Raw genomic sequence first — 89,905 nt, 5'->3', positions numbered from 1 at the left:
GTGCCCACTCGGCGTTCGTCAGATCACCACGACCCATATGCCAAGAGTGACAAGACCAGCGCTCACCGTCAGGAGATCTAAGAAACAGCTCCTAGAGCAGTCCTGGGCGATCAGCCCACACCTCCGTCTCCAGGAAGTTCGAGATCTCCTTCGCGACGACGTCGGGCATCTCGAGACCACACAGGTGGCCAAGCTCGCTCAGCAGGACCGCACGGCCTCCGGGGATGCGCCGCACGTCGTCGAGCTGCTTGGCCTGATCCACGACGACGTCCTTCCCGCCGAGGATGTAGCAGGTCGGTACGCGTATCTCGGACAGCTCGCCGGCCTGGCTTGTCAGCGCGCCGCCGGCCAGCCAGCCGTGCCACATCTGTTCGGTGACGGTCAGCATGCTGCTTGTCAGACTCGACGTCTTCGACGGGTCCACGGAGATCGCCGCCACGCCTTGCGTGAGGGCTTCGGCATCGCCGTACGCGGCATCGAAACCGGCGATCACCTCGTCCCCGGCAGTCGTCCCCGCGGCGTTCCACGGAACGACACCGACCAGCGCGCGCACCTCGTCCGGGTGGTCAAGCGCGATACGCACCGCGATCGCACCGCCAAGGGAATAGCCGACCAGGCAGTAAGCGCCGCCGCCCGCGTCGTTGATCGCTTCGTTGATCGCTTCGTGCAGCGTCTCGGCCAGCGTGGGCAGCCTCCCGTCCGCCGGCGCGCGTACGGACCGGCCATGACCGGGCAGGTCGAAGATCAGGACGCGGAACCCGCTCAGGTGTCGCGCGATTCCGTTCATGAGGTCAGCCGAGGCGCCGAATCCCGGCAACATGACAAGTGTCAGAGGGCCCTGGCCGTGTTCCTCCCAGTGAATGCCTGAACCGGTGTGTGGCAGCGCGATCTCCTAGCTTGGGGGCATTTGTCGTCGTTGGCGTACACGTACGGCTTGAGCACATCGGCTAGGTCCACCCGCACCGCAGCCCGGTCCCGCTGTGCCGGCGGCACCGGGTCCCGCCATGGGCGCATCGTCTCGTTCAGTGCGTCTGGGCGGTGTGGCTCGCGGTGAAGGCCAGAAGAAGCGCGGCGGTCCGCGGCGGATCCTCCATGATGGGCGAGTGCCCGATGCCGGGCAGCAACTCGACTTTCGCGCCCGGAACGGCGCGGTATTCGGCGGCGGAGGAGGATCGCCATCTCCGGTCCTCCTCACCGAAGATCACCAGCAGCGGCTTGCCGAGGGGGATCAGCCGATCGGGGAGCGCGCGCTGATTCACGTAGTCGTCGCCGGTCTGCGTTGTCGCGATGAAGGCGTGGTAGGTCATACCGCGCACGTCGTCCACGACCGCCTGCGGGACCTGGTAGCCGGGGCGGCTGAACGCGGTGCTCGCGGCGTTGCGGATCAGGCTGTCGGTCCGAAGCCGCCACAGCAGTTGCCCGATGACGGGCTCGTACAGGAGCCCGCCGACGCCGCCGCTTGAGATGGCGGCGGCCAAACGGGGCGCGGTGTCGATGAGCACGAGCGAGGTCACCAGGTCGGGGCGTTGCTCGGCGAGAGCGGTGGCGACCGCGCCACCGGTGGAATGGCCGACCACTGAGGCGTGCTTGACCCCGAGCCGGTCCATTGCCTCACCGACCCGGCGTCCCTGCTCCGGCATCCCGTAGCCGCCGCCGGCCGGTTTGGCTGACCGGCCGTGCCCGAGCAGGTCGATCCGGATGACGCGATGGGACTTGGTCAGCAGCGGAACGAGCGCGTCCCACGAGCGGGTCGACGCGGCGAGCCCGTGGATCAGTACGAGTGCGGGGGCATCGGGGGGGCCGTCCTGGCGCACGTAGATGTTCCCGCCGTCGAGGGGCAGGGTCGGATTCCCGCTGGCCTCGATGCCCTCCCGCGTCACCACCACCGCGTTCACGAGAAGCAGTCCTACGACGACGACGAGGACGGCCGAGGCGATCAGGAGGCGCCGCCGGCGCCGTGCCACGCTGCTCACGTCAGCCCACCGGTGCGCAAACCGCAGATCGGCGGCGTGGAAACAGCGGGGTCGTCGAACCCCAGGGACATAATCATGGGCCTACTGTCGCCGCCGGTGCGCACCGGCGGCTTGTACAAATGTTCCGGCCAACCGAGCCGTTCACCCATGCGGGTGTTCGAGGAGGGCCGCCGCGAGCATGGCGGCGAGCCACTCCTCGTACTCGGCTTCACTCCATGCGCACACCTCGGTCAGCTTCTCGAAGTTCTCCGTCGAGGTGAGGACATAGATCCGCTCGGCCGCTCTGGCCGCGGGAAGGCCCGGGCGCAACGCGCCGAGAGCGTGCAGATGTTCGGCCGGTCCGCGGCTTCCCATCAGCCTTTCGCGTTCGATGCCGGCCAGGACGTCCTGGAGCCCCGTGTCGGCCGGAGAGGCGGCGGCCGCCGCGCGCAGGACCCGGTGCACGGGCTGGACGCGCCGGAGGACCGCGGTGGCCATGGCGGCGTACCGGGCCAGCTTGCGTACAGGGTCCGGCTCGTCGATGATCGCCTGGACCTCGGGGCGGGCGCTCTGCGGCAGGGGCCGGGCGTCCCCGGCCAGCGTGATGTCGTAGACGAGCTTGGCCAGTGCGGGTTTGCCGCCGGGGCAGGACGTGTACAGCGTCTGGACGGCCACGCCGGCTTCACGCGCCACTTCGGCCATCGTGGTGTCGGCGTAGCCCTTGCCGATCATCAGTTCCCGCGCCGCCGTCGCGATCTTCCGTCGCGTGGCCTGCGCGTGCTCCTGGCGCAGGGCGCTGGAGTAGGCGCGTCGCTTCTTCTGCTCAGTCATCGGTAGCCATGATTTCATTGACTAGAGACTCTTCTAATGAAAAAGTGCAATTCTAATTGAATCCTCGCCGGGGGAAGGACGCACCGTGTCCCTGGTTCTCACCGTGTCCAGGATGGTCGCGCTGTTACTGGTCGGCCTGTACGCAGGCGGTGTCTTCTTCGTGGTGATCGCCCCGTCCGTGACCCGGATGCCGGGGCCCGCGTACGTCAGGTACTGGCAGGCGCTCAACGCCGACTACGGCCGTGGCATGCCACCGCTCCTCCTGGCCGGCATCGCGGCGATGTTCGTCGTGTCGGTCCTGTCGTGGCGGCGCGGATGGCTCGTCTTCGGCGTCAGCTCGGCCGCCCTGATCCTGGTGATCCTCGCGGTCTGCCTCACCCTGGCAGGCATGGAACCTCTCAACCAGATCGCGAACAGCTGGGATCCCGACCGGTTGCCCGCCGACTGGCACGAGAGCCGACAACGGTGGGTCACCCTGCACCTCGTCCGAACGGCACTCGCCCTCGCGGCGTTCGCGTGCCTGATCATCGGCCAAGGCGTCGACCGCGCCGGGCCAGAGCACCTTGTTGCGCCCGGGCAGGCTGAGCGTTGATCGCGTCGCATCGCCGAAGGCATGCTCGCGATCCGTTCCCCCGCCCTTCCGAGACCGAGAAGGGAAATCCACATGGCACGATCCGCCTCATTGACCATGCCGGCGCTTTCACCGAGAACGGCGACCAGGTGATGGCCAGGTCGCTCATTGCCGTCGTCGCCCTGTCCGCGGCCCTGCTCGCCGCTTGCGGGTCGCCGTCCACCGACGCGGTGGGCGAAGCGGCCGCCGACCGGCCGCAACCGGCGGCGGACGGGTGCCCGCTCACGCCCGAGGCCCTCACCGAGGCCACCTCCTTGCGGTGGGAACTGAAGGAGAGGCGCGACGCGTACCCGCTGGAGACAGCAGAGTCGATCAAGGCGACGGTCTGCCTCTTCACATCGGCCGACGCCCCGCAGGAAGGCTCCGATCCGCTGACGATGCGGGTCGACCTGGTGGAGGGCGCGGACTCCGCCACCGTCAGGAAGAGCTTCACCGACACCTGTACCGAGAACGGCGGCAGCATTCGGAACTCGTCCGGGGCGCTGGTCTGCGACAGGAACGGCTCGGTCGTGGAAGGACTCGCCGGCGCCGGAGACCGGGCGATCAACGTCTACTGGGTCAATGCCGACACGTCCACGGCGGCCAAGTTCACCCCCGTCTTCGGCCGGATCCTCGCCGCAGTCGCCGACTAGGCCCAACCGCGATCTTCGATCAAAGGCTCGAACGGCACCGCGCGGCTCGTCGCCAAGGTGGTCAGCCTGGACGGCGCCGACGCCTGGTCGATGTGGGCACGGTTGCCGGATGAGGACCGCGCCGTGCTCGGCGAGCTGCGGTTTCGTCAGGAACCTGCCCGTGCGATTCCGGACGTACCGCTGGCTCGCCGACGACCGGTTCGACCCCGACCTGTTCGACCTGGTCGAGCACATGTCGCCGAGCAAGCACTGCTGAGCCGCATCAGCGCGGACCACCGATCACCTGAGCCCTTGTCACGATCATCCCGGAGCCGAGGCCCCCGCCGGAGGCACAAGACCTTGACCAGCCCCGCAGCGGCGGAGACTGTGGTTGGAGCGATCACGATGGAAGGGCGGACGCGTGCTGGGATTGGGCTGGTACGAAGTCCTGTCCATCTCGGCCCTGGTGTTGGCTGTCACAGTCACCATCGTTCTCCTACGGCGCCGGCACCGTTGACGCGAGCGACGGCGCGGCCCGAGGTCGGCGGGCTGCTTGGACGGCGTGCACGCCGGTCGGCGTGGCGGCCGGACGCTGCCGCCGACCGGGACCGGCCGCCAGGCCGCATGCCCAGGCGGCGGGCAAGCGCCAGGCCGCATCTGCGACCTACGTCGGCAGCGTGCGGCCATGCTCCAGATACAGGGTTCGCCCGATGTTGTGGGCGGTGATGGCGGAAGAGACCCGGCTGGCCAGTCGCTCGATCAGTAGGCCGTCCAGTTCCTCGACCGCATGGAAGTCGAAGCCCGCCAGCTCGCCGTCCCCAAATGTGATCTTGCTGAGAATCTCAGGGCTGAGCCGTCCACCGTCGAAGATGAACAGGATCTTGTCGCCCTCTTTGGGGTGGGGTGCCCAGTCAACGACGAGGAGGTCCCCGATGGGCGGTTGGATGCCGAGTTCTTCCTGAACCTCGCGCACGCACGCCCCGAAAGGGGTCTCCCCCGGCTCGACGTAGCCCCCAGGGATGTCGCGGTCCGACCTGTAGGTCGGCTTCACCAGCAGCACACGTCCGTGCTCGTCGAAGAACAGAGCGCCTGCGGCTACGCGGGCGGTGGCCATGGGCGGTGGAGCGTTCCCTTGGTCGCTCATGATCTCGACCATACGGGGTTCGTCGGGTGCCGTCATGCGACATGGAGACGCCGCGCGAGGCCGGCAAGGGACGGCTGGGCTCGCCCGGCCAGGCTCCATACGGCTCTGAGCTGCGGCGATAATCCACAGCCGTCCACTGGCGTCCGGCCCAGTCTGTGGCCGTCGTCACCCGGTTCGTCACCCAGAAGGCATCTCCTGGGGACAGGGCCGACACCCGACGCTCGTTCACCGACCGGGTCTCCGGATCCGTTTTGTCGGCGACTACTGCGATCATGCCGCTCACGCCATCAGAGGAGTGACCATGGCCGAGATCCCCGAAGAATTCTCCCGCTTCCCCGGCTACGAAACACTGGGTGAAATCTACTGCGTGTCCTTCGTCCGAAATCTCTCCCCCGAGGAAGTCCTCCGCCGGTTCGGCGTGAACGAGAACACCATGGAGGAGGTGGCATTCGATGAGCTGGACGAGCGCTCGGCGGAGAGCATGAGGGACGACGCGGCCGGATACATCGGCGCCGCCAAGGTTGGCGACTGGGCGGTGGTTGTCGAACCGGGGGGATGGCAGATCGCCGTCGACCCCGAGATATACGCCCGGGTCTCGCAAGGAACCGAGGTCGTGTCGGTCTGCTGCCACAACTACGCCTCGGACACCTTCGCCTACATCGTCGACGGCACGCCGGTCGTCTGGTTCGACCCGATGCTCCCGGACGCACGGTCAGGCAGTGATCCAGACCGCTTCGTCGAGGACATGCGCGCGCTCGGACTGGATCCCGACCATGACATCGACGGCCCGGGCATCGACTACCCGATTGAGAGGTCGTTCGCCCTGGCGAGCAGGATCACCGGCCTTCTCTTCTCCCCCGACATACTGAACCTGCGGTTCCTCGGCGCAGAACCCCTTGAGGAATGATCGGCGGGTCCACGCAGGGACTGGGCTGTCGGCGGGCTTGCGCCGACCTCGACAGGCGACTCCACCCGATCTGCTGCCGTCTGCACAGCCACTGTCCGATCCCAGGATCGGCCTCTCAGAACTCGTCGCACCCGGAGACCTGCCTGATCGGGAAGATATGCCGGTTGGCGGCGCAGATCGTCCCCAGAACGTGGATGGGCGTGCCCTCGGTGGAGTAGCTCGCCCGGAGCGCCTGGACGATCCACTCGCCGGGCTCAAGCTCCAGGACGGCAGCCCGTGATCCAGGTGTCTTCGGGGTGCAGCGGCCGGCGCGCATGCGAAGCACCCCCAGGGGCCGCGTAGCGGTGGGGCCGGCGGCGGAACGGCTCTGGGCCGCACCGCCCTCATGCACGAAGATGACGGAGATGCACGAGAGCGAAGGGTCTTCGGCTTTCCAGATAGCCTCGCCCGGGGACTCTGATCATGGACCTGGTCGCCGTTGATCGGCACTCCTAGGAGCGGAGGCGGTGCGCGCCGGGGACCGGCTGCTGGATGACGCCGTCAGCATCATGCAGAACATCCGTGCCATGGTCGCCACCTTCACCGCACGGGGTGAGGCCACATGACACTGGCTCACTTCCTCGATGGGCTCCGGTGCTCGGTCTGCCGCACCCTCAACGCGCTGTGGCTCGGCCCGGCCCGCGCCCTGGTCGAGTGCCGCGAATGCGGCCGGTCCGCGCACGTGACCGCCGACGACGGGAGGACTGCATGACCGAACGTTGCCTTCCCCGCGCCGTCCACCAGGCCATGCCGGTGGCCCGTGAGGTGGCCGTGGAGGTCGCCAAGCAGTACGGCGTGTGCATCCGGCCTATCCCCTCAAGCGGCTCGACGTCCACACGGGCCGCTGGGAGGTCGTGGACGTCCCCTGCGTGGCAAGATCGGCTTTCCGGCCTGCACTTCCATGATCTCCGGCACACCGGAAACACGATCGCCGCCAGTTCGGGAGCGAGCCTCAAAGACCTCATGCAGCGCATGGGACATGACTCAGTCCGGGCCGCGCTGATCTGCCAGCACAGCACGGCGGAGACCGACCGGAAGATCGCCGACGCCATGAAGTCCAAGATCGCACAGAACATCGTCGATGGGTCTTCGGGTAGGCCCTCCGGCGCCGGCTAATGGCACGGCAATGGCACAGCGGCATGCATCATGTGACCATGAACGCGCCCCGATCTAGCACGGACATCGTCGAATCCGGTTGGCGGTACGTTCGCACTGATGGACGTGTACGCCTCGAGCTGTTGGACGAAGCCTATGCCGAGCCACGCTTGAGGCAGTTGTTTCCCTGGACAGGCATGGGAGAACTCCACTTCAGCCGCTGCACGGGTTCTCGATGGACATGGGATATCCCATACATCGCACCCGCCGCGGGAGACGGCTACATGGTGTTGGGCCCTCGCCGCGGCGAGAAGGTGGGACCTGCGGCAACGCCGGCACAGGCCGTCGCGATGGTGGTGGAACGTCTTCCGCTTGATTGTGGCCCTGCCTTCGTGGGCACCCCTGACGAACTCGCTGCTCACGAGCGATCAACCGCCGATTCGTGAGGCATACGACGTCGCACGCTCCCCGCTGATCCATCAGCACGGCAGGGCCGACGCCGACCGGAGCATCGCCGACGCGATGAACACCAAGATCACCAGGAACGCACAAGACCTCCGGCAGAGGACCGCTGCATCAGCTAATGGCACGCTAATGGCACGAAGCCCCGTTTCCATGATCGGAAACGGGGCTGATGTCGCAGGTGGGCGGTACTGGGTTCGAACCAGTGACCCCTCGCTTGTAAGGCATGCCAGGAGAAGGCGGGATCTTGGGTGACGCGGGTTCTCGCCTCGGCAAACGTTCCGCCCAAATCCTCGGCTGTCCACGCTCGCCTCTGGCCGTTGTCACTCAGATGGGCACTCAGCGGGACGACGTGGCCGTGTTCCAGATGGGCCGTCCCCCGGCGAACGGGCGGTGGCGGCGGCTTTGAGAGGACTGACAAGGGCGCTCGATCAGGAGGATGGTGACGTCGGCGGCGCCGGATGGAGCGCCTCGGCATCACGTCGATCGGGAACTCGTCAGGCGCGCGATGCTTGGACGGTCGGCTCCGGAATGCCGGACTCTCTGGGCGGCTACGGGTCTGGGGCGCCGGATCGGAACAGAATGAAATATAACCAGAACCCGAGTAAATGTAACCAGTCCATGGTTACATTTACCTATGAGCCAGCACGTGCACGAGTTGGTCGCACGTCTCCGCACGACCGGGGGCGACTACGACGATGTCGAGGTCAAGTCGGCGGCAGGAGGGCTGCCGCAGTCGCTCGCCTCAACTCTGAGCGCGCTCGCAAACCATCCAGGCGGCGGGACGATCATCCTCGGGCTCGACGAGGCCACCGGCTTTCGTCCGGTCCAGCTGTCAGATCCGCAAGCTCTCAAGCAGGGCCTCGCTCACAAGGCTCGCTCGTTCTCGCCGCCTGTTCAGCTCACGATCAGCGACGCAGAAGTGGATGGGGCGCCGATCATCGTCGCCAGAGTGCATGAATGCGATCCGTCAGCCAAGCCGTGTCGGATCACGGCGTCGGGCACGGCATACATGCGGGGGTATGACGGGGACTTCCCACTGTCGGATTTGGAAGAGCAGGCATTCCTTGCCGCCCGTAAGCCACCGCTCTTCGACCGGCAACCCGTGACAGGAGCCACCCGCGAGGACCTGGACGGCGACCTTGTCACAGCATTCCTACGTTCGGTGCGCGAACGGGATCCCCACGGCCTCGGCCGTTTCCCTGACGATGTCGAGTTGCTCCGGCGTGCTGGAGTGACTCTGCCCGACGGCACTCCGACCGTTGCAGGTCTGTTGGCTTTGGGGGTCCATCCACAGGAGTGGTTTCCGCGCTTCGTCATCCAGGCTACGGCGGAGCCATTGCCGACCGATCCCGCAGGATCGCGAGCTCGGAATCAGACGACGATCACTGGGGCCATTCCGCGGATGCTGGAAGACGCCCTGCGCTGGGCGCGGCGAACCTTTGACACCAGCGTCGTGTCGGCTCCGGACGGGACCGTTCGTGATCAGCCCGCATATCCATACATCGCCTTCCGCGAGATCATCGCGAACGCTCTTATCCATCGCGACCTCGATCATTGGTCGGCTGGCATGGCCGTAGAGGTTCGGCTCCGCCGTGACCGGTTGATCGTCTCCAACCCGGGCGGTCTGTACGGCATCACGGTCGATCGGCTCGGCCGGGATGCCGTCACCTCCGCACGCAATGCGCGACTCGTTGCGATCTGCCAACACGCTCGCACGCCAGAAACAGGCGCGCGAGTGATCGAGGCGCTGGCAACCGGCATTCCGATCGTGGCCAACGCCCTGGCAGAGGCCGAGCTCCCACCTGCGCATTACATCGACGCCGCCATCCGATTCACTGTCGTCCTACGGCAGCAGGCAGTTCCCGTCATCCGCCCGGGCTCCGACCTGAACGAGACGGAGCTACGCGTCTACGACGCCCTGGCGGCCGGGACACGCAGTGTGGCTGACCTCAAGCAGGAACTGAACCTGTCCGCACCCAACATCCGCAAGGCACTCCGCGAACTGAGATCGAGAGGACTCGTCGAGCAACTGGGGGGCCAAGGACGGTCAACAACCTACCGGAGACTCTCGGAATAGGGGATTGCTGATGTCCTTGCACGCCGGTTCGCCCAGCCGGACAAGACAGGCCTGATGCCCAGGAGTTGGCCAGTTGGGCGACGCCTGATCAGGCAATCTCGCCGATGACGGCGAAACCCGCTTGCGCGGGCAAATGACCCGACAGCCCCGAAGGGTGATCGCCACGGGGTTTCTGATGCAGGTGGGCGGTACTGGGTTCGAACCAGTGACCCCTCGCTTGTAAGGCACCCTCGAAGAGGGCGGGACCACCTCGGATTGCGGGGCTCACCTGCGCTTACGGTCCAGGGTGATCCCCTCTAGTCCATGGTCGTACGAGGCGATTGTCACCCAGTTAGTCACTCAGAATTCGTCGTACCCGGAGACCTGGCCGATCGGGAAGATGTGCCGGTTGGCGGCGCAGATCGTCTCCAAGACGTGGATGGGCGTGCCCTCAGTGGAGTAGCTGGCTCGGAGGACCTGGACGATCCACTCGCTGGGCTCAAGCTCCAACGTCTCCCGCTCGAAGGGTGTCGGCGGCCTGGCGGTCAGGTTCTCCTCCGCGTGGCCGAACGTGTAGCCGAGTGCGGTCAAGGCTGACTGCAACGACGGCTGCACAAACTCGGGCTCAGCCAGCCTGGTATCGCCGAACAGGTCGGCGCGAAAGTAGCTGGTCGCGATTCTCACCGGCACGTCGTTGGCCAACATCATCTTGCGTCTCGCAACGATCTCCGCGCCCGGTTCGGTACGGAGGCAAGCCGCTACATGATCACTGGCGGGCTCCAGCCCGACGTACAGCATCCGCCGGTCGGCCTTGAGCCCCTGCCGCTCGGCCTCTGCGAGGAAGAGCGACTTCGAGCCTCGTACGGCTGGCTCGGTCGGCAACGCTCGCTGGACCAGCACCCTGGGGGCCGGAGACGCTGGCCCTTCTGGTGCGCGGGCCGCTGGCCCTCTCCTCATCTGCGAGATGCGGCCGGGAGACACGCCCAAGCGCCCGGCGATCTCTTCCAAACTCATGCCGGACTCGCGTGCCTCGGCGATCGCCTGGCGTCGCATCTTCGCCGCCTCGGTGACCAAACCCTGTTCCTCGGTCATGAGCCGACTGAGGATGCGGGCTCGTTCCACGGGGTCGCTCATCTGGGCGACTTCCCTCAGCGTCTTCAGATCCATCCGGGCAATGCCTCCTCAGCGACTGACGAGAGCCGGTTTTAGCCCCCCTATTGCGAGGGCTAAGGCCAGGTTCTACTCTCGACTTTAGCCCCCCTAAAGTGGGGGACTAAGTAGGACCCCCGCCATGGGAGCACGGTGCTGGAACACCGCCCACAACGGGGGTCCAGAACGCATCGAGAGCTTTGGGGCGTCAACGATGCAGAACCAGATTACTGCCGTGCCCAGGAACGGCAAGGAGTCACAAGCAGTGCTATCGGCAGACATACTGCGCGGCGCACTGCTGCGAGAGCACGACATACCGGCGGACACGCACGACGGGTACGGCATGGCGCTCGTCTCCGTCTGGGTCGGGCTGGTGGTGTGGTGCGACGGCGAGTGGTTCTGGTGGCGGTCGGGATGGGACGAGCGTCGCAAGCGTGCCGTCTACGCCTGCCACCCTGCGACCGACCCGTCACGCGCCGCTCGGCGGATCGCCTTCCGCTACGCCGATCTTCGGCGGACAGGGCCGTTGTCGGCCGTATCTGAAGACATGGGGACAGCGAGCAAGGCGCCGAGGTGACACCGCCTTGGTACACGCCAGGCGCGCGGGCCAAGATCGTGTACTTGCTGCACAGCCCTGCCCGCACCCGCGCTTCCGGCGCGTGGCTGGTGGGGCAGCGCGGCACCGTCGTCATGGTCCTGCGCAGCGGCACTCTTGCCCTGCTCGAACTGGACGACGCGGCCGACCGCCTGCCGGGTGGCATCCGACGGTGGCCGGTTCACTGGGATGACTTGCTCGTGTACGGCACGCAACCGGGAGCGGCCGACCCTACCGACGTCTACCGACTCGGGGTGTCCGGCGTAGGGCTGCACCTGGTGCAGCATGCCGTACCGCCTGACGCGACAGTCGGCCTGTGCGGAGAGCCAGCGTCCCCGCTGCCGGTGTGCGGCTGGTCGATGCCGTTCTCATCCACAGTCGCACGAGCCTGCCCGGTCTGTGTTCATCTGGCGGAGACCTGGTGAGCGTCGGGTCGGTTCTTCCCACGGCCACTCTTCCCCCCGCCCCCGATAGCTGCCAGATTGTGTGGCCCGACCGAGGTGTCCACTCCGTCTTCGGATGCCGTTGTGGTGCGGCTTCCACGTGGCCTTCACCCATGGCGCAGAGACGGAGTTGACGCCGACCGAGGGACACGAACAATGCGGTGTCGGGGGCGGGGTACGGACCTCAGCCCGTGATAGATGCGTCTTCGGAGTGGAGCGGCCGGCGCGCATGCGAAGCACCCCGTAGGGGCCGCGTAGCGGTGGGGGCCGGCGGCGGAACGGCCATCAACTCACTGCCTGGACGGAGAACTATGCGTGGTCTGTGCTTGTTGGTCGTCACGCCGCCAGGAGCGGGGGCGGTGCGCGCCGGGACCGGCCCCCAAGGCCGCACGCCCGGCGCGCAGGCCGCCCGGAGCGGGCGGCGGCGTGGCGAGCGGAGCGAGCCCTTGACCCAGTAAAGAAACTCTGAGCCACCTACAGCGCGAGCACGATCGGGCCGTCCGGGCTCATCTCCGGCCATCCGGTCTGCTCGTCGGTCGCGGGCTGGCTGTGGGTGTGGTCGACGGCGGCTTCGCTGATGGTGGTGGTCTCGAACTCTTCGGCGGCGGCTTTGATCTCGGTGGCCTCCAGCGGCTGGCCGTCGCGGCTGAGCATGATGCGACGGATCAGCAGGATGGGCGCTCCGACTTCCAGACGCAGGCGCAGGCGTTCGGTCTCGTACGGCATGCGGGCGGTGACGGTGGTGAACCACTCGATCGGGCCCCGGTCGGCCTGGATCAGCTCGTAGAACGGTTCATGCCTGGGCTGGACGCGGCCGTTCCTCTTCACAGGTGGGGGGATGACATCGGCGTTGGTGTAGGAGTTGACCTCGATGAAGCGCTTCTTGACGTGCATCCACAGGTTGAGCCGGTGCACGACCTTGTGGCCGAGGCGGGTGCCGAGCATCGCGGCGATCTCGCGGTTGGCGGGGATGGTGAGGGAGCGGCCGTAGATCTCGCCGCCTTGGCCGTCGTCCTCGCCGGGGATGGGCAGGCGGAGCCACCCCCAGGACTGGTTGATCTCGTTGAAGCGCAGGTCCACCAGGTCAGGGCGGGGCTCGGCACCGAGCAGGATCAGGAACCGGTCGGGGATGGTGCGGACGAAGGTGCCGCGTCCGCGCACGATGGTGACCAGTCCTTCGAGGACCAGGGTCTTGAGGGCCTGGCGGACGGTGGGGCGGGAGACGCTGTAGCGGCTGGCGAGCTGGGTCTCGCTGGGCAGCGGGCTGCCCGGGGTGTAGTGGCCGTCGAGGATGTCGGCGCGCAGGGCCGAGGCGATCACGCGCCAGATCGAGTCATCGATCTGCCCGAGGGGCTCGTCGGGAATGTCGTCGAATTCCATGCACTTTCCTTTCACTCGTCTCTCCACTTGTACTACAGGGTGACGTACCATCAAAGCATGACGCAACTTGTACTACATGCTGAAGCACTGGAGCGGCCTAGACGAGAGGACGGTGATGCGCCATGACAGCCCCTCAACCCGACTGGATGTCCGACTTAGCTCGCCTGATCAACGACCCCACATACGCCCGATGGCAGCGGATGGTCGCCGCAACCGGCGGCTGCGCCCGGCCCGTCCACCTGACCGGCGGCGCATCCATCGTCCACGCCGACACCGGCGAGATCCTGCACACCTACACCAGCGCCGATGAACCCGGCGGTCATCTGCTCAAAGCCTGCGGCAACCGTCGCGCCTCCGTCTGCCCGGCCTGCTCCGAGGTCTACCAGGCCGACACCTTCCACCTCATCCGCGCGGGCCTGTCCGGCGGCAAGGGCGTCCCCGAGACCGTCAGCGCTCACCCTCGCGCGTTCGTCACCCTGACCGCTCCCTCGTTCGGACCCGTCCACTCCCATCGCGACGGCCGCGCCTGCCGTCCTCGCAAGCCCGGCACCGTGTGCGAGCACGGGCGGCCGGTCGGCTGCCACACCCACCACCACCCGCAGGATGACCGGCTCGGTCAGCCGATCTGCCCCGGCTGCTACGACTACCGAGGGGCGGTGCTGTGGCAGGCCCATGCGGGCGTGCTCTGGCACCGTTTCACCCTGGCCCTCCGCCAAACCCTGGCCGACCAGGCAGGCATGAGCCGCCGCGCCCTCGCCAAGCTGATACGCGTCTCCTTCGCCAAGGTCGCCGAGTACCAGCGGCGCGGCCTGGTCCACTTCCACGCCATCATCCGTCTCGACGGCCCGGACGGCCCAGACCAGCAGCCCCCGGACTGGGCTGATCACCACCTGCTTGCACGAGCCGTCCCCATCGCTGCCAGTGCTGTCGAACTCCTCTCCCCCGCCAGCGACCTGGGCCGGTGGACCCTCGCGTGGGGTGACCAGCTCGACATCCGCCCCATCCTGCTCGACCCGAGCTTGGAGGGGCTGTCCGAACGGGCGGTGGCGGGCTACATCGCCAAGTACGCCACCAAGGGTGCCGAAGCCTCCGGCACCATCGATCACCGCTTGTCCTGCTCGGCCTGCCGTGGACGGGGCCGGATGAGCCCGATGGCCACCTGCGCGTTATGCCAGGGCACCGGACTCAAACCCGGCCTGCACCTGGACGCGCTCCCCGTCAGCGAACACGCCCGAACCATGATCCGCACCTGCTGGGACCTGGGCGCCCGCCCCGAATACAAGGCGCTGCGGCTGCGGCCGTGGGCGCACATGCTCGGCTTTCGCGGCCACTTCTCCAGCAAGAGCCGCGCCTACTCCCTCAACCTCGGCGACCTTCGAGGCGCACGCACCCGTCACCGCGCCGCGCAAGCCCGCCAGCAACACGGCCTGCCCGCCCTCGACGACGCCACCACCCTCGTCCTGGGCCACTGGCGCTTCGCCGGAATCGGCTACACCCCCGGCGAAGCGATCATCGCCGAACACATCCGCCAGCGCGTCCAGACCGCCCGCAAGATCGCCGCAGAGCGGGAGGAGCGATGACCGCGCCCATCCTGATGCACTCGCGGCGTCTCTACCGCGTCTGCGACGCCATGCGACTGCTCAGCCTGAGCCGCAGCGTGATCTACGAACTCATCCGATCGGGCCGCCTGCGCTCGGTCACCCAGGGCCGTACCCGGCTCATCCCCGCCTCGGCCATCGACGACTACATCGCCCTACTCGAACAGGAGGCACGAGCATCATGACCACGCGACGCGGCAGAGGAGACGGCGGCCTGCACTGGGACGAGCAACGCCAGCGCTGGATCGCCTCAGTGACGGTCGGCTACACCCCGGCCGGAAAACGCATCGTCAAGAAGGCCAGCGGCAAGACCAAGACCGAAGCCAAGGCCAAGCTCAAGGACATCATCCGTGACTACGAAGACGGCCTGGCCATCGCACCGGCCAACTACACGGTGGCCAACGCGGTCCGCTACTGGCTGGAGCACGGCTTGAGCGGCAGATCCCCGGCCACGGTCACCATGTACCACACGTACGCAGACAAGCACGTGTTCCCGGCGCTCGGTGCTCGCAAGCTTCGTGACCTGTCCGTGGAGGACGTCGATCGCTGGCTGGCGGGCAAGACCGACGAGTTGGGCACCCGGTCGCTCAAACTGATCCACGGCATTCTCAACCGCTCCGTCAAGAGCGCCATGCGGCGTGACTTGGTGAAGCGGAACGTGGTCGATCTCTGCGACATCCCGGAGGGTCGCGCAGGCCGACCTTCCAAGGCGCTCACCCTCGCTCAAGCCCTGGCCGTCCTGGCCGAGGCGGAGAACAGCGGCGAGCGCATCAGGGCGTACATCGTCCTCTCGCTGCTGATCGGCGCGCGTACCGAGGAACTGCGTGCGCTGCTCTGGTCCCACGTCGTCGCGTACGACGCAGAGCGCGACGCGTGGTTACCAGTGGCAGAGGCGGGATGGGACCACGAGGAATTCGCGATCTACGTGTGGCGCTCCGTCCGGCAGAAGGGCGACACGAAGACCGTGAAGTCCCGGCGATCGCTCAAGCTCCCCCGCCGCTGTGTGGAGGCGCTTCGCCTGCTCTGGGATGTACAGCAAGCCGCACGCGAGAAGGCTGGCAAGCGATGGCAGGACAACGATCTCGTCTTCTGCACGAGGACGGGAACGCCGGTCACCGCGCACAACGTACGACGCGACTTCCGCAAGGTGGTCGAGGCGGCGGGACTCACCGGACGGGAGTGGTCTCCGCGCGAGCTGCGGCACAGCTTCGTGTCGGTGCTGTCGGACTCCGGCGTCCCCATTGAGGACATCTCACGCCTGGTCGGCCACTCCAACACGGTGGTGACCGAGACGGTCTACCGCCACCAGATCCGGCCGGTGATCATGCAAGGAGCTGCGGCGATGGACAAGATCTTTGGGAGTTAGTCACTCACTTAGTCACTCAGGCCCCGTTTCCGCAGTCGGAGACCGGGGCCTTTTCGCAGGTGGGCGGTACTGGGTTCGAACCAGTGACCCCTCGCTTGTAAGGCGAGTGCTCTACCGCTGAGCTAACCGCCCCTGATCGGCACTACACCTTACGACACCGCGGGCGCCGATCGCACATCCATTGTCCATTCCCGCCCCACCGAAGGGCGCCCGGCCGCGGTCCAGCCCAGCAGGGCCGCGCCGAGCATGCCCGCGTTGACCCCCAGGGCCGCAGGCACCAGCGGGGGCGCGTCGCGGAAGGCGAGGCGCTTGACCAGCCGGGTTCGTACCGGGTCGAACAGGGCGGGACCGGCCTCGGCCAGCCCGCCGCCCAGGACGATCACGGACGGGTCGAGCAAGAGCGTGTACGTGGCCAGCGCGAGGGACAGGGCTTCGACGGCCTCGTCCCAGACCTCGATGGCCACCGGGTCGTCGGAGGCGACGACTTCCTCGGCCTTGACCCCGGGTATGCCGGAGCGCTCGCTGTAGCGCCGTCCGACGGAGGCGGCGGAGGCGTAGGTCTCCAGGCAGCCGAGCTGCCCGCAGGCGCAGGGCTCGCCGTCGGGGAAGACGGGGATGTGGCCGATCTCGCCGCCCCAGCCGACCGCTCCGCCGTACGGCTGGCCGGACAGGATCATGGCGCCGGCGATGCCGGTGCCGATGGGCAGGAACAGGAAGTCGGACACGCCGCGGCCGGCGCCGAGGACGCTCTCGGCGAGCCCGCCGGTGCGGACGTCGTGGCCCAGCATGACGGGGACGTCCATGTCGACGAAGGCCCGCGCGGGCACGTCGCGCCAGCCGAGGTTGGCGGCGTAGAGCGCGCTGGAGGCCGTCACGAGTCCCGGTACGGCCAGGCCGACCCCGGCCAGCCCGGGACCGCCACGCGCGGCCAGGTCGGCGATGAACTCGCGGATGGTGGTGACGACGGCGTCCGGCCCCTCGGCGCGCGGCGTGGCGCGCCGGTCGGTGACCAGCACCTGGCCGTTCTCGCTGACGAGGCCGCCCTTCATGGACGTGCCGCCGACATCGAGCGCGACAACGTAGGAACTCATAGCGGTCATCCTGAGAGGCGGAGGCAGGTCAACGGCTATGAACGATAGCGCACCCTATTGTCGGGAAAGACCGAGCACTCTGGCGAGAGCCGCCTCGACCTCGTCGGCCAGGCCTGGAGGCGGCTCGGAACCCATCGGCTCGGAACCGGCCGGCTCGCTGATCCGCGCGAGCCGTACCGAACCGCAGGAGCGGCACTCGACTTCGCCGAGCCGGCAGATGAGCGACGTGGAGCCGCAGGATTCGCACAGGTCGAGGTCGAGGTCGTGGGAGCGCTGGCAGTCGGGGCAGATGAGCACCTGCGCCTCGCGGCGCACTCCACGCCGCCACGGGCTCGCTCCGCGAACCGGGTCGGTCTGCCGGGCCCCGCACCGGTAGCAGGGCATGATGGCCTCCGATGGACAGTCAGGACAACGCTTGGAGATAGTCGGCGACGTCACGCGCCGAGGAGATCGGGTTGACGACCGACCACCTGATCACGCCCTCGCCGTCGATGAGGAAGGTGCCGCGCCTGGCGAGCCCTTTCGCCTCGTCGAACACACCGTACGCCTGCGCGACCTGTCCGTGTGGCCAGAAGTCGGATAGCAGGGGGAACTCGTACCCCTGCTGATCCGCCCACGCGCGGTGGGTGAACATGGAGTCGACGGAGACCGAGAGCACCGTGACGTCGGCGGGCAGGCGCGGGATGAGTTCGTCGCGCACCTGGCCGAGTTCGCTCTGGCACACCCCGCTGAAGGCCAGCGGGTAGAAGATCAACAGCACCCGCCCGCCCCGCAGGCTCGAGAGCCTGACCGGGGTGCCGTGCTGGTCTGGCAGTTCGAAGTCGGGAGCCATGCCGTTCATCCTGCCGTACGACCAGGTCGGTCGTACGGCAGGCCTCAACGTCTGACTAGCGACGGCCCTTGGGCGCCACGAGCCTGGTCCCCGACCAATCGGGTGCTGCGGAGATGCTGCTGGTCTGCGAGAGGCCCGCGGTGGCGGCGTCCTCCCCGATGTCGCTCGGCTCCACGTGGCCATCTCTGCCGGCCTTGGGAGTCAGCAGCCAGATCTGGCCCGCCTCGGCCAGAGATCGCATCGCATCGCTGAGAGCGTCGAAGAGGTCGCCGTCGCCGTCGCGCCACCACAGCAGCACCACGTCGGCGACTTCGTCGGTTTCCTCGTCCAACAGCTCGGTGCCGGTCAGGTTCTCGATGGACTCGCGAAGTTCTTCGTCGCAGTCCTCGTCCCAGCCGATCTCCTGCACCACCTGACCCGGCTTGAGGCCGAGTCGTTCGGCCAGGCTGCGCTCGCCCTGCGCCTGACCCGCGGTCGCGCTCACTTGTATCCCTCCTGATATGCGGTCATCGCTTCGGGACAGTCCACACGCTGTGACCCTCAGTCGTCAACGGTCGCCACGATGACGGCCGTACTCCACACGAATTAATCCGACAAAAACGACAGTCGAACCTGCCGTTCACGGTTGTCGACGTTCAGGTCGACGACGGCGATCGACTGCCATGTGCCCAGCTCCAGCCGCCCGCCGAGCACGGGGACGGTGGCGTGGGGCGGGACCAGGGCCGGCATCACGTGCGACCTGCCGTGGCCACGAGAGCCGTGGGCGTGTCGCCACCGGTCGTCGGCGGGCAGCAGGTCGGCCAGGGTGGCGAGCAGGTCGTCGTCGCTGCCGGAGCCGAGCTCGAGCAGCGCCACTCCGGCCGTCGCGTGCGGCACGAACACGTGCAGCAGCCCGTCGCCGCCCACCGATCGTACGAAGTCCTCGCACTCACCTGTGATGTCGTGCACCGTCTCGCGCGACCCGGTGGTCACCGAGATGATCTGGGATTTCACATGGAAATCCTATGTGTGCTCGACGATCGCGTCCGGACCGGGAAACACCAGGCCGGTGTGCCCGTCGTCGAACCTGACCATGTACGGAGGCCCGCCGTCGGCACCCCGCACTTCGATGATCTCGCCGTGCCGGTCTGCCTCTCCAACGGTGTTGCCGTGCACGAGGAGCCGGTCTCCTACCGTCGCGTTCATACCTCCCACCTTCGTACGGCGGGGCCGATCCGAAAAGCCCCTTGACCGAGGTAGAAGGGCAAAAGATAAGCGAAACGTTACGGTCCGCCCGCACAGCGTCGACCCCGCGCGTACCCGCCTGCCGTACCCGGCTCGAGGCCCTCGACCCGGGGGTCAGGCCGGCGTTCGTCCCGTGTCGGTCTCGCGCACGAACTCCGCGATCGTGCGGGCGAGCAGCGCGGGCCGGTCCTCCGGGATGAGGGTGTAGCTGTCCTCGATCTCCACCAGCCTGGCGTCCTTGAACAGCGCCGCGAGCCTGGGACCGTGCTCGCGCGGCATCAGCCTGTCCTCCACCGCCCACGCCACCAGCACCGGCCCGGCGAAGGCGCGAAGCCCCTCGGCCCATTCCAGCAACACCCGGCGTGGCGGCACGGACCGCGTGTAGGCCGCCAGATCCCGCCTGATCGCCGAGCTGGCCCGCGCCGGCGCGAACCACCCGTCCATCACCGCGTCGGGCACGGGTCGCTTGCTCATCCAGCCCCATCCGCCCGGGGCCCTGCGGAAGGACCGTAGCCCGAGCAGCCGCATGACGAGCCACAACCCGCCGGGGATCCGCGCCGCGAGCTCGATCATGCGGCCCGGCAGCCCCGGAGGGTAGTTGTCGAACGCCTCGCACGAGGTCAGGACCAGCCTGCCGACGCGCTCGGCCCGGCCGAGCGGCACCAGCAGTTGCCCGCCGCCCCAGTCGTTGAGCACGAGGGTCACCTCGCGCAGGTCGAGCCGGTCGAGGAACTCCGCCACCAGCAGGGCCACGCCGGTGAGCGACAGGTCGGCGCCCGGCCGCATGGGACGGCGGTGCGCGCCCAGCGGAAGCGTCGGGCACACGCACCGGTGGTCATGGCGCAGGTCGGCCACGACGTTGCGCCACACGGAGCCGTCGATCGTGACTCCGTGCAGGAACACCAGGACGGGCCCCTCGCCGCCGGTGTCCTCGTAGTCGATCGTCCCGGCTGACAACTCGATCTCCGGCACAGCGGCCTCCGATTTGATAGATCGCTCTAGCGAGACCTTAGGGTAGGCTCCGATCGTGGGCAACACCAAGGAACGCATCCTGGACGCGAGCGCCGAGCTGTTCCGCCGCAACGGCTACACGGGCACCGGCCTCAAGCAGATCGTCGCCGCGGCCGGCGCGCCGTTCGGCTCGATCTACCACTTCTTCCCCGGCGGCAAGGAGCAGCTGGGCGAGGAGGTCATCCGCTCGTCGGGGATGATGTACGTCCAGCTCTTCGACGCGCTCATCGCGCCCGCGCCGGACCCGGTCAGCGGCATCGAGGCGTTCTTCACCGCGGCGGCCGAGACGCTGGTGGAGACCGGTTACGCCGACGCCTGCCCGATCGCCACGGTGGCGCTCGAAGTGGCCGGCACCAACGAGGCGCTGCGCGGGGCGACCGCCGACGTCTTCACGGCGTGGATCGCGGCGGGCACCGAGGGGTTCGCCAGGTTCGGGCTGGCGCCCGAGGTGGCGCGCAGGCTCACCATCTGCCTGGTGACCAGCCTCGAAGGGGCGTTCGTGCTGTGCAGGTCGCTGCGCGACACCGAGGCGCTCAGGGTGGCGGGCGAGGTCGTGGCCGCCACCGCCCGCGCCGAACTCGCCGCCGCCTCCCCCGGTGGCGCGACCCCTTAGGCGCCCCCCGGTGGCGCGACCCCTTAGGACGACACGTCGGCGGCAGGAGTCACCGGGGCGACGTCGCGCAGGGCGAGGCTCCGCCGCGCCTCAGACGCCCCTCGGACGGCACGGAGCGGCCCCACGGGCGAGGCCGGACGAGGCGATCGGCCCACCTGTCCGCCGGTTGGGAGCAGGCCGCCGCGGTGCCGTACGGGAGGGGCCGCTAGGATCCCGCGGACGGGACCGGAGGCCGGGCGACGCCCGGCGGCCGAGGGCGCCGAGACCGTTCCTATACTGCGGGGCGAGTGCCGCCCCAGCGCCTCTCCACAGGGCCGACCCCATAAGCGAAATTTCGTCTCTTTTCTGGTCTTGATAAATCTGGCCCTCGATGTAACCTTTGGTGTCGATTCGTCCTACCATCGGTGGTCTAGGCCACCATCCATTCCCTGCCAGCAGGGACGGTCTGGTTACCGGTCAGTAGAGATGCACTTTCCGGAGTTAGCGACCAGGATGGAAGGCGACCCAGACCAGACATCAGTCGATCCTCGGAAGGCGAGACCCAGTGGCTTCCGGACGCCAGCGTTTCTCGATCATCAGCGACGGCCTACCCAGCCAGCTGCCTGATGTCGACCCCAGCGAGACCAACGAGTGGCTCGAGTCCCTCGACAACGTCATCAAGACCGAGGGTCGCACGCGCGCCCGCTACCTGATGCTCCGCCTGCTGGAGCGGGCCCGCGAGCACCAGGTCGGCGTGCCCGGCCTGCGCAGCACCGACTACATCAACACGATCCCGCCGGAGCGCGAGCCCTGGTTCCCGGGTGACGAGCATGTCGAGCGGCGCATCAGGGCCTACATCAGGTGGAACGCCGCGGTGATGGTCTCGCGCGCCAACGCGCGCACCAACGTCGGCGGCCACATCGCCACCTACGCCTCCGCCGCCTCGCTGTACGAGGTCGGCTTCAACCACTTCTTCCGCGGCAAGGACCACGGCGAGTCGGGCGACCAGGTCTACTTCCAGGGCCACGCCGCGCCGGGCATCTACGCCCGCGCCTTCCTCGAGGGCCGGCTCAACGAGGCCCAGCTCGACGCCTTCCGCCAGGAGCTGTCGCACGGCTTCCACGGCCTGCCCTCCTACCCGCACCCCCGGCTCATGCCGGACTTCTGGGAGTTCCCGACGGTGTCGATGGGCCTCGGCCCGATCAGCGCGATCTACCAGGCGCGGTTCAACCGCTACCTGCTGAACCGCCAGATCAAGGACACCTCCAGGAGCCACGTCTGGGCCTTCCTCGGCGACGGCGAGATGGACGAGCCCGAGTCGCTCGGCGCGATCGGCCTGGCCGCCCGCGAGGAGCTCGACAACCTCACGTTCGTCATCAACTGCAACCTGCAGCGGCTCGACGGCCCCGTCCGCGGCAACGGCAAGATCATTCAGGAGCTGGAGTCGTACTTCCGCGGCGCCGGCTGGAACGTCATCAAGGTCGTATGGGGCCGCGACTGGGACCCGCTGCTGGCCGCCGACGTCGACGGCGTCCTGGTCAACCAGATGAACACCACGCCTGACGGCCAGTTCCAGACCTACTCGGTCGAGTCGGGCGGCTACATCCGCGACAACTTCTTCGGCAGCGACCCGCGCCTGCGCAAGATGGTCGAGCACCTGACCGACGACGACATCCGCAAGCTGTCGCGCGGCGGCCACGACTACCGCAAGGTCTACGCGGCGTTCAAGGCGGCCCGCGAGCACGTCGGCCAGCCGACGGTCATCCTCGCCCAGACCATCAAGGGCTGGACGCTGGGCAAGGACTTCGAGGCGCGCAACGCGACGCACCAGATGAAGAAGATGACCAAGGCCGAGCTGAAGGAGTTCCGCGACCGGCTCTACCTGCCGATCCCCGACTCCGCGCTCGAGGGCGACCTGCCGCCGTACTTCCACCCGGGCGAGAACGACGAAGAGATCGCCTACATGAAGGAGCGCCGCGCGGCGCTGGGCGGCGTGCTGCCCAGGCGCTCGGTCCGCGCCAAGGCGCTCAAGCTGCCCGGCGACGAGGTCTACAAGCAGTTCGCCAAGGGTTCGGGCAAGCAGCAGGTGGCCACCACCATGGCCTTCGTGCGCCTGCTGAAGGACCTGATGCGCGACAAGGAGATCGGCAAGCGGTTCGTGCCGATCATCCCCGACGAGGCGCGCACCTTCGGTCTCGACGCGATGTTCCCGACGGCGAAGATCTACAGCCCGCACGGCCAGACCTACGAGGCCGTCGACAGGGACCTGCTGCTGTCGTACAAGGAGTCGACCGAGGGCCAGATCCTGCACGAGGGCATCAACGAGGCGGGCTCCATGGCCTCGATGACCGCGGTCGGCACCTCCTACGCCACGCACGGCGAGCACATGATCCCGATCTACATCTTCTACTCGATGTTCGGGTGGCAGCGCACCGGCGACCAGATGTGGCAGCTCGGCGACCAGATGGGCAGGGGCTTCCTGCTCGGCGCGACCGCGGGCCGCACGACCCTGAACGGCGAGGGCCTGCAGCACGAGGACGGCCACACCCCGCTGATCGCCTCGACGAACCCGGCGGCCGTCGCCTACGACCCCTCGTGGGCCTACGAGACCGCCTACATCGTCAAGGACGGGCTCCGGAGGATGTACGGCGACCAGCCGGAGAACGTCTTCTACTACCTGACCGTCTACAACGAGCCCTACGTGCAGCCCGCCGAGCCCGCCGACCTCGACGTGGACGGCCTGCTGAAGGGTCTGTACAAGTTCGCCGACTCGCCGCTGGCGCAGGGGCCGAAGGCCAACATCCTCGCCTCGGGCGTCGCGGGCCCGTGGGCGATGGAGGCCCAGCGCATGCTGGCCGAGGACTGGGGCGTCTCGGCCGACGTCTGGTCGGCCACGTCGTGGTCGGAGCTGCGCCGCGAGGCGCTGGCCTGCGAGGAGCACAACCTGCTCAACCCCGACTCCGAGCAGCGCGTGCCGTACGTCACGCGGGCGCTGGGGGGCGCGCAGGGTCCCTTCGTGGGTGTCAGTGACTACATGAAGGCGGTCCAGGACCAGATCGCGCAGTGGGTGCCGGGCGACTGGAGCTCGCTGGGCACCGACGGGTTCGGCCTGTCCGACACCCGTTCGGCGCTGCGCCGCCACTTCCACGTCGACGCCGCGTCGATCACGCTGGCGGTGCTCACCCAACTGGTCAAGCGGGGCGAGCTCGACGGCGAGGTGCTGCGCGAGGCGATCGCCCGCTACCACCTGAAGAACGGCGTCACCGAGGCCGGCGGCGCCGAGAGCAACGACACCCAGTCCATGGGCGTCTGACGCTTCGCCAGGAAAGAGCCCGCGCCCGACGGCGCGGGCTCTTTCTCTTTTCTCCGGCTTACGCGTCGTGGACGGCCCGGCGCGCTGTCCTTTCGCGTCATGGACGGCCGTCCTTTTCGCGTCGTGGACGGCCCGGCGCGCTCTCATGGAGGGGTGCGGCGGCGTGTTCAGGAGAGGTGCGTGCCGCCTCGTGGCGGTGACGATCCACCGGAAGCCGCACGGCGCGCGCGGCGCACGCGACCATCCGGCAAGGCATGTGAAAGGATTTTCCCTGGTATTCGATATCGGGGGATATTCCATGCGCCGCGCACACACCACCGTCGCCGCGACGGCAGGGCTCACCATCGCGCTCGCCGCCTGCGGCCTTTCCACCGGCAGCACCGGTGGCCCGTCGCCCACCGGCTCGGCGGCGGCCGAGAAGATCGCCTGGGGCGCCTGCACCGACCTGGCCGTGCCCGAGGGCGCGGCACCCGCCACGCCCAACGCCGCGCTCCAGTGCGGCAAACTGCGCGTCCCGCTCGACTACACCAAACCCGGCGGCGAGACCGTCGACCTGGCGATGATCAGAATTCCGGCCACGGGGCCCGGCGAGCGGATCGGGTCGCTGGTGTTCAACTTCGGCGGGCCCGGCGCCTCGGGCGTCGACACGATGTCGCGGGCGGTCAAGGCGTTCACCACCCTCAACACCCGCTACGACCTGGTCAGCTTCGACCCGCGTGGTGTCGAGCGCAGCCGCGGTGTCAGGTGCGGCGACGGCAAGGACATGGAGGCGTACGTCTCGCTCAACTCGCTGCCGTCCAACGAGCAGACCAGGGAGAAGACCCAGGCGGTCACCGAGCAGTTCACCAAGCTGTGCGAGAAGGACTCGGGGCCGGTCCTGCCGTACGTGGGCACCGTCAACGCCGCCCGCGACATGGACCAGATGCGCGTCGCCCTCGGCGACGCCAAGCTCAACTACTTCGGCATGTCGTACGGCACGCACCTCGGCGCCGTCTACGCCACCCTGTTCCCCAAGAACGTGGGCCGCATGGTCCTCGACGCCCCGCTCGACCCGAGCGTGACGTTCGAGCAGCGCACGATCGCCCAGACCAAGGGCTTCCAGCAGGCCTACGAGAGCTTCCTCAAGGACTGCGTCCAGCAGGGCTGCGAGCTCGGCAAGAGCGTCGAGGCGGCCGACAAGAAGATCACGAACCTGATGTACCAGCTGGTCGAGTCGCCGCTGAAGGTCGGTGACCGGGAGCTGACGCAGGGCTTGGCCGGCACCGCCGTGGCGGCCGCGCTCTACTCGAGGCTGAGCTGGCCGTTCCTGGAGAGCGCGCTGGCGTCGGCGCTGAAGGGCGACGGCGGGGCGTTGATGTACCTGGCCGACACCTACACCGGGCGCAGGCCGGACGGCACCTACTCCACCGAGATGTCCAGCTTCCCCGCCGTCACCTGCGTGGACACCGCCGAGCGGCCCAGCGAGCAGGAGCTGGTGCGCACGGAGGAGGCGGCGCTGAAGATCTCCCCGCTGTTCGGCAGCGTGGGCGCCGGATCCATCTGCCGGGTGTGGCCCGTGCCGGGCAGCGACGAGGCCAAGAAGGTGGACGCTACGGGGTCGGGGCCGATCCTGGTGGTGGCGGGCAAGGGTGACCCGGCCACGCCGTACCAGTGGGGGCCCAAGCTGACCAAGCAGCTGAAGACCGCGACCCTGCTCACCTACGAGGGTGAGGGGCACGGCGCCTACCTGTCGGGCAGCAAGTGCATCGCCGGGTCCGTCAACGCCTACCTGCTCCAGGGCAAGATGCCCGAGGAGGGCGCTTCCTGCCCCTCCTGACGGAGGCGCGGCCGGACACGGGCCGGCGCGGCCCGTGTTCGGCGGATGCCCTGCGGTCGCCGCCGGGGATGAGTGGATGCCCTGCGGTCGGCGCGGCCTGTGTCCGGCGGATGGACTGCGGTCGGCGGCCCGTGTCGGGGGATGCCCCGTGGTGGCCGGCCCGGGATGAGTGGGTGCCCTGTGGTCGGCACCGCCTGGGATGAGTGGATGCCCTGGGCGCGCCGCCGCTCGGCGGTTGGCGGCGTGCCCAGGGAGGATGGACCGCCGAAGGCGGTCGGTGCCCCTGCCGCGCGGTCCGTGACCCGGGTCGCGCGAGCGGAGGCTGCGTCATGTCCGCGCGGCGGGGAAGGCGCCGGTCAGGGCGGCGGCGGGAAGGGCTCGCCGGCCTTCAGCGGACGGGTGACGCGAGTCAGCCGGCCGGTGGGGTGAAGATCCCGAACAGGTTGCCGGACACGTCGTGCAGGTAGGCGAAGCTGGTGCCGTCCTGGTCGGCGACGACCTTGCGCACCACCTTGCCACCGAGGCTCTCGACCTTCGCGCACGTCGCCGCCACGTCCTCGACCAGCACGCAGAAGGTGGCGTGGTTGGGCACCTCGCCCCCGGTGCCGTACAGGCCGCCCCCGGGCTGTTCCTCGCCGGTGGCGTGGATCATCCGGTAGTCCATCGGGGCATCCGGGTCGGGGGTGAACGTCCAGCCGAAAAGGTCGCCGTAGAACCGCTGCGCCGCCTCGGGATCGTCGCTGGCGACTTCGAACCAGGCCACGGTGTTGACCATGTGCACTCCAGGTCGTCAAGTTTCTCGAACACGACAACGATAAGACGCGATGGCGACAACCCTATGTCGGTGTTTTCGAATGCTTAATCGAGCACCTAGTCGAGCACCGTGCCGCTGACGATCATGTCGGGCACGTCGGTGACGTACCCCTCCAGTGGCCGGTCGGGGCAGCGCTCCTCGCTCACCGACGCGGCGGCGATCCGGTCGAGCCGGAAGACCCGCACGTCGTCGCGCAGGCGGCACCAGGCCACGAGGTACCAGAAGCCGCCGCGCCCGCCCAGGAACACCCCCGGCTCGACGTCGCGCGAGGTGACGGCGCCCTTCCTGTCGGCGTACTCCAGGTGGAGGACGCGCCGGCGCAGCAGGGCGTCCTCGATGGCGCGCGAGACGCCCGCGCGGCCCAGCGGCTGGATCTCCTCGCCGGTCTCCTGGGGGGCGACGAGCTGGACGCGCCGGGCCAGCTCCCTGGCCAGGTCGCCCTCGGAGCCCGGCATCGCGGCGACGACCTTGCGCAGCGCGCTGCGCGCCTGGCGGCCGAACGGCTGGTCGCCCGCCCTGCTGAGCGCGATCGCGATGGCGACCGCCTCGGCGGGGGTGAAGTTGAGCGGGGGCAGGGAGTGGTTCTTGTCGATCGCGTAACCGCCGCTGCGGCCGGGCTCGGCGTAGATGGGCACGCCGGACTCCTGGAGCGCGGCGATGTCACGCTCGATGGTCCTGACACTGACCTCGAAGCGCTTGGCGAGCTGGCGCGCTGACCGGCATCTGGGGGAGATCGCGCGCAGGTCCTCGACGAGCGCGTAGAGCCGATCGGTACGGTTCACAACCGGAACGCTACGCGCCGCCGCCGACAATTCCGCCGCCGTGGCAGGCGATGGTGAGAACAGTGTCGCCCGCCCGTCACCATCGGTGGCCACGCGAGAGGCCCGCCGCGCGCACGCACGGCGGGCCCGACCCGGCGGCCCCCCATCACGCGGTACGGCACCGCGCGCCCGCGGGGCGGGCCGGAATGACCACCGGCAGCCCGCCCGGCGCCACTACGGCACCGCACGCCGCGGGGCGGGCCCTGCCTGGGACGGCCTACGAGGCGATCTTGGCGGTCGCCGTCCCGCCCGCGCGGACGGGCACCTTGGCCACCGTGTACGTCACCCCGTCGATCACCTTCGGGATCCCGGGGAAGCGGTGCCCGTTGACCTCCAGCCACCGGTGCTCGCCGGCGAAGCGGGCCTCCCAGAACACCGGCCCGTCGCCCTTGTTGGTGAAGGTGCTGGAGTCCGTCCCGTCGTGCCGTACGGTCACCTTGCCGGAGCCGACGGGCACGTCGGCCACCTCCAGCCAGCCGATGTCCGCGGGCAGGCGGGACTGGGTGGCCACGGTCCTGCGCGGGGCGTCGGGCTGGATCCCCATGAGGCCCTCGACCGTCTGGCTGACCAGCGTGAACGGCACCTCGGGGTAGTCGCCGTTCAGCCCCTGGCGGGAGCTGACGTGCCGCTCCTCTCGCCTGTCGTAGACGTCCTGCATCCACTTCCACGCCGTGCCGGCCCGGTTGTGCCGGAAGAAGGTGTCCGGCAGGTAGGTGATCGCCTCGATGTTGCGCGGCCGTCCCGCCCCCGAGGCCTCGGCGTCGACGAAGTCGAGGTAGGCGTCGTTGCGCGGCCCCGCGTCGATGATGCCCTTCATCGGCATGAACCAGCTGTTCTCCTTGCCGAAGCCGGTCAGCGGCGTGCCGTCGACGGTGTAGGCCCTGACGAACTCGCCGCTGCCCTGCTTCACGCTCCACGTGGTGTTGAAGTACTCCTTCACCGCGCGTGCCCGCTTCTCCTGGGCCCGGGACAGCGTGCGGTCGCCCTTGTCGCGGGCGAGCGCGGCCAGGGCCTTGTGGGCCTGGTACTGCGATCCGATGGCGTCGCCCGCCTCGGCCAGCGGCTCGCCGCCGACCTCGTTGTAGCTGGCGGTGCCCTGGAAGATGCCCCTGCCGGTGCCCTCGGCGATGCCGTTGGGCAGCAGGCCGTCGTGCAGGGTGACGAAGTCGGCGGTGGCGCGCCGGTAGTAGTCCCAGAAGACCGGGTCGTCGAGGTAGGCACGGTCGCCGGTCCATCTGAAGGCCTGGTTGGCCTTCTCGACCAGCTCGAAGGTGGCGGGGACCTCGCGGACGAAGTCGGTGGGCGAGCGGTAGTCGATGGACAGGTAGGTGGAGGCGTCGAAGTTCAGCGCCCACACCGGGTAGAACTTGTGCTCCTCGGTCGCCGACCGGGCGAAGGAGCGCAGCATGTTCTTGTTCTGCTCGGCGAGCCCGAGGATGTGGGCTCCGGCCAGCTGGTGGGCGAAGTCGCGCGAGTAGTAGCCGCTGCGGTGGGCGTAGCCGGCCCAGTAGGAGGAGGTGTAGACGCCCTCGCCCGTGCCGCCCGGCTGGCGCTCGTCCACGTTGAGCGGGCCGGGCACGCCGTTCTGGTGCACCCAGGAGCCTGCCTTGGCCTTGGCCCACCCGAACATCTCGACGATCTTGGGGTTGGAGGAGCGTACCGCGGGCGAGGCCGTGGCCCCTGGCGAGATCATGACGTCGTCGACGTTCACCCAGCCGGAGCCCGAGCCGAAGACGACGCCGAGCCGGTCGCCCTCGGCGAAGGCGACGTCGGAGATCGTGTAGCGGGTGTAGGTGCCGCGCGAGGGCAGCGTGACCGTCTCCACGGGCGTGCCGCCGCGCAGGACGGTGAACGTGCCGCCGGCCCCGTCTGTGGCGATCCACGCCGACACCGAGTAGGTGCCCGCCGTGGGCACGGTGATCGTCTGGCTGACGCTCTTGCCGGGCCCGGCGTCGAGGTAGACGAGCTTGGCGCCACCGTGGGGGCGGTTGGTCGCCACGCCGGTGCCGGCGGTGAAGGTCCACCCTTCGGTGTCCTTCTCGAAGCCGGGGTTGACGACGACGACAGGGCCGGCGGCCAGGACGGAGCTGAGCAGGACAGGTAACACCAACATAGATACTCCCGATGATCGGATGAATCGGCTAGGCAGAGTCTGCTGGGGAAGGACTCTCGGAAAGGACTAGCGCGGTGCCGCCGTCGAGCCGCGGACGACCAGCTCGGGGCCGAACATCAGCTCGCCGCTCGGCACGCCCCGCCCGCTCACCAGCGCGACGACGCTGCGCGCCACCTCCTTGGCCAGCCGGTCGATCGGCTGGCGGACGGTCGTGAGCGGCGGGTCGACGAACTCCATGATCATGGAGCCGTCGTAGCCGACCACGGAGACGTCCTCGGGCACCGACAGGCCGGCGCGCCTGACAGCTCTGATCGCGCCCAGCGCCATGAAGTCGCTGGCCGCCACGACCGCCGTGGCGCCCCGGGAGAGGAGCGTCGTGGTCGCCGTCTGCCCGCCCTCGATCGTGTAGTACTGCCGCGTCACCAGGGACTCAGGGTCCGCCACCCCCCGCCGGGCCATGGCGGTCACGAACCCGTCGACCCTCCGGTCGGCGGGCCGGTTGGCGGCGGGCCCCGAGGCCATCCCTATCGCGCGGTGCCCCAGGCGCCACAGGTGGTCGACGGCCAGCTCGGCGGCCATGACGTCGTCGGTGGACAGCACGGGCATCGAGTGGCCGGCGAACCCGCCGTTGACGCCGACGAAGGGGATCCGCCGCGCGGCCAGGATGTTGCAGGTCTCCGGGTCGGGGTCGTCGAGGGTGTTGCTGGCCGACAGGAACACCACCGCGGCCACGCCGTGGTCGGCCAGCGCGGAGACGAACTCGCGCTCCTGTATCCCGCCGGGCAGCGCCGGGCACAGCACGCCCTTCAGCCCGTGCGGGGCGAGCGCCGCCTCGATCAGCTCGGCGACCTCGGCGAACCAGGGGTTCGACACCCACGGCGTGATCACCGCGACGATCTGGCCGCGGGTCGAGCGCTCGTAGCCGAGCTCGGCCATGGCCCGCTCGACCGCCTCGCGGGTCCTGGCGGACACGCCCGCCCGCCGGTTGATCACCCTGCTGACCGTGGCCTCGCTGACCTCCGCGCGCGCGGCGACCTCGGTGATGCCGATCTTCACCGTTCCTCCTCCAGGAGCGCCTCACCCGAGGTCTTCAGGACCACCAGCCCCGAAGCAGGTACGGCCAGCGAGACCAGCCCCGCGCCCAGCCGCCGTACCTCAGGCTCGATCCTAGAGCCGTCGGGCGCGTGCAGGCGTGCCACGTGGGCGCCGGGCCCGCGCACCTCCAGCACCAGCCGCTCCCCGCCCGTCCCGTTGACCAGCGTGATCTCCCGGTGGGCCGCGGTGTCGACCGGCACCACCCGTTCGGCGCTCACCGAGATCACGCACTCCTCGCCGAGCGCGGCCGTCACCACGGGATACAGCTCGTCGGGCCGTCCCGGCTCCACGTGGCCGTCGAGCAGGACGTCGCGCAGCCGCCGCCATTCCGCCAGCCAGAACGCGACCATCCGCAGATGCCCCTCGGGCAGGCCGGCCAGCCGCGCCGAGATCTGCGGGACGGCGTGCAGCGAGCCGATGAGCTGCCGGGCCGCGCTGTGCGCGCCGCCCCGCGGGTCCCACATCAGCATGTCGCCGTGCACGACGCCGGCCACGGCCAGGAATCCGGTGTCGATGGTCCTGACCCGGTTCGCGATCGCGTCGGCCGGGCAGTCGTCGGCCCGCAGCAGGTCGGCCTGCCCGGCGATCCCGGGCCCCACGTACGGCTGGCGGAACTCCAGCAGCGCCCGCTCTCCCACCGCACGCCGGACGTCGGACACCAGCATCCGCATGGCCGTGCCGACGTCATGGATGTCGGCACCGCGGGGTGGCGTGCCCGCGTAGACCATCGCCTCGTCCAGGAAGTCGATCTTGAGCCCGTCGATCCCGTACTCCATCAGCCGGGCGCACAGCGCGACGACATGCCGCCTGACCTCGGGGCGCCGGGGGTCGAGCACCCTGGCGCCGGGTACTCCCGCCATGGCGGGCGCGTAGGGCTCGAGCTCGTCGAAGCAGGCCGCGTCGGGCCCGAGCAGCAGCGGCGCGACCCACACCAGGTATCGCAGGCCGAGGCCCTGTACCCGCGCGATATGCCCCGCGAAGTCCGGAAATTTCTCGCTGTCCGGCTGCCAGTCGCCGACGCCCCGATATCCACGGCCGTGCCCCAGCTGCTGCCACCCGTCGTCGACGATGAGCGTGCCGCATCCCGCCGACACCGCCAGCGCCGCCTCCTGCTCGACGCCCTCGGCCGAGACGTCCTGCGCGAAGCCGTACCAGGTGGAGTAGACCGGCTCGCGAGCCCCCTCCGCCGGCCGGCGGGCGCCCGCCCCCAGCGCGCGCCGCAGCTCGCGCATCGCCGTCGCCACCGTGGGCGCGCTCCCCGCGAGGCGGATCCGGTACGGCCCCGCCGGCACGGCCAGGTGCACGACGAAGGTCTTGGTCTCCTCCGACACCCCGAACCGCATCGTCACCTCGGGCACGGCGTCCTCGGCGGCGAAGGCGAGCAGCGTGCGGCCCCTGCTGTCGTACAGGCACCCGGCCGCCGCCCCCCTCACCAGGGAGGTCCGCTCGAACCCGGCCCAGTCGGCGACCAGCGTGCGCCGCCAGTCGCAGGCCGGATGCCAGAACCCGACGGCGTCGCCGAGCGGCACCGACAGCCGGATCTCCAGCTCCTCGGGGGAGCCGATCTCCAGCACGTCGCCGTCCAGCCGCCAGGCGGCCGGCGCGCCGCGGGTCAGCACGGCCAGCCGTACGTCGTCCAGCAGGTGCTCGGTCGGCGCGGGCGCCAGGCCCGCGGTCGTGACGCTCACTCTTTCACCGCTCCAGCGAGGAGTCCGGACACGAAGTGTCGTTGGAGGAGGAGGAACAGGACGGCCATCGGCAGCGCGGCGACCGCCGTGCCGGCGAGGATCTGGCCGTAGTCGGTCTCGGTGGCGCCCCGAAGGGCGGCGATCGCGAGGGGGATCGTGTAGGCGTCCCTGGTGCGCAGCGCGATCAACGGCCACACGAAGTCGTTCCACTGGTAGAGGAACAGGTAGATGCCCAGCGCGGCCAGCGCGGGCCTGATCGGCGGCAGCACGACCCTGAAGAACAGCCGCAGCTCGCCGCAGCCGTCCACCCTGCCCGCCGACAGCAGCTCGGAGGGCAGCGCGGACATCGACTGGCGCATGAGGAAGATCCCGAAGGGCAGCGCCAGGTTCGGCAGGATGACGGCCTGGTAGGTGTTGAGCCACTCCAGCGCCAGCATCATCTTGAACAGCGGCACGAGCGTGACCTGGCTGGGGATGACCAGGCCCAGCATGAGCAGCCCGAACAGCACCTCCTTGCCGCGGAAGTCGTACTTGGCGAAGCCGTAGCCCGCCATCGTGCAGACCAGCCCGGCCAGCAGCGTGTAGACCGTGGCGATGAACAGCGAGTTGCCGACGACGCGGCTGAAGCCGAGGCCGGCCTCGAGACCGGCGAGGTTGTCCAGCAGGTGGCCGCCGGGCAGCAGCGGCGGCGGGCTGCCGAAGACCTCGGCGGTGCTGTGCGTGGCGGCGACCACCAGCCAGTAGAACGGCACCAGCACCACGGCGACCGCGACCAGCAGGGCGGAGGTCAGCATGATCTGCCGGCTCATGACCGATCCCCCAGCACGCGGAACTGCACGATCCCGAGGATCCCGATGATGACGGCGAGCGCGTAGGCGATGGCCGAGGCGTAGCCGAAGTCGAGGTACTTGAAGCCGGTGTTGTACAGGTACAGGCCGACGGTGACCGTGCTGTTGTCGGGCCCGCCGCCGGTCAGCACGTACGGCTCGTCGAACAGCTGGAGCGTGCCGATCGTGGACATCACCAGCGTGAGCAGGACGACCGGCCGCAGCCCCGGCAGGGTCACGTGCCTGAAGCGGTGCCATGCGCCCGCCCCGTCCACCGACGCCGCGTCGTAGAGGTCCTGGGGCAGCGCCTGCAGCCGAGAAAGGAAGATCACCGCGTTGTATCCGGTGTAGTGCCACGTCAGCGCCAACCCGAGGGAGACACGGGCCCACAGCGTGTCGGTCAGCCACGGCACCGGCGGGACGCCCACCAGGCCCAGCGCCCAGTTGACGAGCCCGGACTGCGGGTTGAGCAGGACCGCGAACAGCAGGCCGTAGGCCACCAGCCCGGTGATCATCGGCAGGAAGAAGCCGAGCCTGATGAAAGCCTTGAACCGCAGCAGCGACGAGTTGAAGGCCACCGCGAGCGCCAGCGCGATGGCCAGCATCAGCGGCACCTGGACGACGAGGATCACCACGGTGTTGCGCAGGGCCGTCCAGAACAGCGGGTCGTCGGCCAGGCGCGTGTAGTTGGCGGCGCCGGCGAAGGTCTGCAGCGCGCCGTCGGTCTTGAACAGGCTGAGCCAGAACGACCAGGCGATCGGGTAGAGCTTGAAGAGCGCGAAGAGCACGAGGGCCGGCAGCACCCACAGGTAGGGCGCCACCCGCAGCGCGGACAACCGCCGCAGGCCCGCCGGCCGCACCGCGGGGGCGCGCTCGGCCAGGGCCGTCACCGCAGCACCTTCCTGCCGGTCTGCTGGGCGACCAGGTCGGCCGCCTCCTTCAGCACCGTGGCCGGGTCGGCGCCCTTGAGCAGGACCTTGCTCTGCGCGTCGGTCACGGCCTTGAGCGCGCGGGGGTAGTCGGCGGAGTAGTTGGTGACGTAGGAGGGCTGCTTGAGCGCCTCGAGGAAGACCTCGCCCTTCTTCTGGCCGCTGAAGAACTCCGAAGGGGCGTGGAAGACGGGGTCGTCGTAGGCCTTCATCAGGGCGGGCGCGATGCCCTTGCCCTTGTAGATCGCCACCTGGTTCTCCGGCCTGGTCAGCACGAACTCGGCGAAGGCGTAGGCGGCGGCCTGGTCCTTGCTGGTCCCGGCGACGGCCAGGTGGGTGGAGTTGACGGTCGCGGCGACCTTGCCGCCGGGGGTGACGGCCGGCGGCAGCCGTACCTTCCACTTGCCCTTCTCCCCCGGCACGTTCTCCTCGATGATGCCGCCGAACCAGGTCGGCATGGCCTGGACCGCCACCGCGCCCTTCTTCATCGCGCTGATCATCGTGTTCCAGCCGCCGGCCAGGTCGGCGACCAGGCCGGCGTCGTTGAGCTTCTTGATGACGGTGAGCGCGGTGACGGCCTGCGGGGTGTCGAGCGTGATGTTGCCCTGCATGTCGAAGTAGAAGCTGTCCTGCAGCTGCAGCAGCATCTCGAAGAGGTTGGCCGAGTCGGCCTGGGAGGCGGGCTTGTCGATGCCGAGGAGCTGGACGCCGGTCTTCTCCTTGAGCTTGACGCCGGCCTGGATGACCTCGTCCCAGGTCTGCAGCGACTCGACGTCGACGCCCGCCTTCTCGAACAGGTCGGCGCGGTAGTAGAAGCCGGCCGAGTTGGCCTCCCACGGCAGCGCGTAGACCTTGCCGTCGCGGCTGACGGTCTCCCACATGCCCTGGGCGAAGGCCGCCTTGTGCTTGCCCGCGCCGAGCGGCGTCAGGTCGGCCAGCCCGCCGGGGAACTTCTCGATGTAGGCGGGCAGGTAGTCCACGCCGATGTGGAGCACGTCGCCGAGCCCCTGGCCGCCTGCCGAGAGTCCGGCGGTGATCTTGTCCCAGATGGCCGGGTTGCCGATGTCCTGGACGTCGACCTTGACCGCGGGGAACTGCTTCTCGAAGGCCGGGACCAGCTGCTTCATCATCGCGGCCGGGCCCTGCCAGCTCCAGACGGTGATCTTGCCCGTGCCTCCCGCCGAGGCGCCCGGGGTGCCGCCACCGCAGGCGCTCAACGCGCCTCCCGCGGCGGCCAGCGCGCTGAGCTGGAGGAAACGGCGGCGGTCGAGGTGGGCCATGGGGGATCTCCAGGGGGTGCAGAGAGTGGCCTGACGCGCCCAGACGCTACCTCCGCGTTTCGATGACTTGCAAGACTGCAACGAAAACTTTCAGCGAATCAGGCATGGCGGCAGGCATGCGAAAGCCACGGGGACCGCCCTACGCGGCTGTCCACTCCAGCAGCCGCTCCACCGGCCAGGTGTTGACCACCCGCTCGGCCGCCACCCCGCACATCGCGGCCCGCTCGCAGCCGAAACGCTGCCAGTCCAGCTGGCCGGGGGCGTGCGCGTCGGAGTCGACGGCGAACACGCATCCCATCTCGTAGGCCAGCCGCAACAGCCGCTTCGGCGGGTCCAGCCGGTCGGGCCTGGAGTTGATCTCCACGGCGACCCCGAACCTGCGGCACGCCTCGAAGACGAGCTCGGCGTCGAAGTCCGACTCCGGCCGCAGGCCGCCGCGCCTGCCGCCGCCCTTCACGATCCGTCCGGTGCAGTGGCCCAGCACGTCGACGTGGCGGTCGGCGATCGCCGTCACCATCCTGCGCGTCATCTCCTCCGCGTCCATGCGCAGCTTGGAGTGGACGCTGGCCACCACCACGTCCAGGCGGGCGAGGAGGGCGGGATCCTGGTCCAGGGAGCCGTCGGCGTTGATGTCCACCTCGATGCCGGTGAGGATCCTGAACGGCGCCAGCCGCTCGTTCAGCCCGGCGACCACGTCAAGCTGCTCGCGCAGCCGCTCGGCCGACAGGCCGCGGGCGACCGTCAGGCGCGGCGAGTGGTCGGTCAGCGCGCAGTACTCGTGACCGAGCGCCCTGGCCGAGGCGGCCATCTCCTCGATCGGCGAGCCGCCGTCCGACCAGTCGGAGTGGGTGTGCAGGTCGCCCTTCAGCGCGGCCCGCAACGCGGCGCTCTCCTCGTCGAGGTCGGCGCCCGCGGTGGCCTGGAGCCTGCGCAGGTAGGTCGGCACCTTCCCGTCGAGAGCCTCGGTGACGGCCAGCGCGGTGACCTTGCCGATGCCCGGCAGCTCGGCCAGGGCGTTTCCCCTCGCCAGCCGGACGAGCTCGGCCCGCGGCAGCTCCTCCACCGTCGCCGCGGCCCTCCTGAAGGCCCGTACCCGGTAGGTGGGCTCGCCCGCGCGCTCCAGCAGGAACGCGATGTCACGCAGTGCCTGGACCGGCTCCATGCCGGCATACCTACCCAAAGGGAACCCCATTCTCGGCGACAACGTTGTTGCGGATATAAACCCCCGATAAGCTCTGGAGCCCCATGGCAGAAACCCGCTCCCGCAAGTCGACCAAGGTGATCACGCTGACGGCGCTCGGCGTGGTCTCCTTGATGGTTGTCGGGTTCTGCTCGGCACAGGACGACTACGAGGAGGTCGGCGCCGACTGCGTCGACCTCAACACCCAGCTCCCCGACGGCTCCTACCTGGTCGTCGACGACGACTACTGCGACGACGACGGCGGCGGCGGGCACTCCTCCCACCGCGCCTACGGCTGGTACTACGGCGGCGTCAGGTCGGGCGTGCGCGTGCTCAAGGGCACCACGGTACGGCCCGCCGAGGCGCGCATCACCAGCAGGACCGGCCACGTCGTCCAGCGCGGCGGCTTCGGCGGCAGGGGCGGAGGCGGCAGCTGATGGCCCGCAGGCTCTCCTCCGGCGCCGTGACGCTCGGGGCCGTGGTGACCGTCTCGTCCGTCGTCCTGTCGGGCTGCGCCTCGGGCGGCTCCACCTACGTGGGCTCCGAACAGGTCGCGACCGACTCCTTCACCGAGGAGGACACCTCCGCCGAGGACGACCTCGCCGAAGAAGCCGAAGAAGCCGAGGAAGCTGGAGAAGACGAGGAAGAAGAGGACGAGGTCGTCGCCCGCTGCGTCAGGCGCGACAGCGAGAGCGACGACGGCTACCTGATCGTGTCCGACGACCGCTGCGACGGCGCGGGCAGGCACAGCGCCTTCCTCTGGTACTACGGCGGCACCAAGGTCAAGAACCGCCTTGCCAAGGGCACGACCATACGCCCGCGCGGGGCGTACATCGTCACGAAGGGCGGCGACGAGATCACCCGGACAGGCAAGATCTCCAGGAGCGGCTTCGGCAACCGCACCTCCACGGGGTCCTGATGCGGCGCGAGCACGCCTCCCCCCGCGACGGCTGGGAGAAGATCGTCGAGGGCCACGGCCTGGCCTTCCACCGCTCGGTGCAGGCCGCGCACCTGCCCCGCCCCTACTGGGACGAGTCCGTCCACTACGTCTTCTCCATGGACCAGGTGCTCGACCTCGAGGCGCAGGTCGAGGAGCTGCACCGGATGTGCCTGGCCGCAGTCCAGCACGTCATCGCCGAACGGCGTTTCGCCGACTTCGCGCTGCCCGAGTGGACGTGGCAGGAGATCGCCCACTCGTGGGAGCGCCGCGACCCGCACCTCTACGGCCGCTTCGACCTGCGCTACGACGGCGTCTCCCCGCCGAAGCTGCTGGAGTACAACGCCGACACGCCCACCTCGCTGGTGGAGTCGAGCGTCGTGCAGTGGTACTGGCTGCGGGACCGCTTCCCCGCCGACGACCAGTGGAACTCCCTCCACGAGCGGCTGATCGACAGGTGGCGCGCGCTGGTGCTGCCGACCGGGCCGACCCACTTCGCCTGGACCAGCATGGACGAGACCGGCGAGGAGGCGATGACCGTCGCCTACCTGCAGGAGACCGCCGACCAGGCCGGGCTCGTCACGGTGGCCATCGCGATGGAGGACATCGGCTGGGACCCGCTCAACCGGCGCTTCGTCGACGTCGAGGGCCGGGTGATCCGCTCGGCGTTCAAGCTGTACCCGTGGGAGTGGATGCTGGCCGACGACTTCGGCGCGCACGCCGTACGGCACGCCGCCTCGACCACGTGGATAGAGCCGCTGTGGAAGGCGCTGCTGTCGAACAAGGCGCTGCTGGCCGTGCTGTGGGAGCTCTATCCCGGCCACCCCAACCTGCTGCCCGCCTACCTCGACGGCCCCCGCGAGCTGACCTCCTACATCGTCAAGCCGCTGCTGGGCAGGGAGGGCGCCGCGATGCGGATCGTCACGCCCTCGGAGACGCTGGAGACCCCCGGCTCCTACGGCGCCGAGGGCCACGTCTACCAGGGCTTCGACCCCCTGCCCTCGTTCGACGGGCAGCGGCCCGTGCTCGGCGCGTGGATGGTCGCCGACGAGTCGGCCGGGCTCGGCATCCGCGAGACCGCGGGGCTGATCACCGACGACACCTCGTCCTTCGTCCCCCACAGGATCGAGCTGTGACCGCCGCCGCCCGCGCCTCCTCCCCGGCCTGTCCGCCCCGCCCGCCCGGCCTTCCCCCGGCGGGCACGACCCGACCCCCATGCCCCCCGGCGCCCGTGCCAGGCGCTCGACGGCGAAGAAAGAGTCACCGTGAACCTCATCGACCACCTGGCCAACGGCGCGCTGGCCATCGCCGCCTACGCCGTCCTCGGCGTGATCCTGCTGATCGTCGGCTTCTACGTCATCGACCTGGCCACGCCGGGCAAGCTCAGCGCGGTCATCAAGCATGAGCGCAACCCCAACGCCACCCTGCTGACCTCCTCGGGTCTGGCCGCCGTCGGCCTCATCGTCGCCGCCTCGATCTGGTCGTCCGGCGGAGCGCTGCACGAGGGCTTGCTCGTCACCGCCGTCTTCGGACTGGTCGGCATCGCGGTGCAGACGGTGGCGATGCTGCTGTTCGACCTGGTCGCGGGCGTCTCGGTGCGCGAGCTGGTCAAGGAGAGCGAGTTGCAGCCCGGCGCCCGCCTGCTGGCCGTCACCCACCTGGTCATCGGCCTGATCACCGCCGTCGCCGTCATCTAGCCGGTACGGGCTCGCCCGGGAGTGGCCCCGCCCCCGCTCCCGGGCGATCCCGTGCCCGGACCCGCGGGGTCCGACCGGGCAACCGGCGCACGCCCCGCACCCGGCCGCCCCGGCCCGCTGCCGCGCACGTGGCCGCGCCGGACCGGCCCGCTGCCGCGCACGTGGCCGCGCCGGACCGGCCCGCTCCCGCGCACGTGGCCGGGCCGGACCGGCGCACTCCTGGGGACCTGGCACTCTAGAGGCGTGACAGACCACGAGGACCGGACGCGCGAGGACACCACCCGGCGTCTCGAGCGCAACATGGGCACCCTGGGCACCGCGGCCATGGCGCGCATGGACGAGCGGTTGCCGTGGTTCCGGGCGCTTTCCGCCGAGGACCGCTCCTGGGTCGGCCTGGTCGCCCAGGCCGGCATCGCCGCCTTCGTGGAGTGGTTCGCCCACGCGGGCGAGGGCCGCCCCACCCCGAGCATCGAGTTCTTCGGCACCGCGCCGCGCGAGCTGAAGCGTTCCATCTCCCTGCAGCAGACGGTCGACATCGTCCGCATCGTCGTCGAGGTCGTCGAGACGATGACCGACGAGCTGGCCGCTCCGGGCGGCGCCGACCAGTTGGAGCAGGCGATGCTCCGCTACACCCGCGACGTCGCCTTCGCCGCCGCGCAGGTCTACGCCCGCGAGGCGGAGGCGCGCGGCGCGTGGGACGCCAGGCTCGAGGCGCTGATCGTCGACGCGCTGGTGCGCGGCGAGGTCGACGACGGCCTGCACTCGTGGGCGGCCGCGCTCGGCTGGACGTCCGCGCCGGTCGTGGTGATCGCCGGGCACGCGCCCGACGACGATCCGCGCGCGGTCATCGACAGCCTGCGGGAGAAGGGCCGGCGGATCGGCATGGACCTGCTGGCGGGGGTCCAGGCCGACCGGCTGATCGTGATCGTGGGCGGCGCCCAGAGCGTGGAGCAGGCCTCCAGACAGGTGGTGCCGCGCTTCGGTCCCGGCCCGATCGTCATCGGGCCCGAGGTGCCCGACCTGCACGCGGCCGCGAGCTCGGCGCGGGCCGCCATCGCGGGGCTGAAGGCCTCCGCCGGCTGGCCCGACGCGCCGCGGCCGGTGCACGCCGAGGAACTGCTGGCCGAGCGGGCCCTCGACGGCGACGAGGACGCCAGGGAGCAGCTGGTGGAGTCCGTCTACCTGCCGCTGGCCGGCACCCCGCTGCTCGACACCCTGGCCACCTACCTGGAGCAGGGCACCTCGCTGGAGGCCACGGCCAGGCTGCTGTTCGTGCACCCGAACACGGTCAGGTACCGGCTGAAGAAGATCACCGAGCTGACCGGCTACCAGCCGACCGAGGGCAGATCAGCCTTCACCCTGCAGGTCGGGCTGATTTTGGGACGGCTGTCGGAGAGCGCCGTAACCTGGCGTGCACTAACGTAACCTGGCCGAAACCCTCACTGTAGGGTTCCTACAAATCCCCCTGGACAAAGTTCGTGCGGATCTCCATCCGCGTGTCAAACCTCTACAGGGCATCGTGGGTCTCGTGTTCGTACTCGTCGCTCCGGGCCAAGGCGCCCAGACTCCAGGCTTCCTTTCTCCCTGGCTAGAGCTGCCCGGCCTCGCCGACAGGCTTTCGGCATGGTCAGAGGTCGTCGGGCTCGACCTGATCGCCTACGGCACCACCGCTGACGCCGACGAGATCCGTGACACCGCCGTCGCCCAGCCCCTGCTGGTGGCCGCCGCGCTGGCCGCCGCCGAGGCGCTCGGCGCCACCCCCGACCTGCTGGCCGGTCACAGCGTCGGCGAGTTCGCCGCCGCCGCGCTGGCCGGCGTGCTCACCCCCGAGCAGTCGCTGGCGCTGATCCGCGAGCGCGGCCAGGCCATGGCCAAGGCCGCCGCGGTCACCGAGACCGGCATGACCGCCGTGCTCGGCGGCGTCGAGGCCGACGTGCTGGCCGCCATCGACAAGCACGGCCTGACCCCCGCCAACATCAACGGCGCCGGCCAGATCGTCGCGGCGGGCACGCTGGAGCAGCTGGCCGCCTTCAAGGAGGAGCCGCCCGCCCGCGCGAGGCTCATCCCGCTGCAGGTCGCGGGAGCGTTCCACACCGTCCACATGGCCCCCGCCGTGGAGCACCTGCGCGCGGCCGCCGCGAGCATCACGCCGGGCGACCCGCACACCAAGCTGCTGTCCAACGCCCACGGCCAGGTCGTCGGCAGCGGCACGGAGTTCGTGAGGCTGCTGGTCGACCAGGTCAGCAACCCCGTCCGCTGGGACTCCTGCATGGAGACCATGGCCGCGCTCGGCGTCACCACGATGGTCGAGCTGCTGCCCGGCGGCACGCTGACCGGCCTGGCCAAGCGCGCTCTGCGCGGCGTGAAGAGCGTCGCGCTCAAGACCCCCGACGACCTCGACGCGGCCAGGGAGCTGATCAAATGAGGATTCCCGACGTCGCCCCAGGGGCGAGGATCCTGGCCTTCGGCCACTACCAGCCGACCAACATCGTCACCAACGACGACCTGGCCAAGACGATGGACACCAACGACGAGTGGATCCAGTCGAGGGTCGGGATCAAGGAGCGCAGGATCGCGCCCGCCAACGAGTCCGAGATCGACATGGCCGTCCAGGCCGGCGGCAAGGCGCTGGCCGGCTCGGGTCTCGCCGCCGCCGACATCGACCTGGTGATCGTGGCCACCTGCACGCTGGAGTCGCAGATCCCCAACGCCGCCGCGCGAGTGGCCAGCCGCCTGGGCATCGCGGCCCCCGGAGCCTTCGACGTCAACGCCGCGTGCGCGGGCTTCTGCTACGCGCTCGGCGCGGCCAGCGCCGCCGTACGGTCGGGGCAGGCCACCAACGTCCTGGTCGTCGGCACCGAGAAGCTGTCGCAGTGGATCGACTGGACCGACAGGGCGACGGCGGTCATCTTCGCCGACGGCGCCGGCGCCGCCGTGGTCACGGCCTCCGACACGCCCGGCATCGGCCCGGTGGTGTGGGGCAGCGCGGGCGACAAGTACGACGCCATCATCATCAAGGACCGCGACTCCTTCCTGCACCAGGAAGGTCAGACGGTCTTCCGCTGGGCCACCACCGCGCTTCACCCCGTGGCCAGGGAGGCCTGCGAGCGTGCCGGGGTGGACCCCGCCGACCTGGCGGCCTTCGTGCCCCATCAGGCCAACCTCCGCATCATCGAGGCCATCGCCCGCAAGATCGGCGCGGACAACGCCGTCATCGCACGCGATATCGTGCTGGCGGGCAACACGTCGGCTGCCTCCGTCCCGCTCGCGCTGTCCCGCATGATCGAGCGCGGCGAGGTGCAGTCGGGCCAGCTGGCCCTCCTTCTCGGCTTCGGTGCCGGTCTGACCTACGCCGGCCAGGTCGTCGAGATCCCATGACTTGTACGGCGCGCCGCGCCCGGCGCGGCCGGCCGTACAACACCCAAGAAGAATCCCAAAGGAGAACTACCGACATGGCAGTCAGCGAGCAGGAGATCCTCGAGGGCCTCGGCAAGATCGTCAACGAGATCACTGGGATCCCGGCGTCCGAGGTCACCCCGGAGAAGAGCTTCGTGGACGACCTCGACATCGACTCCCTGTCCATGGTCGAGATCGCCGTGGCCGCGCAGGACGAGTTCGGCGTCGAGATTCCCGACGACCAGCTCAAGAACCTGAAGACGGTCAAGGACGTCCTCAACTTCATCCAGGCCTGAACCTTCCCTTCTGATCAGCAAGGAGCGTAACCACGTGAGTGCGAACCGGGCACGAGTCGTCGTCACCGGGCTCGGCGCGACGACGCCCCTCGGTGGAGACGTCACCTCGACCTGGTCGGCGCTCCTCGCCGGTCAGTCTGGTGTGCGGACCCTCACCGAGGACTGGGTCGACAGCGTCCCCGTGAAGTTCGCGGGCGTCGCCGCCGTCGACCCGTCCGAGGTGCTGCCGAGGCCGGAGGCCCGTCGGCTCGACCGCAGTGAGCAGCTGGCCCTGGTGGCCGCGCGCGAGGCCTGGCAGGACGCGGGCGCGCCGCAGGTGGCCGCCGAGCGTCTCGGCGTGGTCGTCTCGAGCGGCATCGGCGGCATCACCACGACGCTGTCGGCCTACGACACCTTCAAGGAGAAGGGCTGGAGCCGCCTGTCGCCCTTCACCGTGCCGATGCTGATGCCCAACGGCCCCGCGGCCTGGATCGGGCTCGACCTGGGCGCGATGGCGGGGGTTCACGCGACCGTCTCCGCCTGCGCCTCCGGCGCCGAGGCGATCGGCTACGCGATGGACATGATCAGGGCGGGCCGCGCCGACATCGTCGTGGCCGGTGGCACCGAGGCCGCCATCCACCCGCTCAACATCGCCGCCTTCGCGGCCGCGCGGGCCATGTCGACCCGCAACGACGACCCGCAGGGCGCCTCGCGTCCGTGGGACCGCGACCGCGACGGTTTCGTGCTCGGCGAGGGCGCGGGCATCGTCGTGCTGGAATCGGAGGAGCACGCCAAGGCGCGCGGCGCCCGGATCTACGCCTACGCCGCGGGCGTCGGCTACTCGGCCGACTCCCACCACATCACCCAGCCCGAGCCCGAGGGCAGGGGCATCATCATGGCGATGACCCAGGCGCTCACCGACGCGGGCGTGACCGGCCAGGACATCAAGCACATCAACGCGCACGGCACCTCCACGCCGGCCGGTGACGTCATCGAGGTGCAGTCGGTGGCCAAGGCCATCGGCACCCACCCGCTGGTCACCTCCACCAAGTCCATGACCGGCCATCTGCTGGGCGGCGCGGGCGGCATCGAGTCGGTCTTCACGGTGAAGGCCCTCGAGGGCCGCATCGTGCCCGCGACCATCAACCTGGCCAACCCTGACGACGGCATCGAGGTGGACATCGTCCACGGCGAGTCCCGCAAGCTGCCGGAGGGCGACATCGCCGCGGTGAACAACTCGTTCGGGTTCGGCGGCCACAACGTGACCGTCGTCTTCACCAGCCACTGAGGGAGCACCGGATGACCGTGCTCGACAACGGTGCGGTGACCGGCGCCTCCGACGAGACGCCCGCCGATCCTCGCGACCCGGTCGTCCGCCTGACTGCGCTGCTCGACGAGGGCTCGCTGCGTCCGATCACTCCCCAGGACAAGAGCGGCGTCCTCGCCGCCATGGGCCGTGTCGAGGGTGTCCCCGTCGTCGCGTTCTGCAGTGACGCCCGCTTCCAGGGCGGCGCGATGGGCAGCGAGGGCTGCGAGCACATCGTGCACGCCTACGACGTGGCCGTCCGTGAGCGGGTGCCGGTCATCGGCGTCTGGCACTCCGGCGGTGCGCGACTCGCCGAAGGCGTCGAGTCGCTGCACGCCGTCGGCCGGGTCTTCGCCGCGATGACCAAGGCGTCGGGCATCGTGCCGCAGCTGTCGGTCGTCGTCGGCCCTGCCGCGGGCGGCGCCGCCTACGGCCCCGCCCTCACCGACATCGTGATCCTCGCCGAACAGGGCCGCATCTTCGTGACCGGGCCCGACGTCGTACGCAGCGTCACCGGCGAAGACGTCGACAGCGCCGCGCTCGGCGGCCCCGAGCCGCACAGCAAGCGCAGCGGCGTCGTCCACGTCGTCACCAAGACCGAGGCCGAGGCGCTGCTGACGGCGCGCCGGCTGGCCGTCCTGCTCGGCCACCAGGGCAGGGTGCGCACCTCCTCGGTCGAGGAGGTCGACTTCTCCCCCCTCCTTCCCGAGTCGGCCAGGCGCGCCTACGACGTCAAGCCGCTCGTCAACGGCCTGCTCGACGAGCAGGGCGTCGAGCTGCACCCCAAGTGGGCGCCCAACATCGTCACCACGCTCGGCCGCCTGGGCGGCAGGACCGTCGGCGTCATCGCCAACAACCCGCTGCGGTTGGGCGGCTGCCTCGACGCCACGTCCGCCGAGAAGGCCGCTCGCTTCGTTCGCATGTGTGACGCGTTCGGCGTGCCGTTGGTTGTCCTGGTGGACGTTCCCGGCTACCTGCCGGGCGTCGGTCAGGAGCACGACGGCGTGGTCCGCCGCGGCGCCAAGCTCCTGCACGCCTTCGCCGAGGCCTCCGTGCCGCGCGTCACGCTCGTCACCAGGAAGGCGTACGGCGGCGCGTACATCGCGATGAACTCCCGCGCGCTCGGCGCGACCAGGGTCTTCGCCTGGCCGACCACCCAGGTCGCCGTCATGGGCGCCGTCGCGGCCGTCCGCGTCCTCAAGCGCCGCGAGCTCGCGGCCGCTCCCGAGGAGGAGCGGGCCGAGCTGGAGCACCGCCTGGCCGAGGAGCACGAGAAGCTCGCCGGCGGGTTGCGGCGGGCGCAGGAGATCGGCGTGATCGACGAGGTCGTCGAGCCGGCCGCCACCCGTGGCGCCATCGCCAGGGTCCTCGCCGCGGCCACCCCGGCCAGGGGCGCCCACGGCAACATCCCGCTGTAGCCGTTCCAACGACCGGTGCCCTTCCACCCGCCCGGGTGGCGGGGCACCGGCGTTTTCGGGAGGTGGCCGCGTTTCGGGGGGTGGCCGCGTTTCGGGGGGTGGCGGCGTTTCGGGGGCGGACGTGTTTCGGGGGTGGCCGCGTCTCACGGGTGGCGGCGTCTCACGGGTGGCCGCGTCTCGCGGGTGGCTGTTCATGGCCTTTCCTCGGGGCGGGGTTGGCGGTCGCGATCTTTGCGTGCATCCTGGGTGCGATAGGAACGTCTCGGTGTGACATTTCCTGACAGGCGATGTCACACCGCGCCGCGCGCAGGGCGTGCTCCGAATGCGAACCACCCGGCGGGAGAGCCACGCGCGCGGGTTTCCGGATCCACCCCACCGGAGGTATGACGTGTTGCGTGTGATCGGCGCGGGTTTCCCGCGTACCGGGACCAGCTCGATGAAGGCCGCGCTCGAGCGGCTGGGACTCGGCCCCTGCTACCACATGTTCGAAGTCCTGACCAACCCCGACCACGTCGACAGGTGGCTGCCGCTCGCCTCGGGCGGCCCCGTCGACTGGGAGACGGTCCTCGACGGCTACCGGTCCACGATGGACTGGCCGGCCAGCCACTTCTGGCGCGAACAGGCGGCCGCCTATCCGGACGCGAAGGTCGTCCTGACCGTCCGCGACCCGCACCGCTGGTACCGCAGCATGACAGAGCTGATCGCCAACGGGCCCGGCAGGGAACTGCCGGCCGACCTGCCGGAGCCGGCCGCGACGGTGTTCCGATCGATGGAGCGGCTCGGGCCCGTCATGGAGCACATCGTGGGCTCCACGTTCGGCGCCGGCTACTCCCTCAGGACCGGCCTGCCCGACGAGGACACCGCCGTGGCCGCCTTCCACCGGCACGTGGCCGAGGTGAAGGAGAGCCTGCCCGCCGAGCGGCTGCTGGTCTTCGACGTCCGGGAGGGCTGGGCGCCGCTGTGCGACTTCCTGGAGGTGCCGGTACCCGCGGGTGAGCCGTTCCCGCATCTCAACGACTCCGAGGCGATGAAGAAGAATCTGGGACGCCTGGTGAGTGGGGAAGGCTTCATCTCGCCGTTCAGCCCCTCATGACGCCCTGAAGCCGGCCCTCGCGTCCCGCCTGCCGTACGGCGGAGCCCGCCCGCCGTACGGCCGGACCCCCGGCACCTCGCCGCGGCGTCTCCATCCGGGGTCCCCCGACCGGCTCTCTGGACCGGGTCCCCGGCCCGGGTCGTCGGGCGGAGTCTTCGGACGAGACCTCCGGGGGCATCTCGCCGCGGTGTCTCCGGGCAGGGTCTTCGCGAGAGGTCTTCGGGCGGGGGCGGGCATGACGAAGCCCGTGAGCCTGAGCGGCCCACGGGCGGGAGGAGGAGGCGGCGCGGGTCAGACGGCGGCGTGCAGCCAGCGGACGGGGGCGCCGTCGCCGGCGTAGCGGAAGGGCTCGAGCTCCTCGTCCCACGGCTTGCCGAGCATCTTGTCCAGCTCGTCCTCCAGGACGCAGCGGCCCTGGGCGGACATGAGCATGACCGCGCGCAGGCGGTCCTCGGGGATCATGATGTCTCCCGACGCCCCGATCACCGCGGAGAAGGCGCCGAGCGTCGGCGTGTAGGCGTGCCTGGACCCGTCGACGCCGGGCGAGGCGTCCTCGGTGATCTCGAAGCGGATGCGCTGCCAGCCCATGAGCGAGGAGGTGATGGCCGCGGCGATGCCCGGGCGCCCTTCCCACTCGGCCTGGGCGCGCACGACGTTCGGCGCGGCCGGTTGTGGCGTCCACGTCAGGTCTACGGGTACGCCAAGAACACCCGCGACTGCCCATTCGATATGAGGGCACAGCGCGGGCTGAGCCGAGTGGACGTACAGCACGCCACGAGCAGACACCGGACCTCCCGTTTCGGTACGAGGTGCGCCTTCCCCAACGGCCTCGTCCTGGGATGATCACAAGTGACTAGGGAGAGACTACCGTCGGTCGCCCCTGGGTGCTAGAGGGGGGCTATACCAAGATGTTGCGGCTGTGGCACGTGACACTTGCCCGGCCACGGAAAGATACCGGTTCATGGACATCCAAGCGGTCGGCTCCGCGCTCATCCGCCCAGGCCAGGTCCTGACCGAGCGGGGCGCGCTGTCAGTCGCCGAGCAATGGACACAGGCGGTCTCCGAGGCCGACGGCGTCTTCCGCATCAGGTTGACGCCCGGCGAGGATCCGTGCGAGATAGCGCTGCGGCTGCGGGAGGAAGGCTTCCTGGCCTCGCCCAACCACGTCCTGGTGGGGCAGCCGCTGTGGTTCGGCGGTCCGGCGTCCAGGCCGTTCCCGGCCGCGCCGCTGACCGCGCCGTCGGGCAAGGGATCGCCCGTGACGGTCGGCGTGCTCGACACCGGGGTGGCGGCCCACCCCTGGTGGGCAGGCAGCCGCTGGTACGGCCGCGTCGGCTCCGAGGCCGCCGACCGGCCTCGGGACAACGGCGAAGGCGACGACGAGGGCGGGCTCGCGGCGCAGGCAGGGCACGGCACCTTCATCGCGGGCCTCATCCTGCGCCGCGCCCCCGGCAGCGAGCTGCGGGTCGGCAGGGTGCTGGGCGCGGACGGCATCGGCGACGAGGCGGGCCTGCTGCGCGCGCTCTACCGGCTGCGCGAGAACCCGCCGCAGGTGCTGAACCTCTCGCTCGGCTGCCACACCTTCGACGACCAGCCCTCCCGGCTGGTGATCGAGGCGCTCGGCGCGCTGCGCGACACGGTGACGGTGGCCTGCGCCGGCAACACCGCCTCCGACCGGCCCTTCTGGCCCGCCGCGCTCCCGGGGGTGGTCGGCGTCGGCGGCCTCGACGCCCGGGAGGAGGGCCGGGCGCCGTTCTCCGCCTTCGGCCCGTGGGTGAACGCCTGGGCCCGAGCCGACTGGCTGACCAGCACGTTCCTGGAGTGGGGCGAGTTCGGCGGCTACGCGCACTGGAGCGGCACGTCGTTCGCCGCCGCGCTGGTGTCGGGCGCCTTCGCGGCGGCGCCGGCGGCGCGCAAGGCCGCCGACCTCCCGGGGTCACGGGAAATTCGTGATCTGGGAGTTGCCGTCCCCTCGGGTCTGTAGAGTTTACGCTCAGTCCTCGTCTCATTACGAGGAGGCAACGTGGGCGAATCCCGACCCCCTGAGGAGCTGCTGCGAGCGGCTGCCGACGGGGACCCTTCCGCATGGACCGGGCTGGAGGAACGGTTCGGTCAGCGGATGTGGTCGGTCGCCCGCGCGTGCGGGCTCAACGAAGCCGACACCGCTGATGCCGTGCAGGGTGCATGGTTGCGGCTTCTCGAGCACCTTCACTCGATCAGGGATCCAGCGAGCGTCGGCGCCTGGCTGGCCACGGCGGCCAGGCGCGAGGCGCTCCAGATCATCCGAAGAGGGACGGGCCGCCACCCGCACCTCTGCCTTCCTGAAGGCGGTCCCTTCGATCCCGACCCGGCCTCGGCGATCCTCGAGGCCGATGAGGGACGCCTGCTCTGGCAGGCGGTGTCCGACCTGGACGAACCATGCCGAACCCTGCTCCGCCTGATGGCCACCGTTCCGGACGCGGGAACGCACCAGATGGCGGTACGGCTGGGCGTGCCGGTCGGCAGCGTAGGCCCCACCCGTCTGCGCTGTCTCCACAAACTGCGCACCCGAATCTCACTAGAGGAAAAGGTGCCATGATCAACGACGAGTATCTCCTGGCCGCGCTCCGCATCGCCGCGGGGCACGACCCGATACCCGCCCACGTCTCGGCCGCCGCCCGTGACGCGTACTCCCTCCGGCTGGCCGAGGTGGTCACCGCCGGGCCCGTGGAGTGCGCGCCCACGCGTGGCACACGTGACGCGGACGGGGCGCGCATGGTCAGGTTCGCCACGGCGGACCTCTCCTTCGATCTGGAGGTGACCATCGGGGACGGTCTCATCGATGTGGCGGGGCGGGTGTCACCGCATCCAGGTGACGGGGCCACGGTGGACATCCGCACCCCCCATCTCACGGTCTCGCGTGACCTGCGGGAGACCGGCCAGTTCGCGGCGACGGGCTTGCCGCCGGGCTGGTTCAGCGTGGTCTGCCACCGGCCGGGGCACCACCCGGTCGCCACCGGTTGGGTGCGGATCCGTCCGTGACGAACAGGCTGGTCGCGATGGCGGAGGACGCGGTCCTCCAGTCAGGCATCGATCCGGTGCGGGCGCTGGCCAGCGCCCGCGCCATCCATGCCGCCGCCTCCGGAATGGGGGCCGTCGAACCAGCCGTCGTCGCGCTTCGCGCCATGGCGCTTGCCTCCAGGGAGCTTGGGGACCTGGAGGCCGCCGAACTACACCTGCGCCAGGCGATCGCCACGGGAGACGCACCCGCCGATCGCCTGGCGCAGGCGCGCCTGTCGCTGGTGACCGTGCGCACCCAGCGCGGTCATCCGCTTCAGGCGCTGCGCATCGCCGCGATGGCGTGGGCCTACCTGTCGCCGCTCGACCGCGCCAAGCTCGACACCCAGCGGGCGGTGGCGCTGGCCCACCTGGGCCGCTACCAGGAGGCCGTCGCCTCCTGCGACCGGGCCGTCGCCGTGCTGGCGCAGGCGCCCGGCACCGTCGACGACCAGCGTTTCCTGGCGGGCGGACTGCTCAACAGAGGCCTGGTGCACGCCTACCAGAGCCGCTGGAGGCAGGCCACCGCCGACATCGCCGCGTGCCTGCGGCTGTCGCAGAGCGCGGGCCTGGCCCACCTGGCCCGTCTCGCCGCCGCCAACCTCCCTTTCCTGGCGGTACGGCAGGGCGACGTGGCCGCGGCCTTCGCCCACTACCGAGCCTGTGAAGACACGCTGTTCGGCTTCCCCGAACGGCTGGCCACGATGCGCGCCGACTTCGCCGGAGCGCTGCTGGCCGCCCAGCTGCCCGGCGAGGCGAGGGCCATGCTCAGCCTCGCCGTACCCGAACTCGAAGCCGCGGGCGCGCAGGCCGCGCTGGCGGAGGCCAGGCTGCTGCTGGCCCAGGTGGAGCTGCTGACCGGGGACGCCCGCCAGGCGCTGGCCGTCGCCGGCAGGGCGGCCGCCGAGCTGCGCGCCCATGGCCGCGAGAGCGCCGCGCCGCTGGCCGCCGAGGTCGCGTTACGCGCCAGGATCGTGCTCGAACCGCCCTCCCCCGGCCTGCTGGCCGAGCTGCTGGAGTGCGCGCGGGAACTGGCCGCCACCTCCTGTGCCGCGGGCGCGGCCGCGCTCCGGCTCGCCGCGGCCGAGCTGGCCCTCGCGCTGGACGACACCGGCACGGCCACGACCCAGCTCGCCCTCCTCGATCCCCGCGCGGCCGCGCACACGACGGAGCCACGCCGGCTCCCGCTCATGATCGACGCACCCACGCTGGCCATGCGGCGGATGACGCGGCTGGCCTCGCCGCAGCAGGCCGAGCACCTGGCCGGTGCCGACGACGACCTCGACGAGGTGCCACCGCTGGTGCGCTGGCATGCGGCGGCCCTGCTGGCCCGGATCAACGACGACCGCACGGCCGCGTTCAGCGCGGTGCTGCGCGGGCTGCGCGACCTCGGCGCCGACGCCGAACGCTTCGACGACCCCTCGCTGCGGGCCCACCGGGTGCGGGCGGGGGCGCGCCTGGCCTCCTTCGGGCTCAGCCTGGCGATCGAGCGCGGCGGCCCGGAGGCCGTCTTCGGATGGGCCGAACGCTGGCGGTCGGTCTGCGGCGGCCGACCCGTCGCGCCCGCGCTCGACAGCGTGACGTCGGCGCTGGGCGAGGCGGCGCTGGTGGAGTTCCTGTGCCATGACGGGGCGCTGCTGGTGCTGGTGGTCACCGCGGCGGGGTGCGCGCTGCGCCGCCTCGGCGACGTCACCAGCGTGGCCGAGGCCGTCATCAGGCTCCGGTACGGCCTGCGCCGGGCGAGCCTCGGCGACGGCGCTCACGCTTCCGACGATCCGCGGCGGGATCCGGTCGCGGTCGAGGCGGCCGCGCTGGAGGGGACGTTGTTCGGGCCGATCGCCGACCTGGTGGCGCAACGCCCGCTGGTGGTCGTGCCGGCGGGGCCGCTGCACACGCTGCCGTGGTCGGTGCTGCCGGTGCTGCGCGGGCGGCCGGTGAGCATCACGCCCAGTGCCGCCGCCTGGCTGTCCGCCCGCACCCGCCGCACCGCCCCGCCGGACCGATCTGTCCCGCCGGGCAGGGCCGCCCCGCCGGGCTGGGCCGCTCCGCTGGATGCGGTTCTCTCGCCCCCTGCGACTTCACCTGGGCCGACCGTGCCCGCCGCCCCTGTGAGTTCACGCGATCGCACCGCCCTGCGGGATGACTCCGTATCGGGCGCTGGCTCTGCCCTGAGTCGCGCGGTCCCGGGCGATGGTGCGGTTCTGGGCGGCGCAGTCGCGAGCGGTGGCGCGGGCCTGGGCGGCGCAGTCGCGAGCGGTGGCGCGGTCGGGGGCGGTGGTGCGGTTCCCTCTGATGGCGCCGTCCGGCCCGGGGGTGTCGTGCCGATCAGTGGTGCTTCGGCTCGGGGCGGCGAGCCGCTCGTGGTGGCGGCGGCCGGGCCCGGGCTGGAGCACGCCGAGGAGGAGGTGCGGCGGGTGGTGGGCGCGCACCGGCGCGCCGAGCAGGTGCCCGCCCGCGCCGATGACGTGATCGCCGCCCTCGGCCGGGCCGACGTGCTGCACCTGGCCGCCCACGGCACCTTCCACTCCCGAAGCCCGCTGTTGTCGAGCATCGAGCTGGAGGACCGGCCGCTGATGGCCTACGACCTGCTGCCCCTGTCGATGCCACCGGGCCTGGTCGTGCTGTCGGCCTGCGACTCGGGGATGGCCAGGGTCCCGGCCGAGGGGGCGCCGCTCGGCCTGGCGGGCACGTTCCTCGCGCAGGGCGCCTCTTGTGTGGTGGGCGGGCTCATCCCGGTGCCGGACGAGGAGGCGCTGGCGCTGATGACGGCCTTTCACGACCTGCTCGCCGCCGGTACGGCTCCCGCCGTGGCGTTGGCGGAGGCGGGGAGCAAGACGGGCGTGCTCGGCTTCACCTGCTTCGGCGCCGGCGAGCTCCCCGTCACCGCCCTGCGCGACACCCGACCCACCGCACCGGACCCCGGCCCCTGAGAACCGACCGCACCCTGCCCAACCCAGAGCCACCCGGCCTGCGGCACCCGGCCGTCAGTCCAGAGACGCCCGCCCCGCCACCCGACCGTCGAGCCCTCGCTCCACGGCCCTGACGAGACGCCCGCCCGGCGCTCCGGCCGTGGAGACCTCGTCCCGCGGTACCTGACCGTCACTCAAGAGACGCCCGCCCCGCCACCCGACCCTCAAGCCCTCGCTCCACGGCCCTGACGAGACGCCCGCCCGGCGCTCCGGCCGTCGAGCCCTCGTCCCGCGGTACCTGACCGTCACTCAAGAGACGCCCGCCCCGCCACCCGACCCTCAAGCCCTCGCTCCACGGCCCTGACGAGACGCCCGCCCGACGCTCCGGCCGTGGAGACCTCGTCCCGCGGTACGTGACCGTCGGTCGAGGGACGGCTGCCCCGCAGGACCCGGCCGTCCCGGCCCGTCACGTGATGTCGGTCCAGGGCGGGTGGGACTGCCGGGCTCCCCCGGGGGCGTGTGCCTGTGGCCGGCAAGGCGGGCGGGCCGTCGAGCGCCGCGGCGCGCGTGCGGCCGTGCCGCAGCGCCGGACGGGGCGGTGCGGCCCTGGCTGTCCTGTCGGGTGTGGCGGTGAGGTCAGGCGGTGGCGATCGGGCGGGACGGGTCGCTGATCCAGTGGGACCACGAGCCGACGTAGAGCGCCGCGGGGACGCCCGCCAGCTCCAGCGCCAGCACCTCGTGCGCCGCGGTGACGCCCGACCCGCAGTAGGCGCCCACCCGCGCCCCCTCCAGCGCGCCCAGCGCGGCGAAGCGGTCGCGCAGCGCGGCGGCGGCCAGGAAGCGGCCGTCCGGCCCGACGTTCTGGTCGGTCGGCGCGCTGACGGCGCCCGGGATGTGGCCGGCGACCGGGTCGATCGGCTCGACCTCGCCGCGGTAGCGCTCGGCGGCGCGGGCGTCCATGAGCACGCCGGAGCCGGCGAGCTCGGCCGCCTGCTCGGCGGTCAGCATGGGCATGCCGCCCGGCCTGGCCGTGAAGTCGCCGGACACGTGCGGCTCCTCCTTGGAGACCGGCAGCCCCGCCTCGGTCCACGCGCGGAACCCGCCGTCGAGGACCCTGACGTCCTCGTGACCGAAGTAGCGCAGCGTCCACCATGCCCTGGCCGCGGCCATGGAGTCGGCGTCGTCGTAGACGACGACGGGACGGGAGCCGCTGACGCCGAGCCTGCGCATGGCGGCGGTGAACGCCTCGGCCGAGGGCAGCGGGTGCCGGCCGCCGCCGTTGGGCGGCGCGGCCAGGTCGGCGTCGAGGTCGCAGTAGACGGCGCCCGGCACGTGCCCCTCGGCGTACGACTCGCGCCCGGACGGGCCGCCTCGCCGGTAACGCACGTCGAGCACGCTGGCTTGCTCCATCGCGGCCAGCTCCGCCGGGTTGATCAGGGTCATCGGGTGGATACCTCCAGGAGTGGGACGTGCTGTTCCGCGGCGGTGAGCGAGCCGTGGTAGCCGGTGAAGAGCGCCTCGATCGGATGCGTCTCAGAGGCGAGGATGGCACAGTCGGCGTACGGCACGGCGACGACGTCACCGATCCTGTCCAGCCATTCCCTGCGCACGTCGGGGCCGAACCACCCGGATTCCACCGCTTCCTGGCGTGAGACGACCCATGCCTTGCCGTCGAGCAGGTCCCGCCAGGTCTCCAAGACGGCGGGAGCGGCGCCCGGCTCGGTGTAGAGGTGCCTGGCCCTGGCCTCCCCGCCGAACATCGCCACGCCCGCGCGCAGTTCGGGTGTGGCCTGGGCGTCGATCTTCTCTTCGGCGTTGACCATGCCGTGGTCGGCCGTGACGTACAGGGCCGAGCCGGGCGGCAGCGCCGCGGCCAGCCGTTCGGCCATCCTGTCGACGATCTCGAGCTGGTCGCGCCACTCGGGGCTGCCCCAGCCGGTCAGGTGGCCGGTGGCGTCGAGGTCGCCGTAGTAGACGGTCACGTAGGCGCGCGGCGCGCTCAGCGCGGCCGCCACCCCGGCCACCCGCTCGTCGACGGTGTCTGCGGGCACGTAGCGGACGCCGCGGTAGACGGCGTCGGTCAGTCCCGTCCCCTCGAACGCGGCCGGCGCCACGTAGGAGGTCTCGATGCCCGCCCGGGCGGCGCGCTGGTAGACGGTCTCGGCCGGTTGCCAGCGGCGCGGGTCCATGGGCGGCAGGCCCTTGGGCAGGCTCCAGCGCAGGCAGTTGAACAGATGGTTGCGGCCGGGCACGGCCAGCGTCATGCCCATCATGCCGTGCTCGCCGGGCGGCAGGCCGGTGCCGAGCGTGCACAGGCTGGTGACGGTGGTGGCGGGGAAGCCGGCGGTGAGGGCGGCGCGCGCCGTGGCGGCGGCCAGGAACGGGGCCCGGTCGGCGTGGGCCTCGAGGAGCCTGGCGCCGAGCCCGTCGACCACGAACACGCACACCCGGTCGGCCGGCTCCAGCCCCAGCACGTTGCCGTCGGCCGTAGTGGCCGCGCCGAGCGCGCTCAGCAGGGAGCCCGGCAGGTCCGCCAGGGAGGCGCCGCCATAGGCGGGGATCAGCGGAACCCGGTCGTACGGCGTGGCCGGGACGTCGTCCATCAAGCACCTCGCTCGCCTCGCGTGGATGTCAGGAACCGTTCTAGCGGGCGCCGGCCATCTCGCGATAGGGCCTCGGACACCGCCGTCCGCCCGACCGTCCCGGCTCACGGTGGGGAACCCGGGACGGGGAACCCCTGCCCGCCCGGCGGCGGGGCATGCCGGGCCGGTCCACCGAGATGTCGCGTGGTCCCGGTCCGGCATGCGCCGGCGAGAAGGCGCGGAGGGGGCGTTACGCGGGGAACGGACGCGTCAGGCGGCGGCGCGGGCCGTGGCCTCGGACAGGGCCTTGGCGAAGGCGAGCACGTGGCCCACCGCCTCGGGGCCGTCGGCGGCCTCGCTGACGCGCAGCGACAGGTCGTCGGCGGTGATCGCGCCGGTGTAGCCGTGGTCGGCCTCGCAGTTCTCGTCGCCGCAGGTGGCGGGTTCGAGGTCGACGTGGGAGATGGCGCCCCAGCCGATCGTGAGCGTCACCTCGGTCGGCGGCACGCCGGGGACATAGGAGGCGGGATCGGGCACGACCCTGGTCACCGCGACCGACTGGACGCGGGCCAGCCGTACCGCCTCGGTGGTGGTGGAGGCGTGCGAGGCCGAGACCCCCTCGGCGGGCGGGTGCTCGTCGGTGTGGCAGACCAGCAGCCGGGTGCCCGTCAGGACCAGGACGGTGACGTGCCTGCGCACCTCCATGGCCGGGTCGAACGTGGCCTCGTGGTGCACCACGTAGGCGGTCACCGCTTCCTTTCCCAGCGCGGATTCGACCGCATCGGTGACGAGGTCGGGGTAGTAGCCGCTGCGCTCGATCGCTTCACGCAGGCCCGCGGCTGAGACTCGGGTTTCCCTCATGCATCCATCCTGCCAGCCCCCGAGCACCGCTCACACTCGTCGTTCCGGACCTGGACGGGCGGCCGTGCAGGCCCTCGACACTCGGCGCCGCGGCCCGGCAGGCCAGGCGGCACGAACCGCGCAGGCAGGGGCGACCGCGGTCGGGCGAGGCGGCACGAACCCGGCGCAGGCAGGGAGGCGACCGCGGTCAGGCGAGGCGGCGGGGGCCGCCGTCGCGCCGCGGACCCTCAGGACTCCTGAGGACGGCACGCGCGCCCAGGACGACGACCTCCGACTCCCCCACGAGCACCGGATCGAGGTCGAGCCTGGACACCTCCGGCAGGTCGTTGGCCAGGCGGCCCACCCGGACCAGCAGTTCCTCCAGGGCGCCGACCGCGACGGGCGGGTAACCGTACTCGCCGAACAGCAGCGGCGCGGCCCGCGGTGAGCGCACCAGCCCCGCGGCGTCCTCGCCGGTCAGCGGGGCGAGGCGGTGGCCGCGGTCCTGCAGCAGCCTGGCGGTCACCTCGCCGAGGCCGAAGGAGACGACCGGGCCGAAGGCGGGGTCCTCCCGGACGTTCACGACGGTAGGGACCGCGGGTTGCGGGGCCATCCGCTGCACGGCGAGGACCACGTCGGCGCCGAGCTGGCCGGCCAGATCGGCGTAGGCCTGGCGGACGGCGGCGGCCGAGGTGAGCCCCAGGCGGACGGTGCCCGCCCGCTTGGCGGCCTCGGGGTCGGCGGCCTTCAGCACGACCGGCCAGCCCAGGCGTTCGGCGGCGGCGACGGCCGCGTCGGGGGTGGCGACGACCTCGGCCGGCCAGACGGTGAGGCCGTAGCAGGCCAGCAGCCCGGTCGCGTCGATCTCGACGGGGCCGGCGTCAAGGCGGTCGGCGGAGGGGTCCGGCGTGTCCTGTCGCGCCGGTTCGGGCTCGGGCGAGCGGCTGGTGAGCGCGTCCGTCACGAGGGCGCGGGCGGCCGCGGTGTCGAGGTGGTCGAGCTCGGGCGGCGCGCCCTGGGGCTGTTTGCGCCACAGCGCGTACCTGACGACGTGGGCGAGGGCCCTGACCGCCTCCTCCGGCGCCGCGTAGGAGGGCACCGAGCCGCGCTCGGGCAGGGCCGAGGGGTCGGTGCGCAGCTCGGGCGGCATGCCGAGCTGCCCTTCGAAGGTGGCCAGCACGGGTTTGCCCACCTCGCGCGACACCCGCACCAGCTCGGCCGCCACCGACGTGGCGTCGCCGGGGATGGGCGGCATGTAGATCACGACGGCGGCGTCGACGTCGGGATCGGCCAGCACGCCCGCCAGTGCCGTGCCGAACTCGGCGGCACCGGCGGCGGCGCCCAGGTTGACCGGCGGCCGGGGCTCCAGTTCGGCGCTGACGCAGGCGTCGACGGCCAGCAGGCCCAGCGCGTCGGAGTTGGTGACGAGCCCGACGCGCGGCCCCGCGGGCAGCGGCTGGCAGGCCAGCAACTGCCCGACGTCGAACAGCTGGATGAGGTCGTCGACCCTGATCACGCCCGCCTGCTCGAACAGGGAGCTGAGCGCGCTGTCCTGCAGGCGCAGCGCCGAGGCGGAGTGGCCGATGGGCACGCCCTGGGTGGTGCCGCCGCTCTTGACCGCCACGATCGGCTTGCTGCGGGAGATGCGCCTGGCCAGGCGGGTGAACTTGCGCGGATTGCCCAGTGACTCCAGGTACAGCAGGATGACCTCGGTCGCCTCGTCCTCCTCCCAGTACTGCAGCAGGTCGTTGCCCGACACGTCGGCCCTGTTGCCGGCCGAGACGAAGCTCGAGATGCCGATGCCGCGCTGGGCCACCCGCTGCAGCAGGGCGGTGCCGAGCGCGCCCGACTGGCTGAAGAAGCCGACCCTGCCCCTGCCGGGGACCGTCGCCGCGAGCGTGGCGTTGAGCCGGACGGAGGGGTCGGTGTTGGCGATGCCGAGGCAGTTGGGCCCGACCACGCGCAGGCCGTACGCGCGGGCGATCCTGGCCAGCTCGTCCTGGCGCGCCCGGCCCTTCGGCCCGGTCTCGCCGAAGCCGGACGAGACGACGACCAGCCCGCGCACGCCCTTCTCCGCGCACTCCTTGACCACGTCGATCACGCTGTCGGCCGGTACGGCGAGCACCGCGAGGTCGACCTCGCCGTCGATGTCCTTGACGCTCGGGTAGGCCCGCACGCCCGCCACCGCCCGTACCTCGCGGTGGACCGGGTACACGGGTCCGGTGAAGTCGGCGGCCAGCAGGTTGCGCAGCACGGTCTGGCCGACGCCGCCGGGCTCGCGGGAGGCCCCGATGACGGCGACCGAGCCGGGTGTGAGGAGCCTGGCGATCGAGCGGGCCTCGGCCCGGTGCTCGCGGGAGGCGGTGACCTCCGCCGAGGTCTCGGTGGGGGTCAGGTCGAGCGTCATGCGGACCACGCCGTCGGCGAAGCGGCTCTGCGCGGTGTAGCCGACCTGGCGCAGGAGGCCCGTCATCCGCATGTTGGCGGGCAGCACGTCGGCGATGAACGTCTCGATGCCGCGCTCGCGGGCGGTGGCGGCCAGGTGTTCGAGCATGACCGAGGCCACCCCCCTGCCCTGGTGGGCGTCCTCGACGAGGAAGGCCACCTCCGCCTCGGCGGGGCCGACCCTGTCGTAGCGGACGACGGCCACCATCTCGGTGCCGATCGTGGCGATGAGGGCGACCCTGTCGACGTAGTCGACGTTGGTGAAGAAGGCGACTTCCCTGTCCGACAGCTTGGGCCGCGGACCGAAGTAGCGGAAGTAGATCGACTCGGCCGACAGCCGGGAGTAGAACGCGCGAAGCCGGTCGGCGTCGGCGGGCCTGATCGGGCGCACGTGCGCGGTGCCCCCGTCGGCCAGGACGACGTCCGCCTCCCAATGGGAGGGATACTGGGTTGCCTCCACAGTCCCGAGCGTAGACCCGCGCCCCACGTGCGGCGTCCGTTGGGCAACGCTTGTGCATCGACTATGAACGGGTGTCCGGTGTATGCCCCACGAGCAGGCCTGAAGCTGTTAAGTTTTTCGGCGTCAGGCGCGAAGGATTGCAGCAAGGCGGTGACATCATGACGCGGGTCGTGGTGGTGGGCGATCTCATGACCGATGCGGTCGCGCGCGCCCGCTACGCGCTGGCCAGGGCGAGCGACACTCCGGCGATCGTGACCATGCACGGTGGCGGTTCCGGAGCCAACATCGCCTCCTGGATGGCGGTCGAGGGTGCCGAGGTCGCCTTCATCGGCCGTCGCGGCGCCGACATCACCGGGCGCAACCGCGACATGGAGCTCATGGGCTACGGCGTCGACGCCCGGCTCGTCATGGACCCCGAGCGGCCCACCGGCACCTGCGTGGTGCTCGTCACGCACAAGGGCGAGCGCACCATGCTGTCCGACCCGGGCGCCAACGCTGCGCTGTCACCCGAGGACCTGCCGCGCGACCTGTTCAACTCCGGCGGCCACCTCCACCTGTCCGGCTACACGCTGATCAACGAGGGGTCCCGCGAGGCCGGTCAGGCCGCCCTCGACATGGCCCGCAGGTCGGGCATGTCGATCTCGGTCGACTGCTCCTCCTCCGCGCCGCTGGAGCGCACCGGCGCCGAGCCGTTCCTCGAGTGGACCAACGGCGCCAAGCTGCTGTTCGCCAACGCCGACCAGGCCAAGATCCTGACCGGCCGCGACGACCCCGAGGCGGCGGCCAAGGTGCTCACCGCCTGGTTCCCGCAGGTCGTCATCAAGATGAACGCCGAGGGCGCGCTCTGGTACACCAACGGCCGGCCCGAGCCGGTCCAGGTGCCCGCCGAGCCGGTCGACCGGGTGGTCGACGGCACCGGCGCCGGCGACGCGTTCGCCGCCGGGTTCCTGCCCGCGTGGCTGGCCGGCAAGCCGCCCGCCGAGGCGCTGACGGCGGGCTGCCGCCTGGCCGCCAAGGCGATCTCTCACCTCGGGGCTCGCCCCCGCCTCTAGCGCGGCCTATGGTGGATACTCCCCCGATGTCCTGACAAGGGAGTGAAGAGCCCGCGTGCGTCCGTTACGGCCAGGCGATCCCCGTGTCGTCGGCGGCTACGAGGTCACCGGGTTTCTCGGTGAAGGCGGTCAGGGCAGCGTCTACCGCGGCGTCGCCCCGTCCGGCGACCCCGTCGCGATCAAGATGCTGCACGCCAGGTTCGCCGACGACGCCTCGGCGGTGCGGCGCTTCAGGCGCGAGGCCGAGGCGGCGCGCAGGGTGGCCGAGTTCTGCACGGCCAGGGTGCTGGAGGTCGGCGCGCTCGACGACCAGCCGTACATCGTCAGCGAGTACGTCGCCGGCCCGTCGCTGCAGCGGCAGGTGGCCGAGTCCGGGCCGCTGACCGGCTCCTCCCTGGTACGGCTGGCGGTCGCGACCGCGACCGCGCTGGCGGCGATCCACCGCGCCGGGGTCGTCCACCGCGACCTCAAGCCGAGCAACGTGCTGCTGGCCCCGGACGGGCCCCGGGTGATCGACTTCGGCATCGCGCGGGCGCTGGACGTGAGCCAGAGCCTGACGACGAGCGTGGTGGGCACGCCCGCCTACATGGCGCCCGAGCACTTCCACGGCGACGCCTCCCCGGCGAGCGACGTCTTCTCGTGGGCGGGCACGATGGTCTACGCGGCCACGGGGCGCGGGGCGTTCGGGTTCGGGCCGCTGCCGGTGGTGATGCATCGGATCCTGGTCATGGAACCCGACCTGTCGGGGGTGGAGGCGCCGCTGCGGGAGCTGCTGGGGGCGTCGCTGGGCAAGGACCCGGCGGCGCGCCCGACGGCCGAGCAACTGCTGCGGGAGCTGATCAGGGCGGGCTCGGGCCCGCAGGCGCCGCCGTACGGCACCGCACCGGCCCCCGCTTCCGCGCCGCCGTACGGCACAGCACCACCACCCGCTCCCGTTCCCGCGCCGCCGTACGGCATGCCGGCACCTGCAGGTCCCTCCTCCGCGCCGCCCTACGGCACGTCGGCGCACCCGGTGTCGGTCTCCTCCCCCTACGGCGGCGGTCCCGGGCCGCACGCTCCCGGGTGGACGCGGCCGTCGCAGGGCGCGACGACGCCGGTCACCGCCGCGCCGTACCCGGGGGGCGGGCAGGCGCCGGGGACCCTGTCCACGTATCCGGTCTCCGGGGCGGTGGGCAGACCGTCCGGCCGGGCGTGGAAGGTGCTGCTGCCGGTCGGGGCGGCGGCGATGACCGTCGTCCTGGGCGTCGCGGTGTGGGCATGGCCGCGGCTGGGCCAGAACAGCGGCACGGGCGGCGAGGTGACGGCGACGCCCAGCCCGACCCGGACCGCCGCCGTCTTCAACGCGGCCCTGACCGGCGTGGTCAACCCGTCGGCCAGGAAGGGCGGCACGCTGCGCATCGGCATGACCAACATCCTGGACAACCTCGACCCGGCCGGCACCTTCTACACCGAGATGTGGAACTACGCCCGTCTCTACGGGCGCGCGCTGACCATGTACCGGCCCGCGCCGGGCGCGGCCGGCACCGAGGTGGTGCCCGACCTGGCGGCGAAGCTCGGCGAGACCACCGACAACGGCAGGACCTGGACTTTCACCCTCCGTGAGGGGCTGCGCTTCGAGGACGGCACGCCGATCACCTCGCGCGACGTGAAGTACGCCGTCGTGCGCTCGGGCGACAGGAGGCTGCTGCCCAACGGCCCCGACCCGCTGGCGCGGCTGCTCGACATGCCCGGCCGCTACACCGCCGCCGACGCCGACAAGGCGATCAGCACCCCCGACGACAAAACCATCGTCTTCAGACTCAAGAAGCCGATGTCCACCTTCAACCAGATCGCGACGCTGCCCGTGACGATGCCGGTGCGCAAGGGCGCGGCCAAGCTCCTGTCGTCCGGCCCGTACAAGCTGGACATCCAGGCGGGGAAGACCGCGACCTTCGTCCGCAATCCCGCCTGGAACCAGGCCACCGACCCGAACCGCACCGCTCTGCCGGACCGGGTCGAGCTCACCTGGGGCATGGACGGCGAGGAGGCCGACCGGAAGCTCCTGTCCGGCGAGCTGGACCTGCACGCCGGACCGCTGCCGGCCACCCTCGCCACGGTGCGGGCCGACCCGCGGCTCAACGCGCGGGCCGACGCGCCGTCCCTGGACCACCTGCGCTACCTGGCCGTCAACACGAGGGTCGCGCCGCTGGACCAGCTCGAGTGCCGCAGGGCCGTCCTCGCCGCCATCGACAAGAGCGTTCTCCACCGCCTGTACGGCGACGGCCCCTTCGGCACCGAGATCGCCACCCGCCTGCAGCCGCCGCCGCTTCCCGGCAGGGGCGAGCTGGACGGCCCCTCCCCCACCGCGACGGCCGTGCCCTCTCCCGCCTCGTGCGGCCGGGACCCGTTCACGCTGCTGGTCAGGAACGGCCCGACGGACGTGGCGGCCGGGAACGCCATCCGCGACAACCTCACGGCGGCGGGCTTCCACGTCACGGTGAAGAACGTGGACGTGCTGCACGAGTTCGACAAGCTGGGCAACCCGGCGGCGCTCACCAAGGAGAAGATCGGGCTGGTGATGCGGCGGTGGTCCGGGGACTGGCCGGACCCCGACCCGTTGCTGTCGCAGCTGATCGACAGCAGGGAGATCGTCGACAGCGGGTTCTCCGCCAACGTGGGCGTGCGGCTGCCCGAGGTCGACGCGCTGATCGACGAGTCACGGCGGACGCTCGACCCGCAGGCTCGCTTCCGGCTGTGGCGGGAGGCGGAACGGCGGGTGCTGGACGAAGGACTGATGGTGCCGCTGCTGTGGAGCAAAGCGGGGTTGATCAGGGGCAAGCGGGTCACGAACGCCCACGTCAGCAGCGTCTACCAGCACTACGACGTGACGACGATCGGCGTCACCGGCTGAGGCGTGGCCACCCGTCCTCCGTCCGGGAGGACCGGGTGACCGGCGAGCCCGCCCCGGCGACGACCCCGCATCGCGGGACCGGCGGCGGGCCGCGGGCGGCCGGGGCGCGGCGTCAGGAGGTGGTGGCGAGGGCGAGGGGCATGACGGCGGGCGCGCCCGCGTGGCGGATCAGGGCCGCGGCCAGTGTCATCGTCCACCCGGTGTCCACCCGGTCGTCGACCAGCAGCACCGGCCCGCCGCACCGCGCGATCTCCGCGCCGAGCTCCCGCGGCATGGCCAGCGTCGCCCTGATCGCCTGCACCCGCTTGGCGCTGTTGAACTGCTGCCCCGGCGCGCCCGCCCGGTAGCCCAGCTCGCCCAGGTAGGTGAGCCTGCCGACCTGCGCCAGCCGTTCGGCGAACCCTCTGACCAGCACCGGGCGCGACGCCGACGGCACGCTCACCACCGCGACGGGCCGCTGCCGCCACTCCCACGCCGCCAGCACCTGGACGACCGCCTTGAACATGTCGTCGGGGACCGGCGCGTCGGGTCCGTTGAACAGCTCCCGCAGCCGGTTGCCCCATCCGATGTCGGTCAGCCTGCCCAACGCCCTGCCCGGCTCGGCGCCCAGGTCGGGCTTGATGCGTCCGGACAGGTCGGCCAGGCCGGTGGGCCACTGCCGGCGCGCCTCCACCTCGACCCCCGGCCTCTCGAGCGTCTGCCGGGCGCGCTCCACCGCCGCCGCCGCGATCTCCGGCGAGCGGTGCGTGCCCGTGCAGTTGTCACACCGCCCGCACGGGGCCGCGGCCTCGTCGTCGAGCCGCCTGCGCAGGTACTCCTCCCTGCACTCGGACGTGGTCAGGTAGCCGAGCATGGCCTCCTGCTCGGCCTTGCGCTCGGCGGCGATGCGGGCGTAACGCTCGGCGTCGTAGGCCCACTCCTCGCCGGTCGCCGTCCAGCCGCCCTTGACCCTGCGGACGGCGCCGTCGACGTCGAGGACCTTGAGCATCATCTCCAGGCGGCTTCGGCTGAGGTCGACGACGTTCTCGAGGGCCTGGGTGGACAGCACGCCGCCCTGCTCCAGCGCCTGGAGCGTGGCCCGCACGACCGGCTCGGGCGGGAAGGCGAGTGAGGCGAAGTACGCCCAGATGTCGCGGTCCTCCGTGCCGGGCAGCAGGATGACCTCGGCCCGTTCGACACCGCGGCCCGCGCGGCCGACCTGCTGGTAGTAGGCGACGGGCGACTGCGGCGCGCCGACGTGGATGACGAAGCCCAGGTCGGGCTTGTCGAAGCCCATGCCGAGCGCGCTGGTCGCCACGAGCGCCTTGATCTTGTTGTTGAGCAGGGCCTCCTCGGCGGCCAGACGTTCGGCGGGATCGGTCTGGCCGGAGTAGGCGGCGACCTCGTGCCCCTGCTCGCGCAGGTAGGTGGCGATCTCGTGGGCCGCGGCGACCGTGAGGGTGTAGACGATGCCGGATCCCGGCAGCTCGTGGAGCGTCTGGGCCAGCCAGGCCAGCCGCTGCTCGGCGCTCCCCAGCCGGACGACCGACAGGTGCAGGCTGTCGCGCTCCAGCGGCCCGCGCAGGACGAGCGTGTCGTCGCCCCCGAGCTGCTCGGCCACGTCGCGGGTGACGCGCGCGTTGGCGGTCGCGGTCGTGGCCAGCACGGGGATGCCGGGCGGCAGCTCCTCGAACAGCGTGGCGAGCATGCGGTAGTCGGGCCGGAAGTCGTGACCCCAGTCGGAGATGCAGTGGGCCTCGTCGACCACCACCAGCCCCGCGCTCTCGGCCAGCTCGGGCAGGACGTTGTCGCGGAAGTCGGGGTTGTTGAGCCGCTCAGGACTGACCAGCAGCACGTCGACCAGGCCCTCGGCCACGCGGCCGTAGATCTCCTCCCACTCCTCGGGGTTGGCGGAGTTGATGGTGACGGCGCGGATCCCGGCCCGCTCGGCGGCGGCGATCTGGTTGCGCATCAGGGCCAGCAGCGGGGACACGATGACGGTCGGCCCCTCGCCGAGCTCCCGCAGCAGCGCGGTGGCGACGAAGTAGACGGCCGACTTGCCCCAGCCGGTGCGCTGCACCACCAGAACCCTGCGGCGGTCGACCACGAGCGCCTCGATCGCCGACCACTGGTCGTCACGCAGCCGGGCGTGATCGCCCGCCAGCGCGCGGAGGTGGGCTTCGGCTTCTTCCCGCATCATCGCGACCGCATCAGTCATGTGGTCCTTGTTACCAGGTCCGGGCGACGAATTCGTCCGCCTGCGCCACGCCGCATCCCCGATCCGCGGCCGGACCCGGCCCCCACCCCCGATAGATCCCCTGTAGGGCCCCCTATCCGCCCCTCCTGTACGGCCCCTGCCCGCCCTTCTCGTACGGCCCCTGCCCGCCCCTCCCGTACGGCCCTGCCCGCCCCTCCTGTAGGGCCCCCTGCCCGGCCCCTCCGGTACGGCAGGCCCGGCACCTCCGGTACGGCAGGCCCGGCACCTCCGGTACGGCAGGCCCGGTCACGCCCACCGTGGGTGCGGGGCCGGGGTCTGTCCTCCACGCCACTCCAGCGGGACTCCGGCGGGCCGCCGTCACATCGCCCATGGCCTGTGGGAGTCGTCGAGCGCCTGGACAGGCGGGGCGACCGCCTGGCGCGGGAGACGGGTCAGGCGGGGTCGGCGTGTTCGGGGAAGGCGTTGATGGTGACGCGGTGCATGCGGCGGCGTTCGGTGTAGTCGGCGACGGCGTAGTGCTGGGTGGAGCGGTTGTCCCAGAAGGCGAGCGTGCCGGGACGCCATCGCAGCCGCACCTGGTACTCGGGCGAGCGGATGTGGTCGATCAGCAGGGGCAGCAGCGCCTCGTTCTCCCTGTCGCCGAGTTCGACGAGCCGGGTGGTGGACGAGCGGTTGACGAACAGCGCCTTGCGTCCCGTCTCGGCGTGGGTGCGGACGACAGGGCGCACCAGCGGCGGCCACGCGGCCTGGACTTCGGCCAGGTCGAAGGGGTGTCCCTTGGAGATGGCCTTGGTCATGGAGCCGGTGATGTCGTGGACCGCGGTCAGCTCGTCGCACAGGCGCTGAAGCGGCGGCGAGAGCGTCTCGTAGGCGAGGTAGGTGTTGGCCCACAGCGTGTCGCCGCCGACGCTCGGCAGTTGGACGCAGCGCAGCAGGGAGCCCATCGGCGGGGTCGGCTCGAAGGTGTTGTCGCTGTGCCACTCGTCGCCGCCCTCGCCCTTGGGGTCGGTCTGGTCGAGCACGTGGATGGGGCTGGCCCCGTCCTTTTTGAAGGCGGGGTGGTTGAGCGTGCCGAAGTTGAGGGCGAACTGCAGGTGCTGGTCGTCGTCGATGTGCTGGTCGCGGAAGAAGAGCACGAGGTGGTCGAGCCAGCCCTGCCTGATGGTGGCGACCTCCTCGGGCGAGAGGGGTTTGCGCAGGTCGACGCCGGTCACCTCGGCGCCGATGTGCTTGGTCACCGGATGGAACTCGATCATGACGCCTCCAGGGGATCTCCTCCCCGGGACCGTACTTGCCAAGCAATTGCTTGGTCAAGTGAGTGAGAGGTGAGGATGTCAGACCCTGGTCCGATGTGCCGGGCCGCGATGCTCCGGCAGCGTGTCGCGCATGATCACACGTGCTCTGGTGAGCCTTGCCCTGCTCGGCTCCGCCACCCTCACCGCCTCCCCACCCGCGGGCGCCGCGCCGTACCCGCCTGCCGCCGGTCCGTCCGCCGCCGTGCGCCTGACGGCGGGCACGCCGACCCGGGACCCGTCCACCAGGGCGAACCCGACGGGGAGCGCTCCGCCCACCGGGCCGGCCGAGCGGATGGAGCGGTTGGATGTGTCCGTCCCCGTGGACTGGTCCAAGCCCGACGGGCGCACGATCACCCTCAAGGTCGGCAGGTTCCGCGCCACGGGCCGGTCGGCAGGGGCGGTCCTCATCGCGTACGGCGGGCCGGGCGCGCCGGGGATCAAGCTGACGGAGTCCATGCCCCAGCTATGGTCCGAGCTGCGCGCGCGGATGGACATCGTCACCTGGGACACCCGCGGCTACGGCGAGCAGTTCCAGGGCACCAGCACGGGCCTGCCGTGCGTGTGGACGCGCGTCCCGATCCCCGCCTTCCCCGAGGACGACGCCGAGTTCGCCAGGATGGCCGACACCAACCGCGGCATCGCCGAGGCGTGCCGCAACCGCGACCCCGAGCTGTTCGCGAACATGAGCTCGGCCGACCACGCCAAGGACATGGAGGCCATCAGGAAGGCGCTCGGCGAACCCCGGCTGACCTACTACGGCGCCTCCTACGCCGGCTTCTACGGCCAGGCCTACGCCCGGCTGTTCCCCGGCAAGGTCAGGGCGATGGTCCTGGACGGCACGTGGAACCACAGCACCGCCGACTGGACGGCCGAGCTGGAGGCGACCGCCCGGCAGAACGAGCAGGCCATGGACAGGTTCTTCGCCTCGTGCGAGGAGCGGGCGTGCACGCCGTCGTTCTGGCGCCGGCTCGTCGCCAGGGCCGACCGCTCGCCCGTCCCCGCCGGGGCCGGGGTGGCCTACGACGGTCGTGACCTGCAAGGTCTGGCCATGGCGTTCGTCCGGCAGGGGCCGCAGGGCTGGCCTGCCCTGTCGGCGGCGATCGAGAAGGCCGCGCGGGGCGACGCGTCGGGGTTCCTGCCCGCCCGCGGCCTGCGCTATCCGGACGCGGCGACCGGCGTGACCGAGTGCGCCGACTGGCCGCGCTTCGCCGACCGCCGGGAGATGGCCGCGACCGTGGCCAGGCTGAACAGGATCGCGCCCGGCACGGGCACCGCCAACACGCTGGCGACGGCGACCCTGACGTGCGTGGGCTGGCCGGTGAAGGTGACCAACCCGCCGAGCCCGCTGCCGAAGGGCCTGCCGCCGCTCGTCGGCGCGGGCGCCTGGGGCGAGTCGGACGCCGTGGCGCGGGTGCTGGCCCAGGTGCCGGGCAGCGGCCTGGTGCGGCACGAAGGCCCCGGCCACACGCTCTATCTGGGCAACGCGTGCGCCAGAGCCCACCTCAACCGCTACCTGGCCGACCTCGTTGTCCCCGCCAAGGGGACGACGTGCTGAAATATCGGGCGTGGATGTCATCACCTGGTATCTGGAACAGCGCTCACCCGAGGCGCTGATCCCCGCCAAACCGCCCAGGCTGCCGGTCGAGGTGGTGCGCGCCGAGGTGCCGTCGCCCGAGTTCAGCAGGTTCCTCTACACGGCGGTCGGCGGCGACTGGCAGTGGACCGACCGGCTCGGCTGGACCTACGACGAGTGGATGGCCTATCTGACCAGGCCCGGCCTCGAGACCTGGGTCGCCTGGCACCGCGGCACACCCGCCGGCTACCTCGAGCTCGACCCGCAGCCGGGCGCCCAGGTGGAGATCGCCTACTTCGGGCTGCTGCCGTTCGCGATGGGCGAGGGTGTGGGCGGGCACCTGCTCTCGGTCGGTACGGCACGCGCGTGGGACCTCGCCTCGCGCTGGCCCGACCTGCCCGCCACCGAACGCGTGTGGATGCACACCTGCACGCTCGACGGCCCGGCGGCGCTGGCGAACTATCGGGCGCGGGGGTTCGAGGTGTATGACGAGCGGCTGAACGAGCCGGGCGACGAGGACGAGGGCGAGACGCCTGGACCGTGGCCGGGCGCCCGCCGTCCCACCTGAGCCGCCGGCCCTGCCTCGGGAGCCCCTCGGCGCCGGCGGCCGGGCGGCGGAGCAGCCCGGCCACCACTTCGCCGGCCGGCGGAGCAGTCCGACCGCCTCACTCACCGGCCGGCTCGGCCGCGGACCGCCGCACGGGCCCGGCGGCAGCGCACGGGCTACCGCGGCCCGCTTCAGGGCGGGTAGGGCTCCCGCAGTCTGTTCCAGGGCGTGTGGGAGAGGGGGCTGACCGGAGTGTCATGAGGGCCCGCGCGCCTGGGGCCAGGCGACTTTCACCAGCAAGCCGGACAAACCCATCGCGCGAGTCGCGGGCACCCAAGATTCTTCGGCACAATGTTCGACATGGCCCGACGGACGACCACACCCCCGCCTGACGAGGACTTCGAGGAGCGGATCGTCGACATCGACGTGTCCGCGGAGATGCGCACGAGCTTCCTCGAGTACGCCTACTCGGTGATCTACCAGCGTGCGCTGCCCGACGCGCGCGACGGGCTCAAGCCCGTCCAGCGCCGCATCCTCTACTCGATGAGCGAGATGGGCCTGCGCCCAGACCGCGGCCACGTGAAGTCCTCGCGGGTCGTCGGCGACGTCATGGGCAAGCTCCACCCCCACGGCGACACCGCCATCTACGACGCGCTGGTGCGCTGCGCCCAGCCGTTCTCGATGCGCATCCCGCTGGTCGACGGCCACGGCAACTTCGGCTCGCCCGACGACCTGCCGGCGGCCATGCGCTACACCGAGGCCAGGCTCGCCCCCGCGGCCATGCTGATGGTGCAGTCGATCGACGAGGACACCGTCGACTTCAAGCCCAACTACGACGGCCAGGAGACCGAGCCCACGGTCCTGCCCTCGGCCTTCCCGAACCTGCTGGTCAACGGCACGACCGGCATCGCGGTCGGCATGGCGACCAACATGGCGCCGCACAACCTCGTCGAGGTCATCGCGGCCGCCCGCCACCTGATCAAGAAGCCGGAGGCGACGCTCGACGAGCTGATGAAGTTCGTGCCGGGGCCCGACCTGCCGACCGGCGGCATGATCATCGGGCTGCAGGGTGTGCGCGACGCCTACGAGAGCGGGCGCGGCACCTTCCGCATGCGCGCCAAGTGCGCGGTCGAGCAGATCACCCCGCGCCGCAAGGGCATCGTCGTCACCGAGCTGCCGTTCAACGTCGGCCCCGAGCGGGTGATCGGCAAGATCAAGGAGCTGGTCAACGCCAAGAAGCTCCAGGGCATCGCCGACCTGAAGGACCTCACCGACCGGCACAAGGGCCTGCGCCTGGTCATCGAGATCAAGAACGGGTTCATCCCCGAGGCGGTGCTGGAGGAGCTCTACCGGCTCACGCCGATGGAGGAGACCTTCGGCATCAACAACGTCGCGCTCGTCGACGGCGAGCCGCGCACGCTCGGCCTGCGCGAGCTGCTCAAGGTCTATGTCGAGCACCGGCTCGAGGTCGTGCGGCGCCGCTCGGAGCACCGCAGGCGCAAGCGCGAGGAGCGCCTGCACCTGGTCGACGGCCTGATCGTCGCGCTGCTCAACATCGACGAGGTCATCCAGGTCATCCGCGCCAGCGACGACTCCGCGCAGGCCCGCGCCCGCCTGATGGAGGTCTTCGACCTGTCGGAGATCCAGGCCGGCTACATCCTCGACACCCCGCTGCGCCGCCTGACCCGCTTCGACAAGCTGGAGCTCGACCGGGAGAAGGAGACGCTGTCGGAGGAGATCGCCGACCTCACCGACATCCTGTCCTCCGACGCCCGGCTGCGCCAGGTGGTCTCGGGCGAGCTGGCCGACGTGGCGAAGAAGTACGGCACGCCGCGCCGTACGGTGCTGCTGGAGTCGTCGGGCCTGACCCGCACGGCCGCGGTGACGCTGCAGGTGGCCGACGACCCCTGCCTGGTGCTGCTGTCGTCGACCGGGCTGCTGGCCCGCACCGGCGACGCCGCACCGCTGGCGGGCGGCGGCGAGCGCTCGGCTCACGACGTGCTGGTCTCGGCGGTGCGCAGCACGGTCAGGGGCCAGGTCGGCGTGGTGACCTCGCAGGGGCGCATGATCCGCGTCAACGTGGTCGACCTGCCGACGTTGCCGCCCTCGGCCAACCCGCCCTCGCTGTCGGGGGGCCACCCGATCGCCGAGTACGTCGCGCTCGAACCCGACGAGGTCGTGGTCGGGCTGGGCTCGCTCGATCCCGACAGTCCCGGTCTGGCGCTGGGCACCGCGCAGGGCGTGGTGAAGCGGGTGGTGCCCGACTATCCGGGCAACCGCGACGACTTCGAGGTCATCGGGCTGAAGGACGGCGACACCGTCGTCGGCGCGGTGGAGCTCGACTCCGAGGACCACGACCTGGTGTTCATCAGCTCCGACGCGCAACTGCTGCGTTTCCCGGCCTCGACGGTCCGCCCGCAGGGGCGCCCGGCGGGCGGCATGGCGGGCATCAGGCTCGACAGCGGGGCCAAGGTCGTCTGGTTCGGCGTGGTCGACCCGGCCGTGCCGGCGCAGGTGGTGACGATCGCGGGCTCGGCGACGGCGCTGCCCGGCACGCAGGTGGGCGGCGGCAAGGTGTCCGACTACGCCGACTTCCCGCCGAAGGGCAGGGCGACCGGCGGCGTGCGGGCGCAGCGCTTCCTCAAGGGGGAGGACGTGCTGTTGATGGCCTGGGCGGGTCCCGCTCCGGCCAAGGCGGTGTCGGCGGTCGGCAAGCCGGTGCCGCTGCCGGAGGAGATCGGCAGGCGCGACGGGTCGGGGCTGCGGCTGACCCACACGATCGCCGCCATCGGCGGAGCGCTGAGGTCGGGTCCCGAGGCGGAGCCGCCGGCACCGGCGGGCGAGGCACCTCCGACCGCATAACCCTCGCGACGCCTCCGGACACCCGCTTGCCGAGCGGGAGTCCGGGGGCGTTCGCGTGCCGAGGCGACCAGCCGGCGGGCCGGACCCGGGCAGGCACTCGATACGGAGCAGGCCGGACGAACCGACCGGTCACCTTGACGCGCCTTTCCTTCACGCCTTGAATTCAGGACTGTGCGCTCAAGAGAGCGCTCTCTCATGCCAGGAGGCGCAGTGACCCCCCGACGCATCGGCGCCCTCAGCGCGATCGCCCTGCTCTTATCCACCTGCCTCGTCCCCGCCGCCGCCCAGGCGGCCGCCCCGCTGACCGTCACCGACTTCGAGAGCGACACCCTCCCGCCCGGTGTCGTCGCCTGGGGCAACGACGCCGCGTCCACGCCCACCCTCAGCATCGAGACCGACACCAGCCGCGTGCTGAAGACCGTCTACGACGTCGGCCAGTGGGGCGGCTGGTCGCACGACCTGCCCGCCGCGCAGGACTGGACGCCCTACGAGGGCTTCGCCTTCTCGGTGAAAGGCACGGGCTCGGGTCAGCGGATCTTCTTCGAGATCAAGGACGGCGGCGGCGGGCCCGGCAGCTCGGAGCTGTTCGAGTCGTCGTTCACCGACACCGAGGCGGGCTGGCGGCGGGTCGAGGTGAAGTTCGCCGACTTCGTCAGGCGCGGCGACTACCAGCCGGGCGGCGCCCCCACCGACGGGCAGCTCGACCTGGAGCGCATGTGGGGCTACTCGATGCGCCTGCCGGCCGCCTCCTCCGGCACTTTGCTGTGGGACGACGTCCAGGTGTACGGCACCGCGCCGCCGCGCCCGGTGCGCCTGACGACGAGCGCGCCCGTCTACCCGGTCAGGGAGAAGGGCGCGGCCCAGGTGGGCGTCGCCATCTCCGCGGTGCCCGCGACGGACCTGACCGTCCGCTACGCGACCGGATCGGGCACGGCCACACCCGGATCGGACTACACGCCCGTGGAGGGGACGCTGGTGTTCCCCGCGGGCTCGCCCGCCGGGACCACGAAGACCTTCACCGTCGCCACGAAGGCCGACGCCGACCCCGAGGTGGCCGAGACCATCCCGATCGCGTTGTCCGGCGAGGGCGTCTCACCGCCCGCCGACGACGCCGTCGTGGTGATCGACGCGCACGGCCTGCCGTACCTCGACGCCCGCAGACCCGTCAGGCAGCGCGTCGCCGACCTGATGGGGCGCATGACGCTCGCCGAGAAGGTCGGCCAGATGACCCAGGCCGAACGCGGCGCGCTCGCCAAGCAGGACGACATCGCCACGTACCTGCTGGGCTCGCTGCTGTCGGGCGGCGGCTCCGCGCCCGCCACCAACACCCCCGAGGGCTGGGCGGACATGGTGGACGGCTACCAGCTGCGCGCCCGGCAGACCAGGCTGCAGATCCCGCTGATCTACGGCGTCGACGCCGTCCACGGCCACAACAACGTGGTCGGCACCACGATCTTCCCGCACAACGTCGGTCTGGGCGCCACCCGCGATCCGGCGCTCGTCGAGAGGACGGGCGCGATCACGGCCGAGGAGGTGAAGGCGACCGGCATCCCGTGGGACTTCGCGCCGTGCCTGTGCGTCTCCCGCGACGACCGCTGGGGCAGGGCCTACGAGTCCTTCAGCGAGGACCCCGCGCTGGTCTCGCGCATGGCCGCGATCGTGACGGGTTTGCGGAAGAAGGGCGTGCTGGCCACCGCCAAGCACTACGTGGGCGACGGCGGCACCGCCTACGGCTCCTCGACCACCGCCGACTACACCATCGACCAGGGGGTCTACACCGGCGACCGGGCCGAGCTCGAGGCCGTCCACCTGGGGCCGTTCGCCGAGGCGGTCAGGCGCGGCGTGGGCAGCGTCATGCCGTCCTTCTCCAGCGTCGGCGCCACCAAGATGCACGCCCACCAGGAGCTGATCACCGGGGTGCTCAAGGGACAGCTCGGCTTCAAGGGCTTCGTGGTCAGCGACTGGCAGGCCATCGACCAGATCCCCGGTGACCAGGCGAGCGACGTGCGCACCTCCGTCAACGCCGGCCTCGACATGATCATGGTGCCGTACGCCTACACCGCCTTCGTCGAGGCGCTGACCGCCGAGGTGACCGCGGGCCGGGTGGCGCGGTCGCGGATCGACGACGCGGTCGCGCGCATCCTCACCCAGAAGTTCGAGCTGGGCCTGTTCGAACGCCCCTACGCCGACAGGGACGGCCTGCCCGACGTCGGCTCGGCCGCCCATCGCGCCGTGGCACGCACGGCCGCCGCCGCCTCGCAGGTGCTGCTCAAGAACGACGGCGGTCTCCTCCCGCTGCGGCCCTCGGCGAAGGTCTACGTCGCCGGCTCCAACGCCGACGACCTCGGCAACCAGATGGGCGGCTGGACGATCAGCTGGCAGGGTTCGCCGGGGCCCATCACCCAGGGCACCACGATCCTGCAGGGCATCCGCGCCCGTGCCGCCGCCGTCACCCACTCCGCCGACGCATCCGCGCCGCTGGAGGGACACGACGTGGGCGTGGTCGTCGTGGGCGAGCGGCCGTACGCCGAGGGCTTCGGCGACGTCGGCCGCCAGGGCCGCACGCTCGACCTGTCGCCCGCCGACCAGGCGGCCGTCGACAAGGTCTGCGGGGCGCTGAAGTGCGTCGTGCTCGTCGTGTCGGGACGGCCGCTGGCGCTGGGCGAGCTGTCCGGCGTGGAAGCGCTCGTCGCCTCCTGGCTGCCGGGCTCCGAGGGCGCGGGCGTGAGCGACCCGCTGTTCGGGGCCGTGCCGTACACCGGCAGGCTGCCCTTCACCTGGTTCCGTACGGCGGAGCAGCTGCCGATCAACGTGGGTGACGCCGCCTACGACCCGCTCTTCCCCTACGGCTGGGGACTGCGGACCGACCCGGCCCGGCCCAGGCTCAAGGCGGTGCGGGACGAGCTGGCCAGGGGTGACGGCGGCTCCCGCGCGGCCGCCACGGCGCTCGGGGTGGCGCTGGGCTCCCGCCACTGGAACGCCGACGGCAGCGTGCGCGAGGCACGCGTGGTGCTGGCCTCGCTCGGCGTGGCGGCGACGCTGCTCGAACGGTCGAGGAGCGACACGTTCGCGCAGGACGACGCGGTGGTGTCGGTGGCCAGGGACGTGGCTCAGGCCGGCGGTCGCCGTACGGACCTGCAGGCGCAGGCCGACCACGAGCTGGCGGCGGGGAACCTACGGAAGGCGGTGGACCTCCTGATCCAGGCGGCCCGCTGACCGGCCCCAGGTGGCTCTGACCGCACCGCCGGTCGCCCGACCGGCCCCAGGACGCTCCCGCCTCCGGTCACTGACCGGGCCCACGGCGGTCGCGTCCTGGCTGCCGGTCTCCTGACCTGCCTCCGGGCGACCGCAGATGGACCGCCGGTCGCCTGACCGGTGGGGGCCGGGCGGGCTGGTTTCAGCCGTCGTCGGCGACGCACAGGCAGAACGGGTGCCCGGCCGGGTCGAGGAAGACGCGGAAGTCGTCCTCCTCGCTCGGCTGGAACTCGTGCTTGGTCGCTCCCAGCGCGAGGACCTGCGCCTCGGCCTTGTCCATGTCGTCGACGGTGACGTCGATGTGGAACTGCTGCGGCATCTCGGCGCCCGGCCAGGCCGGCGGGCGGTGGTCGTCGACCTGCTGGAAGGCGAGCCGGGGGAAGCGCCCGCCGTCGCTGACGACGACCCAGTCGCCGTCGTCACCGGTGATCTCCCAGCCGATCAGCTGGGCGTAGAAGGCAGCCAGAGCCCGAGGGTCGGCGCAGTCGATGACGGTCGAACGCATCCGTGCGATTCCTGCCATGCGACTTCCCTGCCCGGCCGGCCGGTTCTCATGCGGCGGCCCGACGGCGACGCCGAGCCCGGGGCCGACGGCAGGCGGCATGGGCTGCAGGAGAGGTGTATCCCACGCTGAGCAGGCGGCACGGGCCTCGTGGTCACCCGACACGGGCCTAGGACGGGTGCCCGGGGCTCCACCCCGACGGCGGAGGCGTGCGACCGGGGCTGAGGGCAGGGCGGCACGAGCTGAAGAAGGGGTGCCCGTGCCGGCGCGTGGATCAGGCGCGGCCCTCAGCCCCGGAGTCAGGCGGAGGCGACGGCGGGCAGGGCCAGCAGGAGCTCATAGGGCTCGCTGCCCGCCCACTCGCGGATGAAGCGAGCCCCCTCCTCTCCAGGAGAGAACTCGTCGAACCCCAGCGGCCCGAAACATCCGGCCTTCTCCAGCATCTCGATGAGCGGATCGTCCTCGGGCAGGCTCCCCACGTAGGCGGCCGCGTCGAGCAGCGCGAGCGCGCATCTGGCGTTGCGCCCGTCGTCGGACACCTCGACCCGGTCCAGCCGCCGTCGCCCCTGATCGCGCAGGTACGCGGCGAGTGATTCGGTCCTACTCACGTCACCCTCTTAGATCACACACGGTGGGCTACAACATCATCACGTAAAGTGAGCAAGTATGGTGGGGCGTTCGCCAACTTGCTCGCCAACCAGGACCCGGAAACCTTCACGAAACGGTCATGCGGAATCATCGAGACATGACTGCGTTCGATGACCTGCTCGCGGCGAACGAGACGTACGCGCGGACGTTCGCCTATTCCGGCCTCACCGGTACGGCAGCGCGCGGCCTGGCCGTGGTGACGTGTATGGACTCCCGCATCGACCCCCTGGGGCTGCTCGGCCTGCGCGCCGGAGATGCCAAGATCCTTCGCAACGCGGGCGCCAGAGTGACCGACGACGTCCTGCGCACCCTCGTCCTCGCGGTGTACCTCCTGGGGGTGGAGCGGGTGCTGGTCATGCCGCACACCGACTGCGGCATGGCGAAGGTCACCGACACCGACGTGCACAGCCTGACCGCCGCACGCGGTGTCGACACCAGGAGCCTGGAATTCCACACGGTCCCCGACCAGGACGCGGCGCTCCGCCACGACCTGACCAGGATCAGGACCAGCCCGTTCCTGCCCGCCGGCATGCCGATCGGCGGCGCCATCTACGACGTCCACACCGGCAAACTGATGCCGGTCGAACTTCCCTGACGGGAACCACCGGGCCAGCCGATCGGGCAGACTCGGAGCCTGTAGCCACTGGTGAGTGAGCACTCCCACCCTCCGGACCTCGAGTCCCAGGGTCAGACCGTGCCCTCACCGGTGGGCAGGGGTCTTGGTTGCCGACGGGATGTCGTGCCCGCCGCGTCGTTGGCTGGGCACGTGTCCATCGTCGGGCGCGCCGCCGAACTGACGGCTGACACCAGGACCCGCCGTACCAGGCGCGCGTCCCGGGATGACATGACCGGCATCCGAGAACCGGCTACACCAGACACGACAACCGGAAAGACCCCGCACACGCGGCAGGACCGGCCGCAGCGGGCGGGCCGCAGTGGCTCGACGCTCCGGACCCGACCCCCGCCACGCGGTGCCCTCCCGCACGCATGCGCAGGTACTCGAGGCGCGGTGGATCAGCTGGTCGGCAGGGTATGGCGCAGCTATGGCCGACCAGGTTGAAGAACGCGTCGAAGCTTCACGTGAGCGGGCTCGGCAACTTCGCGAGCGGGCTCGGCAGGCCGGTGAGCGCGCCGAGCAGATCGCCCAACGCCTGCAGGAGCTGGAGCGGAATCCGGTCGGCGGATGGGCGCGCGGATCCACGGCCCGGCAGGCCCGCGAGGCGGCAGCGCGCACCGTACAGGCCGCCCACCACGCCGCATGCGCCGAGGCGGCGGCCCAGGAGGGCTATCGCCAGGCCGCCCGCGCCCACCGCCGCACCGCCGACCTGCACGACATGCTGGCCGCCGCACACATCGGCGACGCCGAATGGCATCACCACCGCGCCGAGCAACTTCGCCGAGAGGCCTGCGAGGACGACGAGCAGAGCGGTCTCTCCCACACCGGTTGACCAGCAGGACACGCTGCCCCACGCCGGATGACGGAGCAGGTGTCCGTGGAGTCGCCGAGGCGGACTGCCCGACGGCGGACGACCAGCCTGGCCATCCCGTGACGGCCGGGCCGTTGCGCGGGCGCAGCCCGGCGGTCTGGCGTTCAGCCCTGTAGGCGACGACCGACCAATCCCCCGGCACAACCCACCCGCCTGGTGCGGGCGATCGGCCCTCTGGGTGACGACCGACCTCCGCCGGCGCAGACCAGCGGCCTGGTGGCGGGGTTCAGCCCTCTGGGCGACGGCCGACCAATCCGCCGGCACAAAACCGGCGGCCTGGTCTGGGCGATCGGCGGTGCGGGCGACAGGACCTCCGGCGCACCGGAGACCGTTTTCCCGAGGATCGCATCGGCTGAAGGGTCAGGGGCCGCCCCTTAGAAAGCGCACCGGCTCACGAGAAATCTGAACAGCTCCCCACAGAAGGCGAGGAGAACATCGTGGTCATCATCTCCGGCAAGCTCTACGTGGCCGCCGACGCCCGCGACGCCTACCTGGCCGACTGCCGCGAGGTGATGGAGCAGGCCAGGTCGGCCCCCGGCTGCTTCGACTTCGCCCTGTCGCCCGACCTGCTCGAACCCGACCGGATCAACGTCTACGAGCGCTGGGAGACCGACGAGGACCTCGAACGCTTCCGAGGGGAAGGCCCCAGCGGCGCCCAGACGGCACAGATCCGCGCGGCCGAGGTGAGCAGGTACCGCATCTCGGCCATCGAACCAGCTTAGAGGCCACGCGGATTGGTGCGAATGGAGGCTGTCTGCGGGCTGGGTCAGGACTTGCCCACCCGGGCTGCCGAGGTCTCGAACGTGACGTTGCGTAATCGGACACATCATCGCCTTGTGTAGTTCCACGGATCCCGCCGACCGCTGTCATCGACCACGATCAGGCACCTACAGTTGTCGAGCCACGCCCACGTAGCCGTACGATCACCCGATCAAGGACCACGATGTCGATACACGAGAATCTGGCAATCCTTCGCCGCGCCGCCGAATCCGGAACGGTCATCATCACGGCGTCGGAGCCCGCCTCCGCCGAAGCCGTCCGCGACCGCGAGACAGGGCTGAAGCCCCATTTCGGAACCGTCGACTGGACGGCTCCGCCCAGCTACCGGGCTTTCCTCGCCGAGCACAACACCTTTGCCGGTAAGCGCTGGGACGTCTCATCCAACAGGTACATCGAGTTCGTCGTCGTCGGTGACGATGCCATCGTTGCGCTGAACTCCGATCTCGTGCATATGCCCGAGCAGGTGGACCGCGGTGACGGCCGGTGGCTGTCCACCAACCATCTGGTCGGCTTCGCCCTCGCCGACGCAGACAATGAGGCGGTCTGGTGCTTCGATGTCACCCAGCCGGACGCAGACGGCGAATACCCGGTCTACTACCACCACTACGACGATCAGGAAGGGCGCGCACGCTACGTTGAGGGCGGGGACTGGGAGGACCTGGCCAACTCCACCCCGGACTTCCCCACGTTCGCCGCCTGGCTGGACGCGATGGCCAACGCGTTCACCGCGCCTGAGCCACCGAGCTGGTTCGAGCAACTGGGCTCTCCGGGCTTCTACCCGGGGCTGTAGGAGGCCGTACGGGCAGGGGTGCGATCATGGTCGGCGATTCGGGCGTCCGCCCCAGCGGTGAGTCGTCCATGCCTGCCGGATCAGACCGCGCACGGTGATGATCGTGTCGGCGAGGCCGAAGAATGCGCCGACGACGGTGGCGCGCCGGATCCACTCGTCGCCGGACCGTGGTGGCCGAGCAGGTCGTGTCGGCGATCGCCTGGCAGGAGCAGCCGAATCGCAGGAGCTGCGGCATCTTGTCGAAGATGATCCGGTCGGTGATGCGTGGGCGGTGGCAGCCCAGCGGATGAGTCGCCGCGCAGGTCGGCCGCTCGGGCAACAGAGCGGCGAATCGGCCCCGGAGTGGTTCGGTCAGCCATGATGGAAGTACAGGCACAGGTCTCCCGGGTGGTCACAGAGCGTCGCAACTCCATGATCGCCAGGACCTGTGCCTGTACTTATTGCCGGGGTAGCACCAGCACGCCTGTCTGCGCGACCTCTTAGCGCAGCCGGCCGGTCCGATGCGGCTCAGGCGTCGATGTGGTCGCGGTCGACCTCGGCGGCGCTGCTCACGATGAACTCCCTGCGCGGCGCCACATCGCTGCCCATCAGCAGGTCGAAGATGCGCTCGCCCGCCTCGGCGTCCTCGATGCGCACCCGGCGAAGGATGCGGTGGCGCGGGTCCATCGTGGTCTCGGCCAGCTGGTCGGCGTCCATCTCGCCCAGACCCTTGTAGCGCTGCACCGGATCCTTCCAGCGCTTGCCGCGCCGTTCGAGATCGCGCAGCACCTTGTGCAGCTCGGCGTCGGAGTAGCAGTAGATGTACTTGTCCTGCCCGCGCCCCGGGTTGGTCAGCTCGATGCGGTGCAGCGGCGGCACGGCGGCGAAGACACGCCCCGCCTCGACCATCGGTCGCATGTAGCGGTGGAAGAGGGTCAGCAGCAAGCAGCGGATGTGCGCGCCGTCGACATCGGCGTCGGCCATCAGGATGATCTTGCCGTAGCGGGCCGCGTCGAGGTCGAAGCTGCGCCCCGAGCCCGCGCCGACCACCTGGATGATCGCGGCGCACTCGGCGTTCTTCAGCATGTCGGCCACGGAGGCCTTCTGCACGTTGAGGATCTTGCCGCGGATGGGCAGCAGCGCCTGGAACTCCGAGTCGCGGGCCAGCTTGGCCGTGCCGAGCGCGGAGTCTCCCTCGACGATGAACAGCTCGCTGCGGTCGACGTCGTCGCTGCGGCAGTCGACCAGCTTGGCGGGCAGCGCGGAGTTCTCCAGCACGCTCTTGCGGCGCTGGTTGTCGCGGTGCTCGCGGGCGGCGATGCGTGCCTTGGCAGCGGCGACGATCTTCTCCAGTACGGCCCGCAACTGCTGCTTGGCCCGCCGCGGCGGGTTGGCGAACAGCTCCCTGAGCTCACGCGAGACGACATGGGAGACGATGCGGGTGGCGGCCGAGGTGCCGAGGACCTCCTTGGTCTGCCCCTCGAACTGCGGCTCGGGCACGCGAACGGTGACCACGCCGGTCAGGCCCTCGAGGATGTCCTCCTTGGTGACCGGGTCGTCGCCGTTCTTCAGCAGCCTGGTCTCGCGCAGCAGCTCGTTGAGCGTGCGGACCAGACCGCGCTCGAACCCGGTGATGTGGGTGCCGCCCTTGGGGGTGGCGATGACGTTGACGAAGGAGCGGACGGTGGAGTCGTAGCCCTTGCCCCAGCGGATCGCCACGTCGACGGACAGCTCTCGCTGCACCTCCGTGGGCGTCATGTGGCCCTGGTCGTCGAGGACGGGCACGGTCTCGTGGAAGTGGCCGACGCCCTGCATCCGCAGAACCTCGCAGACCGCCTCGTCGCGGGCGAGGAACTCGGTGAACTCGGAGATGCCGCCGGCGAAGCGGAACTCCTCGGTCTTGCCCTCGTGGATGAGGACGAGCGTGAGGCCCGGCACGAGGAAGGCGGTCTGGCGCAGCCGTACGTGGATCTCGTCGATCGAGACCTCGGCGTCGGGCAGGAAGATCTGCTTGTCGGCCCAGAAACGGACGCGGGTGCCGGTGGCGTCGGCGCGCAGCTTGCCGCCGTCGCGCAGGCCGGACTTCTTCTTGAACTTGGCGGTGGGCCCCGGACCGTCGAACACGCCGGGCACACCGCGCCTGAAGCTGATCAGGTGGATCTGGCCGCCGCGGTCGACCTCGACGTCGAGCCGGGACGACAGCGCGTTGACCACGGAGGCGCCCACGCCGTGCAGGCCGCCCGAGGCGGCGTAGGAGCCGCCGCCGAACTTGCCGCCCGCGTGGAGCTTGGTGTAGACGAGCTCGACGCCGGGGAGCCCCGACTTGGGCTCGATGTCGACCGGGATGCCGCGGCCGTTGTCGCGGACCTCGATGGAGCCGTCGTCGTGGAGCTCGACCTCGATGCGGGTGCAGTGACCGGCCAGCGCCTCGTCGACGCCGTTGTCCACGATCTCCCAGAGGCAGTGCATGAGACCGCGGCTGTCGGTGGACCCGATGTACATCCCAGGGCGCTTGCGGACCGCCTCGAGGCCCTCAAGCACCGACAGGTGACGAGCTGTGTAACCCGCCTCCGCTACCGTCACTCCAGCTCCTCTGGTCATGCATCGAACACGTGTGCGTAGCTTACCGTTCTTCCCGCCTGTGCGCGTACAAGCTTGCCATCAGGCGACGTTTGGCGTTACCAACGGCGCGTCAGACGTTACCTTGGGCCATATTCCGCTCTGGGCGTAGCGAGGCCGTGATTGGGAACGTCCAGGTCCGGTTAGATGTTGTCTCAAGTGACTGACGCCAGATCCTCGCTTCGGCGGGGGTGACCCGAAAGGCGATACGTGACTGGAGCTCTCGCCCCCGTTAAGCCGCTGACGGCCCTCGACCGTTGCGACCGTTGCGGCGCCCAGGCCTACATTCGCGCGACCCTGCCTGTCGGCGGGGAGCTGCTGTTCTGCGCCCACCACGGGCGTCAGCACGTGGCCGTGTTGCGTGAGAAGGGCGCCGAAATCCTGGACGAGTCGGCTCGGCTCAGCGCAACCCCCACATCCGCATCTCCCGACGAACGCTGACCAGGCATTCGTCTGCTGACATAACCACATACGGCATGAAGCGCAGGCGGCGGCCCGGTGTTCCGGGTCCGTCGCCTGCGCCTTCTCACGGGTGACTGCGCCCGCGACAAGAGACCGGCATCCGCCCCCTGGCAAGCGCCCGCTCCCTACGGCGTGCCCGTCAGGCCGCCGCCGGCAACCGCGAAGGGGCCGACGACCATACGCCACCCCGCCGCCACCCCACCGAACGGCCGGCGTCCTACGGCGCGACCTGCCGAGCGGCTGGCACCCTGCCGGCGTCTTGCCGTGTGCCTCACCGGACCCGGAACGTGTGCCTCACCGGACCCGGTAGTGGTAGCCGCCGTGGATCTCGAACCCCTCGCCGCGGTAGAACGCCGCCGCCGTCTCGTTGGCGGCCGTGACCACCAGGTAGGCCGAAGCCGACCCCGCGTGCCGTACCAGCGCCCTGAGCACGCTGCGCGCCAGCCCACGGCGGCGGGCCCGCGGAAGCGTCGCCATGCAGTAGACGCCCAGCGTGTCGCCCTGCGGCACGCCGCGGCCGACGGCCAGCGCCACGCCGTCCTCCTCCACCGCCGCATACCAGGCGGGCACGCCCGCGCAGATCTTCGCGGCCGCCTCCAGCCCGTCGCCGTAGCGGCCGTCGACCGCCCACCACGACTCCAGCCAGCCCTGCCACGGGGCGCTCTCGACGCGCACCTCGTGGGCGGGAGCGCCGAGCGGCGTGCGGGCGACCATGCTGTGCACGGGGTCGACCACGCGGTAGCCGCGTTCCTCCAGCACGGCGTCGAGATCCGTCGCCCGCGAACCGATCGAGAAGACGGCGGGCAGGCCGCGGCCGGCGTAGAAGGCCTCCGCGGTCTCGAGGGCACCGCCGAGGTCGGCGGGCATGCCCGTCACCAGCACCGAGTTGGCCCGCTTGGTCACCCCTTCGGCGTGGCGGAGGGTCCAGCCGTCCAGCTCGACGCGCTCGAGCGCGGGCCACGCCCGGTCCATCAGCAGGTCGAGATCCATCCCGGCAGCCTAGCGGCGCCCCTCCGGTACGGCACGCGCGCCCGGCCCCGCCGCGGTCACCGCCGCCCTCCCGCCCGGACACGCCTCTCCAACCGACCCATTCCAGCCGGCTCGGGCCGACTCCAGCCCACTCCAACCGACTCCAGCCCGCTCCACCAAGTCGGCACCGGCCGGCTCCAAGCGGCCCCAGCCGACTCCGGCCGGCTCAGCCCTCCGACCCGGCTCCAGCCCGCGCCAAACCGGCTCCGGCCGGCTCCAAGCAACCCCAGCCGACTCCGGCAGACCCAACCGGCTCCGGCCGGCTCCAAGCGGCCCCAGCCGACTCCGGCAGGTTCAACCGGCTCCAATTCGGCTCCAGCCCGCTCCAGCCCGCGCGAAATCGGTTCCGGCAGACTCAGCCGGCGTCCAACGTCCCGGCAGTCTCCGGCAGACTCCCCTCTGGGCGTGACGTCGCACGTCAGCCGCCCAGGTGGTAAACCCGTACCCGTGCTCATTCTGCTCCCGCCGTCCGAGGGCAAGGCCGCCCACGGCACCGGTCCCGCCGTCGGCGACCTGTCCTTCCCCAGCCTCGCCAGGCCGCGCACCCGCGTGACGAACGCCCTCATCAAGGCCGCCAAGCGCCGCGACGCCCTCGACGTGCTGGGCCTCAGCCAGGGCCAGGCCGCCGAGCTGGACAAGAACCTCGCGCTGAAGACGGCGGCCACGCTGCCGGCCGCCGAGCTCTACACCGGCGTCCTCTACGACAATCTCGGCCTGGCCACGCTGGACACCGAGGCCAGGGCCAGGGCGGAGCGGGCTGTGGTGATCTTCTCGGGCCTGTGGGGCGTGCTGCGGATCACCGACCGCGTGCCGCCGTACCGGCTGTCCATGGGGGTCAGCCTGCCGCCGATGGGCGCCCTCGCGACGTTCTGGCGGCCGCTGGTGAGCAAGGAGCTGGACCGGCTGGACGGGCTGGCCGTCGACATGCGCTCGGCCACGTACGCGGGCGCGTGGAAGGCGGGCGCGCGCGGGGTCGCGGTGCGGGTGCTGCGGGACGGCAAGGTCGTCAGCCACATGGCCAAGGCGACCCGCGGCGAGATCGCCCGGCGGCTGCTGGAGAGCGCCGCCGACCCGGCGACGCCCGACGAGCTGGCGAAGGTGCTGACCGACCTGGGTTACGCCGTGCGGCTCTCCCCCGGCCGGATCGACGTGGACGTCACCTGACAGTTTTCGCCGGACAAGCGGAAGGGGGTACGGCCCGCAAGGACCGTACCCCCTTCTCGCGCGACACCTAATCCAGGTAGTCGCGCAGAACCTGTGAACGCGACGGGTGACGAAGCTTGGACATCGTCTTCGACTCGATCTGCCGGATGCGCTCGCGCGTCACCCCGTAGACCTTGCCGATCTCGTCCAGCGTCTTCGGCTGCCCGTCGGTGAGGCCGAACCGCATCGACACGACGCCCGCCTCCCGCTCCGACAGCGTGTCGAGAACGGAGTGGAGCTGCTCCTGCAGCAGCGTGAAGCTGACGGCGTCGGCCGGGACGATGGCCTCGGAGTCCTCGATGAGGTCACCGAACTCGCTGTCGCCCTCCTCACCGAGAGGGGTGTGCAGCGAGATGGGCTCGCGGCCGTACTTCTGGACCTCGACGACCTTCTCGGGCGTCATGTCCAGCTCGCGGGCCAGTTCCTCGGGCGTGGGCTCGCGGCCGAGGTCCTGCAGCATCTGCCGCTGGACCCTGGCCAGCTTGTTGATCACTTCGACCATGTGGACCGGGATGCGGATGGTCCGCGCCTGGTCGGCCATGGCGCGGGTGATCGCCTGGCGGATCCACCACGTGGCGTAGGTGGAGAACTTGTAACCCTTGGTGTAGTCGAACTTCTCCACCGCGCGGATCAGGCCCAGGTTGCCCTCCTGGATCAGGTCCAGGAACAGCATGCCGCGCCCGGTGTAGCGCTTGGCCAGCGAGACCACCAGCCGGAGGTTGGCCTCCAGGAGGTGGTTCTTGGCCCTGCGGCCGTCCTCGGCGATCCACTCGAGCTCGGCCCTGACGTCGACGGGCAGCTGGTCGACCTCGCCACCGCCGAGCTGCTCCTCGGCGAACAGGCCCGCCTCGATGCGCTTGGCCAGCTCGACCTCCTGCTCGGCGTTGAGCAGGGGGACCTTGCCGATCTGCTTGAGGTAGTCCTTGACGGGGTCGGCGGTGGCGCCGGCGGCGGCGACCTGCGCCACGGGGGCGTCATCGTCGTCGTCGGAGAGGATCAGCACCTCGTCGTCGCTGGTGGCGACGGTCTCGGGCTTGGGCTCCTCGTCGGGCTCCTCGTCGGCCTCGACTTCAACCTCGACCTCGACCTCGTCGACCTCCAGGTCTTCGAGGTCCTCGAGCTCGACGTCGCCCTCGAGGTCGATGTCGTCCTCGTCGACGCCCTCGGGCGCCTTCGGCTTGGTCGGTGCGGGCCCGTTGGCGGGCGCCTCGGCCTTGCCTTCCTTCTTGGCAGGCGCTGCCGCCTTGCGGGCCGCAGGGGCGGCCTTCTTGGCGGGCTCGGCCTTCTTCGCGGCGGGCCGCTCTGCGGAGGCTGCCTCAGCGGCGACGACCGCGGTCACGGTCTCCGGCTGCTGCTCCTTTGCGGCCGCTGCGGTTCTCGTCTTGACGGGGGCAGCGGTACGGCGCTTTGCTGGACCACGAGACTTCTTCGGAGCCGCCGAGTCAGCGGCGGTCAGCCGGACGACGACGCCCTCTTTGCTGAGCGTCCGCAGGACCCCCGCGGCTTGCGACATGGGGATGTCCGCCTCCTCGAAGGCCTGACGGACATCCTCGGACTCGAGGAACCCCTGCGAGCGCCCACGCTCGAGCAGTCGCTGAATGACGGGCTCGTTCAGCTCTGATGGCTTCGAGCGAGTCGAACTTGCAGGCGACACGAACACCTCTCGAACGAACGCGTGGCGACAATGGACCCAGATGCCCGCTGGGGGGCTATGCCTCTCTAGGAGATCGGTGCGGCCGTGCGGAGCGCAAACGGACCATCCAGCATTCTGGCACGACCCGGCACTCCATACGGCCACCTCCCGGCGGTTGACCTCCACCCTAGGCCGACCGGAACAGTAGTGCGTACGGAAGCGGTGCACTGATACCCGAAAGCAACCCTTATGACTGTTTCATTCAGTCACTCTTCGTGGCTGCGGGAACGTGAATCGCGAGCGCCGTGACGTCATCGTCCTGTTCGTAGCCGGACAACATGCGATCTACAAGGAAATCAAGCAGCATGTGCGGATTGTTTACGACTTCGTGTGGCGCTTCGGTCACAACCGAGCAAAGCTCCGCGAGTCCCGCGTCCAGCCCGCGCTTGCGGTTCTCCACCATGCCGTCGGAGTAGAGCACGGCGGTGTGCCCCGGCGGCACCACGAACCGGAACTGCCGGCGCGAGGTGGGCCAGCCGAGCGGCGTGCCGGGCTCGGCGTCGCACAGGATGGCGCTGCCCTGCGGCGAGATGAGCACGGGTGGCGGGTGGCCGGCCAGCGCCAGCGTGCCCTCGCCGGTGCCGGGCTCCACGACCATGTAGGCCAGCGTGGTGACCTGCTCCTCCTCCTCGGTGGCGTCGAAGACCCTGTCGAGCCCCGTCAGCACGGCCGCGGGCGGCGGGTTGGTCAGCGCCAGGGCACGCATCGCGTTGCGGATGCGGCCCATGCCCGCCGCGGCCTTGACGCCCTTGCCCATGACGTCGCCGACGACCGCGGCGACCCTGCCGTCCTGCAGCACGAACGCGTCGTACCAGTCGCCGCCGACCTGCACGTGGCGGCTGCCGGAACGGAACCGCTGGGCCAGCACCAGGCCCTTGACCACCGGCAGCCGGTCGGGCAGGAGGCTGCGCTGCAGCGTCTCGGCGGTGCGGTGCTCGCGCTCGAACAGCGTGGCCCGCTCGACCGCCAGCGCGCACTGGCCGGCCAGCGCCTCGAGGAAGACGCCGTCCTCCTGGGAGATCTTCTGCGGCCTGGTGAAGGAGAAGCGCAGCGCGCCCAGGGCGCGCCCGGCGGCAAGCAGGGGCAGTCCGACCCAGGCCCGCTCGTCGCTGTGGGCCAGGAAGGCCGTAAGGACGTCCTCGTCGCCTCCGGCGTCCAGCAGCTGGGCCTTGAGGCTCTCGGGCGACTCGGCGAAGACCGGGCGCCTGCTGTTGACGGCCATGGTCAGGACGCTGGAGTGCGACAGCGGCACGTCCTCGCCGGTGGCGCCCGGCACCTCGGGCACGCCGCCGCCGTTGACCAGCTTGAGCACGGCTCTGTCGAGGTCGAGCAGCGCCACCGCCGAGCGGTCGGCGGCCAGTGCCGTACGGCCGACGTCGATGATGACCTGCACCACCTGCTCGACCGTCAGCGCCTCGGCCAGCATCGCCGTGGCGCCCTGCAACCTGGCCGTGCGCAGCGCGGCGGCGCCGAGCTGGTCGGTCAGCCTGCCGCGCATCTCCTCGGCCTCGCGCTGCGGCGTGACGTCGGTGTTGGCGCCCACCCACTCCACGACGCGGCCGTGCCGGATGATCGGCACGGCCCGCACCTCGAAGTGGCGGTAGCCGCTGGCTCTCGTGCGGACGCGGTAGTTCCACTCGAACATGGTGCGGCCGCGCAGCGCCTCCTTCCACACCTCCTCGGTGTGCTGGCGCTCGTCGGGATGGACGGCCTCCAGCCAGCCGTGCGCCAGGTACTCCTCCAGCCCCTGGCCGGTGATGGCGCGCCACTGCGGCGCGTCCTCGACCACCGCGCCCGTGGGCGAGGTGATCCACACCAGCTGCGACTGCGCCTCGACGAGGGAGCGGTAGCGCTCCTCGCTGCGCCGCAGGTCCTCCTCGGTCTGGCGGCTCTCGGTGACGTCGGCGCCGATGAGCGCGACGGCGCGCAGCTCACCCTGCTCGTCGTGGACCGGCGAGAACGACAGCGACCAGTGCCTGGTGTCGCCCTCACCCGAGCGCACCCGCACGCGGCCCTCGGCGACCGGAGCGTCGCTCTCCACCACGCCCTGCACGGCGTGGGTGATCAGCCGGCTGAGGTCGGCGGTGAGGGTCTCGGCGGGTGTACGGCCCGGCAACCGGTCCGCGGGCACGCCGACGACATCGCTGAACACCTCGTTGACCCGGTCGAAGCGCCCCTCGGGGTCGAAGAAGGCGAAGGCGAACTCCGCCTCGGACATCAGGCCCTTGAACAGGCCGGAGTCTGAGATGTCCACACCCGACTCCCGGGGACGGGGCACGGAGGTCTCGGCGCTCATGGTCGGCACCTCCGTCGCGTGCCAGGGTCTCCCACGCGGCACATCTCCATAACTGTGTATCGGTGTAGCGCAGCTCCGGGCGACCGGATTCTGCTGTACATCATCGGCGATGGGCATGCACGGACGGAAGCCCCGGCCGCCATACGGTCAACGCATCCTGTCAAAGTCGCTCCACTGTGCGCAGCAAGATCAGGCTACTTGCCCTTGGCCGCCTTCTTGGCCTCCTGTTTGGTGGCCCGCACCTTCTCCAGGCTCTCGCCGTCGACGACGTCGGCCACGGAGCGGAACGACCCCTCCTCACCGTAGAGTCCCGCGGCCTCGCGCCAGCCGTCGGGCTGGACGCCGAGCTGCTTGCCCAGCAGGGCCAGGAAGATCTGGGCCTTCTGCTTGCCGTACCCGGGCAGGTCCTGCAGCCGCCTGAGAAGCTCCTTGCCGTCGCTGACGTCCGCCCACAGCAGCTCGGGCCTGCCGTCGTAGTGCTCGACGAGGTAGGCGGCCAGCCGCTGCACCCGTTCGGCCATGGACTTGGGGTAGCGGTGGACGGCCGGCTTCTCGGCGAGCACCGCCGCGAACGCCTCTGGATCATAGGCCGCCACCTCCTCGGCCGTCAGCTCGTGGCCCAATCTCTGCGAGATCGTGTAGGGGCCGGAGAAGGCCCACTCCATCGGGATCTGCTGATCGAGCAGCATGCCGACGAGCAGGGCGAGCGGACTGCGGCCGAGCAGCTCGTCGGCCTCCGTCCGCTGGGCGAGCTGGATGCGCATGGAACCAGCTTCGCATGAAAGGAACTTCCAAGAAGCGAACACAGGCGCCACAGAGGGTTGACAGCTGCCCGAGAACCGGTGGAATGGGAACGCACTCCCCAGCTTGACCGTTCTTGGGGTTTTGCCCCGTGGCTCCAGAGGAATCTCACTCCTATGCTCGCACTGGCCACTCGACTCATACGGGAACCGGTGAGCCTGCGCCTGGCCGCCGAATTCCTGACCGTGCCCATCGAGACCGTCGACCGCTGCGTCGCCGACGCTCTCGCCTGCGTCGAGCACCTCGGCATCGAGGCCACGCCCGACATCGTCGAGCGGATAGCCCGCGAGCACCTGCTCGCCATCGTCAACTCCGCGCCGCCGCCGCGCCCGCCCCGATAACATCAAGACCCGGCCTGCTTTCGTCTGGCGGACGGCGACGGCCGGTCAAGCACGGTTTCTCATTGGTAAACGCACCGTTTCCGCCTGGAATGCGAGAGAGTGGAGGGCGTGCGCCGACACCGACGAGACCCAAGGGAGAGCACTCCGCCTGACGACGTGTTCGCCGAGATGGTGCAGGCGGCCCGCGAGCTGCTGGCCGTCCGCAGTCCCCTCGACGCCGAACTCATGGTCTCCGACATGGTCGGCGCCTGGTGGGGCCGCAGGGTGCGCGGGGGCGACGTCGAGCAGGTCCTGGGCGAGGGGCTGGTCGACTACGCGGCCA

General features: G+C 70.8%; 81 protein-coding genes, 1 tRNA gene and 1 pseudogene (1 of these 83 running past the window's edge). 44 read left to right on the top strand and 39 right to left on the bottom strand.

The features are described 5' to 3' along the window. Positions 1 to 91: 91 nt before the first annotated feature. The 3 genes from ACWDLG_RS33930 to ACWDLG_RS33920 form a co-directional block, all read right to left on the bottom strand. On the bottom strand, positions 92 to 820 hold the full coding sequence (locus tag ACWDLG_RS33930; protein ID WP_449928019.1) for an alpha/beta fold hydrolase: 729 nt from the start codon (positions 818 to 820) through the stop codon (positions 92 to 94). 202 nt (positions 821 to 1,022) lie between these two features. Beyond that, complete coding sequence (locus tag ACWDLG_RS33925; protein WP_449928017.1) at positions 1,023 to 1,973, bottom strand: alpha/beta fold hydrolase; 951 nt, start codon at positions 1,971 to 1,973, stop codon at positions 1,023 to 1,025. A 141-nt stretch (positions 1,974 to 2,114) separates the two neighbouring features. Further along, on the bottom strand, positions 2,115 to 2,783 hold the full coding sequence (locus ACWDLG_RS33920) for a TetR/AcrR family transcriptional regulator (RefSeq protein WP_449928015.1): 669 nt from the start codon (positions 2,781 to 2,783) through the stop codon (positions 2,115 to 2,117). Positions 2,784 to 2,868: 85 nt separating this feature from the next. On the opposite strand from ACWDLG_RS33920, the gene ACWDLG_RS33915 reads away from it, so the two are divergent. The 3 genes from ACWDLG_RS33915 to ACWDLG_RS33905 all read left to right on the top strand — a co-directional run bounded on the left by ACWDLG_RS33915 (position 2,869) and on the right by ACWDLG_RS33905 (position 4,302). Beyond that, complete coding sequence (locus ACWDLG_RS33915; protein WP_449928013.1) at positions 2,869 to 3,375, top strand: anthrone oxygenase family protein; 507 nt, start codon at positions 2,869 to 2,871, stop codon at positions 3,373 to 3,375. A 131-nt stretch (positions 3,376 to 3,506) separates the two neighbouring features. Then, entirely contained in the window at positions 3,507 to 4,046 is a 540-nt protein-coding gene (locus ACWDLG_RS33910) for a hypothetical protein (RefSeq protein ID WP_449928011.1), read from the top strand. 109 nt (positions 4,047 to 4,155) lie between these two features. Further along, positions 4,156 to 4,302, top strand: a complete 147-nt coding sequence (locus tag ACWDLG_RS33905; protein ID WP_449928009.1) for a hypothetical protein — start codon at positions 4,156 to 4,158, stop codon at positions 4,300 to 4,302. Positions 4,303 to 4,689: 387 nt separating this feature from the next. On the opposite strand, the gene ACWDLG_RS33900 is transcribed toward ACWDLG_RS33905, so the two are convergent. Beyond that, positions 4,690 to 5,169 carry an NUDIX domain-containing protein gene (locus ACWDLG_RS33900; protein WP_449928007.1) on the bottom strand — a complete coding sequence of 160 codons (480 nt, stop codon included), beginning with the start codon at positions 5,167 to 5,169 and terminating at the stop codon, positions 4,690 to 4,692. 301 nt (positions 5,170 to 5,470) lie between these two features. Between ACWDLG_RS33900 and ACWDLG_RS33895 the strand changes: the two genes are divergently transcribed. After that, complete coding sequence (locus ACWDLG_RS33895) at positions 5,471 to 6,076, top strand: DUF6461 domain-containing protein (protein WP_449928005.1); 606 nt, start codon at positions 5,471 to 5,473, stop codon at positions 6,074 to 6,076. Positions 6,077 to 6,191: 115 nt separating this feature from the next. Here ACWDLG_RS33895 and ACWDLG_RS33890 read toward each other — a convergent pair whose 3' ends face one another. After that, a complete protein-coding gene (locus tag ACWDLG_RS33890; protein WP_449928003.1) occupies positions 6,192 to 6,392 on the bottom strand; it encodes a hypothetical protein in 201 nt (66 codons plus the stop codon). Positions 6,393 to 6,823: 431 nt separating this feature from the next. Here ACWDLG_RS33890 and ACWDLG_RS33885 point away from each other — a divergent pair, with 431 nt between their 5' ends. The 3 genes from ACWDLG_RS33885 (at position 6,824) to ACWDLG_RS33875 (ending at position 9,752) form a co-directional block, all read left to right on the top strand. After that, positions 6,824 to 7,231: a hypothetical protein gene (locus tag ACWDLG_RS33885; protein ID WP_449928001.1), complete on the top strand. Its 408-nt coding sequence runs from the start codon at positions 6,824 to 6,826 to the stop codon at positions 7,229 to 7,231. Further along, positions 7,231 to 7,656, top strand: a complete 426-nt coding sequence (locus ACWDLG_RS33880) for a DUF6193 family natural product biosynthesis protein (protein WP_449927999.1) — start codon at positions 7,231 to 7,233, stop codon at positions 7,654 to 7,656. The genes ACWDLG_RS33885 and ACWDLG_RS33880 overlap by 1 nt, the downstream gene beginning before the upstream one ends. A 653-nt stretch (positions 7,657 to 8,309) precedes the next feature. Then, complete coding sequence (locus ACWDLG_RS33875) at positions 8,310 to 9,752, top strand: ATP-binding protein (RefSeq protein WP_449927997.1); 1,443 nt, start codon at positions 8,310 to 8,312, stop codon at positions 9,750 to 9,752. A 339-nt stretch (positions 9,753 to 10,091) separates the two neighbouring features. Here ACWDLG_RS33875 and ACWDLG_RS33870 read toward each other — a convergent pair whose 3' ends face one another. After that, positions 10,092 to 10,898, bottom strand: coding sequence for a UTRA domain-containing protein (locus tag ACWDLG_RS33870; RefSeq protein WP_449927995.1), 807 nt, complete (start codon positions 10,896 to 10,898; stop codon positions 10,092 to 10,094). Between the two features lie 247 nt (positions 10,899 to 11,145). On the opposite strand from ACWDLG_RS33870, the gene ACWDLG_RS33865 reads away from it, so the two are divergent. Both ACWDLG_RS33865 and ACWDLG_RS33860 read left to right on the top strand, forming a co-directional pair. Beyond that, the gene (locus ACWDLG_RS33865; RefSeq protein WP_449927993.1) at positions 11,146 to 11,457 is read left to right on the top strand and encodes a hypothetical protein; all 312 of its coding nucleotides are present in this window, start codon (positions 11,146 to 11,148) and stop codon (positions 11,455 to 11,457) included. Beyond that, entirely contained in the window at positions 11,454 to 11,900 is a 447-nt protein-coding gene (locus ACWDLG_RS33860; protein ID WP_449927991.1) for a hypothetical protein, read from the top strand. Before ACWDLG_RS33865 ends, ACWDLG_RS33860 begins: the two co-directional genes overlap by 4 nt. Before the next feature lie 492 nt (positions 11,901 to 12,392). Here ACWDLG_RS33860 and ACWDLG_RS33855 read toward each other — a convergent pair whose 3' ends face one another. Beyond that, positions 12,393 to 13,298, bottom strand: coding sequence for a GntR family transcriptional regulator (locus tag ACWDLG_RS33855; protein WP_449927989.1), 906 nt, complete (start codon positions 13,296 to 13,298; stop codon positions 12,393 to 12,395). Between the two features lie 146 nt (positions 13,299 to 13,444). On the opposite strand from ACWDLG_RS33855, the gene ACWDLG_RS33850 reads away from it, so the two are divergent. From ACWDLG_RS33850 to ACWDLG_RS33840, 3 genes are read left to right on the top strand one after another with little or no spacing between them, the layout of a single operon-like run. Beyond that, entirely contained in the window at positions 13,445 to 14,878 is a 1,434-nt protein-coding gene (locus tag ACWDLG_RS33850) for a replication initiator (RefSeq protein WP_449927987.1), read from the top strand. After that, entirely contained in the window at positions 14,875 to 15,081 is a 207-nt protein-coding gene (locus ACWDLG_RS33845; protein WP_449927985.1) for a helix-turn-helix domain-containing protein, read from the top strand. The genes ACWDLG_RS33850 and ACWDLG_RS33845 overlap by 4 nt, the downstream gene beginning before the upstream one ends. Continuing rightward, the gene (locus tag ACWDLG_RS33840) at positions 15,078 to 16,262 is read left to right on the top strand and encodes a site-specific integrase (RefSeq protein ID WP_449927983.1); all 1,185 of its coding nucleotides are present in this window, start codon (positions 15,078 to 15,080) and stop codon (positions 16,260 to 16,262) included. The genes ACWDLG_RS33845 and ACWDLG_RS33840 overlap by 4 nt, the downstream gene beginning before the upstream one ends. A gap of 60 nt (positions 16,263 to 16,322) precedes the next feature. Here ACWDLG_RS33840 and ACWDLG_RS33835 read toward each other — a convergent pair. The 8 genes from ACWDLG_RS33835 to ACWDLG_RS33800 form a co-directional block, all read right to left on the bottom strand. Further along, positions 16,323 to 16,394 (bottom strand) — tRNA-Val (locus ACWDLG_RS33835). A gap of 17 nt (positions 16,395 to 16,411) precedes the next feature. Beyond that, positions 16,412 to 17,353, bottom strand: a complete 942-nt coding sequence (locus ACWDLG_RS33830) for an ROK family protein (protein ID WP_449927981.1) — start codon at positions 17,351 to 17,353, stop codon at positions 16,412 to 16,414. Between the two features lie 54 nt (positions 17,354 to 17,407). After that, the gene (locus ACWDLG_RS33825; protein ID WP_354904969.1) at positions 17,408 to 17,737 is read right to left on the bottom strand and encodes a hypothetical protein; all 330 of its coding nucleotides are present in this window, start codon (positions 17,735 to 17,737) and stop codon (positions 17,408 to 17,410) included. A gap of 19 nt (positions 17,738 to 17,756) precedes the next feature. Next, positions 17,757 to 18,185, bottom strand: a complete 429-nt coding sequence (locus tag ACWDLG_RS33820) for a peroxiredoxin (RefSeq protein WP_449927979.1) — start codon at positions 18,183 to 18,185, stop codon at positions 17,757 to 17,759. A 55-nt stretch (positions 18,186 to 18,240) separates the two neighbouring features. Then, the gene (locus ACWDLG_RS33815) at positions 18,241 to 18,669 is read right to left on the bottom strand and encodes a DUF3052 domain-containing protein (RefSeq protein WP_354904973.1); all 429 of its coding nucleotides are present in this window, start codon (positions 18,667 to 18,669) and stop codon (positions 18,241 to 18,243) included. A gap of 101 nt (positions 18,670 to 18,770) precedes the next feature. Next, positions 18,771 to 19,178: a secondary thiamine-phosphate synthase enzyme YjbQ gene (locus ACWDLG_RS33810; protein ID WP_354904976.1), complete on the bottom strand. Its 408-nt coding sequence runs from the start codon at positions 19,176 to 19,178 to the stop codon at positions 18,771 to 18,773. Between the two features lie 9 nt (positions 19,179 to 19,187). Beyond that, positions 19,188 to 19,370 (bottom strand): DUF1918 domain-containing protein, encoded by a 183-nt coding sequence (locus ACWDLG_RS33805; RefSeq protein WP_354904978.1) that lies wholly within the window; start codon positions 19,368 to 19,370, stop codon positions 19,188 to 19,190. Positions 19,371 to 19,523: 153 nt separating this feature from the next. Beyond that, complete coding sequence (locus tag ACWDLG_RS33800) at positions 19,524 to 20,381, bottom strand: alpha/beta fold hydrolase (protein WP_449927976.1); 858 nt, start codon at positions 20,379 to 20,381, stop codon at positions 19,524 to 19,526. Positions 20,382 to 20,436: 55 nt separating this feature from the next. Between ACWDLG_RS33800 and ACWDLG_RS33795 the strand changes: the two genes are divergently transcribed. The 3 genes from ACWDLG_RS33795 (at position 20,437) to ACWDLG_RS33785 (ending at position 26,141) form a co-directional block, all read left to right on the top strand. Further along, entirely contained in the window at positions 20,437 to 21,033 is a 597-nt protein-coding gene (locus tag ACWDLG_RS33795; RefSeq protein ID WP_449927974.1) for a TetR/AcrR family transcriptional regulator, read from the top strand. A gap of 544 nt (positions 21,034 to 21,577) precedes the next feature. Beyond that, positions 21,578 to 24,325: a pyruvate dehydrogenase (acetyl-transferring), homodimeric type gene (gene aceE, locus ACWDLG_RS33790; RefSeq protein WP_449927972.1), complete on the top strand. Its 2,748-nt coding sequence runs from the start codon at positions 21,578 to 21,580 to the stop codon at positions 24,323 to 24,325. 298 nt (positions 24,326 to 24,623) lie between these two features. Next, positions 24,624 to 26,141 (top strand): alpha/beta hydrolase, encoded by a 1,518-nt coding sequence (locus ACWDLG_RS33785; RefSeq protein ID WP_449927970.1) that lies wholly within the window; start codon positions 24,624 to 24,626, stop codon positions 26,139 to 26,141. Positions 26,142 to 26,550: 409 nt separating this feature from the next. Here the strand turns inward: ACWDLG_RS33785 and ACWDLG_RS33780 are convergent, their stop codons facing one another. The 9 genes from ACWDLG_RS33780 to ACWDLG_RS33740 all read right to left on the bottom strand — a co-directional run bounded on the left by ACWDLG_RS33780 (position 26,551) and on the right by ACWDLG_RS33740 (position 36,870). Further along, entirely contained in the window at positions 26,551 to 26,916 is a 366-nt protein-coding gene (locus ACWDLG_RS33780; RefSeq protein ID WP_449927968.1) for a VOC family protein, read from the bottom strand. Between the two features lie 95 nt (positions 26,917 to 27,011). Further along, on the bottom strand, positions 27,012 to 27,737 hold the full coding sequence (locus ACWDLG_RS33775; protein ID WP_449927966.1) for a helix-turn-helix transcriptional regulator: 726 nt from the start codon (positions 27,735 to 27,737) through the stop codon (positions 27,012 to 27,014). A gap of 256 nt (positions 27,738 to 27,993) precedes the next feature. Continuing rightward, positions 27,994 to 29,889 carry a hypothetical protein gene (locus tag ACWDLG_RS33770; RefSeq protein WP_449927964.1) on the bottom strand — a complete coding sequence of 632 codons (1,896 nt, stop codon included), beginning with the start codon at positions 29,887 to 29,889 and terminating at the stop codon, positions 27,994 to 27,996. A 66-nt stretch (positions 29,890 to 29,955) separates the two neighbouring features. Continuing rightward, positions 29,956 to 30,945, bottom strand: coding sequence for a LacI family DNA-binding transcriptional regulator (locus tag ACWDLG_RS33765; RefSeq protein WP_449927962.1), 990 nt, complete (start codon positions 30,943 to 30,945; stop codon positions 29,956 to 29,958). Continuing rightward, positions 30,942 to 32,672: a glycoside hydrolase family 36 protein gene (locus ACWDLG_RS33760; protein WP_449927960.1), complete on the bottom strand. Its 1,731-nt coding sequence runs from the start codon at positions 32,670 to 32,672 to the stop codon at positions 30,942 to 30,944. Before ACWDLG_RS33760 ends, ACWDLG_RS33765 begins: the two co-directional genes overlap by 4 nt. Continuing rightward, positions 32,669 to 33,481 (bottom strand): carbohydrate ABC transporter permease, encoded by an 813-nt coding sequence (locus ACWDLG_RS33755; RefSeq protein WP_449927958.1) that lies wholly within the window; start codon positions 33,479 to 33,481, stop codon positions 32,669 to 32,671. The genes ACWDLG_RS33760 and ACWDLG_RS33755 overlap by 4 nt, the downstream gene beginning before the upstream one ends. Continuing rightward, positions 33,478 to 34,389, bottom strand: coding sequence for a carbohydrate ABC transporter permease (locus ACWDLG_RS33750; RefSeq protein ID WP_449927956.1), 912 nt, complete (start codon positions 34,387 to 34,389; stop codon positions 33,478 to 33,480). The genes ACWDLG_RS33755 and ACWDLG_RS33750 overlap by 4 nt, the downstream gene beginning before the upstream one ends. Then, positions 34,386 to 35,708 (bottom strand): ABC transporter substrate-binding protein, encoded by a 1,323-nt coding sequence (locus tag ACWDLG_RS33745; protein WP_449927954.1) that lies wholly within the window; start codon positions 35,706 to 35,708, stop codon positions 34,386 to 34,388. Before ACWDLG_RS33745 ends, ACWDLG_RS33750 begins: the two co-directional genes overlap by 4 nt. A gap of 139 nt (positions 35,709 to 35,847) precedes the next feature. Further along, positions 35,848 to 36,870, bottom strand: a complete 1,023-nt coding sequence (locus tag ACWDLG_RS33740; RefSeq protein WP_449927952.1) for a PHP domain-containing protein — start codon at positions 36,868 to 36,870, stop codon at positions 35,848 to 35,850. A gap of 83 nt (positions 36,871 to 36,953) precedes the next feature. Between ACWDLG_RS33740 and ACWDLG_RS33735 the strand changes: the two genes are divergently transcribed. The 11 genes from ACWDLG_RS33735 (at position 36,954) to ACWDLG_RS33685 (ending at position 47,010) form a co-directional block, all read left to right on the top strand. Next, a complete protein-coding gene (locus ACWDLG_RS33735; protein WP_449927950.1) occupies positions 36,954 to 37,325 on the top strand; it encodes a hypothetical protein in 372 nt (123 codons plus the stop codon). Continuing rightward, positions 37,325 to 37,807, top strand: a complete 483-nt coding sequence (locus ACWDLG_RS33730) for a hypothetical protein (RefSeq protein WP_449927948.1) — start codon at positions 37,325 to 37,327, stop codon at positions 37,805 to 37,807. The genes ACWDLG_RS33735 and ACWDLG_RS33730 overlap by 1 nt, the downstream gene beginning before the upstream one ends. Continuing rightward, positions 37,807 to 38,961 (top strand): glutathionylspermidine synthase family protein, encoded by a 1,155-nt coding sequence (locus ACWDLG_RS33725; RefSeq protein WP_449927946.1) that lies wholly within the window; start codon positions 37,807 to 37,809, stop codon positions 38,959 to 38,961. The genes ACWDLG_RS33730 and ACWDLG_RS33725 overlap by 1 nt, the downstream gene beginning before the upstream one ends. A gap of 129 nt (positions 38,962 to 39,090) precedes the next feature. Further along, positions 39,091 to 39,522, top strand: a complete 432-nt coding sequence (locus tag ACWDLG_RS33720; RefSeq protein ID WP_354905018.1) for a DUF350 domain-containing protein — start codon at positions 39,091 to 39,093, stop codon at positions 39,520 to 39,522. A 300-nt stretch (positions 39,523 to 39,822) separates the two neighbouring features. After that, a complete protein-coding gene (locus ACWDLG_RS33715; protein ID WP_449928023.1) occupies positions 39,823 to 40,947 on the top strand; it encodes a PucR family transcriptional regulator in 1,125 nt (374 codons plus the stop codon). Positions 40,948 to 41,050: 103 nt separating this feature from the next. Next, positions 41,051 to 41,947 (top strand): ACP S-malonyltransferase, encoded by an 897-nt coding sequence (locus ACWDLG_RS33710; protein WP_449927943.1) that lies wholly within the window; start codon positions 41,051 to 41,053, stop codon positions 41,945 to 41,947. Beyond that, positions 41,944 to 42,900, top strand: coding sequence for a beta-ketoacyl-ACP synthase III (locus ACWDLG_RS33705; protein WP_449927941.1), 957 nt, complete (start codon positions 41,944 to 41,946; stop codon positions 42,898 to 42,900). Before ACWDLG_RS33710 ends, ACWDLG_RS33705 begins: the two co-directional genes overlap by 4 nt. A 74-nt stretch (positions 42,901 to 42,974) precedes the next feature. Beyond that, positions 42,975 to 43,214 (top strand): acyl carrier protein, encoded by a 240-nt coding sequence (locus ACWDLG_RS33700; protein ID WP_183646883.1) that lies wholly within the window; start codon positions 42,975 to 42,977, stop codon positions 43,212 to 43,214. Between the two features lie 34 nt (positions 43,215 to 43,248). Beyond that, on the top strand, positions 43,249 to 44,481 hold the full coding sequence (gene fabF / locus ACWDLG_RS33695) for a beta-ketoacyl-ACP synthase II (protein WP_449927938.1): 1,233 nt from the start codon (positions 43,249 to 43,251) through the stop codon (positions 44,479 to 44,481). Positions 44,482 to 44,492: 11 nt separating this feature from the next. Continuing rightward, a complete protein-coding gene (locus ACWDLG_RS33690; RefSeq protein WP_449927936.1) occupies positions 44,493 to 45,917 on the top strand; it encodes a carboxyl transferase domain-containing protein in 1,425 nt (474 codons plus the stop codon). A 388-nt stretch (positions 45,918 to 46,305) separates the two neighbouring features. Beyond that, a complete protein-coding gene (locus ACWDLG_RS33685) occupies positions 46,306 to 47,010 on the top strand; it encodes a sulfotransferase family protein (RefSeq protein WP_449927934.1) in 705 nt (234 codons plus the stop codon). A 291-nt stretch (positions 47,011 to 47,301) separates the two neighbouring features. Here the strand turns inward: ACWDLG_RS33685 and ACWDLG_RS33680 are convergent, their stop codons facing one another. Continuing rightward, complete coding sequence (locus ACWDLG_RS33680; protein WP_354905031.1) at positions 47,302 to 47,796, bottom strand: DUF3145 domain-containing protein; 495 nt, start codon at positions 47,794 to 47,796, stop codon at positions 47,302 to 47,304. A gap of 175 nt (positions 47,797 to 47,971) precedes the next feature. Between ACWDLG_RS33680 and ACWDLG_RS33675 the strand changes: the two genes are divergently transcribed. From ACWDLG_RS33675 to ACWDLG_RS33660, 4 genes are read left to right on the top strand one after another with little or no spacing between them, the layout of a single operon-like run. Beyond that, positions 47,972 to 48,994, top strand: coding sequence for a S8 family peptidase (locus ACWDLG_RS33675; RefSeq protein ID WP_449927931.1), 1,023 nt, complete (start codon positions 47,972 to 47,974; stop codon positions 48,992 to 48,994). A gap of 39 nt (positions 48,995 to 49,033) precedes the next feature. Continuing rightward, positions 49,034 to 49,588: an RNA polymerase sigma factor gene (locus ACWDLG_RS33670; RefSeq protein WP_449927929.1), complete on the top strand. Its 555-nt coding sequence runs from the start codon at positions 49,034 to 49,036 to the stop codon at positions 49,586 to 49,588. Further along, positions 49,585 to 50,031: a hypothetical protein gene (locus ACWDLG_RS33665; RefSeq protein WP_354905037.1), complete on the top strand. Its 447-nt coding sequence runs from the start codon at positions 49,585 to 49,587 to the stop codon at positions 50,029 to 50,031. Before ACWDLG_RS33670 ends, ACWDLG_RS33665 begins: the two co-directional genes overlap by 4 nt. After that, positions 50,028 to 52,976, top strand: coding sequence for a CHAT domain-containing protein (locus tag ACWDLG_RS33660; protein WP_449927927.1), 2,949 nt, complete (start codon positions 50,028 to 50,030; stop codon positions 52,974 to 52,976). The genes ACWDLG_RS33665 and ACWDLG_RS33660 overlap by 4 nt, the downstream gene beginning before the upstream one ends. Positions 52,977 to 53,591: 615 nt before the next feature. Here ACWDLG_RS33660 and ACWDLG_RS33655 read toward each other — a convergent pair. The 4 genes from ACWDLG_RS33655 to ACWDLG_RS33640 all read right to left on the bottom strand — a co-directional run bounded on the left by ACWDLG_RS33655 (position 53,592) and on the right by ACWDLG_RS33640 (position 59,282). Then, positions 53,592 to 54,398, bottom strand: coding sequence for a sulfurtransferase (locus ACWDLG_RS33655; protein WP_449927925.1), 807 nt, complete (start codon positions 54,396 to 54,398; stop codon positions 53,592 to 53,594). Continuing rightward, complete coding sequence (locus ACWDLG_RS33650) at positions 54,395 to 55,558, bottom strand: alkaline phosphatase family protein (RefSeq protein ID WP_449927923.1); 1,164 nt, start codon at positions 55,556 to 55,558, stop codon at positions 54,395 to 54,397. The genes ACWDLG_RS33655 and ACWDLG_RS33650 overlap by 4 nt, the downstream gene beginning before the upstream one ends. 249 nt (positions 55,559 to 55,807) lie before the next feature. Next, positions 55,808 to 56,398: a DUF5998 family protein gene (locus ACWDLG_RS33645; RefSeq protein WP_354905046.1), complete on the bottom strand. Its 591-nt coding sequence runs from the start codon at positions 56,396 to 56,398 to the stop codon at positions 55,808 to 55,810. Positions 56,399 to 56,585: 187 nt separating this feature from the next. Continuing rightward, on the bottom strand, positions 56,586 to 59,282 hold the full coding sequence (locus ACWDLG_RS33640; RefSeq protein WP_449927921.1) for a bifunctional acetate--CoA ligase family protein/GNAT family N-acetyltransferase: 2,697 nt from the start codon (positions 59,280 to 59,282) through the stop codon (positions 56,586 to 56,588). Between the two features lie 158 nt (positions 59,283 to 59,440). Here ACWDLG_RS33640 and ACWDLG_RS33635 point away from each other — a divergent pair, with 158 nt between their 5' ends. Continuing rightward, entirely contained in the window at positions 59,441 to 60,334 is an 894-nt protein-coding gene (locus ACWDLG_RS33635; protein WP_354905051.1) for a carbohydrate kinase family protein, read from the top strand. Positions 60,335 to 60,389: 55 nt separating this feature from the next. Continuing rightward, a complete protein-coding gene (locus ACWDLG_RS33630; RefSeq protein ID WP_449927919.1) occupies positions 60,390 to 63,224 on the top strand; it encodes an ABC transporter substrate-binding protein in 2,835 nt (944 codons plus the stop codon). 112 nt (positions 63,225 to 63,336) lie between these two features. Here the strand turns inward: ACWDLG_RS33630 and ACWDLG_RS33625 are convergent, their stop codons facing one another. Together ACWDLG_RS33625 and ACWDLG_RS33620 are read right to left on the bottom strand one after the other, a co-directional pair. Further along, the gene (locus ACWDLG_RS33625; protein WP_449927917.1) at positions 63,337 to 65,421 is read right to left on the bottom strand and encodes a RecQ family ATP-dependent DNA helicase; all 2,085 of its coding nucleotides are present in this window, start codon (positions 65,419 to 65,421) and stop codon (positions 63,337 to 63,339) included. A 431-nt stretch (positions 65,422 to 65,852) separates the two neighbouring features. After that, positions 65,853 to 66,677 carry a TauD/TfdA dioxygenase family protein gene (locus ACWDLG_RS33620; RefSeq protein WP_354905059.1) on the bottom strand — a complete coding sequence of 275 codons (825 nt, stop codon included), beginning with the start codon at positions 66,675 to 66,677 and terminating at the stop codon, positions 65,853 to 65,855. A gap of 130 nt (positions 66,678 to 66,807) precedes the next feature. On the opposite strand from ACWDLG_RS33620, the gene ACWDLG_RS33615 reads away from it, so the two are divergent. The 4 genes from ACWDLG_RS33615 to ACWDLG_RS33600 all read left to right on the top strand — a co-directional run bounded on the left by ACWDLG_RS33615 (position 66,808) and on the right by ACWDLG_RS33600 (position 74,914). Further along, a complete protein-coding gene (locus tag ACWDLG_RS33615) occupies positions 66,808 to 68,271 on the top strand; it encodes an alpha/beta fold hydrolase (RefSeq protein ID WP_449927915.1) in 1,464 nt (487 codons plus the stop codon). A gap of 10 nt (positions 68,272 to 68,281) precedes the next feature. Next, positions 68,282 to 68,857: a GNAT family N-acetyltransferase gene (locus tag ACWDLG_RS33610; protein WP_449927913.1), complete on the top strand. Its 576-nt coding sequence runs from the start codon at positions 68,282 to 68,284 to the stop codon at positions 68,855 to 68,857. A 330-nt stretch (positions 68,858 to 69,187) separates the two neighbouring features. Beyond that, positions 69,188 to 71,698 carry a DNA gyrase/topoisomerase IV subunit A gene (locus ACWDLG_RS33605; protein WP_449927911.1) on the top strand — a complete coding sequence of 837 codons (2,511 nt, stop codon included), beginning with the start codon at positions 69,188 to 69,190 and terminating at the stop codon, positions 71,696 to 71,698. Between the two features lie 210 nt (positions 71,699 to 71,908). Then, a complete protein-coding gene (locus ACWDLG_RS33600; protein WP_449927909.1) occupies positions 71,909 to 74,914 on the top strand; it encodes a glycoside hydrolase family 3 N-terminal domain-containing protein in 3,006 nt (1,001 codons plus the stop codon). A gap of 181 nt (positions 74,915 to 75,095) precedes the next feature. Here ACWDLG_RS33600 and ACWDLG_RS33595 read toward each other — a convergent pair whose 3' ends face one another. Both ACWDLG_RS33595 and ACWDLG_RS33590 read right to left on the bottom strand, forming a co-directional pair. Continuing rightward, on the bottom strand, positions 75,096 to 75,476 hold the full coding sequence (locus tag ACWDLG_RS33595) for a VOC family protein (RefSeq protein WP_449927907.1): 381 nt from the start codon (positions 75,474 to 75,476) through the stop codon (positions 75,096 to 75,098). A 278-nt stretch (positions 75,477 to 75,754) separates the two neighbouring features. Then, positions 75,755 to 76,063: a hypothetical protein gene (locus tag ACWDLG_RS33590; RefSeq protein WP_354905074.1), complete on the bottom strand. Its 309-nt coding sequence runs from the start codon at positions 76,061 to 76,063 to the stop codon at positions 75,755 to 75,757. A 137-nt stretch (positions 76,064 to 76,200) separates the two neighbouring features. On the opposite strand from ACWDLG_RS33590, the gene ACWDLG_RS33585 reads away from it, so the two are divergent. The 4 genes from ACWDLG_RS33585 (at position 76,201) to ACWDLG_RS33570 (ending at position 79,160) form a co-directional block, all read left to right on the top strand. Then, positions 76,201 to 76,698 (top strand): beta-class carbonic anhydrase, encoded by a 498-nt coding sequence (locus ACWDLG_RS33585; protein WP_354905077.1) that lies wholly within the window; start codon positions 76,201 to 76,203, stop codon positions 76,696 to 76,698. Between the two features lie 448 nt (positions 76,699 to 77,146). Next, the gene (locus tag ACWDLG_RS33580; protein ID WP_449927905.1) at positions 77,147 to 77,551 is read left to right on the top strand and encodes a hypothetical protein; all 405 of its coding nucleotides are present in this window, start codon (positions 77,147 to 77,149) and stop codon (positions 77,549 to 77,551) included. 476 nt (positions 77,552 to 78,027) lie between these two features. After that, positions 78,028 to 78,312 (top strand): putative quinol monooxygenase, encoded by a 285-nt coding sequence (locus tag ACWDLG_RS33575; protein ID WP_449927903.1) that lies wholly within the window; start codon positions 78,028 to 78,030, stop codon positions 78,310 to 78,312. Between the two features lie 221 nt (positions 78,313 to 78,533). Further along, complete coding sequence (locus tag ACWDLG_RS33570) at positions 78,534 to 79,160, top strand: hypothetical protein (protein WP_449927901.1); 627 nt, start codon at positions 78,534 to 78,536, stop codon at positions 79,158 to 79,160. A gap of 148 nt (positions 79,161 to 79,308) precedes the next feature. On the opposite strand, the pseudogene ACWDLG_RS33565 reads toward ACWDLG_RS33570, so the two are convergent. Further along, a pseudogene (locus tag ACWDLG_RS33565) lies at positions 79,309 to 79,536 on the bottom strand (IS5/IS1182 family transposase); the annotation flags it as partial. A gap of 131 nt (positions 79,537 to 79,667) precedes the next feature. Further along, positions 79,668 to 81,740, bottom strand: a complete 2,073-nt coding sequence (locus tag ACWDLG_RS33560; RefSeq protein ID WP_449927900.1) for a DNA gyrase/topoisomerase IV subunit B — start codon at positions 81,738 to 81,740, stop codon at positions 79,668 to 79,670. Positions 81,741 to 81,968: 228 nt separating this feature from the next. Between ACWDLG_RS33560 and ACWDLG_RS33555 the strand changes: the two genes are divergently transcribed. Next, entirely contained in the window at positions 81,969 to 82,199 is a 231-nt protein-coding gene (locus ACWDLG_RS33555) for a DUF7455 domain-containing protein (RefSeq protein WP_354905090.1), read from the top strand. Positions 82,200 to 82,514: 315 nt separating this feature from the next. Here ACWDLG_RS33555 and ACWDLG_RS33550 read toward each other — a convergent pair whose 3' ends face one another. Further along, the gene (locus ACWDLG_RS33550; protein ID WP_449927897.1) at positions 82,515 to 83,210 is read right to left on the bottom strand and encodes a GNAT family N-acetyltransferase; all 696 of its coding nucleotides are present in this window, start codon (positions 83,208 to 83,210) and stop codon (positions 82,515 to 82,517) included. Positions 83,211 to 83,696: 486 nt separating this feature from the next. Between ACWDLG_RS33550 and ACWDLG_RS33545 the strand changes: the two genes are divergently transcribed. Continuing rightward, positions 83,697 to 84,413, top strand: a complete 717-nt coding sequence (locus ACWDLG_RS33545) for a YaaA family protein (protein ID WP_449927895.1) — start codon at positions 83,697 to 83,699, stop codon at positions 84,411 to 84,413. Positions 84,414 to 84,480: 67 nt separating this feature from the next. Here the strand turns inward: ACWDLG_RS33545 and ACWDLG_RS33540 are convergent, their stop codons facing one another. The 3 genes from ACWDLG_RS33540 to ACWDLG_RS33530 all read right to left on the bottom strand — a co-directional run bounded on the left by ACWDLG_RS33540 (position 84,481) and on the right by ACWDLG_RS33530 (position 89,205). Next, positions 84,481 to 86,106, bottom strand: a complete 1,626-nt coding sequence (locus tag ACWDLG_RS33540; protein WP_449927893.1) for an RNA polymerase sigma factor — start codon at positions 86,104 to 86,106, stop codon at positions 84,481 to 84,483. Positions 86,107 to 86,347: 241 nt separating this feature from the next. Further along, a complete protein-coding gene (locus ACWDLG_RS33535; RefSeq protein WP_354905099.1) occupies positions 86,348 to 88,441 on the bottom strand; it encodes a SpoIIE family protein phosphatase in 2,094 nt (697 codons plus the stop codon). A 194-nt stretch (positions 88,442 to 88,635) separates the two neighbouring features. Next, positions 88,636 to 89,205 (bottom strand): HhH-GPD-type base excision DNA repair protein, encoded by a 570-nt coding sequence (locus tag ACWDLG_RS33530; protein ID WP_449927891.1) that lies wholly within the window; start codon positions 89,203 to 89,205, stop codon positions 88,636 to 88,638. 189 nt (positions 89,206 to 89,394) lie between these two features. On the opposite strand from ACWDLG_RS33530, the gene ACWDLG_RS33525 reads away from it, so the two are divergent. Both ACWDLG_RS33525 and ACWDLG_RS33520 read left to right on the top strand, forming a co-directional pair. Continuing rightward, positions 89,395 to 89,583 (top strand): hypothetical protein, encoded by a 189-nt coding sequence (locus ACWDLG_RS33525; RefSeq protein ID WP_354905103.1) that lies wholly within the window; start codon positions 89,395 to 89,397, stop codon positions 89,581 to 89,583. Between the two features lie 168 nt (positions 89,584 to 89,751). Next, on the top strand, positions 89,752 to 89,905 hold the 5' portion of the coding sequence (locus ACWDLG_RS33520; RefSeq protein ID WP_354905238.1) for a hypothetical protein. It continues 1,364 nt past the right edge of the window; the window shows 154 of its 1,518 coding nt (coding positions 1-154); the start codon lies at positions 89,752 to 89,754; its stop codon lies off the right edge, out of view.

This window comes from Nonomuraea sp. NPDC003727 (assembly GCF_053586935.1).
This window is presented reverse-complemented; position numbering and strand designations above follow the sequence as displayed.

Coding starts and splice junctions, on each gene's coding strand:
- ACWDLG_RS33890 (WP_449928003.1), bottom strand. CDS start 6,392: ATGCGCGCCGGCCGCTGCACCCCGAAGACACCTGGATCACGGGCTGCC.
- ACWDLG_RS33625 (WP_449927917.1), bottom strand. CDS start 65,421: ATGACTGATGCGGTCGCGATGATGCGGGAAGAAGCCGAAGCCCACCTC.
- ACWDLG_RS33855 (WP_449927989.1), bottom strand. CDS start 13,298: ATGGAATTCGACGACATTCCCGACGAGCCCCTCGGGCAGATCGATGAC.
- ACWDLG_RS33675 (WP_449927931.1), top strand. CDS start 47,972: ATGGACATCCAAGCGGTCGGCTCCGCGCTCATCCGCCCAGGCCAGGTC.
- ACWDLG_RS33850 (WP_449927987.1), top strand. CDS start 13,445: ATGTCCGACTTAGCTCGCCTGATCAACGACCCCACATACGCCCGATGG.
- ACWDLG_RS33530 (WP_449927891.1), bottom strand. CDS start 89,205: ATGCGCATCCAGCTCGCCCAGCGGACGGAGGCCGACGAGCTGCTCGGC.
- ACWDLG_RS33605 (WP_449927911.1), top strand. CDS start 69,188: ATGTTCGACATGGCCCGACGGACGACCACACCCCCGCCTGACGAGGAC.
- ACWDLG_RS33715 (WP_449928023.1), top strand. CDS start 39,823: ATGGGCACCCTGGGCACCGCGGCCATGGCGCGCATGGACGAGCGGTTG.
- ACWDLG_RS33725 (WP_449927946.1), top strand. CDS start 37,807: ATGCGGCGCGAGCACGCCTCCCCCCGCGACGGCTGGGAGAAGATCGTC.
- ACWDLG_RS33560 (WP_449927900.1), bottom strand. CDS start 81,740: ATGACCAGAGGAGCTGGAGTGACGGTAGCGGAGGCGGGTTACACAGCT.
- ACWDLG_RS33550 (WP_449927897.1), bottom strand. CDS start 83,210: ATGGATCTCGACCTGCTGATGGACCGGGCGTGGCCCGCGCTCGAGCGC.
- ACWDLG_RS33785 (WP_449927970.1), top strand. CDS start 24,624: ATGCGCCGCGCACACACCACCGTCGCCGCGACGGCAGGGCTCACCATC.
- ACWDLG_RS33615 (WP_449927915.1), top strand. CDS start 66,808: ATGATCACACGTGCTCTGGTGAGCCTTGCCCTGCTCGGCTCCGCCACC.
- ACWDLG_RS33665 (WP_354905037.1), top strand. CDS start 49,585: ATGATCAACGACGAGTATCTCCTGGCCGCGCTCCGCATCGCCGCGGGG.
- ACWDLG_RS33825 (WP_354904969.1), bottom strand. CDS start 17,737: ATGCCCTGCTACCGGTGCGGGGCCCGGCAGACCGACCCGGTTCGCGGA.
- ACWDLG_RS33735 (WP_449927950.1), top strand. CDS start 36,954: ATGGCAGAAACCCGCTCCCGCAAGTCGACCAAGGTGATCACGCTGACG.
- ACWDLG_RS33655 (WP_449927925.1), bottom strand. CDS start 54,398: ATGACCCTGATCAACCCGGCGGAGCTGGCCGCGATGGAGCAAGCCAGC.
- ACWDLG_RS33905 (WP_449928009.1), top strand. CDS start 4,156: ATGAGGACCGCGCCGTGCTCGGCGAGCTGCGGTTTCGTCAGGAACCTG.
- ACWDLG_RS33620 (WP_354905059.1), bottom strand. CDS start 66,677: ATGATCGAGTTCCATCCGGTGACCAAGCACATCGGCGCCGAGGTGACC.
- ACWDLG_RS33910 (WP_449928011.1), top strand. CDS start 3,507: ATGGCCAGGTCGCTCATTGCCGTCGTCGCCCTGTCCGCGGCCCTGCTC.
- ACWDLG_RS33700 (WP_183646883.1), top strand. CDS start 42,975: ATGGCAGTCAGCGAGCAGGAGATCCTCGAGGGCCTCGGCAAGATCGTC.
- ACWDLG_RS33845 (WP_449927985.1), top strand. CDS start 14,875: ATGACCGCGCCCATCCTGATGCACTCGCGGCGTCTCTACCGCGTCTGC.
- ACWDLG_RS33585 (WP_354905077.1), top strand. CDS start 76,201: ATGACTGCGTTCGATGACCTGCTCGCGGCGAACGAGACGTACGCGCGG.
- ACWDLG_RS33870 (WP_449927995.1), bottom strand. CDS start 10,898: ATGGATCTGAAGACGCTGAGGGAAGTCGCCCAGATGAGCGACCCCGTG.
- ACWDLG_RS33595 (WP_449927907.1), bottom strand. CDS start 75,476: ATGGCAGGAATCGCACGGATGCGTTCGACCGTCATCGACTGCGCCGAC.
- ACWDLG_RS33650 (WP_449927923.1), bottom strand. CDS start 55,558: ATGGACGACGTCCCGGCCACGCCGTACGACCGGGTTCCGCTGATCCCC.
- ACWDLG_RS33830 (WP_449927981.1), bottom strand. CDS start 17,353: ATGAGTTCCTACGTTGTCGCGCTCGATGTCGGCGGCACGTCCATGAAG.
- ACWDLG_RS33690 (WP_449927936.1), top strand. CDS start 44,493: ATGACCGTGCTCGACAACGGTGCGGTGACCGGCGCCTCCGACGAGACG.
- ACWDLG_RS33730 (WP_449927948.1), top strand. CDS start 37,325: ATGGCCCGCAGGCTCTCCTCCGGCGCCGTGACGCTCGGGGCCGTGGTG.
- ACWDLG_RS33820 (WP_449927979.1), bottom strand. CDS start 18,185: ATGGCTCCCGACTTCGAACTGCCAGACCAGCACGGCACCCCGGTCAGG.
- ACWDLG_RS33770 (WP_449927964.1), bottom strand. CDS start 29,889: ATGTTGGTGTTACCTGTCCTGCTCAGCTCCGTCCTGGCCGCCGGCCCT.
- ACWDLG_RS33880 (WP_449927999.1), top strand. CDS start 7,231: ATGGCACGGCAATGGCACAGCGGCATGCATCATGTGACCATGAACGCG.
- ACWDLG_RS33780 (WP_449927968.1), bottom strand. CDS start 26,916: ATGGTCAACACCGTGGCCTGGTTCGAAGTCGCCAGCGACGATCCCGAG.
- ACWDLG_RS33805 (WP_354904978.1), bottom strand. CDS start 19,370: ATGAACGCGACGGTAGGAGACCGGCTCCTCGTGCACGGCAACACCGTT.
- ACWDLG_RS33645 (WP_354905046.1), bottom strand. CDS start 56,398: ATGAGGGAAACCCGAGTCTCAGCCGCGGGCCTGCGTGAAGCGATCGAG.
- ACWDLG_RS33840 (WP_449927983.1), top strand. CDS start 15,078: ATGACCACGCGACGCGGCAGAGGAGACGGCGGCCTGCACTGGGACGAG.
- ACWDLG_RS33745 (WP_449927954.1), bottom strand. CDS start 35,708: ATGGCCCACCTCGACCGCCGCCGTTTCCTCCAGCTCAGCGCGCTGGCC.
- ACWDLG_RS33570 (WP_449927901.1), top strand. CDS start 78,534: ATGTCGATACACGAGAATCTGGCAATCCTTCGCCGCGCCGCCGAATCC.
- ACWDLG_RS33895 (WP_449928005.1), top strand. CDS start 5,471: ATGGCCGAGATCCCCGAAGAATTCTCCCGCTTCCCCGGCTACGAAACA.
- ACWDLG_RS33580 (WP_449927905.1), top strand. CDS start 77,147: ATGGCCGACCAGGTTGAAGAACGCGTCGAAGCTTCACGTGAGCGGGCT.
- ACWDLG_RS33635 (WP_354905051.1), top strand. CDS start 59,441: ATGACGCGGGTCGTGGTGGTGGGCGATCTCATGACCGATGCGGTCGCG.
- ACWDLG_RS33885 (WP_449928001.1), top strand. CDS start 6,824: ATGACCGAACGTTGCCTTCCCCGCGCCGTCCACCAGGCCATGCCGGTG.
- ACWDLG_RS33900 (WP_449928007.1), bottom strand. CDS start 5,169: ATGAGCGACCAAGGGAACGCTCCACCGCCCATGGCCACCGCCCGCGTA.
- ACWDLG_RS33535 (WP_354905099.1), bottom strand. CDS start 88,441: ATGAGCGCCGAGACCTCCGTGCCCCGTCCCCGGGAGTCGGGTGTGGAC.
- ACWDLG_RS33920 (WP_449928015.1), bottom strand. CDS start 2,783: ATGACTGAGCAGAAGAAGCGACGCGCCTACTCCAGCGCCCTGCGCCAG.
- ACWDLG_RS33705 (WP_449927941.1), top strand. CDS start 41,944: ATGAGGATTCCCGACGTCGCCCCAGGGGCGAGGATCCTGGCCTTCGGC.
- ACWDLG_RS33875 (WP_449927997.1), top strand. CDS start 8,310: ATGAGCCAGCACGTGCACGAGTTGGTCGCACGTCTCCGCACGACCGGG.
- ACWDLG_RS33755 (WP_449927958.1), bottom strand. CDS start 33,481: ATGAGCCGGCAGATCATGCTGACCTCCGCCCTGCTGGTCGCGGTCGCC.
- ACWDLG_RS33930 (WP_449928019.1), bottom strand. CDS start 820: ATGTTGCCGGGATTCGGCGCCTCGGCTGACCTCATGAACGGAATCGCG.
- ACWDLG_RS33740 (WP_449927952.1), bottom strand. CDS start 36,870: ATGGAGCCGGTCCAGGCACTGCGTGACATCGCGTTCCTGCTGGAGCGC.